The organism is Marinobacter maritimus, from assembly GCF_007671675.1.
GTDB classification, from domain to species: domain Bacteria; phylum Pseudomonadota; class Gammaproteobacteria; order Pseudomonadales; family Oleiphilaceae; genus Marinobacter; species Marinobacter maritimus.
Genome location: NZ_VCGW01000002.1, coordinates 57,132 through 172,474, shown reverse-complemented (window position 1 = coordinate 172,474; position 115,343 = coordinate 57,132). Strand labels below are relative to the sequence as shown.

Below are 115,343 nucleotides of genomic sequence, written 5' to 3'. Positions count from 1 at the left end.
CTCGCTGATTACCGCTGACAATGGAGCCGCCATGGCTGCTGGGGCTACCAAGAAAGGCTACCGGCATACCATCGGCCAGCGCCAGCGGGTAACCTTGAGTAATAACCGCACCACAGCCGGTGACATCACCAACGCGAGCAATAGGTTTACCTTCAACAAGGATGTTGGAGCCGTTGGGCATGATGGGGGAGGAGCCGTGCCCTTTGATCGGGCAAACGTGCATATCGCCGACGCAGGCGGCAATGAGATTGCTCATGGTCAGAGTTCCTTTCTGTGATGAGTAGCGTCCTGGCTACCCGTGGTTAAGCGTTGTCCAAAGCCCGCAAGCGTAACATGGTTGGCACCACATAACGCTTGGCTTTGCGGCGTGCCGGAGCGGAGCGCAGCGTAGGCACGTCCGACAACAGCCGCTTGTTAACCCCGTAACTCAAGGCCCTCCCGAATAACCTCGGGATGGCGGGAAGCAATCTCGATGAGTGCTTTTGCTGGGCCAGAGGGTTCACGTCGACCTTGCTCCCATTCCTGCAACGTACGCGCAGAGATATGCAATACCTCAGCAAACTCTATCTGGGTGAGGCCCGTTTTACCTCGTGCTTGCGCTACCTCATTAGGTTCTACACGACTGGTTCGTGCAGCTTTACCCGCTTTCATTTCTTGGACGGATTGGAGCAGCTTGTTACCAAGCTCCTCAGCACTAAGTGTCTCGTTACTCATTTTCCAATACCTCACGAATCGACTTCAGGATATGAGCGGGTATGTTGCCCCTGACGGCTTTTTTGTAGATCACCAATAACCAGATCTCACCATTTGCCAGTTTGGTGAAGTAAATGACTCGCACCCCACCACGCTTCCCTGAACCCGCTACCGACCAACGAACCTTTCTACATCCGCCGCTACCCGGAATGGGGTCGCCAATTTCCGGACTTGCCGCAAGCCAGGCAAAGAAAGCACTTCGCTCTTCCTCAGTCCAGATTTTTCTGGCATCCGCTTCAAATGTAGGGGTTTCGATGATAGTAAACATGACAATCAATATACGTCATTGACGGAGTATTGCAAAGTGATGGCCACAAGGGTTAACGCCCGCCATCACCGGTGACAAAACCGTAGCGAAGCGGAGGTTTTGGCATCCGGTGCATGGCCTGGTTATGTAGTTAAGGCAAAACGGCACCACCGCTCACCGATATTATCTCGTACTAGCAGCAAGGCGCGCGCCCAAGGCGACGAACAGAGCCCCAAGGCCTCGGTCCATCCATAAGCCAACTCGCCGATTTTGCCTCAAGAATGCTCCTAACTTTGACCCCGCCAAAACCAAAGGTGGCTCTATGAAAGCCGCCACGACAATGATCAACGTTCCATGCAAGAACAGCTGAGCACTCGCAGGACCAGCGCCCTCGACGACAAACTGCGGCAAGAAGGCAAGGAAGAATATGGCTACTTTCGGGTTAAGTGCAGATACAAGGACTCCTTGCCAATAGATCGAACGCATCCGTTGATTGCTACCGCCCTCGTTGGATATAAACGAGTCACCACGCGACATCAGCATTTTTATACCAAGCCAGACTAGATACGCAGCACCTACCCACTTAACAACAGAAAATGCTAAGGCGGAAGTCGCAAGGATTGCGGAAAGACCCACCGCTGCCATTACTACATGCAACCCTGCACCGGTCCATATACCAATCATCGCAGCGAACCCATGTCGACGTCCGTTGCGCAAGGTCTGTCCTAGAATGAACGCGATATCTGGGCCGGGGGACAAGTTCAGAAGAGCCGCCGCAGCAAGAAATGTCATCCAGTGGACTATAGTGTACTCAAACATTGCGAAACCCCTTTATTCTCATTCTTGGCAACCGCCGCGCAGTAACTACATAACGCTTGCAGCATGCGCGCCCACGAAATGGAGCCGAAGGCGCAATGTAGTGGGCGTCGCCGTGCCTGCACTGGTTATGCGAGGTCACCGGTAGCCTCATAATCCGGAAGGAGCTCCCAGTTATCCTCAAACTCAGCGATATCATTGATGTTTAGAATCGCTTGCGGTGAAGCACCGCCTCCAGGGCGACGATAACCGTGCTTCTCCATAAAGGCTGAATAACGCGCGACGATTTTCTTCTGTATATCCGACTCCTTGCAGATGAAAAACCTAGCACGGCTTGTCCCTGAGTCACTCAACCGGACTAAAATCCAGATCAAGTTCGGATGCTTGCGGAGTATCAAGTTGCCAACGGTCTGCCGATTATCTTCATCGACACTGTGGCTGCACCATTTATCGATTGTAGATTGAACAAGCGCGCCTTTGGTGCTCGTTTTTACCTGAATAGGAAAGGAATTGAGTGTTTCGGAATGCACAGCAGTGACGTCAAATCCGGGTACGTTTCCGGAATAAGGAGAAGCGTAGTAACCCAGCGTTCCAAGTACCGCTGACACTAGGTGCTCTCCGACTTGTCCTGTTAATTTGTTCGATACCCCTGATGCCATACTCTCAATCAATCCTTAGCGCATAACGCGGAGCGCAGCGGCGGCCCGCCAGGGACGTCCGGCGGCCATCGGCCGCAAACTGGCGCGAATTGTTAGTTGCGGTCCAATCTAAGACTCACTGTTTGAACCTGATCGGTTGCAGCATTCCGAAAGGAAAAAGAGCCATAAAGACCAAGCCCGTTACTAATTAGCTTCATGAAAAAGTAAGCTTGGCTAAACATCTTTTTATCTTTGGATTTACAGTACAGTGCGATATAACCCTCCCAATACTCTCCTTCAACGTCATAATCTAAGTTGAACCTTCGGTCTGTACCCTCAAAAGAAAATTGAAGGGAACCGCTAATTCGATGGGCACTTTGGCGAAGAATCAGAGAAAAGGTGCTAGAACCTATGCCCTCAACCTCGTCAGCATCTTGAGTGTCAGGATTGAAATCAGTTGGTAGCTCTTTAACCTTGGCATACCAACTGCCGGCAATGTCCGCTCCCTGGTACCTTAAAGCCGCATACCACGGGGCGATTACTCTTAACCAGAGGCCTTTAGCCGAGAATATCAGCATAGCGGTAAATATACCTGCTACCACACCTGTTGCTATTTCTACCTGAAATTGCATGACTTCCCTTTTCAACTAACGCCTTGGCTTTGCGGCGCACCGGAGCGCCAGCGTAGGAGCGTCCGACAACAGCCGATTGTTAAGATGCCGGCCCCTGAATTTGTAGCCAACCTTGGTGTTCGCAGTAGGTGGCGAAGTCTTGGTAGTTTTCATTGATCCACATTTCATCAGGGTGATCATGAAAGCCTAGGATTCCAACATCCCCATCCCGAACTTCTAGATTGGTACAGTTGCGAATGCCCTTTTGGGTAAGCCTACCTCGCTCGGAGAAGTCGGCAACCACACCATTATCCATTACCACGCTTGGCTCAGACGCGACCTCTATCGCGTACAAGCAAATACTGCGATAGTTTTTGGGGAGCACAGGAATGAGCCTGAATGATTCTCTCCGCTTCCAGAACATGTTGCCTCTTAACGCCTGCAGCATGCGCGCCCTTGAAATGGAGCCGAAGGCGCAATGTAAAGGGCGTCGCCGTGCCTGCATTGGTTAGCACTTGTTGACGCCTGCGTATATGCTGATAATATACTTTTATGATCAATTGGGCACAAGTTACTGGCTTTGACTGGGACGAAGGCAACTCCCGAAAGAACGAGGAGAAGCATGGCGTCAGCCAGTCCGAAGCGGAAGAAATTTTCTTTAATGAGCCGCTTCTGGTGCTGGAAGACTCCAAACACAGCCAGGCTGAGGCCCGTTTTCATGCCCTTGGTGAAACCGATGATGAGAGATTACTCCACATCACGTTCACACTGAGGCAGAACGGCACGCTGATTCGGGTGATTTCAGCTCGCAACATGCACCGAAAAGAGAGGGCTGTTTATGAGCAAACTAAAAAAGATGCCTGAGTTCAAAACTGAAGCAGAAGAGCGGGAGTTTTGGGAAACCCACGATTCCACCGACTACCTGGACTGGAGTCAGGCCAAGCCGGCTTCGTTCCCGAAACTGAAACCCTCTACCAAGACGATCTCACTCCGGTTGCCGGAAACCCTGCTTGATCGGATCAAAATCGAAGCCAACAAACGGGATATGCCCTATCAATCGCTGATCAAGGCTTGGCTTTCGGATGATGTGAACGACAGCCGTCGGACTTGAGGTGCTAACGCTGATGGTAACCGGCACCGGAGCGCAGCGGAGGGAACCAAAAGCGGCACGCTTTTGGCGTCCGGTTGACCGCTTGGTTATGTGATTGATTCACAGGGGTTCACGAGTCGATGCCAATTAAAGAATCAATGCCCTCATCCCTGATAGTCGCTTTGGCCTCGTCCAGAGCTCCCACATCAGTATCGAATTCGTCATCCCAAACGGTGGAGTTACCGAACTCATCCACCACTTCGAGAATCCAGCCGCCAGTGTCACCACGGTAGATGTCCACTTTGACCGTTTTCCCGTCAGCCGTCAGTTCCTGGCAAAGGGGACTCATCTCGACTTCAAAATCATCTTCCATTCACTATCTCCGAGGTGGAATCTTTGTGCACATAACGCTTGCAGCAGGGGCGCGACGTCAGGAGCGTCCCTTGCCTGCACTGGTTATATGCATCGGTCGATCACATTGATCAACTCTTCGTGGATTGCAATTCGAAATTGCCCCCGAACTCTCTCGATGAGCACTCCCACGATAATAACCGCAATAGCGAATAGAAATCCTTTGGGAGGACTGGAAAAGTGCTCTGAAAAAACAGTATTCAGAGAGCTCAAACCGAGCACTGAGATCGCGCTAACAAAGATTAGAATAAAATTACTACGCTCTGAAATTTTTGAGTTGGTGTTTTTGAGAGCCAGCATGTAATCGTTTAGCTCACTCTTCGTTACAGCGTTTTTACTGAGAAGCTCAGACAGCCACGCCACACCGTACCGAGCGATACTCGTTTCGCGCTCTATAAATCTCAACCAGTATCCCTCTGATCCTACCAGCCGATAGAAAAAACCGAATAGCGTAAAAAAATTTCGGTCAACATGCTCACTTCGTTCTTTTAAATAGGACTGTTTAAACTCTTTGAAATTTCTCATGTCTCAGATTCATTCATATAACGCAAGTAGCAGGGGCGCGACGTCAGGAGCGTCCCTTGCCTACACTTGTTAAGTTTTCCATGATTCTCTCCAGACCAAGTTCAATGTTAATTTTTGCCTGGTTGAAGTTTTTAATGTAGCTGCTATTTCGCTCTAACCGATCGATTCTCACTAAGCCTTTGTTTCCAATATTTTCTTGCGCCAAATCTTTAATTTTCGCAATCAGGTCGTTCTTTTGTAAGCGTCCGGCCATCACACCTTGTCAGGTATAGCCGGCTTCCAGTTGTGGGGCAACAGTTCGTGGATGGCGTTGTTCTTCTGCGTCGGCAGTCGGGTCAGCACATCCTTCAGATAGGCATACGGATCGTGCCCGTTCAGCTTGGCTGACTGGATCAGAGTCATCACGGCAGCCGCACGCTGACCACTGCGCAGCGATCCCGCGAACAGCCAGTTGGAGCGGCCCAGCGCCCACGGCCGGATCTGGTTTTCCACCCAGTTGTTGTCGATGGGCACAGCACCATCGTTCAGGTAGCGCGTCAGCGCTTCCCAACGTTTGAGGCTGTAATCCAGGGCTTTGGCCGAGCCGGAGCCATCCGGCACTTTCTGGCGATGCGCCAGCATCCACTGATGCAGTGCATCGGCAAGCGGTTTGGCTTTGATTTGCCGGATTTCCTGCCGTTTATCCGGCGGTAGATCTTTGGTGTCCCGTTCGATCTCGTAAAGTCCGCCAATGTATTCCAGCGCCTTGGCCGCCAGTTCGCTCTTGTTGGCCTCATGCAAGTCGTAGAACTTGCGCCGGGCGTGGGCCATACAGCCGATTTCGGTGATGCCGTTGCCGAACCCGGCCTTGTAACCGGCGTAGTCGTCACAGACCAGTTTGCCCTGCCAGTCGCCCAGGAAGGCGCGGGCATGCTCACCCGCCCGGCTTGGGGCGAAGTCGTAAACGGTGGCTTTCAGATCCGAGAACGGTGTGGTGCAGTAGGCCCAGACGTAGGCCTTATGGGTTTTCTTCTTGCCCGGGGCCAGCATGCTGACCGGCGTTTCATCGGCATGCAGAACGTCGTGTTCCAGTAAGGCGTTTCTCAGCGCATCCACCAGGGGCTGCAACTGCACGCCGCAGGCACCCACCCATTCGGCCAGAGTGGGGCGTGGGATTTCGAGACCGGCACGGCCGAAGATGCGTTCCTGGCGGTACAGCGGCAGATGGTCGGCGTACTTGGCCACCAGTACCTGTGCCAGCAGACCGGCAGTGGGGATCCCCTTGTCGATCACCTGCGGTGGGACCGGTGCCTGGATCAGGGTTTCGCAGCTGTCGCAGGCCCACTTGCCCCGGATGTGGCGCTCCACGGTGAACTCACCCGGCACGTAATCCAGCTTCTCGCTGACGTCTTCGCCAATACGCTGGAGCTGGCAACCGCACTGGCAGTGGGTGTTTTCCGGTTCGTGGTGGATCAGGGTCCGGGGCAGTTCAGGTGGCAGCGGGGTGCGCTTGGGCTTTTGCTTTGGCCGGGCTGCTTTCTGCTCCTCGGTCATCGCCTGTTCAAGCTCGGCTTCGATCGCCGCCAAGTCACTGTCGATCAGTTCGTCCAGCAGTTTCCCCTGAACCGCATTGAGTTGCTCACTGCGGCGGGCGTACTTGTGACGCTTTAGGATGGCCACTTCGTGGGTCAGCTTCTCGATGACCGCATCACGGTGCACCAGGGCACGCTCCTTATTCTCGACACGATCGAACAGTTCCGTGGCCAGAGCACGGAGCTGATCGGCAGAGAGTTGGTCGAGATTGGGGCGCTGAGTCATGCCCGTTAGTATGCCAAGCCCATGTACTGCAAGCGATTCGCGGTTCTGGCTATAGCAGTACTACGGCACTTATGGTTACAGGATGGAGATGACGCCGTCAGCGCCAATGCGCTGCCAGGGCAGTCCCTGAACGAGGGCAGACAACTGTTCCTCAGTCAGGCGTAATTGGTCACCGCGCCAGGCTTCGCCCCAGTGGAACTTGCCCCGGTTCAACCGGCGGGCACAGAGCCAGATGCCCAGGCCATCATGGATCAGCACCTTCATCCGGTTACCCCGTTTGTTGGCGAACAGGTAGGCGCAGTGGGGCCTGGCTGAACCAAACACCTGAATCACCCGAGCCAGGGCCTTGTCAGGCCCGGCTCGCATGTCCAGCGGTTCGGTGGCCAGCCAGATCTCATCGATACGAATCATCCCAGCAGGTCCCGCAACAGGGCAGCACATTGGTGTGCCTGCTCCGCTGGCCACTCCACCACAACTGAGCCACCGGCGCGGGGAATCTCGATACGGATGGTGCTACGCTTATTCGAAGCTGATTGGTTGCCAGATGCAGAAGATGCTGCCGGCAAGTTGACCGGCACGAACCCCGCTGTTTTCGAGGGTACTTTATCCGCTCGGTGCGCCTCACTGATCCAGCGCCGAACCATGTTGGCGTTGAGGCCGTTATCCAGAGAGATTCGGGAGACGGATGCGCCTGGCTCTTGGCACTGGGCAACAATCCCGGCTTTGAATTCCCGGGAAAACCGGCGACGGCGTTGATAGGGCTTGGTTACGCTTAATTCGTTCATGTTAAGTGTCCACTAGAAAATAAGTGGACACTATCCTGACGGCGGCAGCGCCTGACTCAAGATGAGATCACCGGACGGTTACGTTCTTTTTATCTCTGTAAAAATCGAGTTCTTTTCTTAGTTCATTTTTGAAATACAGCGAAAGCATCATCTCTACATTGTGACTTGTGGTTACAACATCTTCTGACGCATCCATAGCTACCACTCTGAAGTTGTGGCTTAGTAGCCCCATTTCCCGTTCCAACTCAAGGTACAGATATTCGACCTTCTCGCGCTTGATACGGAACACTTCCCTTTGTTCGAGATATTTATGGGAAATTTCCTCTTCGATTCTTTTGACTGCCTTTGTTTGCTCTTCAAGATCTTCGAGAGCCCGCTGGAAATCGGCTCGCATGGCTGAATTCTGGGCTCTAGTACTCAAATATGAACCGCCCCACGAGCTAATAGCTGCGACTAACGCGACGACTAGCAAACAAAAAAACAAAAACCATTGATCTCCCCAGTAGGATTGATCGATCACCAATTTCGCTATTTCTTCTGCCATTAGACTGTTATCCAAAGTTCCACCTGAAACTTAACGCTTGGCTTTGCGGCGTGCCGAAGCGCAGCGTAGGTGCGTCCGCCAACAGCCTCTGGTTATGTGATAGGAGCTCAATCTGGCAGTTCCTCGAACTCCGGCACTTTCCCTAACTCCCCATCCCAAGCAGCTTTGCTGGATAAAAATATATGCGCTGTTGGCGCCATAGAGACTTCAGTGTCCAAGCACCCTGCGGGAACGATGAGCAAGCCGGGGACCTGAGTGTTTGGCAATGCTGAGCCACACAACTTACAAAAGCTTTTATTATGACGAGTGCCTGGAAGCGTAAAGGAAGTCACAGCATCTGCACCCGACCGCCACACCAATTTAGCTGACTGGGAGAATAGATTTGCCGCATGAGCCGAACCCGTATCTTTTTGGCAATGCTGACAATGACACAGGTAAAAGCTATCGAAGTCACCTTTTACCTCAAAGTTCACGGTGCCACACAGACAAGAACCGAAATGATCAGTCATCAGAACCTCTCCCATGGCCTTTGGATGAAGTACACATAACGCTTAGGTAACCGGCACCGGAGCGCCAGCGAAGGGAACCAAAAGCAGAAAGCTTTTGGTGTCCGGTTGACCGTCTGGTTACACCTTGCGACTTACTCAGTGCAGTTGGCTAAAAACTTCCGGATGTTGTTCTGCGATGCGCAACAGTGCAACTGCTGAGCCTTGTGGTTCTCTACGCCCTTGCTCCCAATCCTGTAGAGTGCGCACACTGACCCCCATGAGACCCGCAAAGGCAGACTGAGACATTTTTAGTTTCAGCCGAATAACCTGCGGCGCTGAGGGCTCAGACAACTCTTGAGTTCGCAGCGCCAGATTGCCCTTTTTGAACTGTTTGATTTCATCAAGCCCAGCAAGGATTTCCGCACCAAGATTTCTATCACTCATTTTTGATGGCCTCCGCTATCTGCTTGAGCATGTGCCCAGGAATCGAGGCACGCTCAGATTTACTGTACAACGTCAGCATTCATACTTCGTGGTCAGACTTCTTCCAATAATAAATTGCTCGAATGCCGCCACTCTTGCCCGATCCGACTGGCGCCCAGCGAACCTTCCGAACACCACCAGACCCTTTGATGAGATCGCCTGCATCAGGCTTCTGCAAAAGGTATGTTTGGAGCCCACGATATTCTTCGTCCGTGAGGTAGCTCGGCAACAACTTGGTGAATGTTGAGGTTTCAATGAATAGCATAGCCAAAATATACGGCAATGCCGTACAAATCTCAAGATTAGGTTAGCGAGGTGTAACGCCAGCAATAAACGGCGCCCTGAAAAGGGCGTCCGGTGGAGGCCCATCGGGCCGGAACAAATTTAATTGCCTTGTTATATTTTTTCACGCGCTTCACTCACAAACATCACGGCCGAAACAACAGCGCCCAACATAGGTATTGCCGCTACTGCTTTGTTCCCAAATGCAGCGCAAAGAGGCGCGACAAGCAGACCGAGTTGTGTGCCGCTTGGGCCGCAATCTGAAGAACCAGTGAATAGCGAGTATGCCCACCAAAAACAAACGACTACTGCCGCTCCGAAAGCACTGCACGCTATGATTTTCTTTTTCAGCTTCCGCTTACTGGGCTTCGTGGCCATAGATAGAGTACTTTGAAACATAACGCTTTTGTTCAGCGGCGGCCCGTCAGGGAAGTCCGGTGGAGGGCCTTTGGGCCCGGAACGCACTGCAACTATTGGTTAGATGTTGCCTGATCATAGTATCGAAGTAACAACCGCTCCTTTCTGCCACCGAATACATAGAAAATACAAAAAACGCAGAGGACGCCTGCTCCGGTGAGCGATTGAGCTAACAGTGAACCGTTACGAACTCCCAATGCATGCGAAATGTCGAGAAGCGATTCGATGTTAGAAATATCGGATTTTTCAACCAAACGTCCTTCGGCCAAAAACATTCGGGCTTCAAGACGCTCATCTACCGAATTCTGGAGAGCTTGGTGTCCCAGATAAGATGCGACGGCGACGATGAGTGATATGACGATACCAACAACACCAATCACCTTACGGCGAGCGTGATACTTCCTGATCCGGTCTATGTATTGATCATCTGTCACACTTGGTACTTCCATCTAACGCCGAGCTTAGCGGCGACCTTGTAATGAAGGCGAAGCCGCAATGAAAAGGGCGTCCGGCGGCCATCGGCCGCGTACTACAGCGACTTGTTAAGCACTACACCTCCAGCCCGAGTTTTTCTCGGACCGCATGCTTGGCAATTGCCATGATTAGCTCAATAGACAACGTACCGCCCACCTTTGCCAAAGACCCTTTAGTTTTGGACCAAATCTCAGGATCTCTAATCGTGTCTAGGTATTCGTAACCATCCCAAGTAATGCTGCGAATATAGCAGGTAGGTGGGCTCTGAGGGTTTAGCTCCTTGCTTATCGTTGCTCGAATAAAGCCTGCTTCGTCCAAAAGACGAATATGCTCTGAAACCTCCCACTCTTGACCAGAATCACACTCTACATCAGCGTTTGAAAACTGCTCCAAAGGCTTGGCGCGTTCACAAGCGAGAAGGATATTTCGGATGATCTCCGGGTTTCTTTTCACACTCACTCCTTGTGCTTAACGCTGATGGTAACCGGCGCCGGAGCGCAGCGTAGGGAACCAAAAGCGATAAGCTTTTGGCGTCCGGTTGACCGCTTGGTTAAAAGGCCTGCCATCCAAGTTCAAGAGCCCTTGGTGAAAAGTTTCTGGAACAGACGCTCTGACTCTTTTAGACCGCCCTCTGTGAACAGGACAGACTTAGCCTTACCAACCGGGTTCTCAATGAGACCCTTTTCATGAAGCCTATTCATGGCATCCCAATCAAAGGATTTCCACGCCCGACCGCCATCATGCAAAGTCAGGTATAGCAAAGCCAATACGGCCTCATCGATTTTCTCTTCATCAATCTCCATGGCTCATCCTCTGGTGATGTGCCCTTTTAACGCGAAGCTAAGCGGTGCCCTGACAAGGGCATCCGGTGGACGGCCCTCGGGCCGGGAACGCACTTGAGCGACTGGTTAGCTGGGGGTAACTGTGAAGACCATTCCCTGGCAACCAACGCGACGGCCTGCTCCACTGCCCTTGCACCAACACCCGCCGATGCACCGCTATAAAACCACCGCCAACGATGCGGTGAATGAACCTGAACTTCAGATTAGCAGATCTAATATGAATTATCGGCGGACAGCCCCGCAAGGCCAATAACGATTTTCAAACCAACACCAGAGAGCGATTGAGCTGCCAACGACCCGCCGAATGTGCGGGCCTTGGCAAAGCCACCAAAACATTCGGATGCACTACCCACTTTCGGCCAAGGCCACTGGCACCAAACCACCAAAAAAGGACAAAGCACTACCAGCTAACGAAATATGTTCACGTGCCGGAGCGAAGCGCAGGTCGCGTGCAACGTGTTGTTAAACGGAACGTCCAGAAAGACTGTCATATTGCTCTTAGTCACAGGCCACTCCATACCTGGAAGACACCCCTAGAAACGTCTCAGGCCAATCGTCAGCGCGGGAAATCAAGACGAGAAGGCACTCAACAAAGGCGACCACGATCGCGGATTGATCGGCTTTCCCTCAAGAGCCAGAGCAGACGCATCAAGCCGCGACTTATGCGTCTGCTCTGGCTCTTGAGGGTAGCAAGGAGAGCGCTCAACAGCGATCCGCATTATTTGTTTTCTTGCACTGGATTCCAGACGTAAAATGATACTGTTTACATATACAGTGCTTTGACGATAACCTACGGTGAAACGGCAAGAAAACCTTTGCAATCAACCCACCGCTTTAACGAAATATGTTCACGTGCCGGAGCGAAGCGCAGGTCGCGTGCAACGTGTTGTTAAACGGAACGTCCAGAAAGACTGTCATATTGCTCTTAGTCACAGGCCACTCCATACCTGGAAGACACCCCTAGAAACGTCTCAGGCCAATCGTCAGCGCGGGAAATCAAGACGAGAAGGCACTCAACAAAGGCGACCACGATCGCGGATTGATCGGCTTTCCCTCAAGAGCCAGAGCAGACGCATCAAGCCGCGACTTATGCGTCTGCTCTGGCTCTTGAGGGTAGCAAGGAGAGCGCTCAACAGCGATCCGCATTATTTGTTTTCTTGCACTGGATTCCAGACGTAAAATGATACTGTTTACATATACAGTGCTTTGACGATAACCTACGGTGAAACGGCAAGAAAACCTTTGCAATCAACCCACCGCTTTAACGCTGAGCTTAGCGGCGCCACGTCAGTGGCGTCCGGTGGACGGCCCTCGGGCCGGGAACGTACTACAGCGACTGGTTAGAAGCCGGTTCACCCGATGGTTTCCAGTCCGCTCCGCAACTCCCATGCGAACACCAAAGAACCCCCCGCACCAACTCGCGGCCAGACACCGATACAAACCACCAACCTATCCCGCTTACTCGAAACTTTCGGCGAACAGCCCCACAACTTGGGCACGCTGCCGATTACCCGAAAGAAATCAAACCTGGCGTCCAAACTGGACGACAAAGTTGCCGGCCTTGGCAACGACGCGAAACCAGAAACTACCACCCAATTTGATGCCAAGGCCCATTCACCCAACCACAACGAAAATGACCAGAGCCTTGGCTTTTAACGCCGCTAAGCACGCGCGGTTGCGGAATGGAGGCGAAGCCGCAATGCAGTAACCGTCGCCGTGACTTGCATGGTTATATTCACTTGAGGCCACCCCAGTCGAACGGATTAAACTGAACGCCTTTGGGAGGCTTTGGAGCACGCTTGCCCTCAAGGATAGCTCTCAAACACCGTGCAAAATCATTTTCCTGCTCAGAGTGATACTCAAGTATTACTCCGTTCGGTCCGACTCGAGCCATTCCATCGAAAGATACTTGGGCATCACGTTCGTTCTCTTTGACACATCGATCCAAATCCTCGAGAAAATTGTCCATAAACCAATAACCAAACTTCTTGTCATATTCTGGACTGAGACCGGCGGGTGGGACCTCCAATTGAGCCGAATCCATTTTGGCTGCCACGACACTCGAGTAAAAAAATAGAACTATTAAAAGAACCCGTGCCACACAAACCTCCCTGTAGAAATATAACGCTGAAGCACAGCGGCGGCTGAAAGCCGTCCGGTGGCCGGAGGCCACGTACTGCTGCGCCTTGTTATAAATCGAACTCAAAAACCTGTTGCTGCTTCAATAACTTGAAACCTTGCGCTTGGTAAAAGTTATGGGTGGCAGCACGCTTCGAATTGCTGCGAACCCGGACGGCAACCCCGATTGACTTGGCCCAGGCGACAGCTTCCGCCACTAACTTAGAACCAATTCCTTCACTCCGGTATTGCTCATCAACTATGAGGCCAGCTATTTCAATAAATGGTGCCACTCCAACTCGCACCGCCAAATATGCATGTAGCCAACCAACAACCCCATCGCCTAAATCCGCTACCCATATCCGATGGCCGTCTGAGTTTAAGAGCAGGCCCAGCGCATCGCCAGATTGATGCTTTGATTCAGCGGCAGGCGTCAGCACATGCGCTAGACGCTCGATTTCATGCTTATCTACCAACACTGCCGGCCTGATGTTCACAAGTTCCCCGGAAAGGATTTATAACGAAATATGTTCACGTGCCGGAGCGAAGCGCAGGTCGCGTGCAACGTGTTGTTAAACGGAACGTCCAGAAAGACTGTCATATTGCTCTTAGTCACAGGCCACTCCATATCTGGAAGACACCCCTAGAAACGTCTCAGGCCATTCGTCAGCGCGGGCAATCAAGACGAGAAGGCACTCAACAAAGGCGACCACGATCGCGGATTGATCGGCTTTCCCTCAAGAGCCAGAGCAGACGCATCAAGCCGCGACTTATGCGTCTGCTCTGGCTCTTGAGGGTAGCAAGGAGAGCGCTCAACAGCGATCCGCATTATTTGTTTTCTTGCACTGGATTCCAGACGTAAAATGATACTGTTTACATATACAGTGCTTTGACGATAACCTACGGTGAAACGGCAAGAAAACCTTTGCAATCAACCCACCGCTTTAACAGCTAATTATACGAACGCGTTCGCATATCACCCATTCGTAAAACTCCATTCAAACGCGCTCAAGAAAACAAAAATTTATCCAGTAAACCAACCTCATGAGCACTCAACACCACGGCTACCGCCAGAGTTATACGCCCTCTTTTGAGCCACTCCCGCTCCCGCCATGGGCGTATAATTCCGCCCTTCCTGTTTCAACTTTCAAACCCTATCAGATAGTTACCTTCTTTTCCCTAGAGAGTTCTGGAGTTTTGCGAACACGTTCGTATAACTCCGCTAATCATCAGCCTCTTGACTTTGGCCGCAACCGATATACTGTATATAAAAACAGTACTAAAGGATGAGTGGATATGGATATCCCTACCCCGATACCAGCACAACCAACCCGTTTTTTGGACAAAGTTCGGGCTTTTATACGCTTGCGAGGCATGGCGTATAAAACAGAGAAAACCTACCTGTTCTGGATTAAACGCTTTATCCGCTTCCATAGCCTCCAGCATCCTGAAGTTTTGGGCTCTAAAGAAGTCGAGGCATTTTTGTCTCATTTGGTTTTGCAGGTAAACGCAAGCGCCTCTACCCAGAGAGTCGCATTGAACGCACTGGTATTTTTATATCGGGAATTTCTGGGCCAACCTCTGGATGACCTGAACTTCGAGCACTCCAGAAAGCCAGTTAAGCTTCCAACCGTATTTAGTGCGGAAGAAGCCAGATCCGTTATTCGCAACCTGAGCGGAGACTACAAGCTTGTTTCCATGCTCCTCTACGGCTCTGGTCTACGTATCAACGAAGCCCTACGCCTAAGGGTTAAAGATGTTGATTTTGATATGCAGCAATTGATTGTTCGAAGCGGCAAAGGCGCTAAAGATCGCATTACGCTGCTACCGGACCGCCTCGTCGAGCCGTTAAAACAACAGATCGATTCAGCGCTGCACCAGCATCAGGCGGATCTTTTGAAAGGATCTGGCTCTGTATACCTTCCGGCGGGCCTCGCACGCAAATATCCGAATGCCAGTCAGGAGCCTGGCTGGCAGTATATTTTCCCTGCACTGGAGCTTTCACGGGATCCCCGTTCAGGCATTCGCAGACGACATCATTTACTCGACCGAACAGTTCAAAAGCATTTTCGTCGCGCTATCCAGGCCGCCGGAATCCGCAAGCTTGCTGGCAGTCATACCTTTCGCCACAGTTTTGCCACGCGTCTGCTGGAGGCCGGCTATGATCTTCGCACCATTCAGAAACTCCTTGGCCACTCAGACCTACGCACCACAGAAATCTACACACATGTTGTTCGCAAAGGTGGTTTTGGTGTTCGCAGTCCGGTTGACGAGGGTTTCTAACTTTCCTAATTGCTGGCAGGAATTCGCTGTATATGGATGTGGCTGACGAGCCGAATGGTCGGGCGAATCAGGAACTGAAAGCTGCCCACCAGAAACCAGATAGAGACAAAATACTGCGTTATTGGGCCAGTGCTTAGGTATTACTACTCGCGTCGCAGGCAATTCGCCCGTTATGTTGATTCTTTTGCCACCAGAGGCCTGATAGCGTACATGTATTTGAGCCATTGAGGCTCGGCTCCTGAAGCCTGTTATTCACAGCAATCCGGTTCAAAGCAATGCTTGGAAGGGTTGCCACTGTTAAAGGATACATCATGAGTGATCTGACAACCCTGAGGGACATCGTAGGCTTGGGCAACACTGCCAGCCCAATCAGCGAATCCGCCCTGGTGATTATCGATGCCCAGAATACCTATCGGGAGGGCGTGATGAAGCTCGATGGAGTGGAGCCTGCGCTGGAAGAGTGCAAGGCTCTGCTGCAACGTTTCCGTGCCGCAGGCCGCCCGGTTTTTCATATTCAGCACGACGCTGGGGCCGGCTCACCTTATGACCTCAATGCCCCTATTGGCAAAATTGCCGACGTGGTGGCTCCTGTAGAGGGCGAGCCGGTTATCACCAAGAACTTCCCCAATTCCTTTGCACAGACAGATCTGGATCAGCAATTGACGCAAGCCGGGATCAAAAACCTGATTCTGACCGGGTTCATGTCTCACATGTGTGTGAATTCCACTGCGCGTGGTGCTTTTACGCTGGGGTACAACCCCACAGTGGTCGCATCCGCTACAGCTACCCGCGATTTACCCTCTAAGGCTTCCGGTAAAACCGTGCCATCGGAGCAAGTGCAGGAAGCCGCCTTGGCTGCGCTGTCGGACTTGCCATCCGCCGTGGTTCCGTCCACGGCAGACGTGCCAGACTGACCTGGTTATCCCTGTAAGTGAACAGACCGGAGGCGCAGTCTTACCACTCCAGCTGAGCTCCGGTCTGGTACTCAATCACCCGCGTTTCAAAGAAGTTCTTTTCCTTCCGCATGGTCGCCTGCTCGTCTAACCAAGGCGAGACGTTCTTCGCCCCCGGGAACGGCTCTTCCAACCCTACGGTACGGGCACGGCGGTTGGCTACGAAGCGGAACTGCTCCGTGTGGTATTCGGCGGAGTAGCCCAGGATGGGGTCGCGCAGTATGTAGTTGGCGTAATCACGCTCGGCGGCTTCGGATTCATCCCACATCTCACGCACGGCTTTGGGGTCGAAGCTGATGTTTTCTTCTTCCAGGATCTGGTTAACCACTTTCAGGCCGAAAGCGAAGTGCATGGCTTCGTCGCGCAGTATGTACTGGAACTGTTCGCCAGTGCCGCGCATCAGGCCACGGCGCTGCAGGGCGAAGATGGGGCTGAAGCCGTTGTAGAACCAGCAGCCTTCAAACACGGCAGCGAAAAACAGGTAAGACATGATGAATTCCTGCAAATCGTCCTTGTTGCGCAGGTTCAGGTCGGAGCGCATGGCGGCATCCAGGCGGCGGTTGGCCATCTGGATTTTGGCGTTAATCTGCGGCACTACGCGGTAACGGTTGTAGATTTCGCTCTGGTCCAGGTTGAGGGTTTCAATGCAGTGCTGGTAAGTCCAGGTGTGCAGGGCTTCTTCGTACACCTGGCGAGCCTGGTAAATCTGCAGTTCTGGCGCAGTCATCTTTTCCATTACCGCCAGACCGATGTTGCGCATGGCCAGTATGTCGGAGGTGGTCAGGTAGGCCACCACGTTTTCGAATACGTGCTTTTCCGCCGGGTTCAGGCGGTGGTGGTAGTCGTGAACGTCTTGCGCCATGTTCACGTCCAGCGGAGTCCAGTGGTTTTTGTTGGCGTTCATGAAGAACTCCCAGGCCCAGGGGTACTTGAACGGAGCCAGCTGGTTTACGTCGGTTTCGCCGTTGATCACGCGCTTGTCGTCAACGTTCACCGGGGCCACGCTGCTGTTCGCAGCGGGCGTGCTTTGTGGTTTGGTTTCATCATCCCAATTCAGCATGGTTGTGCCTCTCAAAATTAGTAAGTGGTTACTGACATGCTTCGCAGTCGGGTTCGTCGATGCTGCACACCTGTGGCTGTGGTGCGGCAACCGGGGCGGCTTGTTCGTTCACGCCGGTGGCACCGAGTGAGCGCAGGTAGTAGGTAGTTTTCAGGCCACGTTCCCAAGCCAACTGGTACAGCTCATCCAGCTTTTTACCGCTGGGCTCTGCCATGTACAGGTTCAGGCTCTGAGCTTGGTCCAGCCACTTCTGGCGACGGGAGGCAGCTTCCACCAGCCAACGGGCGTCTATTTCGAACGCCGTGGCGTAGCGGGACTTCAGTTCGGTTGGTATGCGCTCAATTTGCTGCACGCTGCCGTCGTAGTATTTGAGGTCGTTCACCATCACGTTGTCCCACAGGCCTTCGGCCTTGAGATCGCGCACCAGTGAGGGATTCACTACGGTGAACTCGCCAGAGAGGTTCGATTTCACGAACAGGTTCTGATACGCCGGTTCGATGGATTGCGACACGCCCACAATGTTGGAAATGGTGGCGGTCGGTGCAATGGCCATCACGTTGCTGTTGCGCATGCCGTGTTTGGCGATGAGTTCGCGCACCGGCGCCCAGTCCAGGCGGCTTTCGGTGTTCACGCTGATATCGCCTTCCCGGCGGGCATTTTTCAACAGTTCGATGGAATCAATTGGCAGTATGCCTTGGCTCCAAAGCGAACCTTCGTAGCTTTCATAGGCGCCGCGCTCTGCCGCCAGTTCCACCGAGGCGCGAATGGCGAAATAACTCAGCTGTTCCATGGCCAGATCTGCAAATTCCACCGCTTGCGGGCTGGTGTATGGCAGGCGCAGTGCGTAAAGCGCATCCTGAAAGCCCATCAGGCCCAGACCAACCGGGCGATGTTTCAGGTTGGAGTTACGTGCCTGGGGCACGGCGTAAAAGTTGATATCGATAACGTTATCGAGCATGCGCACCGCTGTGTTTACGGTGCGTTCAAGGCGCTGTACATCCAGTTCGCCGTTGGTGATGTGGGCGGCCAGATTTACCGAACCCAAGTTGCACACGGCAATTTCATCGGCGCTGGTGTTCAGGGTGATTTCAGTGCACAGGTTAGAGCTGTGCACCACGCCTCTGTGCTGCTGCGGCGAGCGCAGATTGCACGGATCCTTGAAAGTGATCCATGGGTGGCCGGTTTCAAACAACACGGTCAGCATTTTGCGCCACAACTGTTTGGCCGGAAGGGTTTTGAACAGCGTGATTTTGCCTTCGGCGGCGAGCGCTTCGTAGTGTTCGTAACGCTCGCGGAAGGCGTTGCCGTAGAGGTCGTGCAGATCCGGCACATCGCTGGGGCTGAACAGAGTCCAGTCGCGATCCTGGCGCATGCGCTCAATCAGCAAGTCCGGCACCCAGTTGGCGGTGTTCATGTCGTGGGTGCGGCGGCGCTCGTCGCCGGTGTTTTTACGCAACTCCAGAAATTCTTCGATATCCAGGTGCCAGCTTTCCAGATAGGCACACACCGCGCCTTTGCGTTTACCGCCCTGATTAACGGCGACAGCGGTGTCGTTCACTACTTTCAAAAACGGTACTACGCCCTGGCTCTGGCCGTTGGTGCCTTTGATGCGGGAGCCCAGTGCGCGCACGGGTGTCCAGTCGTTACCCAGGCCGCCAGCCCACTTGGATAGCATCGCGTTATCACGAATAGAACCATAAATATCTTCCAGGTCGTCGCCCACGGTGGTCAGATAGCAGGACGACAACTGGGAGTGGCGTGTGCCGCTGTTAAACAATGTGGGCGTGGAAGCCATGTAGTCGAAGGACGACAGCAAGTTGTAGAACTCTATGGCACGGCTGTTAGGGTTGTCTTCACGCAGGGCCAGGCCCATGGCCACGCGCATGAAAAACACCTGCGGCAGCTCCAGGCGGTCTTCTTTCCAGTGCAGGAAGTAGCGGTCGTAAAGGGTTTGCAGGCCGAGGAAGCCAAACTGCAGGTCACGCTCGGGTTTCAGGGCAGCGCCCAGGCGTTCCATGTCGAAAGCAGCCATGGCTTCATCCAGCAATTCATAACGGATGCCAGCGCTGATGAAGGTGCTCAGCGCTTGTGGATACACCTCGGCCAGGGCCAAGCTGGTATCAAGCTTGAGCGCGGTGACGCTCTCAAGGCGTAGTTGTTCAAGCAGCAGGCGGGCGGTGACGGCGCTGTAGTCCGGTTCGCGCTCGATGCGGCCTCGGGCGGTCATGATCAGTGCGCTCAGCACTTCGGATTCGTCGATGCCGTTGTACAGGTTGCGAATGGCTTCCTCTACAAGAGAATCGCCGTCGATGCCTTCCAGCCCGAATGCCGCATTGTCGACTTGTTGCTTCATCAGGCCCAGGTCCAGCGGTGCGGTACGGCCGCCAGCCAGCTTTACGGTGAGGTGAGGATGAGCTTCTACTGGCTCATGCAGCGCACGCTCGCGGGCGTGTTCTTCACGGTAGAGTACGTAAGCACGGGCCACTTTCTGTTCTTCGGCACGCATCAGGGCCAGCTCTACCTGGTCTTGAATGTCTTCGATGTGTACCCGACCTCCGGCTTTAAGGCGGCGGCTTATGGCCTGCACCACTTGCTCGGTTACCCGGTGAACCGCATCGTTTATTCGAGCCGAACCTGCGGCATGATCGCCTTCAACAGCAAGAAAAGCTTTGGTAACTGCGACGCTGATTTTCGATGGGGTAAAACTGACCAGGTTACCATTGCGTTTGATAACCTGAAGAGCTTCTGCGCTGGATGGCGATGAAGGCCGGGGTTCGGCCAGGGCTGTCTCAGACATGCGGTTTTCTCCTGAATACGCGTGAATTCCATAACCTTCGCGTACGCAGGACGAACCTCGGCGGCAGCCTTCCGTAACCAGACAGTGGCTGTAATCATGCCTTGTTCGTTGCTGCTCACCTTGTAGGGCCAAATGCAGGCGCCTGAGTCGCGAAGGTACAGTCTTCCCTGGCAGGTCTTCGGACTCAGGGGCATGAACCTGGTGGTTCTGCCTTGCGTGGCGACTTCCCGGCTTGCGCCAGTGTCTTCATGCCACGCTCGTTCCCCAATACCGCTGCGCGTCAGTTCCGGATTCTCACCGGATTCCCGATACCATATCTGGTATCAAACCAAGGATTTGGGCACTATATACGGTATCAATAAACGCGACAAGGCACTTTTCTTCAATCTGCCGGTCTCTCACGAACACACTGCAACCCGGGACAATCCCATGGGCACAACCCCACGCTCAGCACTCTGGCTACTCCTCGCGGTGGTCGGTCTGGCTTCTCCGCACCTGCTGGCACAGGAGCCGTTGCTGCCGGCATTCTCGAAAATGACATCACTGGCTGATGGCTGGGAGCCGCTGGAATTTCCCAACATAGAACAACATTCCCGCTATGAACTGATCAGTGAGGGCGGCTCCCAAGTGGTCAAAGCACAAACCTCCGGCGGTGCTTCCGGGCAGATCACCCGGCTGAACATAAAGCCGGAAAGCTCACTGATGCTGAGCTGGCGATGGAAAGTGTCCAATGTGTTTGAAAAAGGTGATGCGCGGGAGAAATCTGGTGATGACTACCCTGCCCGCATTTACGTCGCCTTCGAATTCCAGCCTGCCAAAGCGGGCTTTTTCGAACGGGCGAAGCGAAAAACGGTAGAGGTATTGTTTGGTGAGGAATTGCCGGGCAACGCCCTGAATTACATCTGGGCAAACACCCTGCCCGAAGGCGAATTCATTACCAACCCTTACACCGACAAAACCGTGATGGTTGCGGTGACTTCCGGCAGCGGGCAAGTTGGCGAGTGGGTGAGTATCGAGCGGGATATAGTTGCCGACTACCGAGAGGCTTTCGGGGAGAATCCGCCTCCGATTCGGGGCATCGCAATCATGTCGGATTCAGACAACACGGGTGAGCAGGCAACGGCCTGGTATGGCGATATCACTCTCACCTCTGCAAAAAATCTTGCAAAACCCGACTAAAACGCCTTTCTAACGCGGCCCTTCAGGAAAACCGGGGATAACAAACCCGGAGTCTAAATCCTGGACGGGCGGGGCCTCCCCTCGGCTGACAAGACGCAGATAGGCATCGTCGAGCTCTTCACGGAGCAGCGCTGCTCTGGGGCTGGCCAGGGAAAACAACCAGGCCGAATAGCGCGACCGCAATTCCGACTCTCGAATCATGCTGTCCGCTGGTTGGGTAAGAATTGCCTCAACGGGCTGGCGATAATCAAGAACATAATCACCGCGTTTCAGCTTAAGCATCTCGAGCGCTGCGCGATTGTTGGGGGCTTCGGTGAGAAGTATGCGACCTGAAGCTTCAAGCCAGGCAAGCAGCCCGCCATAGGTGTAGCCACCGATCACGATAACGGTTTTGCCTTCAAGCTGGTCAAAGTGCAGCAGCGGCTCTGATGACTCAAGGTACCAGGCGCTCAGTTGCACCGGGTGCGCATTAACCCAGCTCTCAAGAACCTCTCCCTGAAGGCTGGGTATGCCCGACAGCCCGGGCCAAAGATCTATGGCGCCGCTTTTGAGATAGAGATAGATTCGGCTGACCGGCAGGTAGATAAACTCTGGCGTGTAACCCGCTTCTTTGACGACCTCCCGGGTGAGGTCAATAAAAAAACCTGCCGGCTCACCCTGTTCGTTCTGGTATTCGATGGGAGGGAACTCGGTATAGCCGATGCGCAGCGTATTAGGACCTGTTTCTGCAAAAACCGGGCTTGCAAGAACGGCGATCGCCAGAAGCAAAAGAGGTGTCCAGATTCCAGTCATAGCCCCAACACATCATGTGTGCAAATTGTTCCAACTGCGTATGCAGAGATTAGCAGAGTCGCAACGAAAGCGTAGCGCTCTTCATTTCAGGACGGCAAAAACCATCAGATGTGAAAGGTAACCATATACAAGCCAACGCCGCCCATCACCAGAGTGTACGGGAACGCCATCACCACCATTCGCCCGTACGAGAGCCGCACCAGCGGTGCAATAGCGGATGTCAGCAGGAACAGAAACGCGGCTTGCCCATTGGGCGTCGCAACGCTGGGCAGGTTGGTGCCAGTATTGATGGCAACTGCCAGGTCCTGAAAGTGCTCATAACTGATACTGCCGGCGTCCAAGGCCTGTTTGACCTCGCTGATGTAGACCGTAGCGACAAATACGTTGTCGCTGATCATTGAGAGCAGTCCATTGGCAATAAAAAACATGCCCGGTTGCTGGCTTTCCGGAAGCGACAGTACGTAGTCGATAACCGGCTTGAACAGGTGTTGCTCATGAATCACCGCCACCACCGCAAAAAACACCACCAACAGGGACGTAAATGGCAGCGATTCCTGAAAGGCTTTACCTATCTGGTGTTCGCCGGTAACACCGGTAAACGACGTGATCAGGATAATGACCAACAGGCCGATCAGGCCCACTTCGGCCAAGTGCAGAGCCAGGCCGACCACCAGTATGACCGCCGCAAACGCCTGCACCCAAAGCGCGGCTTCGTCTGCCTTGGTGCGTTTGGCACGCTCGTTCTCAGCAAACTCTTCCAGCACCCGCCGAACCGGCTTCGGGAGCCGTCCGCCGTAGCCAAACCAGCGCATTTTTTCCAGCACCCAGCAAGTTAAAAGCCCGGCCGCCAGCACGGGCAGGCTTACCGGCGCCATGTGCAGGAAGAACTCGATAAAATTCCAGTCCACAACCTTGGCGATCAGCAGGTTCTGAGGCTCACCCACCATGGTGGCCACGCCGCCGAGGGCGGTGCCAATGGCACCGTGCATCAGCAGGCTGCGCAGAAACGCCCGGAAGTTTTCCAGATCGTCGCGGTGCAGTTCAACGACGTCGTCGTCACTGTCCGCGTTGTGATCGCTGCTCTGATATCCCTTACCCGATGCCACTTTGTGATAGACGGAGAAAAAGCCCACGGCAACGCTGATGATTACAGCGGTTACCGTCAGCGCGTCAAGAAACGCTGAAAGCACCGCGGCAGCCGCGCAGAACAGGAGGGAAAGGGCTGATTTGGAGCGCACGCCAACCAGGATCTGGGTAAAGGCCACCAGCAGCAGATCCTGCATGAAATAGATGCCCGCCACCATGAACATCAGCAGCAGGATAACCGGGAAATTGGTCAGCACTTCCAGATACACGGCATCCGCTGTGGTCAAGCCGATCAGCAACGCCTCTATTGCCAGCAAGCCACCGGGCAGCAATGGATAGCACTTTAGCGCCATCGCCAGAGTAAAAATGAATTCGGCGATCAGAAGCCAACCTGCGGCAACCGGCCCCAGCAGAAACATCACAATCGGATTGGTAATCAGGAACAACACGATAATCTGCTTGTACCAGACGGGAGCCTTGCCAAGGAAATTACTGGTAAAGGCAGAAAACATGGTCGTGGGCATTGCGGGTTTCTTCTGGGTTAGCGGGCGAAAACAGTATGTGGCAGCACGTCTGTATCTTCCTTGATATTTCTGTGCCGATAAATGCGACAAAGATACAGGATAGCCCCGTTCTTTAGTACCGCCAGTTCCAGGGTTATATTCGCTCGCTAACGGGAGTTCGCGTTAAAAAGAGCCCGGAAAGACCGGTACTCTTCAAGTACAGCGCCACTGCCTTTCGCCGTCAGTTTTACGCGTTCTCTCGGTAAACACTGAGCGAGCCGTGACGCCGATAAAGGTGAAAGGGAGCCAAGCCGGGGATAGCCGCCAATGGTCTGGCGATCATTGAGCAGAACAATCGGCTGACCATCGGGCGGTACCTGCACGCCACCGAGGTTAATACCCTCTGAAACCAGTGTGCTGATCTTGCAGTTGAGCCTGGGGCCGATAAGGCGAACGCCCATGCGATCCGCGCGGTCATCAACCTGCCACCAGGTGTTGAACGCGTCGAACAAACTGCGGCCCGCGAAGTGCGCAATTTGCGCGCCCGGCAAGAGGTCCAGCACCGCCGGCTGGCTGAAATCCGGTATGGCCTCCCGCGGAGCCTGTTTGAGGCCTTCGCCAGCATGCAGCTCCGTGGCGTGAACAGACAGATGATCACCCGCTGCCAGTTTGGCACCCATGCCGCAGAAGCCACCCAGCTCTTCCCGGGTTACGCAGGCAACACCGCCCAATACAGGCTCTGCCACAAACCCGCCACAAACGGCGAGATAAGCCCGAAGCCCACTTGCCGGCTTGGCAAAAGCCAGGGTCTCTCCTTCTTTCCAGGTTATCCGTTGCCACAGCGGAACCGGCTTTTGCTCCAGAGTTGCGCCCAGGTCTGCACCGGTAATGGCAATGTCCAGATCCCTACCGGCAACCAGCTGCAGGCCACCGAAGGTAATCTCCAGGTTGGCCGTGCCCCAGGGGTTGCCGGTAAGCAGGTTGGCCCAGGCCCAGGAATACAGATCCGCCGGGCCACCCTGGGTGACGCCGAGATGGCGAACGCCAAATCTTCCGCTGTCTTGCAGCAAAGCAAGAGGGCCGGCACGCAATACTTTGATGCAGGGCTCGGCGTTAGCTTGTTGTCTCATGCCAACGGCTCCATGGGCGTGGTATCCCCGCCCTCACGTTCAAATTCCTCACGGCTCACGGGTACAAAACGCACCTGATCGCCCACGCGCAAAAGGCTGAAACCCTCACGTGCCCGGTCAAACAGCCTGGCGTTGGTACGCCCCAGCAGGTTCCAGCCACCGGGCGTTCCCGCTGGGTATGCGGCTGTCTGACGGCCCGCCATGGCCACGCTCCCCGGTGGCACACGCCGACGGGGTGTATCAAGCCGGCCACACTCAAGGCGGGGATCGGTTAGCCCCATAAAAGCAAAGCCGGGAGCAAACCCCAAGGCAAACACTCTGTATACCTGCTGGCTGTGAGCGTCAATCACGTCACTGACCGCCATGCCGGCGTGCTTGGCCACCCGCGACAGCTCCGGGCCCACGCTGGTGTCGTACCAGGTTTGAAGCTCGTGTATCTCTCCCGCATGGGCGCTGTCATCGGGTTCCAGATCAACGAGTATCCGGCTAATCAACGTGCGGGCGTCAGAAGGCGATACCCTCAGCGGATCAAAAACAACCAGAAGCGTGGTATAGGAGGGCACCAGATCAATCAGCGCATCACCAAACGCCTGCTCACATCGGCGCGATAGCGCGGATAACCAAAGCAGATTGTGCTCGTCGATATCCTCGAACAGCCTCACGATCCAGCTATCCAACCCTGCGGATTCGAGCCTCGGATTACGCAGCGCCGGCTTATGGCTCAAGGCTGATGTACCTTTTCCATTGCTTGCGCGATTCCAAGCACGGAACCATCCGAGCCATTACGGCCGACCAGCATAAGCCCGCTTGGCAAATCACCTGGGCGATGGTTGGGTAGCGTGATCGCGCTCAGATCCAACAGGTTCGCAACGGTTGGGTTGCGCAGAATCAGCAGATTCAGGCGCGCATAGTCTTCATCACTCTCAAGATCCGCCAGCAGTGGCGGCTCAATCGGAACGGTTGGTGCAAGAAGCCCGTCATAGGAGGCAAGCCATTCATCCGCCTGTTTTTTTCGTTCTGCCCGGCGGTGTAGCAATTCCAGGTAATCCGCTGCACTGATGCCTGCGCCTCTTTCCATGCGTGTGCGTACTCGGGGGTCGTATTCATCGCCGTGCTGCTGCAGCCACTCGCGGTGAATGTGGTAGCTTTCTGCCGCAGTGAACCCTCCGCCCTCGAGCAGTTCATGCAGTGCATCCAGTACCGGTGCATGTGCCTCTTCAATATGGGCCCCGCAATCTCTCAGCGTACGAAGGCTGCGGGCAAACGCCTCAGCCACCCCGGGAGACAGGTCATTCATCATGTGATTGGTCGGCACCACAAAACGACGCCCGCGCAGATCAACCGGCGCGCCCGGCTGCCAGCGATAGCCCGCAAGCACTGCGTCAATGCGCGCGCAGCACTCAACGCTGCGGGCGATCGGACCTATGGAATCGAGACTGTCGGATAGCGGGAAGGAACCCTCGCGGGGGATTCGTTGCTGGGAAGGTTTGAACCCGACCAGGCCACAGAATGCAGCAGGAATACGCACCGAACCCCCGGTATCACTGCCAATAGCGGCAACCGCCATTCCGTGAGCCACAGCTGACGCAGCACCGGACGAAGACCCGCCAGATATCCGCCCCGGCGCCAGCGGGTTCGCCGGCGAGCCATAGTGCGGATTGAGCCCCAGCCCGGAATAGGCAAACTCGGTCATGTTGGTGTGCCCGGTAATAACGGCGCCTGCCCGGCGTAGACGGGAAACCACCAGGGCATCACTCTGTGCCGGCTGTTTCCACCACTTGGACCCCGAGTGAGTCACCTCACCGGCCACATCAAACAGAACCTTGAGCGCTATCGGCAGGCCGGCAAGCTCACCCAGAGGAACGCCGCCCTTTTGAAGGGCGTCAATCGCGGCGGCTTCGGCTCTTGCTGTGCGGTCAAAGCGGGCCGTATAAACCTGATTGGCGGGATCATCGTGCCGATCAATGTTGTCCAGACAAGCTTCCAGCAACTGGCTCGCATGCCACTTGTTCTGATGTATCCCGTCAAGCAGCGACGCTAAGGTCGCCTCTGACAGATCCACAGGAGCCAGACCAGACTGTTCCTTCATTTCACCACCGATAACGTCTTTATATGATAAAAATGCTCGAGTTTCCGGCCCGTTAACGGGTCCTCAAGAACCATGCGGAAAGCTTCAGAAGGGCGCACGCCACCAACAACCGGCAGAGTACCACACAGCATGGCCTGGCCAGGCGCGAGCTGCGGCGCATCCAGGCCAAACCGCTGCAACAGGTCCTTCGGGTGCAACAGGCCCGTAACACCGCCCTGCTGGTAAAGCACCTCTTCACCCTCAAACGTTGCGTAAGACGATATTTTCAGCTCATCCCAGTGATCAATAACACTTTCCAACGTCCACAGCTGCTGGCCCACAGGCTTGGCACACACCTGCTTGGAATGCGCCACAGACCAGGCCTCGGCTTCCCGATCGGTATGATCCGAGCCAATGCCTACGTAGGTGCCCTGCTCGGTGCCAATCAGAACAACTTCTACTTCACCGCTGGATTCACCGCCCAATACCTGCACGGTTTCAGCCGTTGTCAGTTGGTCCGCCGATACACGGTAGAACAAAGGCGTGCTTGAAGGCGGCGTAACACCAATCGCCTTAAGCTCTTCGATATGCTCATCAATGCCTGCCTGCTCACGGCCTGCCCATCCGGCAATAATGAGCTCCTGCACATCAATCTCAAGGGTGTCGTTGGTATCTGCCAAACGAAATATTGTCATGACCAAATCCCGTTATGTCTATTTAAGGGTGAATAATCAGTTCAGTACTCCGGGCAAATACAACGCCAGAGCCGGGAACAGCACGAGCAGAACAACCATAACCATCATGAACCCGACGTAGGGCAGAGCACCGATCATCACATCGTTGAACGAACCCCCTTTGCGAACACTCTGCACCACATACAGGTTCAACCCTACAGGTGGGGTGATCAGAGCCATTTCGATCAATAAAATCAGCAGTATACCGAACCAGATCGGATCAAAACCCAATGCAATAATGATGGGGGCAACGATCGGAATGGTGATCACCATCAGCGACAGCGTTTCAATGAAAAAGCCCAGAACAATGTACAAGCCAATGATGAGCAGAAGGGTCATATAGGGCCCAAGACCGGCCGAATCCAGAAACGAACTCAGCTCACGGGTAATGCCTGTCGAAGCCAACACAAAGTTGAGAAAGTACGAGGCGATGATGATGAGCACGATCATACCGGTTGTGCGCATGGTGCCTTCAAGCGCCTCCATTACAACGCTGGTGCTCAGTTTGCCCATGAACAATGCAATCAGGAGCGCACCAATGACGCCCAGTGAGGCCGCTTCCGTGGGCGTTGCCCAACCAGCGTAAATCGACCCGACCACAATACCGAACAGGGCCAATACCGGAACCAGGCTGGTCAGCCCTGAAAAACGCGCGCGCCAGGTATGGTGAGTGCTCGGCCCGCCAAGCGATGGCCGCCACAGGCAGATCAGGGCGGTGCCCAGAACAAACAGGAAGGCCAGCAGCAAGCCTGGCACCAGCCCGGCTGCAAACAACTTTGGAATGGAGGTTTCCGTCAGAAAACCATAAACGATCAGGTTGATCGACGGCGGAATCATGATTCCCAGCGTGCCGCCGGCAGCAATCGAGCCGGTAAACAGCTTCGGATCGTAGTTCATTGCCTTGCCTTGGGGAATGGCAACGGTACCGATTGTCGCAGCCGTCGCAACACTGGAGCCGGACGTTGCGGAAAACAGCGTGGCGGTAGCGATATTGGCGTGAAGCAGCCCGCCGGGCAGCCAGGAAAGCCAGCTTTCAAGCGCTCGATAGGTGCTCTTGGCAATCCCCGTTCGAACCAGAATCTCACCCAGCAATATAAACAGCGGTATGGCGATCAGCAGAAAACTGTCTGACGCCGACCACAACACATCTCCCATCGCGTTAATCAGCGGGAAGGGAGAAAAGAACTCATCAAGAAACAGCGCCAACACAATCAGTGTGGCTGCCACCGGAACACTGAGAATAAGCAGCACCAGCAAAACAATCAGCGAAGTAAGGATCATTGGGCAGCCTCTCGGTTCTCGTCGGCAATTTGCTCATCAAGCGTTGGGCTGCCGGCCACTCTTTGCACATCCTCGATGTTGCCGCTCAATAAACCGAACAGCACGCGAAGAGATAGCAAGACGACCGCAATACTGAACCAGACAAGGCCAATCAGCCAAAGCAGCTGCGGTATCCAGATGGGCGTACCAAGCGGGGTGTTTGCCCGGGAACCGCCGGAGTAGGAGTGATGGGCAACCTCAAACGCGGCGCCCACAACCAGCACACAGAACAGCGCAAGGGACAGCATGGCGATCAGATCAAGCACACTGCGTACACTGGTCGGCAGCGTCAGATACAAAGCATCGATACGAATATGAGCTTTGCGCATAAGGGTGTAGGCAAAAGCCCAACTTGAGCTGATGGCCATGATGTAACCCGTCAGCTCAGTGGCGTGAACACTCGATCGACCAAAAATCTGGCGCGAAAGGACCTCGGTTGTGACCAGACCGACGGTCAACAGAATAAGAAGCCCCGCCGCCCGGGCCATCCACAATGATCCGATATCTACACCGACAAGCAGTCGGTCCAGCCCGTTATTGATCTGTTGTAACATAGGATTCTCCAGGGCGAACGAGGGCTGTCTGAAACAGCCCTCGTTCTTTTAACTGACCAACGCATTACTTGGCCGCTTTAAGACCCGTTACCTTGCCGATGGTCTCGTTCCAGCGATCAACCCACTTCTGATCAACGCGATCAGCCCAGTTGGGCAGCAGTGTTGCCTGCAAATGACGTGAAACTTCTGTGAAGTCGGCGTCCGTTGCTTCAACCAGAACCATATCCCCGGGTTCACCGCGCACGCACTCGTCGTTGCCGGTCAAGCAGGCGATACCTTCTCGAGTTTCCTCAACGGCAGACTCCCACACGAGATCTTCATAGTTAGCCTGAATTTCGTTCTGCAGCCACTTCTGGGTGTCTGCCGACAGCGAAGCCCACTTCTTGCCATTCATTGCCGTGAGCACATAATCCCAACCGCCTACTGGCAACGGATAGAGGTGCGTCGACACCTCATGCCAGCCAGAGCTGTAGCCTGAGAGCGACCCGGTGACCGCACAGTCGATAACACCGCGCTGCAAGGCACCCGGTACCTCACTGAAATTCAGTGTTATGCCTTCAGCACCCAGGGCTTGCACAAACTCGGCCGTGGTGCGTCCGCTGGCACGAATTTTTTTGCCTTTCAGGTCCGAGAGCCCTTTGATTTCTGTGTTGCAGAACACTACCTGCGAGGGGTATGGCGCTATGGCAAGCAGTTTGGCGTTGTCGAAGCGCTCAACAAACGCATCGGCGAGCACAGGCCGATACGCGTTCGCGATCTTCCGTGCAGTCTCCACGTCCGGAGCCATCATTGGCATATCCAGCCCTTCAAGCTCAGGGGCGTCTTCTACCGCGTAGTCCGCCACAGTAGAGGTAACATCAATGACGTTGCGCGCCATTAAACGGTATACCTCACCTCCGCCAAGACCCATCTGGTCAAAGGTGGTCACCTCGGTCGAGATACGTCCGTCAGAAGCTTCAGGTACATGCTCCTGCCAGAAGGGCTTTTCAAAGTTTTTGTACAGAGACAGGCTGCTCCAGCTTCCAACATAGGAAATACTGGTGTTATCAAGCTCCTGAGCCGACGCCTGAGCGGTGGCAGCAAGCATTACAGCGGTCACTGCGGATACGAGATATTTTCTTGTCGTCATTGCCTTCTTCCTCTTCTATTTATTTTGGTGTTACAACGGTGGCAGGACAGCGTTAAAGCAAAGCCACCTGGCTTTCAGGAATGTCCGTGACCAACATGTGGCCCGGTGTGTGTGTAATCGCAAATTCGATCCCCGAATCCATGAGAACCTGCTGTGGTGTAACCCCGCAGGCCCAGAAAACCGGTATCTCATCTCCTGCTACAGAGACCGCATCTCCGTAATCAGGTGAACCAAGATTCTCTATTCCGATCAATGAAGGGTCGCCAAGGTGCACAGGTGCGCCATGGGTCTGGGGAAAACGCGTGGTGATCTGAACCGCGCGGATAGCGGCCGCGGCACGGAAGGGACGCATGGACACAACCATGTTCCCGCTGAATCCTCCCGCCGGGCGCAAGGGAATCGAAGTCTTGTACATGGGCACGTTGCGCCCTTCCTCAATGTGCCGAACCGGCACGCCATTTTGCAGCAGAGCATTCTCAAAGCTGAATGAGCAGCCAATGGCAAAGGTCACCAGGTCATCGCGCCACACCTCTGAAACGTCGTTCAGCGTGCCGTCGAATTTGCCATTGCGGTATACGCGGTAGGAAGGCACATCCCGGGCAATATCCAGATCCTCGCCCAGCACGTCGCACTGCCTTGCGCCCGGTTCACTGACTGCCAGCACCGGACAGGGCTTCGGGTTTGCCTGGCAGAAGCGCAGAAAACCATTGGCTTGCTCTTCCGGCAATATGACCAGATTGACCTGAACAAAACCGTTGGCCATGCCGGCAGTCGAGCCGACCAGCGAACCGTTACGGGCTGTCTGCCTGACGTCGGCCGGCGTAAGAAAGCGCCGAGGGTGATCCATCGCAACCATAATCCTGCCTTTTTGTGATTTTTATTAAAGCTAGCGCAGGTTCAATGATTAGCACAAATCGAATTTTAGAATCGACTTCGATAGCAAAAGCTGATCAGTCAGACTTAATGTAAATTTTAGAAGGGCTTAGAGCCAACGATCTTGAGGGAAAGATCCACCACGGCCCGCACAACATTTGCACCCGGTGCCGAGCAATACGCAACATTGAAAACGAGATCGGGAATACTCGCCTCCACCGCGAACTCACGGAGCTGCCCTGTTGCGAGTTCGTTTTTGATGATTTCCTTCGGCAAGGCGCTCACGCCGATGCCGTCTAACGCCATGCGGATGATGGTGGATAGCGAAGAGCTGGAATGAATCTGGGTGGAGTTGCTCATTTTATTGATCAGTGAGCGAATATTGACGTGAGGCTCGCTCATTCTCGGATAGGTAATAATCGGAATTTTTGCCAGTTCGGAGAGGCTTATGGGCTCGGGAGGAAGCGCCAGTTTGGGGCTGACAACCCAGATCAGGGGATAGCTATAGAAAGGCATATTGAAAAAGCCCTCCTGCTTCACTTCACCGATAAGGAACGCAATATCAATCTCTCGTTTCAGCAGTTTTTCTGAAAGATTGACCGAGATATCAACATCCAGCTCCAGGTTTATCGCCGGGTAGGTTTCACTGATGCTTTCTATCAACTCCGGCAGCCAGGTGTAAGCAACAGTTTCTGCAACACCCAGACGTATAGTACCCTGAATGGCATCCGGGCTGGCAACGCTTTCAAGTAATTCAGCATGGAGCTGGAGAATTTTTTCGGCGTAGGACAGTACCTGCCGACCTTCAGCGGTGAGAACGGCATTCCGGCCGGAACGATCAAAGAGCTCTATGCCGAGCTCATCTTCGAGGCCGGAGATTCGGGCAGAAATCGTCGGTTGTGATGCGTAGAGTTTTTTTGCTGCCGCTCGAAAACTGCCGAGTTTGGCAATCCAGAAAAAGGTTTCCAACGATTTGATTTTCATAATAAAATCACTTTTCCAGGTTGAGCGTCGGGCAACAGTTCTAATCAGTTTTTGGCTTATTAAAGCGCCTCTGGCCCACAACGATTGGCCACACGCATGCAGTGAAAAGAGTGGCCACAACAATTGCCGGCCCCACCGGCACATCCCGGATCACCGAACAGGCAATCGCCAGGAGATGGCCGATGATCGCACAAATCGAAGCCGTAAGCGGCTTTTTACCGTGAAGCGATCCAACGATGAGCGGCGTAATAATGAGTGTTGCGAATACCACATAGATGCCCGCCAGAGACACAGCGTATGTTACAGCGATGGCGAAAACAGGAATGAAAAACGCTCCAGAGATCCAGCCGGGAAACCAATAGCCAAGAAGCCAGACCAGGAACGCCATGACGGCCGTTGCGATAACCAGCTCTTGGCTTGCCCACAACAAATCGCCAGAAGCCGCTCGCTGCAATGACTGGGCGCCATGGGGATCGTTGCTGACCAGCAGGACAGCAAAGCTCGCGCCCAACACATAGAGGATGCCTATCCCGGCCTCTTTTGCCTCACCAAGATGGCGGAGAATCAGCTGTACGGCCACAGCCGCCAGCAGCGCAAAGACCAGGCTGGTGACAGACGCGCCCGCCAGGTTCTGGTTCAACACGAAACAGGTCCCTGCCGTCCCCGCCAAAGTCCCCAGCGATGCCCACTGCGCGATTGCAAGATCGGCAAAAATTACTCCCCGCGCAATCACCTGATACCCCAGTGGCACCAACAGAAAACAAAGCAGCACACTGCCTGATACAGGCAACAGCATCCACTCATAGGCCGCCACCAGGTTCCTCCTGCACAGTTGCTTCGAGTGTGTTCACGATCATTGAAATCAGTCCGGCGAGCGTCTGTGTTTCACCAGAGTCGGTCACTGTTCCCGGCACCACAAGAACCGGTTTTTGTATCTGATTTGCCAGCCAGTTTGCGGGTTGCGGATCTTGGTGACTGGCGATCAGGATCGCATCCACGTGCATCAGGCCAGGCTCTGTCAGTAGCTGACTCAGGTGACTGGCGCTGGGCGGCAGTCCGGGTTTGGGCTCCAGTTCAAACCTTGCGTCCATACCCAGCCAGTCCAGCAGGTAACTGAAGTTGGTGTGCTGGATGACAATGGTATGCCCCTGCAAGGCCTCCGCTTTCTGTCGCCACTCGGCACGATGCTGACTCCAGCGCCCGCGCCATCTTATGTACCGTGCAAGAATATCGCCTGAGGCCTCCGGTCTTAACTGTCCGAGGCGGTGCGCGAGGGAATCCGCAATGGCCGGAAGCTGGTCCGGCGACAGGTGCACGTGGGGGTTTCCCTCCGGGTGCACATCACCCATGCTGCGATCCACATGCTCATGCGGCGCATGCAATTGGGCATACTCCGCCGCAAAGAACAGACCGGAACGTCCGGGCTGGACCGCAGGGTTTGAAGCGCGCTGCAAAAGCGTCGGCAACCACCCTGCCTCAAGTGAAGCGCCTGTGCAGACAGCGAGATCGGCACCGCGCATGGCTGCGATCAGGCTGGGCCTGGCCTCGATATAGTGAGGGTCCTGCAGATAGCTGGTTGCCGTTGTAACCTGGGCATCCGGCACGAATTCCTGCACCAGAGCTGCCCACTCGGGCTCACATGCAAATACCTGAAAATCTGCGCGAGCAGGCAAGGACACAAGGCCAAACAGAATAGTGATAAAGAACCATCGGGTATAACGCATATCAGTACCCGTGGGCGCCGTGGGCACCGAGCGACATCACGTACTGCACCATTACGGTGTTATCTGCTTCGCTGAACCCGGTATCCGACTGATGAGTGTACTGCAGCCTGATCGTGGAGAAATGCGATCGGGACCAGGCCAGCATGACATCTGTTTCCTGCAGGCTCTGGCTGTGAAAATGATCACCATGGGGTGCTCGAAGGTCCACTTCGCCATAGCGAACACCTGCCGACCACTGTGGTGCAAACTGATAGACGCCGGAAACATACCAGCCTTTGTGGTCGTCGTCGGAGGTGGCATATTCATTCAGATCATCGGCGTAGAGGTATTCGCCGCTGAGCGTGACCTGTTGCTCCCTGGCATTGCCATTCGGCGACCACTTCCAGACTGCATCGGCAACGTAGAGGTTCTCACCGGTGTAAGAAGCGCCATGACTGTGGTCATGATCACCTTCATGGTCGTGCTCTTCTTCGGCTTCACCAGCACCGATATTGCGGTTGTTCAGGTAGGACAACCCCAATTGCCAGCTCTGAGAGACCGACAAGTCTCCGCCAACACGCGTATTCAGCGTATAGACACCAATACTCTCTTCACCCTCTGACAGCTGATCGCCTTCGAACGCTTCGGCACCCACCTGCCAGAAAAACGGCGTTGGCAGCAGGGCGTTCACACGCAAGCCAGTGTCGTAATAGTGGCTTCCCAGAAGCGCACGGTAAACGGCGGGACGCTCCACAAAATCATCTTCATGCAGGTGCCGACTATTCAGGTAACCCACCTGGGAAAGAAAGCGACCACCCCGCACACTCAACCCGGCAGGCAAGCCGTTGGTTTGCAGGTAGGCTTCCTCAATCAGTATTTCACCCTCACCATCATGCTCCTCGAAAACGGTCGTCAACCGGCCCGAGAACATATCGTCGATCGGGGCAGACAGGGACAGCTCCGTATGCCCGAGGCCAAAGCCTTCCTCACGGTGAGATAACGCGGTGTCGTTCTGTTTGTAATATCCATCGAGCGTAATGCTGACGTCGGGGTTGAGTTCGTTTGCAACGGCCCCGTTCACAAACGCGAGCAAAGGCATCATGGCGAAAGGTACAACACGGTTAAACATAGAAGCTCCAGCATCAATAGGCAGGGCAAGCCATCAATCACTGGCCTGCCCTGCGGGAAAGAATGGGTTAGTGAGAATGTTCTTCGTCGTGGTGGTCATGGCCGTCGCCTGCCAGACCCAGCCACGCAATGCCCGAGGCGTTAAAGCCCAGGTCGATGGTCCGGACAATCCCGCCATCGGTCGTATCAATCTCGATAACTGCCTGACCACCGGCCTCCAGGACAAACAAACGATCCTGAGCAGACGAGAGAGTAACCGCCGGCGCTTCGCCCTCACCCGGCGCATCCGTCACCGGGAATGTGCCCATCAATACCCAGTCGTCAGACGGGACAAACAACCGCAATCCACCGTCATCACCCAGTACATAGAACACCTCACCATGGGCAGAGAAACCTTGAACCAGCGGCCCGACTCCGGCACCAAGATCCAGCTCCAGATAGACCTGTGTTTCAGATTCCGGATCGATCACGAACATCTGGTCGCCGGCAAGTCCAACCAGTTCTTCAACATCATGATTACCCAGCAGAGTTCCGATGCGCTTACCTTCAGCAAGGCTTGCAGGATTCGCCAGTTTCGCAGTCGGGTAGCCCGGCTCTTGCAGGTCGATAACCAGCACACCGTCACTGCAACCAAACCCGAGGCTGTGTGCGCCCACCGCAGCGCCATGGAGAGCCGGGCAGGTCTCGGTGTAACGCTCTTCGAACTCGAAACTGCCGCCATCCAGGTGATAGCGTTCAACCATAGTTGGCAGTGTCGTTCCCGTAATAGAACTGTCCCGGTAAGTCACGAACAAATGGCCATCAACCAGCTTGGCAACACCATGCATGTTGGTTTCCAGGTCCAGGCTGGCAAGGGTGCTGCTGCTTCCGAGAGTTTCATCCGAAAAGACAGTGACCTTTGAGCTGGCGGCATCACCGCCGTCGAAGAAAACAACGCCGTAAGAATCGCCCACCGTGTAGTGGGTGGGTTTGTGATCGTTCAAGGTCAGCGACAGCAGGCTCGGGGTCTCTGCGTAGTCGTGCAGGTGATCGCCGTGATCCTCGGTATAGAGCCCACTGTCGACGATGGAGACCAGATCGTTACCTCTCTGGACGGCAACGAGGTAGCGATTCCCGGGCGAGGCGTACAGCGCAGGAACCTCACCGCTCATAGCCATGGACGACAACAGCTCCCCGCTATCAAGATCGACGATCTTCAGCGCCGACTCGCCCGCGTCGAACAACGCGAGCCGGCCAGCAGTATCGATCTCAGTATCAGTATGCGGGTCGTCGGAATTGCTGCCACCGCAGGCTGCCAGGAGAATGGTTGAGACCAACAGGACCGAGGTCTTCAGAGGCGGTACTGCGAAGAGAAAAAATTGGTTTGCGGGCACTATGAGATTCTCCATTTAATGTTATTACGTTGCATTTCTGATACGGCAAAAGCCGGATTTTTATTGCTTAGGTACTCAGCACTGCAGGTTGCCTTACTTAGGTTAGGTTAGGTTAGGTTATGTTATAACATAACACTCATCAAGAAAAGGTGATGCGCTTTTGTCATCACCCGCCAACAGAGCAGGGTAATGGCAGAAAAACACCTGCCATTGTTCGACATTGACCACTCTCGAACACCGCTGAAGAGCACATCGAAAAACCTTCAACTGATTGCTTTATATATTTTTATTTTTGGTGGCACACATACTGCTCTCAAGCATTTCGATTGTCCTGCGAGTTGGTACGCCCAGGGTCGCTTCATCGCTGAATCATCCAATTCCGTGAGCAAGATACCGGGAGCGGCCTGCTCAATAAAAAATTCTCATCGAAACGAAGGAGTTAACCATGAAAGAACGATCGATACGGCATTCGGCCGGTATGCTTGGCGCCCTGATTATCGGCACACCGGCGCTGGCAGAGGAGCAAACGCTCTACGAAGCTCTGGCTCAGGGTGATGTCTCAGGAAACCTGCGCCTGCGCTACGAGGCGGTGGACCAGGACAACGCGCTCAAGGACGCTGACGCACTGACTGTCCGGACCCGCTTGGGTTACACGACCGGTAACTACAAGGGTATTACCGGTGTTCTGGAATTTGAGGATTCCCGCACAGTTCTGGGAAGGGACGATTACAACAACACTCTGGGTAAAAATACCGGCTATTCGGTCATCCCCGACCCGGAAACCACAGAAGTCGATCAGGCTTACTTACAATACAGCGGCCACAACGTCAGGGCGCGTGCCGGTCGCCAGGTCATCACGTATGACAACCAACGCCATGTTGGTCATGTCGGTTGGCGCCAGGATCGACAGACCTTCGATGCCCTGCGTCTGACCTATACACCAAGCAAGGTGCTCAGCCTCGACTACGCCTTCCTTAACCAACGCAATCGTATCTTCGCCGAAGCCGGTGACGTGCCTGCAAACGATCACATGCTGAACCTGGGATACCAGACTGGCTTTGGCAAACTTACGGCCTATGCGTATCTGTTAGAGGTAGATAACGGCACGCACAATGGCCTGGACACCATGGGTTTGCGTTACGCAGGCGATTACAACCTGGACTCGATGAAGTTTATCTACGCCGCCGAATACGCCACCCAGGAAGCCGAGGCGGGCGCCAGCGAGTTTGACGCCGATTACTACAGGCTTGACGCAGGTCTCGGCGTTAACGCCATCACCATCACCCTTGCTTATGAATTACTCGGTTCTGATGGCGGTAACTATGGGTTTGCCACTCCCCTCGCCACCCTGCATGCATTCAACGGTTGGGCTGACCAGTTTCTGGCGACACCGGCGAATGGTCTGGAAGATATTTCACTCACGGTTGCTGGCGGCTTGGCAGGTGGTAAATGGGTCATCGAATACCATGACTACAGCGCGGACGAAGCAACCCCCGGTGTGGATGATCTGGGCGACGAGCTGGGTGTGGGCTACACCCGCGGTTTCGCCAGGCATTATACGGCCGGCATCAAGTACGCAATGTACTCTGCCGGAGACAGCGCGGCTGGCAAAGTGGACACAAACAAACTCTGGCTAACCCTCAGCGCTGCGTTCTGACCTTTCCCATAAACGATTGGGAAGCACCTGCACCAGAGCCGGGCAATGGCGAGTGACAATTGCCATTGTCCGACATTGGCAACCCCTGAAAACCGATGACAATCCTGGCTTGAATCCTTCAACTTACTGATTATTAAATACTTAACATTGGTGGCACACATGCTGCTTCGAACCATACCAATATTCGTATGAACCGGAGCAAAGACATGGGCGCATCACTATCTATTGACTACGTTACCCATCAGTTCTCACCTTCAGCTGCACCAACGTTGAAAGATATTGATACCCGAATCGATCCGGGCGAACTGGTCGCCCTCATAGGCCGCAGTGGCTGCGGTAAATCTACCCTGCTGCATATGATGGCAGGACTTTTGATTCCCTCTCAAGGGTGTATTCGCATCAACTCCCATCAGGTCAGCAAGCCAAGTGCCAAATGGAACATGATGTTTCAGAAAGCCTCCCTCTACCCCTGGATGAGCGTCAAGGAAAATGCGGCGCTCGGGCTCATGTTTGCAGGTCTGCAAAAGGCTGAGGCGGTAGAGAAGGTCAACTCGCTGCTGGATATGCTTGGTTTGCACGATAAAAAGGATGTCAACGTTCAAAGTCTGTCAGGCGGCCAGCAGCAGCGAGTTGCGCTTGCGAGATCCCTGGCGACCGATCCGGATATCCTCCTGCTTGATGAGCCATTCTCTGCACTTGACGCCTTTACCCGCACAGCCTTACAGGAAGAAGTTCCGGCAATCTGCCGGGAGCGCGGCATAACCATGATCATTGTTACCCACGACATTGATGAGGCTGTGGCCATGGCCGATCGCGTTTTGATCATGTCGCAGAATCCGGGGCGCATCGTCGATGAGCTCGAAGTAGGCCTGCCATGGCCTCGCCGTCATATGGACAACGGCTTTCAGATTCGCCGAGAAGAGCTTATGAACCGATTTAAAGGCACGGATACCGGCCTGCAGGGTCGCCAGCAGCCAATCACCACCCAGCAATCTGAATCAGCAGCTTAATTATTTAACCGCTCTCTGAAAGAGGAACCCGATATGAAAAATCGCCACGGTGACGACAGCCCGGTAACCCGGTCTGAAGTGGACTACCTGCAAAAGCATGAGATGGGCCGAAGAGATTTCCTGCTTGACGCTCTTGCGCTAGGCGGTTTGGCTGCCGGCTTCGGGCTCGCCGCCAGCAACCCGGCTTGGGCCAGCATACAGCCTCCTGCAGACGAAGTGGTGCGTATTGGCTATCTGCCAATCACCGACGCAACAGTGCTCCTGGTGGCTCACGAAATGGGCTTTTTCAAGGAGCAAGGGCTTAAATCGGAACCCCCTACTCTGATCAGGGGATGGTCACCACTGGTCGAAGGCTTTGCCGCAGGCAAGTTCAACCTGGTCCACTTCCTCAAACCCATACCGATCTGGATGCGTTACAACAACGGCTTCCCGGTCAAGATCATGTCCTGGGCGCACCTGAATGGCTCCGGACTGGTCGTTGGCAAGGACGTGGGGGCGGAGAAATTCGCAGACCTTGGTGGTAAGCAAATCGCCGTACCCTACTGGTACTCCATGCACAACATCGTATTGCAGATGGGCTTGCGACACGCTGGCCTGACCCCGGTCATCAAAGGTCAGGGTGAGCAGCTCGCCGCCAACGAAGTCAACCTTCAGATCATGCCTCCACCGGATATGCCTCCAGCTCTGGCAGCGAGAAAAATTGACGGTTACATCGTTGCTGAACCGTTCAATGCCGCTGGCGAGATGCTGGCCGGCGCCAAGATGCTGCGCTTCACCGGGGATATTTGGCGCAACCATCCTTGCTGCGTTGTTTGCATGAATGAGCAACAGGTTAACGCGAACCCTGAGTGGACCCAAAAGGTTATGAACGCCATTGTGAAAGCTCAAATTTACGCCCAGCAGAACAAAAAGGAAGTAGCAGAAATGATGTCCCGGGACGGCAAGCGCTATCTTCCTATGAAAGCTGATATCGTTGAGAAAGCGATGACGGACTACGATGATGAGAGCTACGGAAAGCCCGACGCCATCCAGCATCCCGAATGGGGCAGTGGGCGCATTGATTTCCAACCCTGGCCATTCCCATCGGCCACTAAGCTGATCGTCAATGAACTCAAACGCACTCTGGTGGGCGGTGACACCTCGTTCCTGCAGGATCTTGATGCGGACTTTGTCGCCGAGGACCTCGTTGATTATCGCTTCGTTAAAGCCGCGATGGAGGCACATTCAGGATGGGAGGACGCACCCGGCTTCAATGCAGCTGACCCATTTGCGCGTGAAGAGGTCGTCAAGCTATGAGTGCCAGCACGACAACACCCATGAACAGTGCCGTCTCGCTCTTAGGTCCAGCGAAGCTTATTCGCCTCCTCAGCAACCTCCAGTACCCCGCCATGGGCATTACAGGGTTGCTCGCACTCTGGTGGGTTGGCGGTTTACTCATTGAGAACAATGAAAACCTGAGTGCGTTCTCGGCCTTCGCGCCCGCTCCTGCCTTCCATGCGCTCTATGATCTGGTAGCCAGCGGTGAGATCTGGGCACCGATAACATCGAGCCTCTATCGAATTCTTGTTGGATTGACGTGGGGTATTGCGATCGGCGTCCCTGTAGGTGTCACCATCGGTTATATTGGTGTCGCCCTCAAGGTTGCCAATGTTCCTTTCCAGTTCCTTCGTATGATCAGCCCGCTTGCCTGGATGCCAATTGCGGTGATGGCATTCGAAACCTGGGACTCTGCCATTATATTCCTGCTCGTAATGGCGACCGTCTGGCCCATAATATTTTCGACAGCTCACGGAGTGCGCCGAATCGACCCCAACTGGTTCAAGGTCGCACGCAACCTTGGGGCTTCGGGCACTCAAATGCTGCGCCGTATCATCCTGCCGGCCATCATGACTGACGTAATGGCAGGCATTCGATTAGCGGTCGGTGTGGCATGGGTTGTCCTTGTACCGGCCGAATACCTGGGGGTCACCAGCGGCCTGGGTTACGCCATTAACGATGCACGAGATACCCTCTCCTACGATTACCTTGCGGCAGTCGTTCTTGTCATTGGCATCATTGGTTACGGATTGGACAGCGTCTGCAACCTGTTGATCAAACGCTTCAACTGGCATGCCGAGTGAACATCAGAGCCAGCTATTCTTAGTGCCCCGTGCCTGTCGCCGGGGCCAGCAGACCTTCCCGCCAAATCGCACAATGTCGAACACCGGTGCACAATTTGCATGAGCCTATTCCAACATTGGCAGACAATATGATGAACGAAATGGGCGACACCGATCTTACGAGCACTACTCACTCCAGTGCAGACACTGCAGGCTCCGACCTTTCGGTACTGCATGAAGCGGCCAAATTAATCGGACATTCAGCCACACCTGAAATAGCGATCACCAGCACCTTAAGGCTGATGTCCCAGATGCTCGGCCTGAACAGAGGCAGGGTATTACTGCCCTCCGCCGCCAATTCTGACCTGCACATCCGCTACAGCTATGGTCTCACTGGCGCTGAGCGCCAGAAGGGCCGCTACAAATACGGAGAAGGCATTACCGGAAAGGTCATGAAAACCGGGAAACTGGCGGTAGTGCAGAATATCGACGACGATACCGGTTATCTTTTCCGGGCCATCGAGCGAACCACCCTTCCTGACAACATGGTCGCCTATATTGCCGTTCCAATCATGGATGGCGATACTCCAACCGGGGTTCTTGCGGCCCACCGCCTGCGCATGCGCCCTCGTCCACTCGATGCCGATCTGGTTATTCTTCGGATTCTGGCCACTTTTATCGCTCAGATTATCAAGATTAATAACCTCATCGATGAGCGAACCAGTTATCTGCAGGAAGAGAACCGCGAACTGAAAGACGCGCTACAGAACAAGTATGCTAATCACGGCATACTTGGCGAGAGTCCGGCCATTCATGATGCGCTCAACCAGATAGCCCGTGTCGCCAACACGCCGGTAACCGTGCTGATCACCGGTGAATCAGGAACCGGTAAAGAGCGCTTTTCACAGGCTTTGCACCTGAATAGCGCGCGCAAAGACAGCCCCTTTCTTGCAATTAACTGCGCCGCTATCCCCGAACAGTTGCTCGAATCCGAACTTTTCGGGCACGAACGCGGCGCCTTTACAGGAGCAACATCCGCGAAGCAGGGTAAAATTGAACTGGCAAACGGCGGCACTCTTTTCCTGGATGAAATCGGCGATCTGAATCTGGAACTCCAATCCAAGCTGCTGCGTGTACTTGAAGGCCAGATCATACAGCGTGTAGGTGGCGTCAGGGATATTCCTGTCGACGTGCGAATCATAACGGCCACCCATAAAAACCTTCAGGAAGCGGTTAATAGAGGCACGTTCCGCCTGGATCTCTTCTATCGACTTAACGTGTTTCCCATTCATCTTCCTCCCTTGCGAAAGCGAGCTGGTGACGTTCAGTTACTCGCACGCCACTTCCTGATGTCAGCAAACCGGGATTACAGCCGCTACACCGTTTTCGGACACGGCGTGATGGAACGGTTGGAGAGTTACAACTGGCCAGGGAATATTCGGCAGCTGGAAAACGTCATCAAACGTTCTGTTCTCACAGCACTGAACGGCGCCATAAGTATTCAGGATATCGAAATGATCCTGCTCCAAGAGTCTGCTATCAACAACCCACTGGAAGCGATGCAGGCATCTTCATCATCGTCCGTATCGAGAGCCCCTGATCTTGAAGCCCCTACGGCGTCAGCACAGGGGCGCCCATACAGTTGGGTGCGTGAAGACGAATCCCGAGCAATTGAAGAAGCACTGGAAAGAACACGGGGTAATAAAACCCGAGCAGCCGCCATTTTGAATATGACACCACGGCAGTTTCGCTACAGGATGGAAAAGCTGGGCGTCGAGCACACGGCCTGCAAGCTTACTCTCGGATCAAAAGTCTGACTTTCGCCACATCAACCTCTTGATTGTCTGACATTGTCAGACTTACATTCATTGCCAAAGCATTCCAATGTTGTCGTACTTACCGGGAACTTAAGTATAAGTTTTTGTTTTTTGTAAGTTTTATTGTTCTGGCACACTCCGTGCAATCTTTAAAGCAAAGCTGGAAGCATTCGTAACAATGCACCCAGGTTTTCCAATTCAACCGGAGAAAAAAGCCATGAACACTGCAACCGCACCGAAAACCGTTTCCACTTACCTTCGTTCGATCGACCGCGACGGCTTATCAGCTTTTGCGGAGAAAGGTAGAAATAACCCGGAGAATCGCGGCACCAACAAAGTCCACACTATCACCGATGGTCAGTACCGCACCGTCAGCCACGTTAACCAACACGAAGTTGTAGTTGATGAACCACTGCATTTGTTCGGAGAAGATACCGCGCCGGCGCCAGGCGAAATCGTGCTGTCTGGTCTAGGTGGCTGCCTTTGCGTTGGCATCACCGCAGTAGCGACCTGGAAGCAGGTCAAGCTGAGCCGTCTGGAAGTTTTTCTGGAGGCAGACATTGGCAACAGTGCAGCCTGGGGGGCCGGTGGTGCGGATCGCACACCGGAACAAATGGGCTTTCAGGAAATCCGCGTCAAGGTTCTCATCGAAGGTGACGCATCTCGTGAGGAGCTGGACGAGATTGTCGAGAAGGCCAACTACTTCTCACCCGTCGCCAACAGCATGCGCAACCCCATCCCGTTCAGCATCAGCATGATGGACTGATTACTTTTAACTGATAAGGGAGGAATGCCATGAACAGCGTCGCAGTCTCTTCAAACCTGGCCCTTTGGGCTGACGATTCGCAGGTTCTCGCTGATGTCGGCATGATCGGGCGTGAACAGCTCGCCCCGGCAGCCTACCGAATCGACCATGAGGGTTACTACCCGCTGGATATCATGGCAAACCTCGGTCAGGCAGGCGCTTTCGCCGGTCATCTTGACCAATACGGCTCTCGTTATGGTCTGGCAGTGGCGTCAATGCAGGAAATCAGCCGGCACTGTGGGTCCACCGGTTTTATGACCTGGTGCCATGACGTTTGCGGGCTCTACATGGAGCAATCAGGCAACCCGGCACTGCTGGCCCGCTTGCCCGATCACGCAGCCGGGCGCACCTTCGGTGGAACCGCTCTCTCCAACCCGATGAAAGCATTCACTGGCATCGAAAAAATGGCTCTGAAAGCCAAAAAGGTACCGGGGGGTTACAGCGTCAGTGGTACCTTGCCCTGGGTCAGTCATATTGCCCCAGGGCAATACTGTGGCGTAATCGCCGCCGTCGACCGCGATGATGGCACCCGTTCCCATGAGATTATGTTCCTGCTGGATCTGGACGAGCGCGTGCAACTCAGGAAATGCCCGGAGTTTTCCGGAATGGAAGGCACCAGCACCTGGGCTGTACCGCTGATCGATTATTTCGTCAGCGAAGATCAGATGATTGCGGATCCTGCCCGTCCCTTTATTCAGCGCGTTCGGGCCGCGTTCATTCTGTTGCAGGTTGGCATGGCTGCCGGTGTTATTCAGGGCTCCATCGATTCCGCCCGCGAGGTCGAGCCTTCACTTGGTCATGTAAACCGGTATCTGCACGATCGCCCGGACGAGCTTCAGGCTGAGTTTGAGGAAATCGCTGCCCAAACTTCGAAGCTCTGCAAAACCCCGTTTGACGACTCCAAAGAATTCCTTCTCGATGTGCTCGATTTGCGTGCATGGGGGTCTGAACTGGTACTGAAGGCATCCCAGTCAGCACTTCTTCACCAGGGTGCGCGGGGTTACCTGATGAACTCGTCGCCGCAACGCCGAATACGTGAGGCACACTTCGTCGCTATCGTCACACCTGCGCTCAAGCACCTGAGGTGGGAGATGGCAAAACAAATGCGTGAAGAGGTACCAGCATGAGCAAGCAGGCCTTCGACAAGTCCATGCCCTGGAGACAGTACATTTGCCTTGCATGTGGACTGATCTATGACGAAGAGCTGGGGGATCCGGATAGCGGACTCGCACCGGGCACCCGCTTTGAGGATATTCCCGACGACTGGGAATGCCCCCTGTGTGGCGTTACCAAGACAGATTTCGAGCTGTTTGAGCGCCAGGAAATTCCCGTTTCCGATCAGCCCATGCAATTCAACCGTGAACCCGGGATTGTCGTTGTAGGTGCGGGGGTCGCTGGCTGGTCCACGGTGGAGGCGCTCCGCACGCTGAACCCGACAGTGCCCATTACCCTGGTCAGCGCTTGCAATGGTGACCTGTATCACAAGCCCGAACTCTCTGTCGCAATCAGCCGCGGCTCCGATAAATCGGCGTTAATCCGCGAGACCGGATATGAAGCTGCCCATCGACTCGGTGTTCAGCTGATAGCTGATACATTCGCAGTTGGTCTAAGCCCGGCTCTGCGGCAGCTACGTACCTCGCGGGGGCCCCTGAATTACACACAGCTGGTTCTGGCTCAGGGCGCCAAACCTGTCCTTCCTCCCCAGCTCCCACCCTCCTTGTGTTGGCGGGTCAATGAACTGGCGGGCTGGTCGGGCCTGCAGCAGGCGCTTGCCGGAGGCAGCAAAGCGGTGGCCATTGTGGGTGCCGGTATGATCGGATGCGAGCTAGCTGAAGATTTCGCTCACGCAGGACACAAGGTTACTCTTCTTGATCGCAACACCTCCCCGCTGGCCGGGCTGTTGCCTGAAGAAGCCTCATCTCGACTGGTCAAAAGCCTGACCAGCCTTGGCATCACTTATCACGGTGGTGTTGATGTTGCCGGCGTTAAGGAACGTGAAAGCGGCAAGCGAATTGTCGAGCTTAAAGCCGGCCCCTCTATTGAAGTCGATCACGTCGTCGCAGCCACTGGATTATCCACTGACAACCGGCTGGCCCTGCAGGCAAATCTGCGTTTCGAGTCTGGCCTTGCTGTGGACCCCAAAACGCTCTGCACCAGTGATCCGAATATATACGCACTGGGTGATTGCATCAGCATCGACGGAATGCCCTGTCGCTTTATTGAACCTATAAAACATCAGGCGCAAGCAATCGCTCACGCGATATTCGGTTTGGACACCGTGAAGTACCAGCATACCCAACCGGTCATAAGGCTGAAAACCCGTGCAATGCCCGTGATTTTGCATGGTCGGCCCGTGGCTGAAGGGACCTGGAGGATCATTTCGCAAGATGCCAACGAACTCGTTATGGAACAATACCTGGGTAGTCAGAAGATCTCGCAGATGAAAATAGGCACCTCAGCCCAGAGCCGGGCCGCCTGAGCGTGAGAACAGGATTCGTCCCGATACGTCTTACACCAATACGTTCGAATAACCCCACAAACAGAAGGAAGCCATTATGATTAATAGCCGCGATGAAGTAACCCAGATGATTATGTCCGCCAAAGTGCTCAAAGACATCAAGTGGAGCACCGTGGCAGAGACCATTGGTTTGTCCAAAGAATGGACTACGTCTGCTTGCCTTGGCCAGATGGCGATGAACAAGGAGCAGGCTGAAAAGGTCGGTGAGCTATTCGAACTCAGTGACGAAGCGGTTGCCTGGCTTCAGGTGGCTCCTTACAAAGGCTCGCTTCCCACTGCGGTTCCTACCGACCCGCTGATCTATCGCTGGTACGAAATTGTTAACGTCTACGGCAGTACGATCAAAGAATTGATCCATGAAGAATTCGGTGACGGCATTATGAGCGCCATCGATTTTTCGATGGATATTCAGCGCGAAGATGACCCCAAAGGCGATCGCGTAAATGTGGTTTTGTCTGGCAAGTTTCTCCCATACAAAGCCTACTGATAAAGACCGTTCAGGCAGACAGACAGCGATTTGAAAGTGGGCTTCGTGCACCCTGATGACCTGGTCCACCATTAAAAAGGCCTCCTGCTGTTCTTATTCCGGCAGGAGGCCTTTTTTACTCTAGTGAACGTGTCGGCTTACATTGCTCTCAAGCGGGGTGCCAGACTACTCAACCGTTACGCTTTTCGCCAGGTTTCTGGGCTGGTCCACATCCGTGCCCTTGAGCACTGCCACGTGGTACGAAAGCAGCTGTAACGGGACGGTATAGACAATTGGAGCTGTGATTTCGTGCACTTCCGGCAACTGCACTACGTGGGTGTTTTCTTCCGGCTTCACATTCGCGGCACGATCAGCAAACACGAACAGTTCACCACCACGGGCACGAACTTCTTCCAGATTCGATTTTAGCTTCTCGGCCATGCTGTTATTGGGTGCAACTGTAATCACGGGCATTTCGCTGTCCACCAGTGCCAGCGGCCCATGCTTCAGTTCGCCGGCGGGATAGGCTTCAGCGTGGATGTAAGAGATTTCTTTCAGTTTCAGCGCGCCTTCCATCGCTACCGGAAACTGAGAACCACGGCCCAGGAACAAGGCGTGGTTTTTGTCCATAAACCGCTTGGACATCTCTGCAATCTCACCGTCCAGCGCCAGCACATCGCTGACCTGACCGGGCACCCGATGCAGAGCTTTAACTATTTCCGCTTCCCGCTCTTCGCTGAGGCCGTTTTTACGAGCCAGTGCCAAGGTGAAAATCAGCAGGGCTACCAACTGGGTGGTAAAAGCTTTCGTGGAGGCAACACCAATTTCCGGCCCAGCTTGGGTCATGATCACAAGATCGGATTCCCGCACCAGCGAGCTACCCGGCACGTTACAGATGGCCAGCGCGGCACGGAAGCCGGCTTTTTTGGCCTGACGCAGCGCCGCCAGGGTATCAGCCGTTTCACCGGACTGGGAAATGCACAGAAACAGCGTGTCTTTCTGGATCACGTGCTTGCGATAGCGGAACTCGGAAGCCACCTCCACGGAGCAAGGTACGCCCGCCAGATCTTCAATCCAGTAGCGGGCCACCATTCCGGCGTGATAGCTGGTGCCACAGGCAATGATCTGAACGTGGCGGATATCTTTCAACAGGTCTCCAGCCGCCGTACCAAGCGCCTGCTCCAGTACCCGCGACTCTGTCACACGGCCTTCCATGGTGGCCTTGATGACCCTTGGCTGCTCGTTGATTTCCTTGAGCATGAAGTGTCGGTATTCGCCTTTGTCTGCTGAGTCTGCACTGTGTTCAAAACGGCTGATGACACGCTCTACCCGCGTACCCTCACGATCATGAATCTCAACGCTGTCGCGGCGAATATCGGCAAGATCGCCCTCTTCCAGAAACATGAAACGGTCGGTCACGGGAAGCAATGCAAGCTGGTCCGAAGCGATAAAGTTCTCGCCGATACCCACGCCCACGACCAGCGGGCTACCTTCCCTGCACACCACCATGTGATCGGGCTCTTCGGCATGCACGACGGCCAGAGCATAGGCCCCGCGAAGACGGGTAATGGAGGTCTTCACAGCATCGTATAGCTTGCCCAGTTCACGGTAGTTCTTTTCGATCAGGTGCACGACCACTTCGGTATCGGTTTGTGAGGTAAACTCAAAGCCGTCGGCCCTCAGCTCTTCACGCAACTCCTGATAGTTCTCGATAATTCCGTTGTGAACGATGGCCAGGTGGTCGCCAGACATGTGCGGGTGGGCGTTGAGCTGTGAAGGCTCTCCATGAGTTGCCCAGCGAGTATGGGCAATGCCCAGGTAGCCTGACAGCGGATTGGTTTCGATAGCAGCAGCCAGCGATGCTACCTTGCCGACTTCCCGAGCGCGCTGAACAACGCTTTTGCCGTCCAGAACTGCCATACCGGCAGAATCGTATCCCCGGTACTCGAGGCGGCGCAGGCCTTCAAGAAGAATGCCCTGAACGTCCCGTTCTGAAACCGCACCTACAATGCCACACATGCTGCTTGTCCTGTTCGTAATAAAACTGAGGGTAAAAAGTCTGGAAAAAATTCTTACTCAGTGTTTTTCCGGCTTCTGCCAACTGGAGATGTTGCGCTGCCGGCCCCTGGCCACTGCCAGTTGTTGTTCGGGCACATCCCTGGTGATGGTGGAGCCGGCACCAATCGTGGCGCCAGCGGCAACCGTAACGGGCGCAACCAGCGAGCTGTTGGAACCAACAAACACGCTATCGCCCAACACTGTCTGGTATTTATTTACACCATCATAGTTGCAGGTGATTGTGCCTGCACCCACGTTCACATCGGTTCCCAGCGTAGCATCACCAACGTAGCTGAGATGGTTAATTTTGCTCCCTTCACCGACGATCGCTTTTTTGGTTTCAACAAAATTACCCACCTTGGTGTTAGCGGCCAGCTGTGTGCCGGGGCGCAAGCGCGCAAACGGTCCGACCTGGGCGTTGGGGCCCACACTGGCTTGCTCGATTACGCTGTGGGCATGAATCTGAGCACCATCAGCTATATTGGCATCGGTAATCACACAACCTGGCCCGATGGACACATGGCTGCCCAGAGTCACCTTACCGTTAAACACCACGTTCACATCAATCAGTACGTCGTTGCCAATGGTGAGTTGGCCGCGCACATCTACCCGTGCCGGATCAGCAAGCGTCGCGCCCTCAGTCATCAGACGCTCGGCTTCCCGGCTCTGATACCAACGCTCAAGCTCGGCCAGCTGCAGGCGGTTATTGACGCCCTGCACTTCAAATGGATTCCCCGGTTGGGCTACGTTCACCGCCATACCAGCCTGCACCGCCATGGCAATGATGTCGGTGAGGTAATACTCACCCTGGGCATTGCTGCTGGACAGCTGCGGCAACCAGGTTTTCAGACGCCGCGCACTGACGGCGAGAATGCCGGTATTTACTTCGCAAATCGCCAGCTGTTCAACGCTGGCGTCTTTTTGCTCCACAATCGCAGTGACGTTTCCGGCCTCGTCGCGCAGGATACGGCCATAGCCCTGGGGGTTATCGAGAGTAACGGTCAACAACCCCAGGGTTTGCTCATCAAGATTCTGAACCAGCCCCTGTAGCGTTTCCGCAGTCGTCAGCGGTACGTCACCGTATAGCACCAACACCCGGGCATCATCCGGTAATTCCGGCAATGTCTGGGCGACCGCGTGGCCGGTCCCCAACTGCTGGTCCTGCATCACCCAGCTAACATTGTGCGCTTTAGTAGCAGCCTTTACCTGATCAGCACCGTGTCCAATCACCCCATGTATGCTCTCGGCACCCAGAGTCAGTGCCGTATCGATCACGTGATGAAGCATGGGTCGCCCCGCCACCTTGTGCAGCACCTTCGGCAGCGATGATTTCATCCTTGAGCCCTGGCCGGCAGCCAGAATTACAACGTGCAACGGTGACATGGGGCAACAGCTCCCTTTACGTGGTCTGTGTGATATCAATAACAGCAATATCAATAAAATTTACGTCAATAAAAAAGCCGCATCCGTGCAATGGAAACCGGCGCTGTAATCACCTTGTAGGGCGAAACAGCACCCGCCACCCATGCGGGATGCGGCTTTTCGGGGCAAGCTCTTGCAAACCGTTCTAGCGAACGTTCTTGCGCAGCTTCTGCAAAGTACGCAACTGAGCGGCCGCTTCGGCCAGCTCCGCAGCAGCACGATAATACTCGAACTCGCCCGTTTTATTCGCCAGTGTTGCTTCGGCGTCTTTCTGAGCCTGCAATGCTGCAGCCTCATCAACGTCTTTCGCACGCACCGCCGTATCAGCCATCAGGGTCACAAGATTCGGCTGTACTTCCAGGTATCCCCCGGACACGTACAGAATCTCCTCTTCGCCACCCTGTTTGATGATCCGGACTGCCCCCGGTTTGAGCGCGGACAGCAACGGAGCATGGCCAAGCTGAATGCCCAACTCACCCTCGGTGCCGGTAGCGATAAGCATCTCTACCAGCCCGGAGTAAATCTTCTTCTCAGCACTCACGACGTCACAATGTACAGTCATAGCCATATCTCTAAGCCTCTTGGGTCAGAAATTGAAAGAGGATTACTTAGCTTCTTTCGCTTTCATGGCCTTCGCTTTTTCGATGGCTTCGTCCATGCCGCCAACCATGTAGAATGCCTGCTCAGGCATATCATCATAGTCGCCATTAAGGATGCCTTCAAAGCTGCTGATGGTCTCTTTCAAAGACACATATTTGCCCGGCGAACCGGTGAATACTTCAGCAACGTGGAACGGCTGAGACAGGAACCGCTCAATCTTACGGGCGCGGGAAACGATTTGCTTGTCTTCTTCTGACAGCTCGTCCATACCCAGAATGGCAATAATGTCTTTCAGTTCCTTGTAGCGCTGCAGTACGTTCTGCACACCACGGGCAATCGTATAATGCTGCTCCCCGATCACCAGCGGATCCAGCTGACGTGAGGTAGAATCAAGCGGATCGATCGCCGGGTAAATACCCTTGGAAGCGATGTCACGGCTCAGTACCACTGTGGCGTCAAGGTGGGAGAAGGTGGTGGCCGGAGACGGGTCAGTCAAGTCATCCGCCGGTACGTATACCGCCTGAATAGATGTAATAGAGCCAGTCTTGGTTGAGGTAATACGCTCCTGCAACTCACCCATTTCCTGGGCCAGAGTCGGCTGATAACCTACCGCTGAAGGCATACGGCCCAGCAGTGCAGATACCTCGGTACCCGCCAGGGTGTAACGGTAGATGTTGTCTACGAACAACAGTACGTCACGACCTTCGTCACGGAACTTCTCGGCCATGGTGAGACCGGTCAGGGCAACGCGCAGACGGTTTCCCGGGGGCTCGTTCATCTGGCCATAGACCATCGCTACTTTATCAAGAACGTTGGAGTCCTTCATTTCGTAGTAGAAGTCGTTACCTTCACGAGTCCGCTCACCAACACCTGCGAATACGGAGAGACCGGAGTGCTCTTTCGCGATGTTGTTGATCAGCTCCATCATGTTAACGGTCTTGCCTACACCGGCGCCGCCGAACAGGCCAACTTTACCACCCTTGGCGAACGGACAGATCAGGTCGATAACCTTGATGCCGGTTTCCAGCAGGTCGGCAGAAGCGGCCTGGTCTGCATAACTGGGTGCTTTGCGGTGGATAGCCCAACGCTCTTCTTCACCGATAGGGCCCGCTTCGTCGATAGGGCGGCCCAGAACGTCCATGATGCGGCCCAGCGTCTGGGTGCCCACGGGTACCGAAATCGGCTTGTGTGTGTTTTCTGCTTTCAGGCCACGCTTCAGGCCTTCGGTGCTGCCCATCGCGATGGTGCGAACAACGCCGTCGCCCAGCTGCTGCTGGACTTCCAGTGTTGTTTCGCCACCTTCAAGCAGCAGTGCGTCGTAAATGCCTGGAACGGCGTCACGTGGGAATTCCACGTCGATAACCGCGCCAATGATCTGAACGATGTGTCCGCTACTCATGCTCGGTTCCTCGTTATCTTCATAGTCAATAATACCAGTAGGATTGTGGCGGATCAGACCGATGCCGCGCCGCTCACAATTTCCGAAATCTCTTGCGTAATGGCTGCCTGACGAGCTTTGTTGTAGACCAACTGCAAGTCTTTGATGATGTCACCGGCGTTATCGGTAGCACTCTTCATGGCAATCATTCGGGAAGCCTGTTCGCAAGCCAGATTTTCTACCACGCCCTGATACACCTGGGACTCAATATAGCGTGGCAGTAGCCCGTCGAGAATCGGACGTGCATCCGGCTCGTAAATGTAATCCCACTGGGTACCGATATCTTCTTCCATGCCTTCTGGCAGCGGCAGTAACTGCTCTGCTTTTGGCATTTGCGTCATGGTGTTGACGAATTCGTTACTCACCAGGTACAGGCGATCAATTTTCCCGTCACTGAACGCATCGAGCATCACCTTGACGTTACCGATCAGAACTTCCGCGCTGGGGTCGTCGCCGATGTGCGTTAGCGCCGCGACCACGTTGCCACCGTAGCTGCGGAAAAACGAAGCGCCTTTCTGTCCGATGGCGCAGAGGTCAATCGCCACACCTTTGTCTTTCCAGTCACGCATTTCGCGCACCAGCAATTTGAACGCGTTGCTGTTCAAACCACCGCACAAGCCGCGGTCAGAGGAGATAACGATGTAGCCTACACGTTTCACCTCACGCTCAATCATGAACGGGTGACGGTAATCCTTGTTGGACTTGGCAATGTGTCCAATTACCTGGCGCATCTTCTGCGCATAAGGCCGCGTTGCCCGCATGCGTTCCTGAGCTTTGCGCATCTTACTCGCCGCCACCATTTCCATGGCGCTGGTGATTTTCTGCGTGCTCTTGATGCTGCCGATCTGGTTACGTATTTCTTTTCCGATGGCCATAGATCACTGCCCTTTCAAGTTAGACACTCATTTGGACCAACAGGCCCGCCGCAGCGGGCCAGCGGTGTTACCAGGTTTGAGTGGTCTTGAATTTCTCCAGCGCAGCTTTGAGATCTGCGGCAACGTCATCGTTGTAGTTGCCGGCGGCACCGATCTTCTCAAGCAGTTCTTTTTGCTCTGCCCGCACCCAATCCAACAACTGGGCTTCAAAGTCGACAACCTTGGTGACGTCTACATCATCGAGGAAGCCTTCGTTGGCGGCGTACAGAACAGTACCCATTTCAGCCACAGTCATCGGGCTGTACTGGTTCTGCTTCATCAACTCCGTAACGCGCTGACCGTGCTCAAGCTGCTTACGTGTAGCATCGTCCAGATCCGAGGCGAACTGGGCAAAAGCTGCAAGCTCGCGGTATTGAGCCAGAGCCAGACGGATGTTACCGCCCAGTTTCTTCATGATCTTGGTCTGAGCTGCACCACCTACCCGCGATACCGAAATACCGGCGTTCATCGCCGGACGAATACCGGAGTTGAACAGGTTGGTCTCAAGAAAGATCTGACCATCGGTAATGGAGATTACGTTGGTCGGTACGAAAGCCGACACGTCACCCGCCTGGGTTTCGATGATTGGCAGTGCGGTCAAAGAACCGGTCTTGCCTTTCACTTCACCGTTGGTGAACTTCTCAACGTAGTCCGCGTTTACACGGGATGCACGCTCCAACAGACGGGAGTGCAGATAGAAAACGTCACCCGGATAAGCTTCACGACCTGGCGGACGACGCAGCAGAAGGGAGATTTGACGGTAAGCAACGGCCTGTTTTGACAGGTCATCGTATACGATCAGAGCGTCTTCACCGCGGTCGCGGAAGTATTCGCCCATGGTGGTACCGGAGTAAGGCGCCAGAAACTGCATGGCGGCCGGATCTGCTGCGCCAGCGGCAACCACGATGGTGTGGTCCATTGCACCGTGCTCTTCCAGCTTGCGTACAACCGCAGCAATCGAAGACTGCTTCTGGCCGATGGCAACGTAGACACACTTAATGCCGGTGTTCTTCTGGTTGATGATCGCGTCAATGGCGACAGCGGTCTTACCGATCTGACGGTCACCAATGATCAGCTCACGCTGGCCTCGGCCGATCGGCACCATGGTGTCGATGGCTTTCAGGCCGGTCTGTACCGGCTCGTCAACGGACTGACGCTCAATAACACCTGGCGCAACTTTTTCGACCGGCTCGGTCATGCTGGTGCCCAGATCGCCCTTGCCATCGATCGGGTTACCCAGACCGTCAACAACGCGGCCCAGCAGTTCCGGACCAACCGGAACTTCAAGAATACGACCCGTGCAACGGACTTTCTGGCCTTCGGCCAGGTCTTCGTAATCGCCCAGTACCACGGCGCCGACAGAGTCGCGCTCCAGGTTCAGCGCCATGCCGAATGAGCCGTTGGCAAATTCAATCATTTCGCCAGACATAACGTCGGCCAGGCCGTGAATCAGCACAATGCCGTCTGCAACAGACAGAATGGTGCCTTCATTTTTTGCTTCAGAAGAGATATCGAGCTTTTCGATTCTCTTTTTAATGATGTCACTGATCTCGGATGGATTCAGTTGCTGCATGCCTTTGTCCTCAAACCTTTTGCTGAAATCAGGAGCCCAGAGCTTTAGCCATTTTGGCCAGCTTGCCACGGACTGAAGCGTCAATAACCAGATCGCCGGTATTTACCACCACGCCACCGATCAACGAGCGATCAACGGCGGTTTCCAGGGCGACTTTACGCTCCAGTTTCCTGGACAATGCTTCTGCCAGCTTTTGCTGCTCTTCGGGAGTCATTTCAAACGCTGTACTTACCTTCATATTTACCGTGCGCTCAAGTTCGGCGCGGTAGAAGGTGAACAGCGTTGAAATTTCCGGCAGCAACGCCAGGCGCTTGTTTTCAGCAAGAATCAACAGGAAGTTTCTGAGCGCTTCGGGCATCTGTTCTTCAGCAGTATCGAAGAACAGTTCTGCCTTCCGTTGCTCAGACAGGCCAGGATTGGCCAGAATTTTCTTCACAGCGCCGTCAGCTGCCAGCAGACCAACGAGAGCAAGTGCCTGATCCCAGGATCCAACGGTGTCTTGCTCTTTAGCGGCATCGAAAACGGCTTTCGCGTAGGGCCGGGCTAACGTAATCAGTTCTGCCATGGGACCCTCGCTTAGAGTTGTGCTGCCAGCTTGTCCAGCATCTCGCTGTGAGCTTTGGCATCGACAGAGGTTTCCAGAATCTTCTCGGCACCGGCAATGGCAAGCAATGCCACTTCTGTTCTGAGTGCGTCGCGAGCCTGAACACGCTCCTGTTGAATTTCCGCCCGGGCTTGCTCGATGAGCTTTTCACCTTCTTTGCGGGCATCGTCTTTGGATGATTCCACAATCTGGGCGGCGCGCTTGTTAGCCTGATCGATAAGAGCAGCAGCGTCTTCTTTGGCTTGATGCATTTGCTGGGCGGCTTTTTCCTGAGCTAGCTCAAGATCCAGCGAGGCCCGGTCAGCAGCAGAAAGACCATCTGCAATTTTCTTCTGGCGCGCTTGCATGGCAGCCGTGATCGGCGGCCAAACATATTTCACGCAGAACCAGACGAAAATAGCGAAGGCAATCGATTGCCCTATCAACGTAAGGTTTATATTCACGGCAATATACCTCTTGCTATTCGTTGCGTGCTGGAGACCAAAAAACCGGGCGCCCGGATCTGATGACGATCAGAACAGCGCCCGCATCTAGAGGCTGTGTTAGCCAGCAACAACGAAGATCAGGTACATCGCGATACCAACACCGATCATCGGAACGGCGTCCAGCAGACCAGCCATGATGAAGGTTTTAACCTGCAGCTGGTTAGCCATCTCTGGCTGACGGGCTGTAGCTTCAAGCAGCTTGCCGCCCAGAATACCAAAGCCAATACCGGTGGCCAGTGCGCCAAAACCGATGATGATCGATGCTGCAATAAATACCATTTCCATTGAGAACTCCTCAGTTTTTCAGATAGTTAAGGGTTTGCTTTTTAACGGGTAATCAGTGTTCTTCGTGTGCCGATGCAAGATAAACTATTGTCAGCATTGTGAAAATAAAGGCCTGCAGCGGAATTACCAGAATATGGAAAATGGCCCAGGGCACGTTCAGTGTCCACTGTGCCCACAATGGCAGCAGCGCAATCAGGATAAACACAACTTCACCGGCGTACATGTTACCGAACAGACGCAACGCCAGGCTGATGGGTTTCACAATCAGTACCAGAATTTCCAGCACCAGGTTAACCGGGATCAACGCCCAGTGGTTGAACGGTTGCATACCCAGTTCCTTGGCGAAACCGGTTACGCCTTTCACTTTAAGGCTGTAGAAGATAATCAGCAGGAATACGCCAATCGACATGCCGAAGGTGGCATTGGGGTCGGTGGTAGGCACGATCTTGAAGTATTCAAGACCCATGGCGTGTGCAATCGTCGGAATATAATCCACCGGGATCAGCTTGAGCACGTTCATGAGCAAAATCCACACGAAGATGGTCAATGCCAGTGGCGCGATCAGCGGGTTACGGGCATGAAAGCCGTCTTTTACCAGGTTTTCAATAAACTCAACGGTGATTTCCACCAGGTTCTGCAGCGCGCCCGGTACACCCGTGGTGACGCGAGTGGCGACAAACCGAAACAGCCCCAGGAACAACACGCCCATGGCTATTGACCAGCCCAAGGTATCTACGTGTATGGCCATGAACCCCATGTCAGACGCTTCTTGAGCGGTACGCGCGAAGGTCCAGCCGGTTTCGCTCACGACGGTGCCGTCGAAGCGCTCATAGCCTGCTTCCAGCTTTCCATACGTCAGGTTCTGGAGGTGGTGCTTTATATACTCTACTGGGGTATCAGCCATTCTGCTCTCGTCCAGTCATCGCCGTGTTTGCGGTCGTATCAGCCAGCGCAGTGCACCACCTGTTACAACCATCACAGCAAAAGTGAATAACAGAGCCGGCACATGTACCGGCTCCATTAAAGTGAATACAGCCGCGAAAAAGACAGCGGTCAGGGCGATTTTGGTGGATTCCGCCCGAAATAGATTTCCCACCATAAGACGCGTTTGACGGGCGCCCTGATAACGATAAACCCGATGTACAAACCAGGCATTTGGCACAATGAAAATAAGACCGCCGATAAATGCGGAATAACCGGCCAAAAAGCTTTGAAGCGACCAGATCAGGCTGATAACAACAAGCCCTGTGAACTCAATGATCAACCAGCGAGCCAAAGGAACGTAGGTTATTTGGTGTCGCCGAGGTTTCATTTCACCAGCCATCATTCCAATCGCGCGAAATTATATGTTTTAAGCAATAGGTGTTCAACCAGCCTATGCGCGAAACCTGGCCAAAATTTCACCAGAATAGTACCAGAAACCTGCAACTATCACACAACTTGTGGCTGCCGTCTTTTAGTATCACGACATATGGTGGTTTTCAGCTATTTAGTCAAGGCGCTGATTTTATTTCCGATTTACCGGATATGGCCCAGAATACCGTCCAGCTCGTCCAGTGAACTGTACTCAATGACCAGTTTACCTTTGCCACGTTGCCCGTGGGCAATGGACACTTTGGCCCCCAGACGCTCGGCAAGGTCATCCTGCAGGGAACGGATGTTGGGATCGATGGCCTCTGATTTAGCCGGTTTCCCGGTTTCCGTTTCCTGCTGAACCCGGCGCACAAGCGCTTCAGTCTGCCTCACTGACAGCGACTTGGCGACCACCTGTTTTGCGACCTGCATCTGCTGTTCCGGCGAGAGTGTCAGCATAGCGCGACCATGGCCCATTTCGAGATCGCCGTGTTCCAGCATCAGACGCACATCTTCGGTCAGACCTATCAGACGCAGAAGGTTAGTGATGGTGGTGCGGGATTTACCCACAGCCTCGGCCACCTGGGCCTGGGTGAGGCCAAACTCTTCCTGCAGGCGCTGAAGGGCGAAGGCTTCCTCAATAGGGTTGAGGTTTTCGCGTTGAATGTTCTCGATAAGCGCCATGGCGATGGCCGCTTCATCGGGAACATCCCGGATAATAGCGGGTATGCTGTCCAGTTCCGCCATCTGGGTGGCACGCCAACGACGCTCCCCGGCGATCAGCTCATACCGGCCTTCGGCAATGGGCCTCACCACTACAGGCTGCATCACGCCTTGCTGACGGATCGAATCCGCCAGTTCCTGCAGAGCGGCGGGATCCATATCACGACGTGGCTGAAAGCGGCCGCGCTGGATCAGATCGATGGGAACCTGTCGCAACTCACCGTCGTGGTCTTTCAGTTCCTGATCCAGGTTAACCCTGGATCCGGCCAGCAGGGCTCCCAGCCCGCGCTCGCCCAATCCTCGTTTCTTCGCCGCCATGGTATCAGTCATTCTTCCCGTTGATAGTCGTTGTGCATCTTTTAAGAGAGACAGGCCGCCATGTTACACCGCAACCTCCGCGGATGTCTTTTCTGCCCTGTGGCGGCGCACCATTTCTCCGGCCAGCGCCAGGTAAGCAATGGCGCCCTTGGATGCCTTATCGTATTTCAGTGCCGGCATTCCGTAACTGGGTGCTTCGGCCAGGCGCACGTTGCGTGGAATGACGGCGCGATAGACCTTTTCCCCGAAATACTCGGTAAGCTGGCCGGACACATCCAGAGTAAGACTGTTCCGGGGGTCGTACATGGTTCTGAGAATGCCTTCAATTTCCAGATCCGGATTGACCGTTTCCTTGATCTGCTCCACGGTATTCATCAGTGCGGCCAGTCCTTCCAGTGCGTAGTACTCACACTGCATGGGGATAAGCACCGAGTCAGCCGCAGAAAGCGCATTTACGGTTAACAGGCTGAGTGAGGGCGGACAATCGATCAGAACGTAGTCGTAATTATCGCGGACGCTGTTGATGGCAAGTCTCAGCCGGTGCTCACGGCCGATTTCGTTCATCAGTGCCACTTCTGCAGCTGTCAGGTCGCCATTCGAGGGCATGATATCGAAGCCGGAAGCTTCGGCATGGACAATCACCTCGGCCGCAGTCGCCCGTTTGGTGAGCAGGTCGTACCCTGAGAGCTCGAGCCCGCTTTTATCCACACCACTGCCCATGGTGGCGTTGCCCTGGGGATCCATATCCACCAGCAGAACCCGGCGCTTGGTGGCGGCCAGTGAAGCGGCAAGGTTGACGCAAGTGGTGGTTTTGCCAACACCACCCTTCTGATTGGTCACTGCAATCACGCGCGCCATCTCTCGCCTCCTTATTATTGAATACAGTTACTGCTCTGCTCGGGTCACGACCAGCAGGTGTCTCTCACCGCCGGCGCCGGGGACTTCAAGGGAATGGCTGGATGATACCTGCCAGCCGGCAGGAAGCGCAGCTATCTCATCATCCGGATACTGGCCTTTCATGGCAAGGAAACTGCCTTCATTTGCCAGCAGATCGCCACACCAACCCACCAGGTTATCCAGCGCGGTAAACGCACGGCTGCTTATCTGGCTGAACGGTTGTTCCGGCTTGCAGTCTTCTGCACGGCCATGGATAACATCCACGTTGTTCAGGCCCAGCTCCAGCACACACTGATTCAGAAAACGGGTTTTCTTACCGTTGCTGTCCAGCAGGGTGAAGCGCGTTTCTGGCAGCACAATAGCCAGAGGGATACCCGGCAAGCCGCCGCCGGCGCCAACGTCGAGCAGATGCTCCGTGGTTACCCAGGGCATAATGCTGAGGCTGTCGAGCAATTGTCGGGAGACCATCTCCCCTTCGTTGCGCACAGCCGTGAGGTTGTAAGCCTTGTTCCACTTATTGAGCAGGGCCAGAAATGCCAGCAGCTGTTGTTGCCGGGCTTCGCTCAGGGAAAGCTGCATCGCGGACAGCCCTTCCCGTAGCTGCCGTTGCCATAGTGTTTGGGTCATAGATGTGCTCAGGCGCTCTGTTTGCGCAGAAGCTCGCGCTTTTTCAGATTCACCAGAATCTGCGAGATCGCAGCCGGCGTAACCCCTTGAATCCGCGAGGCCTGAGCCACCGTTTCGGGGCGAACCTCTTTCAGTTTCTGTTTGATCTCGTTGGACAGGCCGCCGATGACATCGTAATCCAGATCTATGGGCAGCGCGGTGTTCTCATTCCGGCGCAGGCGCTCAATTTCTTCAGTCTGGCGTGAAATGTAGCCTTCGTATTTGATTTCGATTTCCACCTGCTCTGCCACAACCGGGTCATCCGCCTGGGCGGCGCCGATCTCGGCAATATGGCTGTACACAACCTCCGGGCGACGAAGCAGTTCCGCCAGGGTGTGATCCCGGGTCATTGGCTGCTTGAGAAAGCCATTGGCGCGTTCACCAGCCTCGGTTGCAGGATGAATACGGGTGGACTCCAGGCGCTTACGCTCAGTCGCTATGGCTTCAAACTTGTCATTGAATTTCTTCCAGCGCTCATCATCAACCAAGCCAAGCTTGCGGCCGGCTTCGGTCAATCGCAGATCGGCGTTGTCTTCGCGCAAAATCAGACGGTACTCAGCCCGGCTGGTAAACATGCGGTATGGCTCGCTGGTGCCCATAGTGATCAGGTCGTCGACCAGCACACCCAGATAAGCTTCATCCCTGCGTGGATACCATTCACTCTTCTCCTGTGAGCGCAGGGCTGCGTTAATGCCCGCGAGCAAGCCCTGGGCTCCGGCTTCTTCATAACCAGTGGTGCCATTGATCTGGCCAGCAAAATAGAGACCCTGAATGAACTTGGTTTCCAGCGTGTGGCGCAAGTCCTGTGGGTTCAGATAGTCGTATTCGATAGCGTAGCCAGGCCGTGTGATATGGGCGTTTTCAAAGCCCGGAATCGTACGGACTGCCGCAAGCTGAATGTCAAACGGCAAGCTGGTAGAAATACCGTTCGGGTATAGCTCATGGGTAGTGAGGCCCTCAGGCTCCACAAAAATCTGGTGCGAATCCTTGTCGGCAAAGCGACTGACCTTGTCTTCAATAGACGGGCAGTAGCGCGGCCCAATGCCTTCAATGTTGCCGGCAAACATGGGCGAGCGATCAAAACCACTGCGGATAATATCGTGGGTCTGCTCAGTGGTGCGGGTTACATAGCAGCAGACCTGCTCAGGGTGCTGATCACGGCTGCCAATAAACGACATGACCGGAGTAGGGTTATCGCCCCACTGCTCCTGCATCACGGAAAAATCGACACTGCGGGCATCAATACGCGGCGGTGTTCCGGTTTTGAGCCGGCCCACATTGAAAGGCAGATCCCGCAGACGTTGCGCCAGTGCGTTGGCAGGCGCATCACCGGCACGGCCACCCGCGTGGTGCTGCATGCCAATATGGATAACGCCGCCCAGGAAGGTACCGGTCGTCAATACCACCGTTTTGGCATTGAAACGGATACCGGTCTGGGACACCACTCCGGTAACCTGATCGTTTTCGACAATCAGATCGTCTGCTGCTTGCTGGAACAGCGTCAGGTTGGGCTGGTTTTCCAGTGTGTGGCGAATCGCGGCCTTGTACAGGACCCGGTCGGCCTGGGCACGGGTGGCCCGCACCGCAGGGCCTTTACGGCTGTTGAGCACGCGAAACTGGATTCCGGACAAGTCTGTGGCCTGAGCCATGGCGCCGCCAAGAGCGTCAATTTCCTTGACCAGATGGCTTTTGCCAATGCCCCCGATGGCCGGGTTACAGGACATCTGGCCCAAGGTTTCAATGTTATGAGTCAGCAGCAGGGTTTGCGAGCCCATTCGCGCAGCCGCAAGCGCGGCTTCGGTACCGGCATGGCCGCCACCAATGACAATGACATCGAAACGCGTTGGAAAATCCACAGTTCACCTCGGAATTCGGGGGTATAAAAACAGGGCGGGGAGTATAACGTTTCACCCGTGAAAATGCAGTCTGGATGTGCAAATTTTAACCAGAAGCGTTTCCGGAGAAAAGCCGTCGGCCAGAGTGCGCCGGGAAAACCCTTCCTGGATACCTATATTCGCGCTACATAAAATCGAAATCAGCGGGTTTTCATAGGCTTGGGTCACTCTCTTCACAAAAGTTTTCAAGAAAGTTATCCACATTAACCAACACTTGTCCGGCACCCCTCATAGACCATTAACGCTTTGTTTTTACTGAGTTTAAAAAATTCATTCAAAGCTTATCCGCAGCTTATCCAACTATTTATCCACAGATACTTGTTGTGTTCTTCGTCTAAGGCGCCACACGGCTATTACCACAAGCCCGTTAGCCAAAGACAGCAGCAGGAAAAACCCCGGAATACCGACATCAAGAACCCCAAGCACGAGAATTCCCGTCAGTGCACTCATCACCATGAACAGCGCGTTGATCACGTTCAGTGCTGCAATGATTCGCGCACGTTTATGTTTTGGGGTTTCATGCTGAATAAACGCGTACAGGGGCACAATAAACAAGCCGCCGCAAACCCCGATGCCGACCAGATCGAGCAATACCCGTATGTACACAGGGTCTGTCACCAGTGTCCACCAGATTGTTGGCTCCTGGCCGACCGGCACCGCAAAGAACAGATCCACCCCTAACAGGGTAAGGCCAAGGGCACCCCAGGGCACAGGCACCAGAGTAATGCGATGCCGAGTGAGACGTTCGCACATCATCGAGCCGATGGAGATACCGACAATAAACATGGACAGCAGCAGGGTAACCACGGTTTCGTCGCCCTGAAGATTGCTGCGGGCAAAGCTGGGGAACTGGGTGAGATAAGCGGCGCCAAGAAACCAGAACCAGGATATGGCCAGAATTGCCCAAAGCACCGGCTTGCGCTCCGCCGCGACGCCCATCAGGCGCCAGGTTTCCAGAACCGGCCGGAAGCGCACCGCCTGCCCGGCAACATCCAGGACGGTTTCCGGTACCTGTCGTGCCGCCAGATAACCCAGAACCGACATCACCAGCACGCTTACCGCCGTGAGTTTTGCCGCCGCCTCAAGCCCCATAAGCAAACCGGCCACTATGGTGCCAAGCAAAATGGCCACGAAGGTGCCCATGCTCACAAGGCCATTGCCTCCAACCAGCTCATCATCGCCAAGCACCTGCGGCAAAATGGCGTACTTCACCGGCCCGAAGAAAGTGGACTGGGTACCCATCAGAAACAAAAGTACTAACAGCCCTTCGTACCAACCAAGCCAGAGCGCCAGCGCAGCAATAGCCATAATGCCGATTTCAGCCAGCTTTACCTTGCGGATAATGGCAGCTTTCTCATAGCGATCGGCCATTTGCCCTGCAATACCGGAGAACAGGAAAAACGGCAGGATAAACAGGAAGGCAGCCAGATTTATCACCGTGTTCACTGAAAGCCCGAACAGGCCGGTGGTCTGATAGGCAATCAGCAGTAGCAGCGCATTCTTATAGAGGTTGTCATTGAACGCGCCGGAAAACTGGGTGAGATAAAACGGCAAGAAACGCCGCTGCCCCAGTAAACGGAACTGACTGTGTATGGCCATGAAAACATCCGGGTTGCTGGGTTACGCCAGACTTTGCATCAATCCGACGAGCTGGCCTGGGACAAAGATGCCTGGCGTTCCAGTTCATGTTCAATCGCATTGGCTGATTTGGCAAAGCCGGCCAGCAGATTATAGAGCACCGGGATGATAAACAACGTAAGCGTGGTCGCAAAAATCAGCCCGCCCAGAATCACCATACCAATCGCCGCCCTGCTCTCAGCGCCCGCACCGGTGGCAATGACCAGTGGCACAGCACCAAAGACCGTGGATATGGTAGTCATCAGTACCGGCCGGAAACGCAGGGACGCGCCGGCCAGAATGGCGTCTTTTACCGCGTAGCCGTCATCACGGAGCTGGTTGGCAAACTCGACAATCAATATGCCGTTTTTCGACATCAGCCCGAGCAACATAATGATCCCGATCTGGCTGTATATGTTCAGGCTGATGCCGCTCCACCAGAGGGCCAGCAGTGCGCCGGTTACAGCCAGTGGCACCGGAAGCATGATGATCAGAGGGTGAATCCAGCTTTCAAACTGGGCTGCCAGCACCAGAAATACAATGATAAAGGCCAAACCGAAAGTGACATAGATAGCAGCGGAAGAGTCCTGAAATTCCCGAGATAACCCCCGGTAACTCACCCGCGCTTCCGGTGGCAGGTTATCCACAGACAGATTGTTCAGGTAGGTCAGCGCCGAGCCAAGATCATAATCATCAGCCAGAGAGGCGCTGATGATCACTGCCGGTAGCCGGTCGATGCGCCGCAAGTCCGGGTTCGCGCCTACTTCTTCAATTGATACCAGTGCCTGAAGGGGTATGAGCGAACCGCCCTCTCTCGGCCGTAGAAAAATCTGCCCCAGATCAGCCGGGGTGGCACGGTCAGCATCGGCCGCCTGCACAATTACATCGTATTCGCGGCCACGATCCAGATAGGTCGTCACCTGGCGCGAGGCAAGCATGGTTTGCAGGGTCAGGCCGACATCCTCGACGGTTATATCCAGGTCTGCAGCCCGCTCACGATCGATTGTCAGTCGCAGTTCCGGTCGGGTCAGCTCAAAGTCGGTTTCAAGATTCAGTAAGTCCGGATTCTCCTTCGCCCGCTCAACAATCTCCTCACTCCATGCCTGAACCGATTCGTAGTCCGGACCGGCAATGACAAACTCCACGGGCTGGTTAAACCCTCTTTGTCCCAGCCCCGGAGGGTTCACGGCCACGATCCGGATACCGGTAACCTCGCTCAGTTTATCCCGCAGCTCGCTTGTAATCTGCTGTTGCTTGATGTCCCGCTCTTCCCAAGGCGCCAGGCCCATGATCATGAAGGCATTATCTTCTTCATCACGAAAACCGACGATTGAGAGCAAACGGTTGGCTACGCCGGACTCGATATAGGGCAACAGGTTTTCTTCCGCCTTGCGGACATAGTGGTCTGTGAACTCCACGGTCGAGCCCCGGGGGGCACTGGCAGGCATGATGATAATGCCACGATCTTCAGTAGGCGCCAGCTCCTGGGGCAGCTTTGGGTAAATCACTGCCGCAATGATCAGCCCCACAACACCCAGGCCAATCAGCAAGCCAGGCTGATTCAGGGAGAAGCGCAATAGCCGGTCGTACCCCCGGGTGAGGCCATTCAGAACGTTCTCGCTCGCCGCCCACAGGCGATGCCCCTCGACCGATTCCGGGCTGTGCCGGAGCCATTTTGAACACAGCATGGGCGCGAGAGTTAGTGCAACCAGGCTGGACACCACCACGGCAGCCGCAAGAGTGAAGCCGAATTCAGCAAACAGGCGGCCAATATTGCCCCCCATAAACGAAATGGGCACAAACACCGCCACCAGCGTCAGGGTGGTGGCAATAACGGCAAAAGCTACTTGCTTGGCACCCCGATAGGAGGCCAGCAGCGGCGGCTCACCCTCGTCTATTCGGCGCTGGATGTTTTCCAGCATGACAATCGCATCGTCCACCACCAGGCCTATCGCCAGGATTACAGCTAACAATGTCAGCACATTGATGGAAAAGCCCAGGAAGCCCAGGCCGATAAAAGCACCGATGACTGCAACCGGAATAGTCACTGCCGGAATCAGGGTAGCCCGCCAGGACCGAAGGAAAAGGAAGATCACCAGAATCACCAGAGAGACAGCAATCGCGAGCGTAATGACCACTTCCTTGATTGAAGCACGAATAAAAATAGATTCGTCGTAGCTCTCAGCGATCGTCACTTCCGGCGGAAGGGTTTCCCGGATTGTCTCCAGCTCAGCCTTGACTGCGTCAGACACAGCGACCGTATTGGCTTTGGACTGGCGGATAACCCCCATACCGATCGCTGTCTGGCCGTTGGCACGCAGGCGACCTACATCGGATTCCACCCCCATATAGACATTGGCGACTTCGCCCAGGCGCAGCAGTTCGTTATTGTTTCTGCGGATGACCAGCTCGCGGAATTCTTCCACGGTGGATAGCCGGCCTTCGGCCCGAACGGTGAAGTTACGGGTGGAGGAGTCGACGGAACCTGCAGGCAACTCTACATTGTTTGCGCGCAACGCTCTTTCCACTTCTGCTACAGTGATGTTTCTGGCCGCTAATCTCTCCCTGTCGAGCCAAACCCGAATGGCGTACCGTCGTTCCCCACCGATGCGCACGTCCGCAACTCCATCCAGCACGGACAAACGGTCAGCCAGGGCACGATCTGCAAAGTCACTGAGTTCAGCACTGTCCCAGAGATCACTGCGCAGAGTTACCCACATCATCGGCCGCGCATCGGAATCCGCCTTGCGCACGACCGGCGCATCCGCTTCATCGGGTAGTTGGTCAGCAACCCGGGAAACGGCATCACGAACGTCATTGGCAGCGATGTCTACATCCCGGGATGTGGAAAATTCTATACTGGTTCGCGACTCCCCCTGTTCAGTGGAAGACTCAATTGACCGGATGCCTTCAATACCGCTGATAGTACCTTCGATCACCTGAGTGATCTGTGTATCCACGACTTCCGCTGCGGCACCTGTATAGTTGGTGGAAATGGACACGACAGGAGGGTCGATATCCGGGTATTCGCGAACCGGAAGGCCGAACAGCGCTGCCAGACCGAATACAACAATCAGCAGGCTGAGAACCGTTGCAAAAACGGGGCGTTTTATGGAGACATCTGAAAGGATCACCGTCAGGAATCCGCAGTCTTGGCGAAACGGTTGTCCGGTATGGCGCTGTCCTCATCCACCACCCGAATTCGATTGCCGCTGCTCAGGCGATCCTGCCCGGTAACGATCACCCTGTCCTCCAGAGTCAGACCCTCCGCCACTTCCACCAGACCCGGCGTCCTTGAACCAAGAACGACCGATAAGCGTCTTGCGATTCCGTCCTCGGCCACGAACACGTATTTTTCCTCACCGCGAATCATGACCGCCTGCTCAGGAATCAGCAGTGCTTGCCGCTCTCTCAGGGTCAGCGTCGCTGAGATGAATTGCCCGGGGCGCAGTTTGCCGCCGGGATTATCGAGTAGAGCCCGCACTGGAAGGGTTCGGCTGAGTTCATTGATGCGTGAGCCCAGCTCGGTAAGCACTCCGGAAAAACGGGTATCCTGAAAAGCAGGCGAGCTGCCAAATACCTGTTGGCCGAGACCAACCTGCCCCACGAACCGCTCAGGGACTGTAAAGTTGAGCTCCATTTTGTCGGTGTTATCAAGTGTGGTGACGGTCGTGCCGGCTGTGACATAAGCACCGATGCTGATATCACTAAGCCCGACAACGCCTGCAAACGGCGCTTCGATCCGGTGGTTCTCCAGACGCACCTGCACGGCCTGGCGCTGGGCCTCCGAAACGTCAACTGAAGTACGAAGTTCGTCCACCAGGGATTGGGAAATACTGTTGTTGGAGCGAAGGCTGTTGGCACGTTCAAACTTTCGGCGGGCATCGGCCAATTGCGCCTCGATTACCATGAGATCCGCTCTCGCCTGGCGATCATCAAGCCGCAAAAGCACATCGCCCTGCTTCACCCGACGGCCCGTTTCAAGATTGAGTGATACCACGCGCCCACTGACTTCAGTGGTCAACTCCACCGCGTTCAGGGCTTTGAGGTTACCAACCGCCTTAACCACATCACGCACAGTAGCCAACTCAGGTGACCGCGTATTAACGACGCTGGCAGGCCGTTCGCGATTGCTTTGCTCCATCGCATCACTATCCAGTGAGCGGTAGGTAAAGGCAGCACCTGCAGCGACCACCACCAGTACCAATCCGATCAGCCATTGCTTCAGCATAGAATTTCCAGTGTCCATCACGCTTTTTTTAGATATTTGTTACTGTTTTTGAATAACCAGAACGATCTCTCCGACATCAATACCCCATTTACTCATGGTGGTCTGATTGATCAAGGTGTCGGGTGTTACCAGATACATCCAGTCATCCATACGCACATCCAGGGTTCCATCGCCGTAAGCAACCCGGAGTAAATAATTCATGTGTATGGCGTTGCCACTCCAACGCATGGTTCCCGGCTCGACCACGTCACCCGCCTCCGCGTGGTAACTGTTGTGGCTCTCCGATGGCGTTAAAGTCCAGACCCGGTTCTGGACCTCACCGTCATCAAAGCGGAACACTTCATCCAATGTGCCCACCCCGGCGCTGTCCCAGGACGCTGCAATATCCGCATCAAAAGTGCGTATTACTTCCCCGGAAAAATCCTTGACCACACCGCGGGCGGTAAGTTCACCAGAAAAGAATTGTTCCGGAACCAACCGGGGGCCGCGGTCGGCGTAGTCTGTCAGGGCAGGCCCGGAACAGCCACTCAACAACGCTATAACCGCTATCAACAAGAGTATAAAGCGCCGACCGGTTTTGGGTATTCCGGCAGGCAGGCTTTGCATGTTTTTTACACTATTCATAGGGGTTCTCCATGGATGTTCTCCATCAGGATTCACAACTCAGGTGCGTTATCTGCATACGCCAAAAGGGGCGGCTTCGATCAGGGGCAAGTTCCAAGGCACTGTCCGAACTGTCTTTTTTGACATCGCCATAAGCGCTTTTCGTCAATGGAAACCCGCGGCAAATGCCGTAAAACTGCAGGCAACTTTGCGGTGCACAGCTCCCGCACACAGGCTTTCAGACAAGTACAGAGGATGAATTATGCCGGCATACAAGGCGCCGCTGCGTGACATGAAGTTTCTGCTCAACGACGTGTTTGATTATCCCAAGCACTATGCCTCACTGGCCAGCGGGGAAAACGCAACACCGGATATCGTGGATGCCATCCTGATCGAGTGCGGCCGGTTCTGTGAAGAACAGCTGAGCCCGCTCTACCAGCCCGGCGATGAAGAAGGCTGCTCGCTGAAAGACGGCGTAGTAACTACCCCCAAAGGCTACAAAGAAGCTTACGATCAATATGTGGTGGGTGGCTGGCAGGGCCTTTCAGCACCCGAGGAGTATGGCGGCCAGGGCCTGCCTGCTTCCATGGGCCTGCTGAAACAGGAAATGATGGGCACTGCAAACTGGTCGTTTTCCATGTACCCGGGCCTGTCCATGGGTGCCATGAATACCATTTTTATGCACGGCTCTGACCAACAGAAAGACGCTTATCTGCTTCCCATGACAGAAGGCCGCTGGGCCGGCACCATGTGCCTGACGGAGCCTCAGTGCGGTACGGACCTGGGCCAGGTAAAGACCAAGGCGCAACCACAGGCCGATGGAACCTATAAGGTAACGGGCACCAAGATCTTTATCTCCTCCGGTGACCACGATCTGACCGAGAACATTATCCACATTGTTCTGGCACGCCTGCCCGGCGCGCCCAAGGGCACCCGAGGCATCAGCCTGTTCATCGTGCCGAAGTTCATGCCCGGCGAAGACGGCAGCGTAGGTGAACGCAACACAGTGGTATGTGGCAGCCTGGAAAAGAAAATGGGCATCAAGGCTTCCGCCACCTGCGTGATGAACTTTGATGACGCAACAGGTTTCCTGATCGGCCCTGAAAATCAAGGTCTGGAGTGCATGTTCACCTTTATGAACACGGCCCGTATCGGCACCGCCATTCAGGGCGTCGGGCCCGCCGAGCTCTCCTACCAGTGGGCTCTGGACTACGCGAAAGAGCGTCGCTCCATGCGCGCCCTTTCTGGCAAGAAGGAGCCGGATCAGGTGGCCGATAGCCTGATTCACCACGCCGATGTACGCCGCATGCTGCTGACCCAGAAAGCCATTGCGGAAGGTGGCCGCGCCATGCTCTATGACGCCGCTCGCCTGGCAGACCATATGGTTGAGGGCCACGCCACCGGTGATACTGAAAAAGCCGAAAAATACGATGACAAGTTGGGCTTCCTGACCCCGATTTTGAAAGGGTTCCTTACCGAACTGGGCAATGAGGCAGCTAACCTTGGCATGCAGGTCTTTGGTGGCCATGGTTATATTCGAGAACACGGTATGGAGCAAATAGCGCGGGATACCCGGATTGCCACGCTTTATGAAGGCACCACCGGTATTCAGGCACTGGATCTGCTTGGTCGCAAGGTACTGCTGACGACCAAAGGTGGGGCGGTTCGTGACTTCACCGCCCGGGTCGCCAACTTTGCCCGTAAGCACCTGACAGACAGCCGTTTACGCCCGTTTGCTCTGGATCTGCTCAAGCTTACCGCACAGTGGAATCTGCTTACCGTGAGAATCATGCTTGCAGCTCGCAAGGATCGCGACGTTGTCAGCTCCGCCTCGTACGATTTCCTCATGTACAGCGGCTACGTGACCATGGCTTACATGTGGGCACGGCAGGCTGCAGTAGCGGCAGATCGTCTGGATAACGGCGGCGATGAGTCAGAGGCTTTCTACAAGGCCAAACTGGCCACAGCGGAATTTTATTACGAGCGATTGCTACCCAGGGCCCAGGCCCATGCCAGCAGCATGTTGAGCCCCAGCAAAAACCTGATGCAACTGAGTGCAGAAGATATGGCCTTCACTGAATAAGGTATCCGGTGACTTTATATCCCGGGCGGCAGAGCCGTTACCCGGGATTTTTCAGTTTCACACCCGAGGATTACAGACCGTATTTGGTTCCAATGGCATCATAAGTGCCATTTTTTCTGATGGTTTCAAGAGCTTTGTTCAGGTCTTCAATAACTTCATCGGGTGTATCCGGGCTCATCGCCAGATACAGGTCAACATCGTTGAAGGAAAACACCGGAACCAGCCCCTCAATATCCTGCTGGGATGCCAGGTACGGCCCACCCAGGCGTTCTGCAATCCACAGATCAATCTGTCCCAGCGCCAGGCGCTTCGGGTTGAGATCGTCACTGTCGATCACCGACATTTTATAACCACGCTTCAGAAGGTACTCACTCCTGACATCGTTGCGATACCCTCCAATCGTTTTGCCTTTGGCATCTTCGAGTTTTTCCATTGTAAAAGTGCTTCCCGGCGCTGCAAAAATCGTCCACAGGTTCTGCGCCAGCGGCCCTACCCACTTGAACAGTGGAGCCCGCTCTTCGGTATAGGTGGTGCAAAAGATACCGTGGTTGGCTTTCGACAGGGCGCGGTTATAGCCGTAGTTCCAATTACGCAGCTTTATCCGGTAATCGTAGCCGGATTGATCCAGAACCGCTTTCGCTCTTTCTGTACAAATACCGTCAATCTTGTCCGCACTGTGTTCAAACGCTCGGCCGTTCGTACTCATGTTGTAAGGCGGAAAGTTTTCGGTGTACATGTACAGTCTTTCAGCCGCAAAAACCTGGGACGTACTGAAAAACGACAGAATTGCCAAGAGGAATAAAGACATGAACTGCATGGAAAAGTCTCCTTTAAAAGACGTTCCGGGAAAAAATGCTTCAATAAATATATAAAGTGTTAATCCGGAGTGTAGCTCAAGGTCAATACAGTTTAGTGTTTAACCCTGTGTCGTTATGTAAAAACGTTAACAGGGTGGGAGCGAGCTTGAAGGAGGGTCCTGTGGCTCATTACCCCCTGCGTGCTACCTGGAGTAATGAGCCAAGGATATTCACATAACTACTGCAGAACCATGGATTCGGGTCTTGGGGTATCGTCTGTGCTGGGAGGCAACTCGGGGTAACGGATTTCCGGGACCTTGCCGGTCAGCGTTTTCAGGAATGCTGTTATGGACTTTACTTCCTTATCGTTCAATTCGGCACCCAACTGAGCCGTACCCATAACGGCAACGGCTTCTTCCAGACTCCAAACGGCTCCGGAATGGAAGTATGGGGCGGTCAGCTCGATGTTACGCAGCGGTGAGGCCCGGAATACATACTCATCCGAGGCGGTAGAGGTCACTGCAAAGCGGCCTTTATCACCGGAGGGCAGAATGTCAGCACCGGGTTTGGTCACCAGACCAAACGGATAGTAAGCCTGGCCACCCAGATTGGTACCGGCATGGCAAGCCACACAGCCTTTGTCCATGAACAGCGCCAAACCTTCTTTTTCCTGCTCATCAAGCGCCGAAGTATTACCGCGCAGGAACGTGTCAAAGTCAGCATCTGGCGTGATCAGCGTTGCCTCGAAGGCCTCAATGGCGATCGCCATATTGTTGAAGGTTACCGGATCATCCTCACCAGGAAACGCATTGCCAAACTTTTCAACATAAGCGGGCATGCTCGACAAAGTTGCAACAACCCGCTCTGGCGTGCTGCTCATTTCAACGCCAGCCTGAACGGGCCCCTTGGCCTGTTCCGCCAGATCCGCAGCCCGACCATCCCAGAACTGAGCGGCGTTAAAGACTGCGTTAAACACCGTTGGCGAGTTACGCGGTCCTTTTTGCCAGCCGTGGCCAATAGAGACGGGGAGATAATCATGCCCGCCCATGCCTACATTGTGGCAGGTATTGCAGCTGATCAGATGGCTTGCAGACAAACGCGGCTCAAAAAACAGCATTTTGCCAAGCTCGAGTTTTGCTTCCGTAAGCTCATTACCATCAATAACCGGTGGGTATTGAGGTACCGCTGCAAACATGTCCTGCGCACGCTCCTGTAAATCATCAGCCGTGGCCACTCCGGCATAGAAGCCCAGACCGACAGCAAGTGCCAGCATCAATGATTTTCGTTCCATTTTTTCCTCTCCCGGTTCATCTGTTTCAATTGCAGGTCCTTCTGGCCTAAAACTAACAGAACGTTCATGTTTGTAAATGAACCGGGAGCTGTTGAAATAATTACCGAAAGTAAAATTGACGACCGTCAACTTTACTCAACAAGCAAGGTAAAACCCTCAGAACGCGTAGGTCGCCGATAGCCACAGGCGCCGGCCTTCTTCTGTGTTGGCGTAGAGGTTTCCGTATTGCGCGCCATTGTCATAGGCGCGGTATTCGATGAAGTCTTCATCGAGAAGATTGTATATCGTGGCACTGAAGCCGAGGTTTTCTGACGCCTTGAATTGCCCCCCCAGATGTACAAGGGTGACGGATTTGAAGTCTCCGAGATCGGCAAAGGATGCGGCTCCCCGTATACGGTCCCGGGCACGATAACGCTCACTTTCGTACTGGGCCTTCACAAAGGCCGACCAGCGCAACGAAGGCGCCCAGCGCAAGGAGATATTGGCCATGTGCTCCGGCGTATCCGTAAGCGGCTCACCTTTGCTCTCTCCGGATTTCTGCTCACTGTCGGTGTAGGTGTAGTTCGCAGCCAGACGCCAGTCCTGAGCAAAGGGCACTGAACCACTTAGCTCAACACCCTGGGTGATGGCCTCATCAATATTCAGATCCTGGCCAAATACATCCGTCAATGGCCAGTTGCCTTTATCCACACAACCCGGGCGATTGGGGTCTGCTGCGTAACTGCAATTCAGCAGGTCAGGCCCTTCAGCAATTTTATCGGTGAACTCATTGTAGAAAACTGTCGCACTCACGCGATAGCCGGCCGGCTTTTCGTACACCACAGCCAGTTCAGTTGACGTTGATTTCTCCGGTTTGAGATCCGGGTTACCAAACAACGGGATTGTTCCCTGCCCGCTAAAACCGACAATACCTGGCGCAAGTTGCTCAAGCCCGGGTGTTTTATAACCGCGGCTTACGCCACCTTTGATGGTCAGTTCAGATGTGGAGTTCCAAACCAGATAAGCCCGCGGGCTGAACTGACCTCCGAAGGAATCGTGGTGGTCGTATCGTCCACCAAGAGTAAGTGCAAGATCGCCAGTAAGGAACCACTCGTCTTCAACAAACACTGCCTTGGTTTTCTGCTTGAACTCGTCCACGGCGACACCATCGGTCATCCGCGCATCAAACCACTGGCCACCCACAGTCACCACATGGTTAGCAACAGGCATAACCAGCTTGCTGTCGATCACCCGATTTTCCGCCTTCAGTTCCCGGTCAGAACCCGCAACTTTTCCAGGTACACCATTAGGAATAATCCGGCCACCGGTTTCAGTGACGTTTCTCATGATGCTGGTTTCCAGCGTGCCGATAGAAAAACGGCCAGTATGGCCCACTGCAAACTGGTCGCGATCAAATTCCAGCTCAGAGCCGTAACCTTGTACACCTAAGGTGCCCAATTGACCTTCCGAGTTATCGTAATCCTGCCTGCTGCTTTCGATATCCAGCCAGAAGTCATTTGACTCACCCGGCGTTACGGTAAAGCGGCCTCCAACCGTATACTGTTCAGACTCTACCGGGCTGGGCCCGCGGGTGCTGACTTCAATTGGATCACCATTCAGATCAAGATATTCCAGCGTGGACTCATCCCGTTCAAACCAGCGACCACGAAGCTGAAAACCAATCAGGTCATCCACAAGTGGACCGTTGGTATAAGCGCTGTAGGCCCGGCTATCGCCAAAATCGCTGTCCTGATTAAGGGTCGTTTCTGCGGTGACTGTAGATGCCCATTCGGAACTTACTTTTCGGGTAATGATGTTGATAACACCGCCCATGGCATCAGAACCATAAAGAGTCGACATGGGGCCACGCACAACTTCTATGCGTTCAATGGCTGAAGGTGGTGGCAAAAAGCTGGTGGCAGTCTGACCAAAGCCGTTGGGGGTAACACTACCGGCGGTGTTCTGCCGGCGACCGTCGATCAGAATCAGCGTGTATTCTGACGGCATACCGCGCATACGAATATCAAAGCCGCCGGTTTTACCGGCTGCGCCGCTAACGTCCAGGCCTTCCACATCATCCAGAATATCGGTGAGGCTGAATGCCTGTTCGTTGCGGATCTGCTCACCGGAAATAACCGTGATGCTGGCTGGCGCAGCGGTCTGGCTCTGCTCAAAACCGGACGCGGTTACGACCAGCTCTCCCAACTCCGTGGGTTGTGCCAGTGCAGACGGGTTGAACACCAATGCGCTGCAGGCCGCACCCATCAATACCCGGTAAAACAACATATCATCCTTCCTTTCGATCAATGTCAGAAAGTTTCGAATGATATTACTTATCGTTTACAAATAGCAATCAATATCAAAATCCCGAGGGTCAGAGCGTTCCCGGGTTCTTCCGACGCAAAACTGTTCCCCTATCACCCACGGCGTAAACCGCTCCGCTACGGGTGGCGCAAACCGCGCGCAAGCCGGCATCACTGGCGCTGGGTTCCGGCTCCCACTGATCGCCATCAAGGCGCAGCACACAGCCTCGGGTACCAACGGCAAAGGCGCCTGCAGCGTCCGAGCCGGAGATCGACAGCAAATCTTCCCGCAAACGAGTGGCCATCATCTGCCAGCGCTGACCATTGAAGTGAGCCAGGGTGCCCGACAGGCCGACGGCGTAAATGTTACTCAGGCTGTCACCCCAGATACCGTAGAGAAAATTCTCGGTGCCCACATTGAAGTCACTCCAGTCTTTGCCGTTGTATCTCAGCACCAACCCGAAATCACCGGGTGCCAGCATGTGTTTGTCATCCAGGGCCCAAAGACTGTAAAGCGCCGACTGGGTTCCGCTGGGCATGCGCTGCCAGCGCAGACCGTCAAAGTGCAGCACCAGACCTTCATCGCCCACCGCATACAGGGATTCCGGGCTGCTGCCCCACATGGCAAGAATGGTGAGATCCAGATTCAGGTCGTAATGCAGGGTCCATTGCTGGCCGTCGAAGCGGTAAATGCGCCCGAGTTGACCCGCCGCAAATAAACCGGCGCCGGTATCCCACAGACAGTGCACCGCCAGATCACTGGGCGCCGGCAACAACTCCCAGCTCTCACCTTGCAGGCGCATCACCGTGCCGGATTCACCACAGGCATAACAAGTGCCATCAAGGCCTTCAGTAAACCCCCAGAGCTGACCTTTGGTCGGCACGACCATGGCTTCCCAGGGGCTGGCAGCAGCGGCCATAGGCGGCGGCGCAAGTGCCTGGGTGAAATCCTCTGCCGCGGTCATGATGGTGCCAAAGTCACCGACCACCAGAGCTTCGCCTGTGGATAACACGATAATATCCATCAGATCGTGGTGGCTGTTGCTCTCGAGCTTGTCCAGCCGCAGATCCTTGAAATAGTATAAATGGCCCTGATCGCCAACAATCAGCACGCCATCCTTGTAAGGCTTGAGGGCCCTCAGGCGTGGCATCGGATCGTCAAATTTGAGCGCCTGGAACTGGCCGTTCTGGTAGCGCACCAGTTCGCCCCGAAAACCGCCCTGATCAACGAAGTACCGGCCACCGCCTAACAGCAATGTGCCATCGTCCATTACCAGCAAGGAGTGAAACCCGGAACCCAGCGGGCAATCCAGTTTTGTCCACAACCCGTCGCTGTCGCGTCGAAGCACGGTGCCTTCGCCACCCGCGGCGTAAACCGTATTATTGGGCGCGCATGCAATCGCTCGTAAATTGACCTGTGTCGGGCTTTGTTCGCGCTGCCAGTCAGCGCCGTCAAAATGCAGAATTATGCCATCGTCACCGACCGCCCAGGCCTGGCCCTGGTCATTACCATCAATGGCAAATAACGGAGTGTTTTCTTCACAAGCGGCAAAGCGCCCGCCTTTCTCATTAATCACCCCACCCCGTAGCAATTGCCATTGGGCGCCGTCATAGTGCAGCAGCGCACCCATCCAGCCGACGGCAAAGAGGTTATCGGCAGCCGGTCCCCAGATACCGTGCAGCGGCAACCGTGTGGGCAGCGTCATGGGCTGCCACTGCGGCCCGCCAGCATCGGCGCTACCGGTATAACGCAGCACCATACCTTCATCACCCACAACAAACAGTTCACCGTTACCGGTCCAGCCCGACCACAGCACATCGCCATCGCCGGCACCCACTTCCGGTACCCGGTGCCAGGGGGCACGGCCAGGCGCAGAGGCATTATCCGTCCCGAGCAGTTGTTGGAAAAAGCGACGGCGTTCTGGCGCGCGAGTGTCAGACATGGCAATACTCTCGAATAAGGGTGTGTCAGGAAGGCTCGTTACTGTTACCCAACAAAGATTCCAGCTGTTGGCGCAGAGCTTCTCTTTGCTCTGGTGGAACTGCTCCCAGTGCCAGCTCAAGCTCTTCACTCTGCAGTCCTGCCTGGGTGAGCCCATGCAGGGATTGCTTTGCAGCTTCAGCAAAACCGGCCCGGGCATGAGCAACGCACGCAGCGACAGCGGGGGCGAAGGCTTGCGCCTCAGGGCCATCAGGTTCTGAGAGTACAATCGGCACGCCCGTATCGGAGCCACTGGAAAGCGCCAGCGACAAGGGGATTTGTGCCAAGGACTCCACATCGGCTGCTGCCAGAGCTTCCGCCAGATGAGAGCGTGGGAATACATGAAAATGACCGCTGCAGTGGGGGCAGGTTACGCCTGCCATATTTTCCACCACGCCAATCAACGGCATGCCACGCTCCTGGCAAAAACGCACGGCCTTCAGGCTGTCCATCAACGCCACTTCCTGTGGTGTCGTGGCCAGTAATGCAGCGACATCATGACCCTCAAGCATGTCTGCCAGAGTGATCAATTCGTTACCTGTGCCCGGCGGCATATCGATAACAAGAAAATCCAGCGGACCCCAGTCAAAGGATCCGATCAGGTGGTGCATAAAGTCGTGTTTGTAGGCATCACGCCAGACAATGGGCGTGTCATCACGCTCCATCATAAACGCCAGTGAGCCTACTTTCACCGGATGTTCCAGACCAAAAAACTCAAAGTCTTTCGGTGGCAGACCGTGTTTACCCAAGCGCACCCGCTGGCCCACAAAACCAAAAAAACGGCTCTGATTCGGACCGTGAATGTCGGCATCGGCTACCCCTACACGGTAACGCTGTACCGCCAGACCCGCCGCTACGTTGGCGGACACGGTGCTTTTGCCCACTCCGCCTTTGTTGGCCATAACCATTATGATCTGGCCCACCTGCGCCAGCCGGGATTCAATCAGCCGTTTTTCGTGCTGGCCCTTATCCAGCTCGCACTCTTCTTCGTGCGGGCAAAACTGGCAGGCATGGCCCAGGCCGCAGTCCTCTGGCACCAAAGCCAGCGGATCACGGGGTGGGAAATGGGAAACCGACATATCAGGTCCTTACTTCGCAGTATCACTGTCCAGACTTGTGTCCAACAGGATCCAGGTGTGGGTCACGCGTTTGTTGCCATCGCGTTCGTTATCACTACCCTGCCACACGGCAAAGCCCATGGGTACGGTTTCGCGATCAAGATTCACAGCGTACTCGCCGTCAGATTCAAACGGCCGTGACATCACCACGTGCCACTCCCTGTCTGCAGGAACCGGGTCGGTAAAATAGGCGCTGGCGCCTGAGACATTCTGTTGCGGCAAGGTGGTCGTGCTGCCATAACCGCCGGCGGCCAGATTCTCGATCTGTTCTTTGTCAGCGCGCCAGTACCAGATGTTCACCGGGTCATCGTGGCCGGAACCCATCATGTACGAGGTATCCACATCATTCAGGGCGTATTGCACCGCAACGCCGTCACGGTATCGATCAACGGTGGTGTTCCTATCTTCGGTGGCGTCTTTCCAGCGCAAGCGAATGTAAAAACGTTCATCGGAGCGGGCTACCTGAAAATACAGGTGCTTGGTACGGGTAGAGCCTTCTTCAAAGCGCAGGCCAACGGATTGATGCACGGGTGGCGCCGGCAGCAAAGCTGTTCGGTATTCCGGCACACGATCCCAGATCAGGTCGTCCGGGTCATCCTGGGTGCGCAAATAGATGCTGGCAGGAATGCGTGAAACCTTCACCGTATCCCAGGCTTTTATTTCCGTCACGTTGGGGTTCATGTCGCTTTGATCAGCCAACGCATTAGCGCTTGCCAACATACAAGCCGCCAGGGTAAGCGAGCCTGTTAACCGGCCAATACGGTTTACCAGAAGGCCGTTTTTTATGTCTTGCGATGTCATGGCATGGTTCCTCATGCTAATCGATTGGATTCAGTCCCACATGGGCTGGCTGGCGAGTTCGGATCCGGCTTTTTTCACACCCTCTTCGGGGCTTGGCCCTACCTGGGTTTCCAGCGCCAGCTGTTGGGTATGGGTCCAGTCCGGAAGCACCTTCACCAGATGTGCCAGGTTGGCATCCAGCCCGTACTGATTCTCTTGGGCATATGTTGCGCGAATGGCCTGTAGCAAGGGTCTCAGGTATCGCACCAGAAAATCCCTTTGAGCGCGCCGATAGGGCGCGGCGTCGCGGCTGTTTTCCAGGGCCTGAGCCTCCAGATGGCACAGCAGCGCACAAAATTCCAGCATCGCTAACAGGTGATCGGGCTGATCCTTGTGCCCTTCATCTTCCACCGCCGCCGTCAGGCCAAAGTGGGTGTAGAACGCCTGCACATTCAGCATATAGGCGCCCGGTGTCAGGCCGCCAATCAGCCCGCCGTAGGCACTTGCCACCAGTGGCACTCTGGGCTTACCCAGTTTGCCGTGAACAAAGGTAGCCATGTAGCCCACTTGCAGATCTTCTGAACTGAAGCTTGCATCAACCGTAGGCCAGGGTTCATCACCCAGTGTTTGCAAGGCGCCGCTCAGGGCCGCTTGCAAGCGGCCATCGGCCAGTGCCTCCCAGGTTTCGTCCAACGGGTAACCCAGGGCTACGGCTGCGAGGCGATAAATCGCCCCGCGGGCCCCGGCACGCTCAAATTCATACTGCCGAACAGCGGGGGCTGTTAATTGCGTCATTGCGTGCCTCCCGGCTTCAGCTCAGCTTGAACATTTCGGAATGTTTGTAGCCAATCAGAATGTCCATCAGTTCACTGCCTCTGCCATCGGCTTTCGCCTGACGAGCTTCTGCGAGAGTATCGAGAGCTTCGCCGGTACGGGGGCCAAACAGGCTTTCCAGGTACGACAGCGGAATGCGGGACTCGTCCAGCTGCTCACCGTTTTCGCCAAACTTCGGCGGTGACGTGGGCGGCACGTAGAACACGTTGGGCTGGGTTCCCCACTCTGCGTGCAGCGGCAACGCCACTTTGTATTTATCGACCAGCTGATGAATCGGTCCGTCTTCATCATCGCGGTAACCTATCCAGCGAATACGCCCTACACACTGCTGGGCGCAGGCGGTGGGCAAACCTTTTTCAATCCGCGGGTAACAGAAAATGCACTTCTCGGATTTGGAAATCTCCTCGTTGAAGTAGATTTTCTTGTACGGGCACGCATTAACGCAGTAGCGATAGCCACGGCAACGCTCCTGATCCACCAACACAATGCCGTCTTCCTGGCGCTTGTAGATGGCGTTGCGGGTACAGGCCGCCAGACACGCCGGGTTGGCGCAGTGGTTGCACAAACGCGGCAGATAAAAATAGTAACTGTTGGGGTAGTCACCTGTGCCTTCGTCTTCGTCCCAGTTGGCGCCCCAGGTGGGCTTCACATTGGGGCGCAACCAGGGATCGGTGCCGGTCATCAGCGCTTCTTCGTAGTTATACTCCCAGGGAATACCATAGTCTTCCTGGCTGGGCTGACGCCCGAGACGCAAAGCACCGTCGGCGTCGAAACCACCGCCCATATTCTCGTAATCCCTTGGGTAACCTTTACCTGGCTGGGATTCCACGTTGTTCCAGTACATGAACTCTCGGCCGTTACGGTTGGTCCACATCAGTTTGCACGCTGCTGTACAGGTCTGGCAGCCGATGCATTTATTCAAATCCATGACCATGCTGAGTTGGCGTTTAACAGTCATGATAATCTCCTCTTAAACGGCTCGTGGGTCGGTGATGTCTTCAGGTTTTGCCAGCTCTATGTCGTAGCAGCTTTCATGGATATGCTGGTTGGCGTTCCATTTGGCGTAAATAAACTTCAGGTGCCCCCAACCGCCCGCCAGTTCCAGCGGTTGCAGGAACACGGCGTTGGACACGTTCATGTTTCTGCGATGAATGTACTGATGCGGCTCCCAGCCGTGCTCCATCATGATCGAGTTCACCGGAATGCTTGGATAGAACTTGGCCTGGGCAAAAAAGTCACCGTTGGCGTTGAACAGCCGAACCGTGTCACCGTCCTTGATACCCCGTTGCTCAGCCAGCTGCGGGTTGATGTAGATGTTCGGTTCACCACGCTGCAACCGCAGCAAGTACTTGTTACTGCGCCAGTTGGAATGGATACCCCAGCGCGCGTGTGGCGAATAAAACTCCAACGGATAGTTGGATGCTTTGGGCCCTGCGTGCAACCGAGCTGTGGGTACTACAGAATCCAGCTTCTTGAACCACGGGTGGTCACAGTAGAAGGTGATGCGACCGGTCAGGGTTTCATAGGGCGTTTTGCCATCGGTTTGCGCGGTAAACGGGTTGTATCCCTCATTTGGCTTGAGCGGCTGGTTCAGGCCAGCGTGCTCGTTCATGGTGATGAAGCCTTTTTCGGCAGCTTCTTCAATCGTAACGCCACCGAATTCGGGGGAATCTTCGATGATGTGCTTGAGCACATCGTAATCCGTGTTCAGGGTGCCCTGACGGGTGAAGTCATCGTGAATGGTGTGCAGATCACGGGTAACGTCACCATCCTGAATCGGGCCAATGCCGCGGGCGATGGCTCGCTCCTGAATCTTCCTGGTCAGCAACGCCATGATTTCCCAGTCCGGCTTGGACTCACCCACCGGCTCTACCGAGCGGGTAAAGATGTTGGCGAAGCGGTGGTAACCCTGGGTACGTATATCCCAGGCTTCATAGTGGCTGGCCGCGGGAAGAACGTAGTCGGCCCATTCAGCTGTGGAGTCCATACGCACGTTGATGTTCACGTACAGCTCTTCTGCCTGACGCAGGTGCTCTTCGCGATACTTGTTACTCATTTTGTTGCGACGGAAGGTGTTGTCTGCGATCGAAATCATACCTTTGATTTCGCCGTAGTACGGCATCCAGCCTTTATCCATCGACTCATTCATCATCTCTTCCATCTCATCGAGATCGAAGCCGACGCGTTTTTTCAATTTCTTGTTGTCGAAGTGCTTACGGGCGCCTTCCATCATACCGCCACGCAGGAATTCACCTAAACCACCGGCTTCCAGACGGGCTGATTTTTTGCCCTCAAAGCCTGCCAGTTCCCACCAGCGCGGATGATTCCACACCACCCAGGAGGTATCCAGGCCACCGGTACGGCCACCGTGCCCGGTCAGTGCCAGCGTCAGTGCATATCCCCAGCCGGTGTAAAGGCAGTTGGAGTAACTGGAGGTAACGTAACCCAGCATGATGATGGCTTTTTTGGACTTCGCCAGCAGACGTGCTTCCTGGCGCACAATATCCGGGTGAATACCGGTTTGCTCCCGGGTTTTTTCCGGTGTGTATTTGGCCGCTTCTTTTTTCACATATTCAAACGAGGTGGTCACGGCTATGCCGTCCACTTTGAAAGTGCCTTCAATCGCCGGATCTACGTCGCCCAGGTCCAGAGTTTTGTTGTCGTCACCCATTGAACCCTTGGCTTTAACTGCCTTGTTGGTGTTCAGGTCCCAGTGGTAGAACACTTCGTCGGAACCGCCTTCCACCAGGTCTTTTTCACGCAGCAGCTGTCCGTTGTCGACACGCACCAACATGGGCAAGTCGGTCTGTTCCTTCATGAACGCCGGCTTGTACAGCTTTTCTTCAATGATTACGTTCACAAACGACATGGCCAGGAACGGGTCGGAACCCTGTTCGATGGGTATCCACAGGTCGGTGTGAATAGCACTGGGGTTGTAATCCGGTGAGGTACTGACAATACGCGCGCCGTTGTATTTGGCTTCCCAGATATAGTGGGCATCAGGGATACGGGTAGCGTTAGGGTTGATCATGCCGAGCATGATGTAATCGGCATCGAACCAGGCATCAGAAGAGAAACTTTCCAGCGGGTTGCCGTACGCCAAATGGGCGCCGGTCATCAAATCGCCAACCACGGTAAAGCCGTCAAGCTGAATGCCACCAACCAGGGCGGCAAAGCGGGCAGGACCGGACTGGCGAACCATGGTCTGGTTGCCAGATCCCTGGTGAGTTTTCAGCTTGCCGGGGCCGTGTTTGACGAAAATATCGATAATTTTATCAGCCACTTCTTCTGTGGCCTGATCCCAGGAGATACGCTGCCATTTGCCTTCGCCGCGCTCGCCGGCACGTTTGAGCGGGTAGCGCAAGCGGTCAGCTTCGTACATGGACGTGGAGTGAATAGCGCCTTTCTGGCAACCACGGGGGTTGGCGTCCGGAATGTTTGTATGTATCTGGGGGTATTTTGCAATCTGCTCTTCGCGAATGACGATGCCGTCTTTAACGTACACGTCCCAGGCGCAGTTACCCATGCAGTTAATACAGTGCGCAGCGTGACCAACGCTGTCCCAGGTCCACTCGTTGCGGTACAGGTCTTCCCAGTCGCGGTAGGGATATTCTGTGGCCAGGGTGTCTGCGATCGGCTGTAGCCGGTTCAGTGCCCAAACATTGCCACTGAGCATCACACCGGTGCCAGTTGCGCCCAAACCTTTGAGGAAATCGCGGCGCTTCAGCTTCCACATTCCCATGACTTTCTCCTCATCGACAATCGCCTTATGTCGCCGGCTAAAACCGGCAACGGCTGACATATGACCTGTTAGTCACACTCGAAATTAACGAGTTGTCCGATGGGAATAATTATTAGATAGGAGCTAGAATAATAAACTAACTCAAACGCTTTCTTCACCGGTCAACGCTTATAAAACTAGCATAGGTTAAAAACTTTAAGATGACGTTAAATACCTATTGCCAGGAATCGCTAGCGTAATCTTGATACACGTCAAGATTCAGGCACCTCGCATTTATTTCCTGCTTGTAAAGCAGCACTTCCCGGCAGTTACTTTTATACTCATAAAATCTGCACGTTTAGCCAGGTAGGGAGATAGAAATGAAATTAATAAACATAAAGCAAATATTGATCGCAGTTATTTTTGGCGGTGTTGCCTTGCCCAACTTGGCGGCTGATGCGGCAGCCGGTGCGGAAAAAATCGCGACTTGTATCGCCTGTCACGGCGTTGATGGCCAGTCCAGCGCTCCAATATACCCAAACCTTGCTGGCCAGCCATCCGCGTATCTTGAACTGGCGCTTAAAGCTTATCGTGAGGGTGAGCGCACTGGCGGTATGTCAGCGGTTATGACACCGCAGGCAACAAAACTGACCGATGAAGATATTGCGGACATGTCTGCTTATTACAGCGAACAGTAAAAGATTAATTTTATACTCATTTTTATTTTTAAATAAAATGCCGGAATATAACTACGCGTTATATTCCGGCATAATCAGTTATTACCAAACGGATCTTTTAGAAGCCGCTTGATCCATTAAACGGATCCTTCACGAAACCGCTGTATGAACGCCTCTGATTCCGCTATCGATGCTTCCATATCGCGAACCAGGCTGTCCACATCCTGGCGAATCTGCCCCAATTCATCTTCCAGCGAACCAATCGCCTGGGCGTTGAGATTATGCTTCAGGAAAAGTACCTGATCTTCAAACGCTTCCAGGACGGGATCCATGCGTTTTTCCACCTGATGCATGCGGGCAATCAAGCTGTCGTAAAGCTCGCGGGTTTCATCAAGCCTGCGCTTACTGGTTTTGCGCAGTGACGCACTTTCGTAAAGATCCAGCTCGTCTTCCCACTCGTCAAACAGTGCCCCGGATACGTCTTCGACCGCCTCAATGCGATCCCGTACCTTATTCGCCGACTTCAGGCTGTCATCGTAGGCATCGCTGATAACGTCATATTTTTGCTGCAATCCGCTGTCAGGTGTATCCACTACACTCTGAAACCGATCCAGCGACGAACGGAAGGTTTCCCGGGCATCGCTCTGGGCATCGCGCGCTTCTCCAACCCTGTCCACCAGAATGTCACGCTTTTCAACACCAAGCTTTTCCATGGTGCTGTAATACATCGAACTGCAACCACTGAATATCAGCAACAGGCAAAACAAACTGCCGAACCGGGTGACTACAGAAACTTTGCCGGGTTGTTTGAACATGGTTTGAATCAATCCTTTTGTGTATGAGTGCGGTTGTTATACTGCAGGCTTAAACCCCTGACGCAAACATCACCGATCAATGTCTGAGAATACGACTATCCCACACTGCCCTTGCGGCAGCCAGCGCCGTTACGCAGAATGCTGCCAACGCTACCATGCGGGCGAAAACGCCCCTACGCCAGAGGCGTTGATGCGTTCGCGTTTCACCGCGTTTGTGCTGAAACTCGAGGACTACCTGCGCGCCAGCTGGCACGATAGCACCCGACCAACGGCGCTTGATCTGCACCACTCTCCAGACTGGGCGTCGCTGCGCATTCTGGACAGCGACGAAAATGGCAACACCGGTCATGTCCATTTTCAAGCCATCTATCGGCTTAATCCGGGCTGGGGTTACCTGCAGGAACGGTCACATTTTGTCCGGGAAAACGGGCGCTGGTATTACCTGGAAGGCCAACCCCATGAAGGCGTTCTTAAGCCTGGACGCAATGAACCCTGCCCCTGTGGCTGCGGCAGAAAGTTCAAGGCGTGCGAGGGGCCAAAGTGAAGGTCTTTTCGGGCAGCCCTACAACACTTAATGGAAATCCGTTTATCCCGGGTCACATTCAGAAAAACAGGAAAGTGGCGTAACCTGCAATCATTGCCATGGCAAAGATAACAGCTACAAAGGCAGCCAATAGCTTAAGCGTGAAGAGTGAGCGCAACAGGATCAACTCGGTCAGGCTGGCCCCGGCACTGCCTATGATCAACGCCAGTACCGTTCCTGCACCTACCCCTTTAGCCATCAGAGCGGCTGCCAGCGGTATTACAGCTTCAGCACGGATATACAACGGCACACCAATGAACGCGGCAATCGGGATGGCAAAGGAATTACTCGGGCCAGCATATTGCTCCAATAGGTCCGTAGGCATAAAGCCATAAATCACACTGCCAATCGCAATGCCTGTAAGCATATACGGCAAAACACCCTTAAAGTCAGACCAGGCGTCTTGCCATAAGCCACCGTACTTATTTTTTCCGGGAGCTGAGTCAGTAGTTTGATTGCTGTCGCACCTTGATACCACTGGCCCGGTGTTACAGGTATTTGCAGAGCCTCCGCATTCAACAATCTCTCCCTTTGCCTCCCGGCGGATATAACGCTCAAAACCCAGTGCTTGTAGTAGCCATCCGGAGCCAAGTGAAACTACCAGTGCCGCACCTACATAGATGGTGGTGAGGGTTAAACCAAAGGTGGCAACCAGCAAAACAACAATAATGGGGTTCAGCAACGGAGAGGCGAATAAAAACACCATCATCGGCCCAAAACCGGCACGCGCTTTAATCAAACCTTTAAGCATGGGAATAGTCGAGCAGCTACAAAAAGGTGTGATAGCCCCCAGGCCAGCGGCAAGAAAATAGCCTCTCCTTCGACTGGAACTCAGTAAAGCTTCTACCGTGGATGGCGGTATATGCCGTTGAAGAGCTCCAACCAACAGGCTGATGCCAATGAACAAAGCCGATAGCTCGACAGCTAGAAAGACAAACATACCTAAGGCATCTTGCAACTGAGGGGACATTTAACTTTCCTGTAGTTCTCGTTTAATAGAATTAAAACAAAAGGATAAATTGCCTTCTTTCTGCGTGTCAACTATAATTCTAGAAATATGGAAATATTGAACCAAGGGATAATCATGGATCATGAAGCAGTCGCAGCCAGCTTGGCTGAACTGGGCAATACTCACCGATTGGCGGCTTTTCGGTTTTTAGTTAAAGCGGGTCACAATGGCGCGCCCGTGGGTGAAATACAGAAAGCGCTGGGTATCCCTGCCTCAACACTCTCGCACCACCTGGCGCGCATGGCCAAAGTAGGACTGATCAGGCAGAAAAAGCACAGCCGCACCATTGTCTGTATACCTGAATATCAGCATTTGGAGACGTTAATCAGCTTCTTGCGGGAAGAATGCTGCGTAGGCGTTCAAACTGCTGAGTGTTCACTTCCCGATACAGAAGGAACCAAAGATCTTCCCTAACAACTCATCCGGTGTAATCTGCCCTGTGATCTCTCCGAGCGCATCCTGAGCCGCTCGTAAATCTTCGGCCAGCAACTCGCCAGCGCCGTAGCCCTCCAGTTGGGCCTGACCTTGTAACAGGGACTCCCTGGCCCGCTCCAGAGCGCCCAGATGCCGGCGACGAGCCAGAAAGCCACCTTCGGTGGTACTGGCAAAACCCATGCATTGCTTCAGGTGATCCCGCAGCACATCCAGTCCTTCCGTTGATTTTGCGGCAAGGCGTATTACGGGTGTCTGGTTTGTGGATAACTCTGAGAGCCCCACGGGTTCTCCGCTCAGGTCTACCTTGTTACGGATCACCGTAACCGGTGCTGAAGCCGGCAGTTGATCTATAAAGTCCGGCCAGATTTCGTGCGGCTTGGTTTTATCTGTAGTGGTGGCATCTACCATAAGCAGAATGCGGTCAGCCTGGCGGATTTCATCCCAGGCACGGGCAATGCCGATCTGTTCCACTTCGTCCGGGCTGTCACGCAGACCTGCAGTATCAATGATATGCAGGGGCATACCATCAATGTGAATATGTTCCCTCAGTACATCCCGGGTAGTTCCTTCAATAGCAGTCACTATCGCCGCTTCACGGCCTGCCAACGCATTTAGCAAACTTGATTTACCGGCATTCGGACGGCCTGCAATCACTACTTTCATACCGTCGCGCAGTATCGTGCCCTGCTGGGCCTCCCCCAAAATACCTCGAAGCTGTTCGAGCAGTGTCTGCAGATCGGTTGCAACCTTGCCATCTGCCAGAAAATCAATTTCCTCTTCGGGGAAATCAATGGCGGCTTCCACGTAAATCCGCAAGTGAGTAACGGCTTCAACCAGAGTTTCAATGCGCCGAGAAAATACTCCTTGCATGGATCGTACGGCACAGCGAGCGGCCTGCTCCGAACTGCTTTCAATCAGATCAGCAATGGCTTCCGCTTGAGCGAGGTCCAGTTTGTCGTTAAGAAATGCCCGCTCAGAGAACTCTCCAGGGCGCGCCAAACGGCTCCCCAGGCGGCAAACTTCCCGCAACAGCAAGTCCAGAATGACGGTGCCACCGTGCCCCTGTAACTCGAATACGTCTTCGCCTGTAAAGGAATGGGGGTTTGGGAAGAACAGACCGATGCCTTCATCAATAAGCACACCCTGCTGATCGAGAAACGCTCCGTAATGCGCATACCTGGGCTTTGGCATATACCCCAACATTGTGGAAGCAATGAACTTTGCCAATGGGCCAGATACCCGCACGATACCCACGCCGGCCTGGCCAGGCGCCGTCGCTATGGCGGCGATGGTATCGGGAGTATGGGGTGCCTGGAGAGTTCCGGGGCTCTGGTTCATGACAAATGCCTCTTACACAGGATTTTTGTGTGTTCCTGAAACAGTAAAGGCTCCGTAACGGAGCCTTTACTGAACAATCAACTTGCCACTGTATCAGTGCTTCTTGGTGGCCATTTCCAGCTCGATCTTACGGGTAATGTACCACTGCTGACTGATCGACAGAATGTTGTTTACCAGCCAGTAAAGTACCAGACCGGCGGGGAACCAGAGGAAGAAGATGGTAAATACAATAGGCATCAACTTCATGATCTTGGCTTGCATCGGATCCGGCGGAGTCGGGTTCAGATGCATCTGCAACATCATGCTGGCACCCATCAGGATTGGCAAAATGAAGTAAGGGTCCATAACCGACAGGTCGTGAATCCACAGCATGAAGGGTGCATGGCGCAGTTGCACACTTTCGAACAGTACCCAATACAAGGAAATGAACACCGGCATCTGGACCAGAATAGGTAAACAACCGCCCAGAGGATTGATTTTTTCTTTCTTGTACAGCGCCATCATTTCCTGGGACATACGCTGGCGATCATCACCGTAAAGCTCTTTCAACCTGGTGAGCTGCGGCGCTACTGCACGCATACGGCCCATGGAACGGTAACTCGTGGCTGAAAGCTTGAAAAATACGGCTTTTACCAGAACTGTTAGCAAGATAATGGAAACGCCCCAGTTGCCTACCAGGCCGTGGAACCATTCCAGAATGATAAACAACGGCAGTGAGATGAAGAACAGCCACCCAAAGTCCACAGTGCGATCAAGATTTGGCGCAGCCGCTTCAAGACGGTCGATGATCTTTGGCCCTACATAGGCACGTGCACCTATCTCTGTAGTTTCTCCGGGCGCTACGGTCGTTGCCGGATAAACAAAGCCCATAACATGTAACAGGCCACGCCGAGTGGTCTGGAACTGCGCAGGCTGATCTCTTTCAGGTACCCAGGCTACAAGGAAATAGTGCTGCAAAAACGCCATCCAGCCGTTGGTTACTGTCTGATTGATGCGTTTCTCTTCAAGGTCTCCAAAATCAAACTTTTCATAAGGATCTTCAGGAGAGCTGGTCACCAAACCAAGGAAGGCTTTGATACCCATGCTGGGCCCGGAGGTAGGATCCGGAGACTGATCGCGAACAATTTTGCCGGTAAAATTGGCCTGCCAGTTTTCACTGGACTGGTTATCAATCAGATAACGAACGCTGATTTCGTAGCTGTCACGCACAAACTGATAACGTTTCGTGATCTTCACACCGTTATCCATGGTGTGTGTGAGGTTGACGGTCAGTTCATTCTCGCCTTCCGACAACTCATAGCTTGTTGCATCGGTGTTGTAGACGGGGGCTTCGCCATTTTTTGCACTGTCTGGCCCGTTCTGTCCAATAAGCCCACTTTCCAAGACATAAAACCGGTTTTCGGTATTGTTCAGAAGTTTGAGCGGCTCATTGCTGTTCAGGGTCTTGTCATAAGAAAGCAGAGAGCTTCTGACAAGATTACCGCTTACACGATCAATAACGAGATCAAGCACATCTGTTCGAACTGTTATGTATTGATCGCTTACGCTGACATCAGTATTGGCAGCGCTGGAGACTGACTGACCACCTTCCGGAGTTGCAAACTCTTCGTCTGCACGGCTTGTGGTAGAGGTTCCCTGTGATGATTCACCTGGAAGCACCATAGAATCCGAACCGACAGAACTGTTGTCTGCTTTGATGCGTGAAGATTCTGCTACCTGCTCAGTCGGCACTGGCTGGTTATAATCATCATTCCAGGCGAGCACCATCAGATAACTGACAATAGCCAGGCCGGCAAATAATACGATGCGTTGAATATCCATAAGGTTACTGTCTGGTCTGGGTTGTTATTGAGGAGTGGTCAGCCTGCGAACAGCAATCGATCGCTTCTTCTTGCCCGGATTGCATGGTACCCGGCACCGGATCATATCCGCCTTCTGCCCATGGATGGCATCTCAGTAAGCGTTTCGCAGAAAGATACAGACCTTTCAGCGCACCGTGATGAGTTATGGCTTCCACAGCGTATTGTGAGCAGGTGGGGTAATGGCGGCAATGGCTAGCCATCAGAGGACTAATGGCATATTGGTAAAAGCGGATAGGCAGAAGCAGCAAGTTACGCATTAACCTGTTCCCTCACCGGCAGATGACGATACTGCAGGTTTAGATGTGGGGAGCTGATGATACTTTTTCGCTAGCCGCTGCCAAAGGCCATTCAGAGACAGGCGAACAGCTTGATTATCCATAGCTGCAAGCCCTTGACGCCCCAGAATAATAATATCCATTCCAGGAAGCTCAGGCTGATGCCGGAATGTTTCCCGCACTTGGCGTTTGATCCGGTTTCGCTGTACTGAAAGTTTCAGGTTCTTTTTTGCAAAAACAAGACCGATCCTGGCATGTCCGAGATTATTCGGAGTTGCCAGGATCAGAAAATTTTTGTGCGGAACCTTTAACTGTACGTCGTTGAAGACTTTGCCGTAATCAGCTGGTCGCAGTAGACGATGCGATTTCGGAAAATTCAAAGCCTTCATGAGGCGAACGACAGATTACGCGGACAGACGTGCACGGCCTTTGGCACGACGACGGGAAATTACCTTGCGGCCGTTGGCAGTTGCCATACGGGCACGGAAACCGTGAACGCGCTTACGCTTCAGGACGCTTGGTTGAAACGTTCTTTTCATGGTGACTATCTCACAATTCGTGTGTTGGACATTCGGGAGTTGGCTTAAAAATTAATAACCAAAACAGGAGCGGCATTCTATGCAAATTCTGTCGCGGGTTCAATGTTTATTGGTACGCGCTTGTGCCGATGCGAAATTGTGATCTTCAGGAGGTTGCGAAAAGCTACGGAAATTTCAGCGCCCTGTGTTGAGTAACAGTATTTATAGGTTTCTTTAGAATTCTTTTAAAGATCTATTATTACTGTTATTACGCAGGCTATTTTCTGTGGAAAAGCCATTTTATCTCATTTGAATCAGTATATTGGGGCATTCATAAGGCTGAGCAAAAGTACCCTTGGGCCCTGTGCATAAGCGCATGACGGATTGTGGAGAAGTTGCGGTTGCTGGAATGTGCCCAGTTATCCACTGCACTTCCCTGGTTTGCACACAGGGTTGGTGGCCGGTTGTACACACAGGTGTGTGAGTAACTCTATTGCAAAGAAATTTCTGTACACAAGGTTGTATATAACTCGTTAACAAATTGATAAATAACATTATAAATTTCCACAGGCTGTTTATGATGAGGCGTTTACTCTTTCACTGGGGGAGCCGGCGGGTTAGAATCCGTGGTCATCTTTCGGAATCGGACGCCCCTTGTCCGGTTTGAGAAATCTATGGGTTATCGGGAGCGGACTGTCGTGCCGAACAGTATGTGGCATCAATGTCTTGAAGTACTCCGGGACGAGTTTCCCGCACAACAGTTCAATACCTGGTTGCGGCCCCTTCAGTCCGATGACCGTGAAGGGCAATTGATGCTGTTTGCGCCCAATCGTTTTGTTATGGACTGGGTCAATGAAAAGTACCTCCGGCGTATAGAAGAGGTGCTCAAGGATCTGAACGGTGGTCAGGCTCCTAGAGTCGGAATGAAAGTTGGATCTGCTCCCCGTGAAAGTGAGCCGGTGCTGCGTTCGGAACTGGTTCAGCAGGATTCTGTCAAACGGGTTCAGGAAGAATCGGGCGGCAGGGTTACTGAAGAAGAAAAAGGCATTGCGGCAACCTCCGGTGGCAACCGCCAGGCACAGCTTAATGAATACCGGTCGAACGGTGGGCGGCGGCCAGTTCAGGTAGAAGGCGATATCAAACACCAGAGCTTTCTTAATGAAGGCTTTACCTTTGAGACCTTTGTTGAGGGCAAGTCAAACCAGCTTGCCCGCGCAGCCTCGATGCAGGTAGCGGAAAACCCCGGTGGTGCATATAACCCACTGTTTTTATATGGTGGTGTTGGCCTGGGTAAAACCCACCTGATGCACGCAATCGGAAATGATATTGTGCGACGCAATCCCAACGCAAAGGTGGCTTATTTGCGGTCTGAGCGGTTCGTTGCCGATATGGTGAAAGCGTTGCAACTGAATGCCATCAATGAATTCAAGCGGTATTACCGGTCGGTTGATGCGTTGCTGATCGATGATATTCAGTTTTTCGCCCGTAAAGAGCGCTCTCAGGAAGAGTTCTTTCATACCTTTAATGCGCTTCTTGAAGGTGGGCAGCAGGTAATCGTAACCTGTGACCGGTTTCCGAAAGAAATTGTGGATATGGAGGAGCGCCTCAAGTCCCGTTTTGGCTGGGGTTTGACGGTTATGGTTGAGCCACCTGAGCTGGAAACGCGGGTCGCAATCCTGATGAAGAAAGCCGACCAGGTTAACGTGAAACTCAGCAGCGAAGCGGCTTTTTTTATTGCCCAGAAGATCCGGTCTAACGTAAGAGAACTGGAAGGGGCGCTGCGCCTGGTGATAGCGAATGCTCACTTCACGGGCTCTGAAATTACGCCGCCGTTTATCCGCGAAAGCCTGAAAGATCTGCTTGCCCTGCATGAAAAACAGGTGAGCATTGATAATATTCAGCGCACAGTGGCTGAGTACTACAAGATCAAGGTTGCAGACCTGCACTCTAAGAGGCGAACCCGTGTGGTGACCCGGCCCCGGCAAGTGGCAATGTCACTCTCGAAGGAACTGACCAATCACAGTCTCCCGGAAATCGGGGATGCGTTTGGCGGTCGTGACCATACAACGGTTTTGCATGCGTGCAAGAAGATCGTGGAGCTTAAGGAAACTGACCCGGGCATCCGCGAAGACTACCAGAACTTTATGAGGTTGCTGACCACCTGAATCGGGTTGTTTCGCGTGACCTTGTGAGGCGACACAACATTCATCCTTCCAACAATAGAAAGCTGAGTGACATGAAACTGACGATCAGCCGTGAATCCTTGCTCACACCGTTGCAAAGCATTGCCGGTGTTGTTGAGAAAAAGCAAACCATGCCAGTACTGTCTAACGTGCTGCTGGTGGCCGAAGACAATACACTGGTCCTGACCGGTACGAATATGGAAGTTGAGCTGGTGGGACGGGTTACACCTGTCCATGTGGACCAGCCCGGACGGATTACCGTTCCGGCTCGAAAGCTTTCAGATATCTGCCGTGCGCTGGGCGATGAAGCCCCGATAGAGCTGGTGCTTGAGGGCGATCGGCTTCATGTGCGATGCGGCGCAAGCCATTTCACGCTTTCCACATTGCCCGCAGAGCACTTCCCGAATGTGGAAGATGAGCCCGAGAGTTTCCGCTTGGAACTGCCGCAGAAGGAGTTGCGGCGAATGTTCGACGCCACTGCCTTCGCCATGGCGCAACAGGACGTCCGTTATTATCTGAACGGGCTCTTGCTGGAAGTGGACAAGGATCATGTACGTACAGTGGCAACAGATGGCCACCGGCTGGCCATGGCTCACGTCGAGCTGGATACCGGTTGCGCTGAACCACGTCAGGTTATCGTGCCCCGCAAAGGCGTTCTGGAGCTTTCACGTTTGCTGGACGATGCGGAAACCCCCGTCACGCTGGTTATCGGCGACAATCATCTGCGCGCGACCGTGGGCTCTTACACGTTTACCTCCAAGCTCATTGAAGGCAAGTTCCCGGACTACAACCGTGTGATTCCCCGTGGTGGCGACAAGATCGTTCTGGCAGACCGTGCCACTCTGAAAAACACGCTTCAGCGGGCGGGCATTCTCTCCCACGAGAACATTCGTGGCGTTCGCCTGAATCTGGCGACAAATGAGCTTCAGGTATTTGCCAATAATCCGGATCAGGAACAGGCCGAAGATGCGCTCCCGGTTGACTATCAGGGCGAATCCCTGCAGATCGGTTTTAATGTAGGCTATCTGGTGGATGTAATGAACGCGCTGGAAGAGGATCAGGTGAAGATAACCCTCTCCAATCCAAACAGCAGCGCACTGATTGAATCTCAAATCGATAACCGCTGCCTCTATGTGGTTATGCCGATGAGGCTTTAGGAATACTATGATGGGCACCGTAACGAACGGAATCAAAGGCGCTTTCAGAATCGGACAAACACTTTCTGTTTTGGGTCGGACGGGTGCCAAATGGGTCGGGGGTGAGCGGCCCCCTGCTCCACGTTTACTGCGTCAGACGTTTGAATCCCTGGGCGCAACCTACATCAAGCTGGGGCAATTCATCGCCAGCTCCCCGACCTTCTTCCCGAAAGAATATGTTGAAGAGTTTCAGTACTGTCTGGATCGGACTCCTAACCTCCCGTTTGGTGTGATCAAACGAATTATCCGTGCGGAACTGGATCGGCCAATTGATGAGGTGTTCTCCGAAATCGATCCGGTGGCCCTGGCTTCTGCCTCGATTGCACAGGTGCACGCGGCGCGGTTGGTTACCGGTGAAGATGTTGTGATCAAAGTGCAAAAGCCGGGCGTTGAGAATATTTTGCTGACGGATCTGAACTTCCTGTACCTCTCGGCACGCGTTCTTGAAACCCTGGCGCCAAAGCTCTCCTGGACGTCGCTGTCCGGTATCGTGGAAGAAATCCAGCGCACCATGATGGAAGAATGTGATTTCATCAAGGAAGCAAATAACCTCAAGGTGTTCCGTAATTTCCTGCACGATACTCATAACGAAGATGCGACGGTCCCTCTGGTTTACGAGCATTGCAGCACCCGAAGAATATTGACCATGGAACGGTTCTACGGTGTGCCTTTAACCGATCTTGAAAGTATCCGGGGCTACGCCAAAGATCCGGAGCGGACGCTGATCACGGCCATGAATACCTGGTTTGCCAGCCTTACCCAGTGCGAATTTTTCCATGCCGACGTGCACGCCGGTAATCTCATGGTATTAAAAGATGGTCGAGTAGGCTTCATTGACTTTGGTATTGTAGGGCGGATTCGCCCGGATACTTGGCAGGCTGTCAGCGATTTTATTTCATCGGTGATGGTGGGCAACTTTGACGGCATGGCTGAGGCGATGATCCGCATTGGCATTACCAACCATACTGTCAAGACAGAAGATTTGGCAGCGGACTTGCGTAAGCTTTACCAGCAGATGGATAAGATGGTTCCGGACCATGTGCCCTATCAGGCCGATCAGGCAGAAGACGATGTGAACAGCATTCTGATGGACATGGTGAAGGTGGGTGAAAGCCACGGCCTGCACTTCCCGCGGGAGTTTGCCTTGTTGCTGAAGCAGTTCCTGTATTTTGATCGCTATGTTCATATTCTGGCTCCGGAAATGGACGTGTTCATGGATGAGCGATTGAATATGCTTCACTGAGGCGGTCGCCTTCAGCGGTATGGTTTTGTACACTAAGGCAGCATTTCACAAAGCAGTGAGATGCTGCCTTTTTTCGTGGAGATCCTCCATTCCTCTTGCTGCCGCGACGAGCTGTCCCTTCTATGGCGCTGGTAAAACTTCATACCGAGTTTTTTCGCAACCTGTCACCAGATGAACCCGCGTCGTTCTCGCCGTCTTTCAATTTTCTTCATGGTGCAAACGGAAGCGGCAAAACAAGCGTTCTTGAGGCGATTGGTTATTTGGGTCTTGGACGTTCGTTCCGCATCAATCGCCATCAGGCTGTTGTCCAACATGGGCAACAGCGATTCACGGTGTTTGGTGGTCTCGATCACGGGTTTGATAAGGAACGCAATGCGCGATCCACTGGAGTGCTTGCTCACCGCTTAGGTATCTCCCGGGATGTTGCCCAGAAAGAAACCACGCTTCGGGTAGATGGCGAAGGCGTTCGAAGTTTGTCTTCTCTTGCCAAGCATCTACCCGTCTCGGTTATTGATCCGGGCGTATTTGATATTGTCGCCGGAGGACCTGGGAAGCGTCGACAATTCCTCGACTGGGCAGTGTTCCACGTGGAACCTTCTTTCGCATCGAGTTGGCAACAGTGTCAGAGAGTCACATCACAGCGGAATCAAACGCTGAGAAATGGTAGACTGGACGAATCCTTGTTGCGCATCTGGGATACGCAGTACGCGGCACTGAGCGAGAGAATAAGCGAGGCTCGGAAAATCGCCTTTGATCAATTCAAAAGCGCATTTGACAGTCTGGTTCATGAAGTAGATATGAATTGGACGGAGGGGTTGAAGCTTGAGTTTTATCCCGGGTGGGATACCAGTCAGTCCCTGGTAGATGTACTTGTTCGGCACAGGGAGCAGGAAGCTCGCATGGGGCATACGCTCTATGGGCCAAACCGGGCGGACATCCGGATCAGATTTCAGGGACGGCCGGTGGCGGAAACCTTTTCTCGCGGCCAGCAAAAAACTCTCGTTATTCTGATGAAGATTGCCCAGAGCATGGTGTTGAATGATCTTGGAAAGCAGGTCAGCTTTCTGGTCGATGACATTAACGCCGAACTGGATGAGAGCCATCGAACGATGTTGGCTCGCAAGTTACAGGCATTGCGTTGCCAGGTATTCATTACCTCCATTGAGCATCCCGATCCGGAGTCTCTGTGGCAGGGTAGGCAGATACCTGATTATCGAATGTTCCACGTGGAACATGGAAAATTGAAGGAAGAATAAAACCGGCTTACCAAATCCTTAGCCCGCAGAACAGGCGGTTTTAAGGAAAGCGCCGGCCCTCACGGCTTCAGGAGTTTCTTAATGAGTGAATCGAGCTACAATTCCACCAGTATCAAAGTTCTGAAAGGGCTGGATGCGGTACGAAAACGGCCAGGGATGTACATCGGCGATACCGATGACGGTACCGGCCTGCACCACATGGTGTTCGAACTGGTGGATAACTCCATCGATGAAGCTCTGGCAGGTCACTGCTCCGAAATTGGAATTATCATTCATCCTGACGAGTCAGTGAGCGTTCAGGATAACGGTCGTGGTATCCCTGTGGACATCCACGAGGAAGAAGGGATATCCGCTGCCGAGGTTATCATGACCGTGCTCCACGCCGGGGGTAAGTTTGATGATAACTCCTACAAGGTTTCCGGTGGTCTCCACGGCGTGGGCGTCTCGGTTGTAAATGCCCTGTCCTCAACGCTGACTCTGACCGTTCGTCGGGACGGCAAAGTCTATGAGCAGGTTTATACACACGGCGTGCCCAATGCGCCTTTGGCTGCAGTAGGGGACACAGAAGCTTCCGGCACTCGGGTTCACTTTATCCCTTCGCCCGATACCTTTACCCACATCGAATTTCACTACGACATTCTTGCCAAGCGCATAAGAGAATTGGCATTTTTGAACAGCGGCGTTCGTATTCGTCTGACAGACGAGCGCAGTGGTAAAGAAGAAATTTTCCAGTACGACGGCGGCTTGCGGGCGTTTGTTGAGCATCTTAACGCTAACAAAACGCCTATCAATCGGGTTTTCCACTTCACCCGAGAGCGAGAAGACGGCATTGTGGTGGAAGTTTCGATGCAGTGGAACGATGCGTTCCAGGAGAACATCTACTGCTTCACCAATAACATTCCCCAGCGCGATGGAGGCACGCACCTGGCCGGTTTCCGTGCCGCTCTTACCCGCTCATTGAATAACTACATTGAACTGGAAGGTCTGGGTAAAAAAGCCAAGGTAAGCACGTCCGGCGACGATGCCCGGGAAGGTCTGACGGCGATCATCAGCGTAAAAGTACCTGATCCCAAGTTTTCTTCACAGACCAAAGACAAACTGGTGTCTTCGGAGGTGAAAACAGCGGTTGAGCAGGAGCTCTATCAGAATTTCGCTGAATATCTGCAAGAACAGCCCAACGAAGCCCGGCTAATCGTTAATAAAATGATTGAAGCCGCGCGGGCTCGCGAAGCTGCTCGTAAGGCGCGGGACATGACCCGTCGCAAAGGCGCGCTGGATATTGCCGGCTTGCCAGGCAAGCTGGCTGACTGCCAGGAGAAAGACCCCGCCCTTTCCGAACTGTTCATAGTGGAGGGTGACTCGGCCGGCGGCAGCGCCAAACAGGGCCGAGATCGCAAAACCCAAGCGATTCTGCCTTTGAAAGGTAAGATTCTGAACGTAGAGAAAGCACGCTTCGACAAGATGCTGTCCTCTGCCGAAGTTGGCACCCTGATCACCGCTCTGGGTTGTGGGATAGGTCGGGAAGAGTTCAACGCGGACAAGCTTCGGTATCATTCCATCATTATTATGACGGACGCTGACGTGGATGGCTCCCACATCCGAACTCTGTTGCTGACTTTTCTGTTCCGTCAAATGCGCGAAATCATTGAGCGTGGCCACGTATTTATCGCAATGCCGCCGCTCTACAAGGTCAAGCGTGGCAAGCAGGAGCAGTACTTGAAGGACGAGAAGGCAAAAGAAGCCTACCTTACTCAGACTTCCCTGGAAGGCGCTCTGCTGTACGTGAATCCTGAAGCACCCGCTATCAAGGACTCTGCCCTCGAGACCATGGTGAAGGACTATCAAGCCGTGATGGCAATGATCGAACGTCTGTCCCGTGCGTACCCGGCGAAGGTGCTGGAACAGATGCTAAACAACGATACTCTGAAGCCTGAGCATTTGAAGGACGAGCAAACCGTTGCTGCCTGGACAAGTCGTTTGGGCGACGGTCTGGACGTCGATACCCGCACCGGAACAAAGTACACCTTCTCTGTGACCAAGGATTCCGAACGTGGTCTTTATCTGCCTAAAGTCACCATCTACGTACACGGTATTCCCCATGAGTACGTGTTTAGCCATGATTTCTTTGACTCACCGTCCTATGGTGCAATAGCACGGCTTGGTGAGACCCTGAATGGGTTGATCGAAGAAGGTGCGTACATCCAGCGAGGTGAGCGTCAACAAGCGATACTGTCGTTTGAGGGAGCGCTGGCGTGGTTGATGAAGGAAGCTCAGCGAGGTCTGAACATTCAGCGCTACAAAGGTCTGGGTGAGATGAACCCGGATCAGTTGTGGGAAACAACCATGGATCCCGAAACGCGTCGAATGATGAAAGTGAAGATTGATGATGCCATTGCGGCAGACCAGATCTTCACAACTCTGATGGGTGACGACGTAGAGCCGCGTCGTAACTTTATCCAGACCCATGCGTTGGAAGTGAGCAATCTGGACGTCTGATAACGTTTTAAGCAGTAACAAAAAACGGCCAGGGTATCACCACCCTGGCCGTTTTTTGTTCCCGGAAAACGCCGGTAAATTATTGAATTAGAGAACTATTTACCAGAGGAAGAGCCTGAGGGCTTGGCTTTCTCTTTCTCTGCCAAGTGCGGCGCCATCACCTCCTCCAGCGTATAACCTGTCAGGCGACGGATGGTTCTCCACAGGTAGTAGAAGATAAGCATCATCATCACCATGGAAGGGATGGCGATCATCGGATAACTGACCAGGGTCATTCTGCCGAGCTCCTCGTTGAAGGCCTGGGTACCTGAGGGGCTGACCACAATCCAGCGGGCGAGAACGTAGTTCATGATGGATGAGAACAGAAAGGTGCCGGCGAAGAAATAGCTGGCCTTCAACAAGCGCGCTTCAAACTGCCCTACACAATTCTTTTCTTCCAGCGCTCCGTGGATCTTTTTAACATCAAGCACGTTCGGGTTATAAAGCAGCGTGCGCACCAACGGGTATTTTGTGCGGGTGGACACAAGTACGGCCAGGCCAATAATTGCGGGAATAGCGGCTTCTTTTACCGCTAACCAACCGGCATCCAGCTCCAGCAAACCGATACCACCGGTTAGCCCTACACTCACCAGACCCAGCAAAGCGATAAAATTCTTCTTGTTGTAGCGGACCAGCTCGAACAGCCCCCAGCCTAGGGGAAACGCAAGTCCGAGAATCAGAGCGTTAACGCTGCCAAGATGCTCATCGCCGCTGAATTTCATCAGAATAACGGAGGGAATGATAATACTGACCAGCAGATCAACCCAGGGTCTGGGCTTATGGTCGGGCGCGGATGTGGTGGTGTTCGGTGAGGTCATGATTATGCCTGGTTGGTGAAACAACTGAAGGCAGTATACGACGAACGACATAAAAAAGCCGAACCCTGAGGTTCGGCTTTTTTACCAGCAGATGCTAAATCTCAGGCGCCCGCTTCTTTCATACTTTCCTCAAGAATCGCCAGACCTTCCTCAAGGATATTATCCTCAATGGTGACGGGCATCAGGAAGCGCAGGGTGTTGCCATACATGCCACAGCTCAGAAGAATCAGGCCCTTTTCTTTGGCCTTTTTCGTAATCGCTGCTGCGAGTTCCGGCATGGGCTTACGGTTTTCTTTGCTCTCGACCAGTTCGAACGCCGCCATGGAGCCAAGGCAGCGGACGTTATCCACATGTGTGAACTGCTCTTGCCACTTGGTGAAGCAAACTTCCAGCTTCTTGCCGAGACGCTGGCTCTGACCCAGAATATCCTCGTCCCTGAACACGTCGAATACAGCCAAGGCGGCAGCACAGGCGGTGGGGCTACCGGTATAGGTGCCACCAAGCGAGTTCGGGCCAGAGGCATCCATGTGTTTATCTGTTCCGACGATAGCCGAGATAGGCATGCCATCAGCCATACTCTTGGCCATGGTCATCATGTCTGGCTCAACACCACTGTGCTCGATGGCAAACAACTTGCCGGTACGACCAAAGCCGCTCTGAACTTCGTCGACGATCAGCAGAATGCCGTTTTCATCACATATCTCGCGGAGTTTCTTGAGGAAACTCGCAGGTGCAGGATAAAAACCACCCTCACCCAGCACCGGCTCAATAACAATAGCGGCGGTCTGGTTTGCGGGTGAATCTGCCTTCATGGTCATCATTAGCCCACGCAGGGCTTCGTCTTCGCTTACGCCGTGGTACGGCACGGGGTAAGGTGCACGGAAGACGGTTCCCGGCATAGGGCCAAAATCCGTCTGGTAAGGTGCAGCCTTGCCGTTCATGGCCATGGTCATGAAGGTACGGCCGTGATAACCACCGTCGAAGCAGATGATGTTCGTACGGCCGGTAGCAGCACGTGCAATTTTGACGGCGTTTTCCAGAGCTTCTGCACCAGAGTTAGCCAGCATGACCTTGGCGTGCCCTTTCACCGGTGAAACTTCGCTGAGCTTCTGTGCCAGACGCACGTAGCCCTCATAGGACATAACCGTCTGGCAGGTGTGCATCAGTTTATCAAGCTGGTCTTTTACCGCCTCAACCACTTTCGGATGTCGGTGACCAATGTTGAGTACACCGATACCGCCGGCAAAGTCGATCATGCGCTTGCCGTCTGCGTCCCACAGTTCTGCGTTTGTTGCGTGGTCGGCAAATTGTTCATTGGGACTTGCCGCGCCCGCTGCAACATAGCGTTCTTTGAGTGCTTGCAATTCTTTATTGCTCACTTTGCGATTCTCCCTGTGTCTTTGGTTTATCAGTTTGATTGATACAGTGTAGGGAGTCGCGAGGCCTGACACAAATTGACAATGTGCAATCTCATGCGGGTTGCTCCCGGAACTGCAACGCAGCCAGACGCCGGTAAAGCTCGTTTTTCTGTATCAACTCTTCATGAGTACCGACGGCTAGAAGCCGGCCCTGATCCAGAACGGCAATGCGATCAGCATCCCGCACGGTGGCAAGCCTGTGGGCTATCACAAGTGTGGTTCTGCCAGAGGTAAGTGCCGGCATGGCTTGCTGAATCAGGCTTTCGCTTTCCGCATCCAGCGCACTGGTGGCTTCATCCAGCAGCAATATGGGCGCATCGGCGAGTAGCGCGCGGGCAATGGCCAGCCGCTGTTTTTGGCCGCCTGAGAGCCCCAGCCCCGCATCGCCCAGACGCGTAAGATAACCGTTCGGAAGTTTTTCGATAAATTCATGGGCGTGTGCGATGCGGGCTGCATTTTCAACATCGGCCTGGCTGGCGTCAGGGCTTGCGTAGCGGATGTTGTCTGCCACGGTGCCATGGAACAGAGCGGGGTTCTGGGGCACCAGCGAAAAGCAGTTGCGCAGCGCCTCCAGAGAAACCGTGGCGCTGTCGGTGCCGTCGATGAGGATAGTGCCACTGTCGGGCTGATAGAAATGCAGCAGCAAATCAAACAACGTGGATTTTCCGGCCCCAGAGGGGCCAACCAGGGCCAGCGTTTCCCCGGCACGGACGTGCAGGCAGATATCGGCCAGCGCCGGGTGTTCGCGACGACCGGGATAGCTGAAATTCAGGCCTTCGATGGCAATATCGCCCGTGATGGGCTTTGGAAAACCGTTTGCCACGTCCACAGGCCGGTTAAATGCAGGTTCCGTTTGCAGCAGTTCAAAAAGCCGCGCTGCGGAACCGGCAGCCCTTTGCAGTTCCCCGATCACTTCGCTAATGGCACCTGCGGCAACGCCTACCAGCAAGCTGTAAAACACAAAAGCCGCCAGCTCACCCGGGGTAATGCGACCTTGAATAACATCAAGACCGCCAATCCAGATCACAACGCCCACAGCCCCCATCACCAGGGAAATGGCTATGGTGGTCAGCCAGGCGCGCTGTTTGATGCGGGCGCGGGCAATGTCGAAGGCTCGCTCCGACACGTCCGCAAAAAAGCGCCGGTCGTGGGGTTGATGGTTAAAAGCCTGAACGGTTTTGATCTGGGTGAGGTTTTCTCCCACGTAGCTGCCCACATCCGCCACTCTGTCCTGGCTGAGCCTTGAAAGCTGTCTTACTCGCCGTCCGAAAAACAGGATGGGAACGATCACCAGGGGAAAGCCCAGCAGAATGATTCCGGCGAGCTTGGCGTTGGTAATAAACAGCAACAGCAGGCCACCCACCAGCATGAGCGCGTTGCGCAAGGCAATGGAGACCGTTGAGCCGATCACCGACTGCAACACCGTGGTATCGGCGGTGAAGCGCGACTGTATTTCCAGCGCCCGGTTCTCCTCGAAAAATCCCGGGTGCAGATCAATCAGATGGTTGAACACCTGTTTACGGATATCCGCCACCACCCTTTCGCCTATCCAGGACACCAGATAGAACCGCGCGAAGGACCCGAGCGCCAACCCCAGCACCAAAATGAAAAACAGGCCCATGGCGCGGGCCAGGTTGCCAGGAGATTCCGTAGCCAGGCCCTGATCAACCAGAACCCGAAGACCCTGCCCCAATCCGAGCGTAATCCCCGCAGTGATAATCAGCGCGACGAGCGCTCCCGCAACAGCTTTGCGATAAGGGCGTATAAACCCTATAACGAGTTTCAAGGCCTGCCGGTGACGAGTGTTGATGGTGTGCCTCCTGGACTGGAAGTAGTGTAAACGTTGAGCTGCTGTAAAAAGTTCCAGTGCTGTAAACTCAGGACACTATACGAACCCTGCTTTCAACAAGCCTTATCATACGCTTGTCCTCTTCAAGAAAATGAAGGAATACCCGTGCGCGCATACGCTGACAGTGATTACCCGGCTAACCACAAACCTGACTGGAAAGTGATCGCCGGGCTCTGGCCTTATCTTGCCGAGTTCCGTGGGCGGGTTGCGCTGTCTGTCGCCTTCCTGATATTGGCGAAGCTGGCGACCGTCGCAACCCCTGTGGCGCTGAAATACATTGTCGACTATCTCGATCAGGGCCGCGAAGGCGAGCTGCTGCTGTGGATTCCCGTGGTGCTGGTAGTCGCCTATGGTGCGTTACGGTTTGGCAGCACCTTGTTCGGTGAGCTGCGAGATGCCGTGTTTGCGCGGGTCGCCGAGCGCGCCATGCGGCGAGTATCACTAAGAGTGTTCCGCCACCTCCATGACCGCGAACTGGCGTTCCATCTCGATCGCAAAACCGGAGGGCTGGCTCGGGACATCGAGCGGGGAACCACCGGTATCAGCTTTCTGCTGCGCTTTACCTTGTTCAACATTGTTCCCACTCTGCTGGAAATTCTGATGGTGGCGGGCATTTTACTGGTGGCGTTTAACGCCAGCTACGTGTTGGCAATTCTGATAGCTGTAGTGGTGTATATCGTGTTTTCCATTGTGGTTACCGAGTGGCGAACCAAGTTCGTACGTGAGGCCAACGCCCGGGATAATCAGTCCAATTCCCGCGCCATAGACAGCCTGCTCAACTACGAAACCGTAAAGTACTTCAATAACGAAAAATTTGAAGCCGACCTCTACGACGAGAACCTGGAAGGCTGGGAGCAGGCGCGCCTGAAAAACCGCCTGTCTCTGGCTGCGCTCAATACCGGCCAGGCGTTAATCATTGGTTTGGCCATGATAACCATGATGGTGATGGCCGTAAGGGAAGTGGCCAGTGGCGCCATTACCCTGGGTGACTTCACCATGATCAACGCCTACCTGCTGCAGCTGTTTATTCCTCTGAACGCCCTGGGCTTTGTGTACCGGGAAATCCGTCAGGCGTTGGTAAACGTGGAGCGCCTGTTCGGCTTGCTGGGTGAAACGCCAGCGATTGAAGATGCACCGGAAGCCGCGGCACTGGTTGTGGATAAAGGTGAGGTTGGCTTTCATCACGTGCATTTCGCCTACCGTGCAGATCGGCGGATTTTACAGGATGTGGACTTCTCGATACCCGCGGGGCACACATTGGCTGTTGTAGGTGCCAGCGGAGCGGGCAAATCCACCCTCGCCCGCCTGCTGTTCCGTTTTTTTGACGTGGATAAAGGCTACATCACCATTGATGGCCAGGACATTCGTGAGGTCTGCCAGGACAGCCTTCGCGCGGCCATTGGTGTAGTGCCGCAAGACACAGTGCTGTTCAACGATACGCTGTATCGCAATCTGGCCTACGGCCGCCCGGAGGCCACCGAAGCCGAGGTCCATCACGCCGCGAAACAGGCGCGTCTGGACGACTTCATCCGCAGCTTACCGGAAGGTTACGACACCAAAGTCGGCGAACGCGGCCTGAAGCTCTCCGGCGGTGAAAAGCAGCGTGTCGCCATTGCCCGGGTGCTGCTGAAAAACCCGCCGTTACTGATTCTGGACGAAGCTACCTCGTCGCTGGATTCCATCTCCGAACAGGCGATTCTGGAAGCGTTGAACGAAGTCAGCCGCCAGCGCACTACCCTTGTTATCGCCCACCGTTTATCCACCGTGCGCGATGCCGATACGATTCTGGTAATGGATCACGGCCAGATTGTAGAAAGCGGCGGCCACAGTGAGTTGCTGGCACAGAACGGTTATTACGCCAGATTGTGGCTGCAGCAACAGCACAGCACTGAAGAAGAGGAGAGCGTTTAAGGAAAGGGCACTGTATGTAGTGCTCGGCATTGTGGTCTATGGTTTGTTTAAGCTGTTCGATGGATTGTTTGCAGGTAATGACTATGCCAGCGCGTCTGAGATACCCAGGTGTTTATGTAGAGGAGACATCCTCGGGAGTCAAAACCATAGCGGGTGTGCCCACATCAATAACGCTCTTTGTCGGTATGGCCCGTGAAGGTGATTTTAACCGCCCGACCAATATTTACGGGTTTGGCGAGTTTGAGCAGATCTTCGGCGTCGATGTTGCTTATGGTGAGATGGCGTTACAGGTTAAACAGTTTTTCCTCAACGGTGGTTCCGAGGCCATCGTCGTGCGCATTGAAGGCAGCGACGGAGGTACGCCTGAACTGGCCGACTACGAAAACGCATACAGTTCGGTTGAGTCTGAAGTTGATACATTCAACTTACTGACCTTGCCTCGGGGTTTTGGGCAGACGGATGACCAACGGCAACGCCTGTGGGGCGTGGCCAGCGTATTCTGTCAGCGCCAACGGGCGTTCCTGATCGTGGACCCCCGGGGCGACTGGCAAACGCCTGCTGATGCCGCTGCAGGGATAGTAGGGTTGCGAACGGGTGTGGTTATTGATCATGCCGGCATCTACTGGCCCCGCATCCTGTCGGTCTCTGGGGCCCTGCCGATTGATCCGTCCGGAACCATAGCCGGCATCATGTCGCGTACGGATGCTCAGCGCGGTGTCTGGAAGCCCCCGGCAGGACGGAATGCATCCATTCTGGGTGTGACCGGATTGGAGCATCAGGTTATAAACACCGAGCATGACACTATGAACCGGCAGGGGGTCAACGCGCTGCAGCAATTTGCGGGCAGTTTGATGGTGTGGGGTGCGCGCACCATGGCGGGCTTTGAACACTCGGGCGAACATGAATACCGGTATATCTCAGTGCGCCGTACAGCGCTGTTCCTCGAAGAAAGTTTTTTCCGAGGGCTGGAGTTTGCCCGGTTTGAACCAAACGGCGAGCACTTGTGGGCGCAGATACGGTCAGCCACCAGCGCCTTTATGCAGAACCTGTTTCAACAAGGTGCATTCCAGGGGGCCAAGGCATCTGACGCCTGGTTTGTGCGCTGCGATTCCAGCACTACCACGCAGAGCGATATCGACCGGGGCCGCGTTAATCTGATGGCAGGCTTCGCCCCGATGCGCCCGGCGGAATTCGTCATTCTGAAGGTTCAGCAGAGCCTGGCCTCCCAGCCAGCCCCGAAGTCAGCACCGAAGCCAACCCGGAGGCGCGCACCACCCTCTGGCCTACGCCGTCGCTGAACACGCTGGCGTTGCCGGTTATCAGGCTGAACCAGTTTTTTGCCCGGGTGATGCCGGTATACACCAGCTCGCGCGTGAGCACAGGACTGAGGCGATCCGGCAGCACCAGGCAGGTGTGATTAAACTCCGAGCCCTGGGATTTATGCACTGTCATGGCGTACACGGTTTCCAGTTGCTGCAGCCGACTGGGTGATATCCAGCGGATGTCGCCACTGCCATCGCTGCTGGGAAAGGCTACGCGCAGCACCGGCTTCGGTTGTTCGCCGCTGGCTTGTGCGTCAGAGGCCCTGGGCAGGCTGAAGGTGATGCCCACATCACCGTTCATCAGGCCCAGGTTGTAATCGTTGCCGGTAATCAGCACCGGACGCCCGGCGTACCAGCCTTCGGCTCGGGGAATCAGCTTTTGTTTCAGCAGGTGATGGGCGATCAGCTCGTTCAGCCCCTCTACACCCCAAGGGCCGCGACGCAGGGCGCAGAGCACCTGAAAATCGCTGAAGCCCTGCAATACAGATCTTGCCAGCTCATCCCACTGCTCCGTTGTGCTATTGCTGTCGAGGCTGTGATCCTGCATCAGCGATAAGTAGCGGCAGTAACCTACCGGTGGCGGCAGGGGTTGGTTGTTGTTATCTGCTCGCCCTTCCCCGTTATTGTTGAAGGCTTCCGGGCTTCCGCTGACCGCATGGCGGCAGATCAGCGCCTGAGTGTCTTCCAGCGGTGGTTTGTTGCTGTGGCCATTGAGCCACACCACATCCTCAAAACCGGCACTACGGGCCTGCTGAAGGGTGCTGGCGCTCAAGGTATCGGTATTGACCGCTTCGGCCAGCTGGCGAATACCGCTGCCTTCGGCAAAGCGGTAACTTTTACGGAGCATGGCGACTGCCTGGTCCAGCGGCTGGCCTTCGGTTTCCTGCAGTCTTGCCGGGATGTCGGTGCCAGTTATGGCTTGCAACCATTGCACTGTGGCCGGCTGATAATGACCTTCTGGAGCGCGCTGACACAGTTCGCCCAGCACTGCGCCGGCGTCTACCGAGGCCAGCTGGTCTTTATCGCCCAGCAAAATCAGTTGGGCGTTTGCGGGCAGGGCGTCAAACACCGATGCCATCATGTCCAGATCCACCATGGAGGCTTCGTCGATCACAAGAATATCCACCAGCAATGGATTGTCGCGGTTATGGCGGAATTTGCGGGTGTCCGGGCGGCTGCCCAGCAGTCTGTGCAGGGTGGTCACTTTGGTGGGAATATCGGCCAGAGACACCTGCCCCGGTAACTGCGCCAGTGGCAGACGACTGACGGCACCACCGATGGATTCGTTCAGTCGCGCAGCAGCTTTGCCGGTGGGGGCAGCCAGGCGGATGCGGTATTTGCGCCCATCGCGCTCGGCAGATTCGCCCGCGACGGACTGCAGGGCGGCCAGTAAATTCACCACCGTGGTGGTCTTGCCGGTGCCAGGGCCGCCGGTAATGACGGCGAACCGGCTGCGGGCGGCCAGGGCACAAGCGAGCTTTTGGTAATCAACAGAAGAGTCCGCAGCATCTTTTGGTTTAAACAGTACGTCCAGAGATTTGCTCAGCGTTGTGGCAGCGGCTGAAGACGGGTCAGTCAGGGGGGACGGCTGCACCAGACGCTGCAGAATTCCGGTGGCGATCTGCTGCTCGTAGCGCCAAAAGCGGCGCAGGTAAAGCCGGCTACCATTCAATACCAAGGGCGTTGTATGTGAACCATCACTTACGGCCAAAGCATTGCCCAGAGCAGTCATGCATTCCTGGGTAGAGACGTGAGCCAGGAGTTCTCCGGGGCCATTGAGGTTACTGTCGGCGTTTTCTTGCTCTTCAGTTGGCAGCGAGAGCGTGTTGTGTGCGTCGGCTAACAGGGTGGCCAGGTCCATACACACGTGGCCCCGGCCAACCTGGTGAGACGTCAGTGCAGCGAGTAGCAAAACCAGCGGTTGCGGTGCTTCGCCCTGCTCTTCCGATAGATCCTGAATCAGGCGCGCAAAGCGCACGTCCAGCGGGCGAATCCAGCCAGCTTGCTGCCAGCTATCCAGAAGCTCCAGAACGGTCTCGGTCTCGTTCAGAGAAAGGCTGCTGTCCCGGCCCGGAGAAGTTGAAGATGGTTTATTCACATCAACGGCTTCATCCAGATCAAAGGCAAACTGGTTATCGGTATTCCGTGTTTTGCTCATGCCGCCACCTCCCCGGGGGTTACCTTGCCGTCGAACATGGCATCCAGTTGTTCGATCAGTGCTCTGGGTGGTTTGTCGGTAAACGCCCCTGCCCCGGGGGCATTCACGCCGCGTAAAAACAGATACACCGCGCCGCCTATGTGTTGGTCGTAGTCGTAATCCGGCAGGCGAGCTTTCAGCAAGCGGTGCAGAGCCAGAAGGTAAAGGATGTACTGCAGGTCGTAGCGTTTCTCCAGAATCGCCTCGCCCATGGTCTGATCTGTGTAAGCGCTGTCGCTGTCACCGAGATAATTGGATTTGTAATCCAGCACGTAATATTGACCGTTGTGTTCAAACACCAGATCGATAAAGCCTTTCAGCATGCCATTGAAGCGCCCGGCATCCACCCGCGGCCGATCAGCGCCGTTGAGGGTGTGTTGGGTAACCAGGCTGTCCATGGCGCGGGTGCTCACGTTGCGGCTTTCGAACCAGAACTCCAGTTCCGCGCGCAGAGTGCCAAGGTTGGCGAGGCTGACGCTTTCACCGCCGTTGCGGCTTAGTGGCAGCGGTTGGCAGATGAGTGCGAGTATCCATTGTTCAAGAGTATCTACCCAGTCACTCCAGCCCCGCGTACTGCAACGGCGGGTGAGCTGCTCACGCAGTTGCGAGGGGTTATCCACAATGTGTTGCAGGCCTTGCTGTACACACCACTCCAGCAGATCGTGCAGGAAGGTGCCCGGGCCAGCGCCTTTCGGAAAGTTGTGCAGGCTGTGGCTGAGCGGAATGGGTGTGTCCTCATCCTCCGGGTTGTGGGCACCCTCTTCCAGCAGGTTCTGGGTTTCGGCATCTTCCACTTCACCGGCGAAGACGATGCCGGTGCCGGAGAGCCCGGTGTATTCCAGTGAGGAGTAGCTGGCAATCCACCAGTCTTCCCTCGCTTCACGGGTTGAAGTCAGCGCTGGCCCCAGTGTTGCGGGAGCTTCTTCGGTGTAATGCTCTTCAGCCGCTTCTGGGAGCGTTTCGGTACGCAGCTCGCTGTGGCCATCAACCAGCTGCTTCAGCACCTCACTCAGCGGCTGTTGCGCTGCGGGTTCACCGCCCAGCAGATACCCCAGACCGCTGAGGTGCCAATTATCAATATCGGCAACGCCCACCCAGGTGGCGAAGCGGGCGCGGGTCAGGGCCACGTAGAGTTTGCGGATGTCCTCACCCAGGCGTTCCCGATCTGCGCGGGCAACGTCTTCCGGTGTTGGATCAAATACGGTGATCAGCTTTGAGTGGTCATCGTGATAACGCACGAACGACTGTTTTTCGCTTTGCGCGCGGCACACGGTGCCGAAGGGCAGGAACACCAGAGGGTATTCCAGACCTTTGGATTTGTGCACGGTAATCACTTTCACCAGTCCGGCATCGCTTTCCAGGCGCAGGGTGCGGTGTTCGTCTTCTTCGTCTGCCGCACGCAAAATCTGTGTGAAGTGGTGCACCAGTGCGTGTTCGCCGTCCAGTTGCAGGCTGTCCTGTTGCAAGAGTTCGGCAATGTGCAGAATGTCGGTGAGCCGGCGCTCGCCTTCCGGGCGCTGCAACAGGCGCCCGGGTACATCAAAGTCCATCAGGAAGCTGCGCAGCATAGGCAGCACACCCTGGCTCTGCCACTGTTTCTGATAACCCATAAAGCGCTCTATTTCACGCTCCAGCGCCATCTCGTCAGTCAACAGCTGGTCAAGATAGCGCCAGGGCAAGCCCAGCGTTGGCGTGGCCAGAGCCGCACGGGCGTAGGCCAGTTGTCGCGGCTCGGCAAAGGCTTTGAGCCAGCAAAGCACTTCCTTGGCCTCTTGCGAGGTAAGCACCGAATCCCGGTCAGACAGGTACACGCTCTTGATGCGCCTTTGGCCGAGTGAATCCCGCACTGCAGCCGCCTCATTGCGGTTATTCACCAGAATGGCGATGTCTTTGGGTTCAACCGGCTCCAGATCGCCCTTGTTCTCTTCCAGAGCAAATCCTGCCAGCCCCTTCTGTCCAAGTGTCAGCAGGCGGGCGATTTCGCTGGCGCAGGTTTCGGCCACATCCGTTGTAGCAGCCCCTTTGGCCAGGCCCTTTCGGTTGCCGTTGCTGTCTTCTTGATCACTTTCCAGTGACCACAGCGTCAGGCTGGGCTGTATGTTGCCGTTGACTGACCACAGGCGTTTGGTGCCGTTGGCGTCAACGCCCTGAAATGGCAGAGGTGAGGTATCGCCCTTGCCGAACAGGAAGGCACCTTCCGGGCTATTTTGATCGCCATGCTCGAACACCCGGTTTACCGCTTTCACCATGGGTTTGGACGAACGGAAGTTGCGGCCCAGTGTCCAGGTGCGGTCGCGGGCGCCGGTGCGGGCGTCCAGATAGGTGTAAATGTCGGCGCCACGGAAGCCGTAAATGGCCTGTTTCGGATCGCCGATCATCAGCAGGCAGGTATCCGGATGGTTCTCTGCGACCCGGTAAATGCGGTTGAAGATACGGTACTGCACCGGATCTGTGTCCTGAAATTCGTCGATCAGCGCCACCGGGAACTGCCGGCGAATGGTGGCCGCCAGTTGATCGCCGCGAGGACCATGCAGGGCGTCGTCCAGCCGCGTGAGCAGGTCGTCAAAGCCCATTTCCGAGCGCTTTTGCTTTTCCGATTCCAGCCGTTGATTGATCCAACCAAGTGCATGCTGAAGAATGTTGGACTTAGCTGTTGGCAGTTGTCTTAAATCCGCTTCAAGTTGAACAATTTCAGACATCGCCGGGTGATTTGGAAATGGATCAGCACCTTTCCATATATCGCCCAGTCCCTCTTCGGTTAGATAGAAATAACCTTTGGGTCTTTTGTTGCCACTTTCTAGAAACCCCTTCGGCAGGTTCTCGTCGCTTTTAGCCCAGTTTTCGAGATGTGAGACAGCGTTTTTTATAGTATTGGCTTGAGTCCCGCCAATAAGCTTGTCGCTCGCTTTTTTATAGTTTTGTGTTGCATCTATCCACTCTCTAAGCTCGGTGCACCATTCCGGCCAGGGCTCTTTCAATCGCTGAAGATAATCGGATTTCTCTTTTTCCGCCTGATCAACAAGCGCCTCTACCGACTCCACTGGCAAGGCACTGCTCTCGACCTTCCCAATTAGTGATTTCAGAGCTTTACCGAGGGCAGTTGGGCTCGGCCACCATGATATTAGCTCTTCGCTTTTTTCAGGGCTAAGCGGATAGATAAAGGTGCGCCAGTAGTCCCGTGCGACTTCATCGAGAAGTTCACTCTGATCGGTTTCCAGAGAAAGGCGAAACAGGCTGCCGCTGTCGAACGCATGCTCCGTGAGCATCCGGTTACACCAGGCGTGAATGGTGGACACCGCGGCTTCGTCCATCCATTCAGCGGCCAGCAGTAACTTTTTGCGGCAGTCCGGCCAAGTCGCAGGATCCGGATAGCTGTCATCCCGGAGCTGGTGGATCAGTGCGGTTTCCGGCGTGGGCTGAAGGCTCTCCCCGTTGCTGGAAAACACCTCGGCCGCTTGCGTGAGCCGGGTGCGGATACGATCCCGCAGTTCCTTGGTGGCGGCGTCGGTGAAGGTGACCACCAGCAGGTTAGGCGGCAGCATGCCGGCAGCCAGAGGGCTGTCTTCGGGTTGTCCGTGGCCAAGCACAAAACGCACGTAAAGAATGGCAATGGTGAAGGTTTTGCCGGTACCCGCACTGGCCTCAATCAGGCTGCTGCCGTTCAGGGGCAGCGCAAGCGGATCAAGATTCGGGTTTGGAGTAGCTGCGATAGCCGTCATAGCTTGCCCTCAATCTGATCAGCGGCGGATTTATCCTGTTCGGCTTCCCACAAAGGCACGTAAAGCGAGTGCAGCAAGGCCTCAAACTCACCGCTTTCGAGCAGCTTTTCGGCGCGTTCGAAGGCTCCTCGCAGATAGCCTGAGTCGCGCTCCAGGGCGGTGGTGTAAGCCTGCTGGGCATCGCTGATGGCGCGCTCGTGATCACCAAGAAATTTTTTGCTCTGGTAAAAACTGTAAATCCAGGCAAAACCGGCCTCACAGTGCAGTGGCAAGGCGCGGGTGCTGGCCTCTATCCAGCGCGCCAGTAAGGCGTCGAGGTGTTTGGCAGCGGTTTCTTTGGGCAGAGGTGCAAAGCGGACTTTCCGGCCTTCTTCCTTGCCCAGAATCAGGGTTTCAAAAGGGTGCGCGGTCAATTGCCCGGCCAGATGAATCACCCAATCGCGCATCAGGTTGGCGTAGCGGAGCTTCTTGCTGCTACCGCTGCCGGTGAGCAGGCTGGAACCGGCGATAACCAACCGGCAGGTTTTGCCTTCGTTGTTGCGGCGCAAATTGTTGATCAAGTCCAGCACTTCCACGGATCCGATGTTGTTGGTCAGACTGTGTTCAAACGGCAGTGGTTCGCTGATCGCCTCGGGCCATTCAGCCAAAGCGCTTTGATAGCGTTGGAACAGATCCGGCAAGCGGCCGGACAGATCGCTTCGCAACCTGTGTTCGGTGACGCCCATGCCAAGGTCGCCGCGCCGGGCCATGCGATCCAGAGTGGTTTCCAGGCGTTCATGCAGTTCTTCTTCATTACCAGCTTTCAGCAGGCTCTGCTCAATCAGTTCGGTGTCCAGGCGCCAGCGGTCGAGACCGTTGAGGTCAAAGTTTTCGTTATCCGTGTCGTCGTCTTCCACATCCTCGAAGCGTACCTGCAAGCGGCGCTGGTAAAAGGTATCCACGGGCTTTTTCAGGAAACCGGCCAGATCGTTGAGGGTAATGGGTTCCTCGGGTTGTTGATATGGCAGGGCGGTGTGCTGCTCTCGTTGTTCTTCCGCTTCGTTGCCATGGGCACCGCGCCATTCGTGCTCGTAGGTGAACAGGCTGCGGGCGGCTAGCACCTCGGAGAGGGGCTTTGGTTGATTGCCCTCGCCTTCGCCCAGACCGTTAGCTTTGGGGAAATAATCCCGGCTGAAGGGTTGCAGTGGGTGGCTGGTGGTCAGTGCTTTGGTTACGGCAATGTCTGGCTGGCCGGGCACCTGCCACAGGCTATTGAGGTGATCCTGCAGCTGACCCACAAGCACAGACGGTGGCCGTTCCGAATCGTCCTTGATACTGCGCCCTACCCAACTGATATAAAGCTGTTCGCGAGCCGATAGCATGGCTTCGAGAAACAGGTAACGGTCGTCTTCCCGGCGGGAACGATCACCCGGGCGGTAATCCTGAGCCATCAGATCAAAATCCACCGGCGGTCGCGAGCGTGGGTAGTCACCGTCGTTCATGCCCAGCAGGCACACTTTGCGGAAGGGAATCGCCCGCATGGGCATGAGTGTGGCGAAGTTTACCTTGCCGGCCAGAAAGCGCTGGTTCAGGCCGCCTTCATCCAAGCCTTCCAGTAATACGTCCTTTACGATATTCAGCGGTAACGATTGCTCATCCAGCCCTGCGGCCAGTGTGTCATCAAGCCACTGCTCAAGCTGCCGGCGAAAGCGGTTCAGCAGCAACAAATCATGCCCTTCTACCTTGTGGAAAAACTGCTCCAGCATGGCCGAGAAGAGTTCTTCCCACTCTTGGGGTGTGCGGCTTGCCTGCAGCTCTTGCCATAGGGTTTCCAAGCGGTAAACGAATTCGCCAAGACGCCCTGCCAGGCTGGCTTGCAGCCCGCCGATTTCGCCGTAGGGCTGAACGCCGGCCCAGGGCTCGTCGTCGCCCATGCCGTAGCCCAGCAGCATGGAACGCAGTCCGGACTGCCAGGTATTGCGTTCCAACCCAGCCGGCAAATCGAGGCTTTCCCGGTGGGCACCGTGTAGGCCCCAGCGAATGTTGGCGCCCTCTACCCAGCGCCGCGCCAGGGGTATTTCTTCTTCGGCAATCTCGAAACGATCCCGAATTCCGGGCACTTCCAGCAGGCTGACGATCTCACTCACCCCGAAACGGCTGCGGGGCAAAGACATGAGCGTTTCCAGGGCAATCAGTACCGGTTCGTGATTACGCTGGCCCTGGTCGGAAATGGTGAACGGTATGTGGCGTTTAAGGCCTGAGGGGTAGCGGCCAAACACGGCCTGAATATGTGG

105 protein-coding genes and 1 riboswitch (2 of these 106 cut by a window edge) are annotated in these 115,343 nt (G+C 54.5%); of the genes, 26 read left to right on the top strand and 79 right to left on the bottom strand.

Annotation, left to right across the window (positions count from 1 at the left end):
• From FFI90_RS07885 to FFI90_RS07860, 6 genes are all read right to left on the bottom strand, one after another.
• Window positions 1–256: the 5' portion of a phospholipase effector Tle1 domain-containing protein gene (locus tag FFI90_RS07885; protein ID WP_246123433.1), read on the bottom strand. Its footprint begins 1,055 nt before the window's first position; the window shows 256 of its 1,311 coding nt (coding positions 1–256); it begins with the start codon at window positions 254–256; the stop codon falls past the left edge of the window.
• A gap of 158 nt (window positions 257–414) precedes the next feature.
• Window positions 415–714 carry a helix-turn-helix domain-containing protein gene (locus FFI90_RS07880; RefSeq protein WP_144777397.1) on the bottom strand — a complete coding sequence of 100 codons (300 nt, stop codon included), beginning with the start codon at window positions 712–714 and terminating at the stop codon, window positions 415–417.
• A complete protein-coding gene (locus tag FFI90_RS07875; protein WP_054641851.1) occupies window positions 707–1,021 on the bottom strand; it encodes a hypothetical protein in 315 nt (104 codons plus the stop codon). The genes FFI90_RS07880 and FFI90_RS07875 overlap by 8 nt, the downstream gene beginning before the upstream one ends.
• Window positions 1,022–1,183: 162 nt before the next feature.
• Window positions 1,184–1,819, bottom strand: coding sequence for a LysE family translocator (locus tag FFI90_RS07870; RefSeq protein WP_144777396.1), 636 nt, complete (start codon window positions 1,817–1,819; stop codon window positions 1,184–1,186).
• Window positions 1,820–1,944: 125 nt separating this feature from the next.
• Window positions 1,945–2,475, bottom strand: coding sequence for a hypothetical protein (locus FFI90_RS07865; RefSeq protein ID WP_144777395.1), 531 nt, complete (start codon window positions 2,473–2,475; stop codon window positions 1,945–1,947).
• Between the two features lie 92 nt (window positions 2,476–2,567).
• Window positions 2,568–3,086, bottom strand: a complete 519-nt coding sequence (locus FFI90_RS07860; protein WP_144777394.1) for a hypothetical protein — start codon at window positions 3,084–3,086, stop codon at window positions 2,568–2,570.
• A gap of 531 nt (window positions 3,087–3,617) precedes the next feature.
• Here FFI90_RS07860 and FFI90_RS07855 point away from each other — a divergent pair.
• On the top strand, window positions 3,618–3,929 hold the full coding sequence (locus FFI90_RS07855; protein WP_144777393.1) for a BrnT family toxin: 312 nt from the start codon (window positions 3,618–3,620) through the stop codon (window positions 3,927–3,929).
• Window positions 3,904–4,176 carry a BrnA antitoxin family protein gene (locus tag FFI90_RS07850; protein WP_144777392.1) on the top strand — a complete coding sequence of 91 codons (273 nt, stop codon included), beginning with the start codon at window positions 3,904–3,906 and terminating at the stop codon, window positions 4,174–4,176. Before FFI90_RS07855 ends, FFI90_RS07850 begins: the two co-directional genes overlap by 26 nt.
• Window positions 4,177–4,285: 109 nt before the next feature.
• On the opposite strand, the gene FFI90_RS07845 is transcribed toward FFI90_RS07850, so the two are convergent.
• From FFI90_RS07845 to FFI90_RS07785, 12 genes are all read right to left on the bottom strand, one after another.
• A complete protein-coding gene (locus FFI90_RS07845; protein ID WP_144777391.1) occupies window positions 4,286–4,528 on the bottom strand; it encodes a hypothetical protein in 243 nt (80 codons plus the stop codon).
• Window positions 4,529–4,611: 83 nt separating this feature from the next.
• Window positions 4,612–5,091, bottom strand: a complete 480-nt coding sequence (locus tag FFI90_RS07840) for a hypothetical protein (protein ID WP_144777390.1) — start codon at window positions 5,089–5,091, stop codon at window positions 4,612–4,614.
• 43 nt (window positions 5,092–5,134) lie between these two features.
• Window positions 5,135–5,344, bottom strand: coding sequence for a hypothetical protein (locus FFI90_RS07835; RefSeq protein ID WP_144777389.1), 210 nt, complete (start codon window positions 5,342–5,344; stop codon window positions 5,135–5,137).
• Window positions 5,344–6,888, bottom strand: a complete 1,545-nt coding sequence (gene tnpC / locus FFI90_RS07830) for an IS66 family transposase (RefSeq protein ID WP_144777388.1) — start codon at window positions 6,886–6,888, stop codon at window positions 5,344–5,346. Before tnpC ends, FFI90_RS07835 begins: the two co-directional genes overlap by 1 nt.
• 75 nt (window positions 6,889–6,963) lie before the next feature.
• Window positions 6,964–7,299, bottom strand: a complete 336-nt coding sequence (gene tnpB, locus FFI90_RS07825) for an IS66 family insertion sequence element accessory protein TnpB (protein ID WP_186317941.1) — start codon at window positions 7,297–7,299, stop codon at window positions 6,964–6,966.
• Window positions 7,296–7,673: an IS66-like element accessory protein TnpA gene (gene tnpA, locus FFI90_RS07820; RefSeq protein WP_144777386.1), complete on the bottom strand. Its 378-nt coding sequence runs from the start codon at window positions 7,671–7,673 to the stop codon at window positions 7,296–7,298. The genes tnpB and tnpA overlap by 4 nt, the downstream gene beginning before the upstream one ends.
• Before the next feature lie 67 nt (window positions 7,674–7,740).
• Window positions 7,741–8,217, bottom strand: coding sequence for a hypothetical protein (locus tag FFI90_RS07815; RefSeq protein WP_144777385.1), 477 nt, complete (start codon window positions 8,215–8,217; stop codon window positions 7,741–7,743).
• A 107-nt stretch (window positions 8,218–8,324) separates the two neighbouring features.
• Window positions 8,325–8,726, bottom strand: coding sequence for a GFA family protein (locus FFI90_RS07810; protein WP_144777384.1), 402 nt, complete (start codon window positions 8,724–8,726; stop codon window positions 8,325–8,327).
• Window positions 8,727–8,861: 135 nt separating this feature from the next.
• Window positions 8,862–9,149, bottom strand: coding sequence for a helix-turn-helix domain-containing protein (locus FFI90_RS07805; RefSeq protein ID WP_144777383.1), 288 nt, complete (start codon window positions 9,147–9,149; stop codon window positions 8,862–8,864).
• 791 nt (window positions 9,150–9,940) lie between these two features.
• Complete coding sequence (locus FFI90_RS07795) at window positions 9,941–10,321, bottom strand: hypothetical protein (RefSeq protein ID WP_144777382.1); 381 nt, start codon at window positions 10,319–10,321, stop codon at window positions 9,941–9,943.
• Window positions 10,322–10,436: 115 nt separating this feature from the next.
• Entirely contained in the window at window positions 10,437–10,814 is a 378-nt protein-coding gene (locus FFI90_RS07790; protein ID WP_186317940.1) for a DUF2513 domain-containing protein, read from the bottom strand.
• 119 nt (window positions 10,815–10,933) lie between these two features.
• Window positions 10,934–11,164: a DUF6429 family protein gene (locus FFI90_RS07785; protein WP_144777380.1), complete on the bottom strand. Its 231-nt coding sequence runs from the start codon at window positions 11,162–11,164 to the stop codon at window positions 10,934–10,936.
• Between the two features lie 1,398 nt (window positions 11,165–12,562).
• On the opposite strand from FFI90_RS07785, the gene FFI90_RS07780 reads away from it, so the two are divergent.
• A complete protein-coding gene (locus FFI90_RS07780) occupies window positions 12,563–12,859 on the top strand; it encodes a hypothetical protein (RefSeq protein ID WP_144777379.1) in 297 nt (98 codons plus the stop codon).
• Between the two features lie 79 nt (window positions 12,860–12,938).
• Here the strand turns inward: FFI90_RS07780 and FFI90_RS07775 are convergent, their stop codons facing one another.
• Together FFI90_RS07775 and FFI90_RS07770 are read right to left on the bottom strand one after the other, a co-directional pair.
• Complete coding sequence (locus FFI90_RS07775) at window positions 12,939–13,304, bottom strand: hypothetical protein (RefSeq protein WP_144777378.1); 366 nt, start codon at window positions 13,302–13,304, stop codon at window positions 12,939–12,941.
• Between the two features lie 88 nt (window positions 13,305–13,392).
• The gene (locus FFI90_RS07770; RefSeq protein ID WP_186317939.1) at window positions 13,393–13,818 is read right to left on the bottom strand and encodes a GNAT family N-acetyltransferase; all 426 of its coding nucleotides are present in this window, start codon (window positions 13,816–13,818) and stop codon (window positions 13,393–13,395) included.
• 799 nt (window positions 13,819–14,617) lie between these two features.
• Between FFI90_RS07770 and FFI90_RS07765 the strand changes: the two genes are divergently transcribed.
• On the top strand, window positions 14,618–15,604 hold the full coding sequence (locus FFI90_RS07765; protein WP_144777376.1) for an integron integrase: 987 nt from the start codon (window positions 14,618–14,620) through the stop codon (window positions 15,602–15,604).
• A 5-nt stretch (window positions 15,605–15,609) separates the two neighbouring features.
• Here the strand turns inward: FFI90_RS07765 and FFI90_RS07760 are convergent, their stop codons facing one another.
• A complete protein-coding gene (locus tag FFI90_RS07760; RefSeq protein ID WP_281288119.1) occupies window positions 15,610–15,705 on the bottom strand; it encodes a YrhK family protein in 96 nt (31 codons plus the stop codon).
• 210 nt (window positions 15,706–15,915) lie between these two features.
• Here FFI90_RS07760 and FFI90_RS07755 point away from each other — a divergent pair, with 210 nt between their 5' ends.
• Window positions 15,916–16,518 carry a cysteine hydrolase family protein gene (locus tag FFI90_RS07755; protein WP_144777375.1) on the top strand — a complete coding sequence of 201 codons (603 nt, stop codon included), beginning with the start codon at window positions 15,916–15,918 and terminating at the stop codon, window positions 16,516–16,518.
• Window positions 16,519–16,558: 40 nt separating this feature from the next.
• Here FFI90_RS07755 and FFI90_RS07750 read toward each other — a convergent pair whose 3' ends face one another.
• Both FFI90_RS07750 and FFI90_RS07745 read right to left on the bottom strand, forming a co-directional pair.
• Entirely contained in the window at window positions 16,559–17,617 is a 1,059-nt protein-coding gene (locus FFI90_RS07750) for a ribonucleotide-diphosphate reductase subunit beta (protein ID WP_144777374.1), read from the bottom strand.
• Window positions 17,618–17,645: 28 nt separating this feature from the next.
• Window positions 17,646–20,414 (bottom strand): ribonucleoside-diphosphate reductase subunit alpha, encoded by a 2,769-nt coding sequence (locus FFI90_RS07745; RefSeq protein WP_144777373.1) that lies wholly within the window; start codon window positions 20,412–20,414, stop codon window positions 17,646–17,648.
• Window positions 20,415–20,566: 152 nt separating this feature from the next.
• Window positions 20,567–20,762: riboswitch (cobalamin riboswitch) on the bottom strand.
• 81 nt (window positions 20,763–20,843) lie between these two features.
• On the opposite strand from FFI90_RS07745, the gene FFI90_RS07740 reads away from it, so the two are divergent.
• Window positions 20,844–21,593, top strand: coding sequence for a DUF3047 domain-containing protein (locus tag FFI90_RS07740; RefSeq protein WP_144777372.1), 750 nt, complete (start codon window positions 20,844–20,846; stop codon window positions 21,591–21,593).
• 9 nt (window positions 21,594–21,602) lie between these two features.
• Here FFI90_RS07740 and FFI90_RS07735 read toward each other — a convergent pair whose 3' ends face one another.
• The 15 genes from FFI90_RS07735 to FFI90_RS07665 form a co-directional block, all read right to left on the bottom strand.
• Window positions 21,603–22,385 (bottom strand): substrate-binding periplasmic protein, encoded by a 783-nt coding sequence (locus FFI90_RS07735; protein WP_144777371.1) that lies wholly within the window; start codon window positions 22,383–22,385, stop codon window positions 21,603–21,605.
• A gap of 104 nt (window positions 22,386–22,489) precedes the next feature.
• Complete coding sequence (gene nhaB, locus FFI90_RS07730; RefSeq protein ID WP_144777370.1) at window positions 22,490–23,995, bottom strand: sodium/proton antiporter NhaB; 1,506 nt, start codon at window positions 23,993–23,995, stop codon at window positions 22,490–22,492.
• A gap of 146 nt (window positions 23,996–24,141) precedes the next feature.
• Window positions 24,142–25,104 carry a 5-oxoprolinase subunit C family protein gene (locus FFI90_RS07725; RefSeq protein WP_144777369.1) on the bottom strand — a complete coding sequence of 321 codons (963 nt, stop codon included), beginning with the start codon at window positions 25,102–25,104 and terminating at the stop codon, window positions 24,142–24,144.
• Window positions 25,101–25,829: a 5-oxoprolinase subunit B family protein gene (locus tag FFI90_RS07720; RefSeq protein WP_246123430.1), complete on the bottom strand. Its 729-nt coding sequence runs from the start codon at window positions 25,827–25,829 to the stop codon at window positions 25,101–25,103. Before FFI90_RS07720 ends, FFI90_RS07725 begins: the two co-directional genes overlap by 4 nt.
• The gene (locus FFI90_RS07715) at window positions 25,826–27,193 is read right to left on the bottom strand and encodes an amidase (RefSeq protein ID WP_144777368.1); all 1,368 of its coding nucleotides are present in this window, start codon (window positions 27,191–27,193) and stop codon (window positions 25,826–25,828) included. Before FFI90_RS07715 ends, FFI90_RS07720 begins: the two co-directional genes overlap by 4 nt.
• Window positions 27,190–27,867 carry a DUF2848 domain-containing protein gene (locus FFI90_RS07710; RefSeq protein WP_144777367.1) on the bottom strand — a complete coding sequence of 226 codons (678 nt, stop codon included), beginning with the start codon at window positions 27,865–27,867 and terminating at the stop codon, window positions 27,190–27,192. Before FFI90_RS07710 ends, FFI90_RS07715 begins: the two co-directional genes overlap by 4 nt.
• Before the next feature lie 36 nt (window positions 27,868–27,903).
• Complete coding sequence (locus FFI90_RS07705; RefSeq protein ID WP_144777366.1) at window positions 27,904–29,187, bottom strand: TRAP transporter large permease; 1,284 nt, start codon at window positions 29,185–29,187, stop codon at window positions 27,904–27,906.
• Window positions 29,184–29,780, bottom strand: a complete 597-nt coding sequence (locus FFI90_RS07700) for a TRAP transporter small permease subunit (RefSeq protein ID WP_144777365.1) — start codon at window positions 29,778–29,780, stop codon at window positions 29,184–29,186. The genes FFI90_RS07705 and FFI90_RS07700 overlap by 4 nt, the downstream gene beginning before the upstream one ends.
• A 64-nt stretch (window positions 29,781–29,844) precedes the next feature.
• Entirely contained in the window at window positions 29,845–30,909 is a 1,065-nt protein-coding gene (locus FFI90_RS07695) for a TRAP transporter substrate-binding protein (protein ID WP_144777364.1), read from the bottom strand.
• A 52-nt stretch (window positions 30,910–30,961) separates the two neighbouring features.
• Window positions 30,962–31,756 carry a putative hydro-lyase gene (locus tag FFI90_RS07690; RefSeq protein ID WP_144777363.1) on the bottom strand — a complete coding sequence of 265 codons (795 nt, stop codon included), beginning with the start codon at window positions 31,754–31,756 and terminating at the stop codon, window positions 30,962–30,964.
• A gap of 125 nt (window positions 31,757–31,881) precedes the next feature.
• Window positions 31,882–32,766: a LysR family transcriptional regulator gene (locus FFI90_RS07685; RefSeq protein ID WP_144777362.1), complete on the bottom strand. Its 885-nt coding sequence runs from the start codon at window positions 32,764–32,766 to the stop codon at window positions 31,882–31,884.
• Window positions 32,767–32,806: 40 nt separating this feature from the next.
• Window positions 32,807–33,580, bottom strand: coding sequence for a metal ABC transporter permease (locus FFI90_RS07680; protein WP_144777361.1), 774 nt, complete (start codon window positions 33,578–33,580; stop codon window positions 32,807–32,809).
• Window positions 33,567–34,490 carry a metal ABC transporter substrate-binding protein gene (locus FFI90_RS07675; RefSeq protein WP_144777360.1) on the bottom strand — a complete coding sequence of 308 codons (924 nt, stop codon included), beginning with the start codon at window positions 34,488–34,490 and terminating at the stop codon, window positions 33,567–33,569. The genes FFI90_RS07680 and FFI90_RS07675 overlap by 14 nt, the downstream gene beginning before the upstream one ends.
• A 1-nt stretch (window position 34,491) precedes the next feature.
• The gene (locus FFI90_RS07670; protein WP_144777359.1) at window positions 34,492–35,598 is read right to left on the bottom strand and encodes a hypothetical protein; all 1,107 of its coding nucleotides are present in this window, start codon (window positions 35,596–35,598) and stop codon (window positions 34,492–34,494) included.
• 67 nt (window positions 35,599–35,665) lie between these two features.
• Window positions 35,666–36,970, bottom strand: a complete 1,305-nt coding sequence (locus FFI90_RS07665; RefSeq protein WP_246123428.1) for a YncE family protein — start codon at window positions 36,968–36,970, stop codon at window positions 35,666–35,668.
• Between the two features lie 445 nt (window positions 36,971–37,415).
• On the opposite strand from FFI90_RS07665, the gene FFI90_RS07660 reads away from it, so the two are divergent.
• From FFI90_RS07660 to cynS, 9 genes are all read left to right on the top strand, one after another.
• The gene (locus FFI90_RS07660) at window positions 37,416–38,627 is read left to right on the top strand and encodes an alginate export family protein (RefSeq protein ID WP_144777357.1); all 1,212 of its coding nucleotides are present in this window, start codon (window positions 37,416–37,418) and stop codon (window positions 38,625–38,627) included.
• 206 nt (window positions 38,628–38,833) lie between these two features.
• Window positions 38,834–39,637 carry an ABC transporter ATP-binding protein gene (locus FFI90_RS07655; protein WP_144777356.1) on the top strand — a complete coding sequence of 268 codons (804 nt, stop codon included), beginning with the start codon at window positions 38,834–38,836 and terminating at the stop codon, window positions 39,635–39,637.
• Window positions 39,638–39,739: 102 nt separating this feature from the next.
• The gene (locus tag FFI90_RS07650) at window positions 39,740–40,933 is read left to right on the top strand and encodes an ABC transporter substrate-binding protein (RefSeq protein WP_186317975.1); all 1,194 of its coding nucleotides are present in this window, start codon (window positions 39,740–39,742) and stop codon (window positions 40,931–40,933) included.
• Entirely contained in the window at window positions 40,930–41,757 is an 828-nt protein-coding gene (locus FFI90_RS07645) for an ABC transporter permease (RefSeq protein ID WP_144777354.1), read from the top strand. The genes FFI90_RS07650 and FFI90_RS07645 overlap by 4 nt, the downstream gene beginning before the upstream one ends.
• Window positions 41,758–41,852: 95 nt before the next feature.
• A complete protein-coding gene (locus FFI90_RS07640; RefSeq protein WP_222120500.1) occupies window positions 41,853–43,553 on the top strand; it encodes a sigma 54-interacting transcriptional regulator in 1,701 nt (566 codons plus the stop codon).
• A gap of 217 nt (window positions 43,554–43,770) precedes the next feature.
• Window positions 43,771–44,319, top strand: coding sequence for an OsmC family protein (locus FFI90_RS07635; protein WP_144777353.1), 549 nt, complete (start codon window positions 43,771–43,773; stop codon window positions 44,317–44,319).
• Between the two features lie 29 nt (window positions 44,320–44,348).
• Window positions 44,349–45,485 carry an acyl-CoA dehydrogenase family protein gene (locus FFI90_RS07630; protein ID WP_144777352.1) on the top strand — a complete coding sequence of 379 codons (1,137 nt, stop codon included), beginning with the start codon at window positions 44,349–44,351 and terminating at the stop codon, window positions 45,483–45,485.
• Window positions 45,482–46,837: an FAD-dependent oxidoreductase gene (locus tag FFI90_RS07625; protein WP_144777351.1), complete on the top strand. Its 1,356-nt coding sequence runs from the start codon at window positions 45,482–45,484 to the stop codon at window positions 46,835–46,837. The genes FFI90_RS07630 and FFI90_RS07625 overlap by 4 nt, the downstream gene beginning before the upstream one ends.
• A gap of 76 nt (window positions 46,838–46,913) precedes the next feature.
• Window positions 46,914–47,363, top strand: coding sequence for a cyanase (gene cynS / locus FFI90_RS07620; protein WP_144777350.1), 450 nt, complete (start codon window positions 46,914–46,916; stop codon window positions 47,361–47,363).
• 165 nt (window positions 47,364–47,528) lie between these two features.
• On the opposite strand, the gene glmS is transcribed toward cynS, so the two are convergent.
• The 19 genes from glmS to FFI90_RS07525 all read right to left on the bottom strand — a co-directional run bounded on the left by glmS (window position 47,529) and on the right by FFI90_RS07525 (window position 69,045).
• Window positions 47,529–49,361 carry a glutamine--fructose-6-phosphate transaminase (isomerizing) gene (gene glmS, locus FFI90_RS07615; RefSeq protein WP_144777349.1) on the bottom strand — a complete coding sequence of 611 codons (1,833 nt, stop codon included), beginning with the start codon at window positions 49,359–49,361 and terminating at the stop codon, window positions 47,529–47,531.
• Between the two features lie 57 nt (window positions 49,362–49,418).
• Window positions 49,419–50,783, bottom strand: coding sequence for a bifunctional UDP-N-acetylglucosamine diphosphorylase/glucosamine-1-phosphate N-acetyltransferase GlmU (glmU, locus tag FFI90_RS07610; RefSeq protein WP_144777348.1), 1,365 nt, complete (start codon window positions 50,781–50,783; stop codon window positions 49,419–49,421).
• Window positions 50,784–50,967: 184 nt separating this feature from the next.
• Window positions 50,968–51,390 (bottom strand): F0F1 ATP synthase subunit epsilon, encoded by a 423-nt coding sequence (locus tag FFI90_RS07605; protein WP_098422563.1) that lies wholly within the window; start codon window positions 51,388–51,390, stop codon window positions 50,968–50,970.
• 36 nt (window positions 51,391–51,426) lie between these two features.
• The gene (gene atpD / locus FFI90_RS07600; RefSeq protein WP_144777347.1) at window positions 51,427–52,821 is read right to left on the bottom strand and encodes a F0F1 ATP synthase subunit beta; all 1,395 of its coding nucleotides are present in this window, start codon (window positions 52,819–52,821) and stop codon (window positions 51,427–51,429) included.
• Between the two features lie 53 nt (window positions 52,822–52,874).
• Window positions 52,875–53,735 carry a F0F1 ATP synthase subunit gamma gene (atpG, locus tag FFI90_RS07595; RefSeq protein ID WP_144777346.1) on the bottom strand — a complete coding sequence of 287 codons (861 nt, stop codon included), beginning with the start codon at window positions 53,733–53,735 and terminating at the stop codon, window positions 52,875–52,877.
• 67 nt (window positions 53,736–53,802) lie between these two features.
• Entirely contained in the window at window positions 53,803–55,347 is a 1,545-nt protein-coding gene (gene atpA, locus FFI90_RS07590; RefSeq protein WP_144777345.1) for a F0F1 ATP synthase subunit alpha, read from the bottom strand.
• A 28-nt stretch (window positions 55,348–55,375) separates the two neighbouring features.
• Window positions 55,376–55,912, bottom strand: coding sequence for a F0F1 ATP synthase subunit delta (locus tag FFI90_RS07585; protein WP_144777344.1), 537 nt, complete (start codon window positions 55,910–55,912; stop codon window positions 55,376–55,378).
• An 11-nt stretch (window positions 55,913–55,923) separates the two neighbouring features.
• Complete coding sequence (locus FFI90_RS07580; RefSeq protein WP_144777343.1) at window positions 55,924–56,394, bottom strand: F0F1 ATP synthase subunit B; 471 nt, start codon at window positions 56,392–56,394, stop codon at window positions 55,924–55,926.
• 99 nt (window positions 56,395–56,493) lie between these two features.
• Window positions 56,494–56,721 (bottom strand): F0F1 ATP synthase subunit C, encoded by a 228-nt coding sequence (gene atpE / locus FFI90_RS07575; RefSeq protein ID WP_144777342.1) that lies wholly within the window; start codon window positions 56,719–56,721, stop codon window positions 56,494–56,496.
• A gap of 52 nt (window positions 56,722–56,773) precedes the next feature.
• A complete protein-coding gene (atpB, locus tag FFI90_RS07570; RefSeq protein WP_144777341.1) occupies window positions 56,774–57,625 on the bottom strand; it encodes a F0F1 ATP synthase subunit A in 852 nt (283 codons plus the stop codon).
• A gap of 15 nt (window positions 57,626–57,640) precedes the next feature.
• Complete coding sequence (locus tag FFI90_RS07565) at window positions 57,641–58,033, bottom strand: ATP synthase subunit I (RefSeq protein ID WP_144777340.1); 393 nt, start codon at window positions 58,031–58,033, stop codon at window positions 57,641–57,643.
• A 206-nt stretch (window positions 58,034–58,239) separates the two neighbouring features.
• Window positions 58,240–59,115, bottom strand: coding sequence for a ParB/RepB/Spo0J family partition protein (locus FFI90_RS07560; protein WP_144778272.1), 876 nt, complete (start codon window positions 59,113–59,115; stop codon window positions 58,240–58,242).
• Window positions 59,116–59,178: 63 nt separating this feature from the next.
• Window positions 59,179–59,973: a ParA family protein gene (locus FFI90_RS07555; RefSeq protein ID WP_144777339.1), complete on the bottom strand. Its 795-nt coding sequence runs from the start codon at window positions 59,971–59,973 to the stop codon at window positions 59,179–59,181.
• A gap of 27 nt (window positions 59,974–60,000) precedes the next feature.
• Window positions 60,001–60,639 carry a 16S rRNA (guanine(527)-N(7))-methyltransferase RsmG gene (gene rsmG, locus FFI90_RS07550; RefSeq protein ID WP_144777338.1) on the bottom strand — a complete coding sequence of 213 codons (639 nt, stop codon included), beginning with the start codon at window positions 60,637–60,639 and terminating at the stop codon, window positions 60,001–60,003.
• 8 nt (window positions 60,640–60,647) lie between these two features.
• Window positions 60,648–62,534 (bottom strand): tRNA uridine-5-carboxymethylaminomethyl(34) synthesis enzyme MnmG, encoded by a 1,887-nt coding sequence (gene mnmG / locus FFI90_RS07545; RefSeq protein WP_144777337.1) that lies wholly within the window; start codon window positions 62,532–62,534, stop codon window positions 60,648–60,650.
• Between the two features lie 339 nt (window positions 62,535–62,873).
• Window positions 62,874–64,172, bottom strand: a complete 1,299-nt coding sequence (locus FFI90_RS07540; RefSeq protein ID WP_144777336.1) for an MFS transporter — start codon at window positions 64,170–64,172, stop codon at window positions 62,874–62,876.
• Window positions 64,173–64,210: 38 nt separating this feature from the next.
• A complete protein-coding gene (locus FFI90_RS07535; protein WP_144777335.1) occupies window positions 64,211–67,324 on the bottom strand; it encodes an efflux RND transporter permease subunit in 3,114 nt (1,037 codons plus the stop codon).
• 2 nt (window positions 67,325–67,326) lie between these two features.
• Window positions 67,327–68,421 carry an efflux RND transporter periplasmic adaptor subunit gene (locus FFI90_RS07530; protein ID WP_144777334.1) on the bottom strand — a complete coding sequence of 365 codons (1,095 nt, stop codon included), beginning with the start codon at window positions 68,419–68,421 and terminating at the stop codon, window positions 67,327–67,329.
• Window positions 68,422–68,460: 39 nt separating this feature from the next.
• The gene (locus tag FFI90_RS07525) at window positions 68,461–69,045 is read right to left on the bottom strand and encodes a DUF3833 domain-containing protein (protein WP_425463091.1); all 585 of its coding nucleotides are present in this window, start codon (window positions 69,043–69,045) and stop codon (window positions 68,461–68,463) included.
• 241 nt (window positions 69,046–69,286) lie between these two features.
• On the opposite strand from FFI90_RS07525, the gene FFI90_RS07520 reads away from it, so the two are divergent.
• Complete coding sequence (locus FFI90_RS07520) at window positions 69,287–71,107, top strand: acyl-CoA dehydrogenase C-terminal domain-containing protein (RefSeq protein ID WP_144777333.1); 1,821 nt, start codon at window positions 69,287–69,289, stop codon at window positions 71,105–71,107.
• 70 nt (window positions 71,108–71,177) lie between these two features.
• Here FFI90_RS07520 and FFI90_RS07515 read toward each other — a convergent pair whose 3' ends face one another.
• From FFI90_RS07515 to clrA, 9 genes are all read right to left on the bottom strand, one after another.
• The gene (locus FFI90_RS07515; RefSeq protein ID WP_144777332.1) at window positions 71,178–71,924 is read right to left on the bottom strand and encodes a substrate-binding periplasmic protein; all 747 of its coding nucleotides are present in this window, start codon (window positions 71,922–71,924) and stop codon (window positions 71,178–71,180) included.
• Between the two features lie 218 nt (window positions 71,925–72,142).
• Complete coding sequence (locus FFI90_RS07510; RefSeq protein WP_425463098.1) at window positions 72,143–73,099, bottom strand: cytochrome-c peroxidase; 957 nt, start codon at window positions 73,097–73,099, stop codon at window positions 72,143–72,145.
• A 252-nt stretch (window positions 73,100–73,351) separates the two neighbouring features.
• Window positions 73,352–75,460 (bottom strand): TonB-dependent receptor domain-containing protein, encoded by a 2,109-nt coding sequence (locus FFI90_RS07505; RefSeq protein ID WP_144777330.1) that lies wholly within the window; start codon window positions 75,458–75,460, stop codon window positions 73,352–73,354.
• An 88-nt stretch (window positions 75,461–75,548) separates the two neighbouring features.
• On the bottom strand, window positions 75,549–77,420 hold the full coding sequence (locus tag FFI90_RS07500) for a WD40/YVTN/BNR-like repeat-containing protein (protein WP_144777329.1): 1,872 nt from the start codon (window positions 77,418–77,420) through the stop codon (window positions 75,549–75,551).
• Window positions 77,421–77,445: 25 nt separating this feature from the next.
• Window positions 77,446–78,537, bottom strand: a complete 1,092-nt coding sequence (locus FFI90_RS07495; protein WP_144777328.1) for a P-loop NTPase — start codon at window positions 78,535–78,537, stop codon at window positions 77,446–77,448.
• Window positions 78,538–78,546: 9 nt separating this feature from the next.
• The gene (locus FFI90_RS07490) at window positions 78,547–79,377 is read right to left on the bottom strand and encodes an ethylbenzene dehydrogenase-related protein (protein ID WP_222120499.1); all 831 of its coding nucleotides are present in this window, start codon (window positions 79,375–79,377) and stop codon (window positions 78,547–78,549) included.
• A gap of 30 nt (window positions 79,378–79,407) precedes the next feature.
• Window positions 79,408–80,151, bottom strand: a complete 744-nt coding sequence (locus FFI90_RS07485) for a molecular chaperone TorD family protein (protein ID WP_144777326.1) — start codon at window positions 80,149–80,151, stop codon at window positions 79,408–79,410.
• A gap of 16 nt (window positions 80,152–80,167) precedes the next feature.
• Window positions 80,168–81,148: a chlorate reductase subunit beta gene (gene clrB / locus FFI90_RS07480; RefSeq protein WP_144777325.1), complete on the bottom strand. Its 981-nt coding sequence runs from the start codon at window positions 81,146–81,148 to the stop codon at window positions 80,168–80,170.
• Between the two features lie 12 nt (window positions 81,149–81,160).
• Window positions 81,161–83,932, bottom strand: a complete 2,772-nt coding sequence (clrA, locus tag FFI90_RS07475; RefSeq protein ID WP_222120498.1) for a chlorate reductase subunit alpha — start codon at window positions 83,930–83,932, stop codon at window positions 81,161–81,163.
• Between the two features lie 359 nt (window positions 83,933–84,291).
• Here clrA and FFI90_RS07470 point away from each other — a divergent pair, with 359 nt between their 5' ends.
• Entirely contained in the window at window positions 84,292–84,609 is a 318-nt protein-coding gene (locus FFI90_RS07470; RefSeq protein WP_144777324.1) for a c-type cytochrome, read from the top strand.
• Window positions 84,610–84,725: 116 nt separating this feature from the next.
• On the opposite strand, the gene FFI90_RS07465 is transcribed toward FFI90_RS07470, so the two are convergent.
• Complete coding sequence (locus FFI90_RS07465) at window positions 84,726–85,403, bottom strand: DUF2959 family protein (RefSeq protein WP_144777323.1); 678 nt, start codon at window positions 85,401–85,403, stop codon at window positions 84,726–84,728.
• Window positions 85,404–85,482: 79 nt separating this feature from the next.
• On the opposite strand from FFI90_RS07465, the gene FFI90_RS07460 reads away from it, so the two are divergent.
• Entirely contained in the window at window positions 85,483–85,947 is a 465-nt protein-coding gene (locus FFI90_RS07460) for a YchJ family protein (RefSeq protein ID WP_144777322.1), read from the top strand.
• Window positions 85,948–86,005: 58 nt separating this feature from the next.
• On the opposite strand, the gene FFI90_RS07455 is transcribed toward FFI90_RS07460, so the two are convergent.
• A complete protein-coding gene (locus FFI90_RS07455) occupies window positions 86,006–86,956 on the bottom strand; it encodes a permease (RefSeq protein ID WP_144777321.1) in 951 nt (316 codons plus the stop codon).
• Between the two features lie 114 nt (window positions 86,957–87,070).
• On the opposite strand from FFI90_RS07455, the gene FFI90_RS07450 reads away from it, so the two are divergent.
• Complete coding sequence (locus FFI90_RS07450; RefSeq protein WP_144777320.1) at window positions 87,071–87,409, top strand: ArsR/SmtB family transcription factor; 339 nt, start codon at window positions 87,071–87,073, stop codon at window positions 87,407–87,409.
• On the opposite strand, the gene mnmE is transcribed toward FFI90_RS07450, so the two are convergent.
• From mnmE to rpmH, 5 genes are all read right to left on the bottom strand, one after another.
• A complete protein-coding gene (mnmE, locus tag FFI90_RS07445) occupies window positions 87,371–88,768 on the bottom strand; it encodes a tRNA uridine-5-carboxymethylaminomethyl(34) synthesis GTPase MnmE (protein ID WP_144777319.1) in 1,398 nt (465 codons plus the stop codon). The genes FFI90_RS07450 and mnmE overlap by 39 nt on opposite strands.
• Window positions 88,769–88,861: 93 nt before the next feature.
• A complete protein-coding gene (gene yidC, locus FFI90_RS07440) occupies window positions 88,862–90,589 on the bottom strand; it encodes a membrane protein insertase YidC (protein WP_144777318.1) in 1,728 nt (575 codons plus the stop codon).
• Between the two features lie 4 nt (window positions 90,590–90,593).
• Window positions 90,594–90,887 carry a membrane protein insertion efficiency factor YidD gene (gene yidD / locus FFI90_RS07435; protein WP_144777317.1) on the bottom strand — a complete coding sequence of 98 codons (294 nt, stop codon included), beginning with the start codon at window positions 90,885–90,887 and terminating at the stop codon, window positions 90,594–90,596.
• Window positions 90,887–91,294, bottom strand: coding sequence for a ribonuclease P protein component (gene rnpA, locus FFI90_RS07430; protein WP_144777316.1), 408 nt, complete (start codon window positions 91,292–91,294; stop codon window positions 90,887–90,889). Before rnpA ends, yidD begins: the two co-directional genes overlap by 1 nt.
• A 15-nt stretch (window positions 91,295–91,309) precedes the next feature.
• A complete protein-coding gene (gene rpmH / locus FFI90_RS07425) occupies window positions 91,310–91,444 on the bottom strand; it encodes a 50S ribosomal protein L34 (protein ID WP_008172542.1) in 135 nt (44 codons plus the stop codon).
• Between the two features lie 689 nt (window positions 91,445–92,133).
• Here rpmH and dnaA point away from each other — a divergent pair.
• The 5 genes from dnaA (at window position 92,134) to gyrB (ending at window position 99,797) form a co-directional block, all read left to right on the top strand.
• Window positions 92,134–93,588, top strand: a complete 1,455-nt coding sequence (dnaA, locus tag FFI90_RS07420) for a chromosomal replication initiator protein DnaA (protein ID WP_425463097.1) — start codon at window positions 92,134–92,136, stop codon at window positions 93,586–93,588.
• A gap of 71 nt (window positions 93,589–93,659) precedes the next feature.
• Window positions 93,660–94,763, top strand: a complete 1,104-nt coding sequence (dnaN, locus tag FFI90_RS07415; RefSeq protein ID WP_144777314.1) for a DNA polymerase III subunit beta — start codon at window positions 93,660–93,662, stop codon at window positions 94,761–94,763.
• A 10-nt stretch (window positions 94,764–94,773) separates the two neighbouring features.
• A complete protein-coding gene (locus tag FFI90_RS07410; RefSeq protein WP_144778269.1) occupies window positions 94,774–96,045 on the top strand; it encodes an ABC1 kinase family protein in 1,272 nt (423 codons plus the stop codon).
• A 122-nt stretch (window positions 96,046–96,167) separates the two neighbouring features.
• Window positions 96,168–97,301 (top strand): DNA replication/repair protein RecF, encoded by a 1,134-nt coding sequence (gene recF, locus FFI90_RS07405; protein WP_144777313.1) that lies wholly within the window; start codon window positions 96,168–96,170, stop codon window positions 97,299–97,301.
• An 81-nt stretch (window positions 97,302–97,382) separates the two neighbouring features.
• A complete protein-coding gene (gene gyrB, locus FFI90_RS07400; RefSeq protein ID WP_144777312.1) occupies window positions 97,383–99,797 on the top strand; it encodes a DNA topoisomerase (ATP-hydrolyzing) subunit B in 2,415 nt (804 codons plus the stop codon).
• 95 nt (window positions 99,798–99,892) lie between these two features.
• Here the strand turns inward: gyrB and FFI90_RS07395 are convergent, their stop codons facing one another.
• From FFI90_RS07395 to FFI90_RS07385, 3 genes are all read right to left on the bottom strand, one after another.
• Window positions 99,893–100,654 (bottom strand): VC0807 family protein, encoded by a 762-nt coding sequence (locus FFI90_RS07395; protein ID WP_144777311.1) that lies wholly within the window; start codon window positions 100,652–100,654, stop codon window positions 99,893–99,895.
• Window positions 100,655–100,755: 101 nt separating this feature from the next.
• Window positions 100,756–102,033, bottom strand: coding sequence for a 4-aminobutyrate--2-oxoglutarate transaminase (gene gabT / locus FFI90_RS07390; protein WP_144777310.1), 1,278 nt, complete (start codon window positions 102,031–102,033; stop codon window positions 100,756–100,758).
• A gap of 91 nt (window positions 102,034–102,124) precedes the next feature.
• The gene (locus FFI90_RS07385; RefSeq protein WP_144777309.1) at window positions 102,125–103,858 is read right to left on the bottom strand and encodes an ABC transporter transmembrane domain-containing protein; all 1,734 of its coding nucleotides are present in this window, start codon (window positions 103,856–103,858) and stop codon (window positions 102,125–102,127) included.
• A gap of 168 nt (window positions 103,859–104,026) precedes the next feature.
• On the opposite strand from FFI90_RS07385, the gene FFI90_RS07380 reads away from it, so the two are divergent.
• Together FFI90_RS07380 and FFI90_RS07375 are read left to right on the top strand one after the other, a co-directional pair.
• Entirely contained in the window at window positions 104,027–105,832 is a 1,806-nt protein-coding gene (locus FFI90_RS07380; protein ID WP_144777308.1) for an ABCB family ABC transporter ATP-binding protein/permease, read from the top strand.
• Between the two features lie 83 nt (window positions 105,833–105,915).
• Window positions 105,916–107,130 carry a phage tail sheath family protein gene (locus FFI90_RS07375; protein ID WP_186317938.1) on the top strand — a complete coding sequence of 405 codons (1,215 nt, stop codon included), beginning with the start codon at window positions 105,916–105,918 and terminating at the stop codon, window positions 107,128–107,130.
• On the opposite strand, the gene recD is transcribed toward FFI90_RS07375, so the two are convergent.
• The 3 genes in view from recD to recC are tightly spaced (each overlapping or abutting the next) and all read right to left on the bottom strand, a layout consistent with a single transcriptional unit that may run on beyond the window.
• Window positions 107,027–109,312: an exodeoxyribonuclease V subunit alpha gene (gene recD / locus FFI90_RS07370; RefSeq protein WP_144777306.1), complete on the bottom strand. Its 2,286-nt coding sequence runs from the start codon at window positions 109,310–109,312 to the stop codon at window positions 107,027–107,029. The genes FFI90_RS07375 and recD overlap by 104 nt on opposite strands.
• Window positions 109,309–113,070, bottom strand: a complete 3,762-nt coding sequence (gene recB / locus FFI90_RS07365) for an exodeoxyribonuclease V subunit beta (protein WP_144777305.1) — start codon at window positions 113,068–113,070, stop codon at window positions 109,309–109,311. The genes recD and recB overlap by 4 nt, the downstream gene beginning before the upstream one ends.
• A protein-coding gene (gene recC / locus FFI90_RS07360; RefSeq protein ID WP_144777304.1) for an exodeoxyribonuclease V subunit gamma crosses the window boundary here: on the bottom strand, window positions 113,067–115,343 show its 3' portion. The gene runs 1,323 nt beyond the window's last position; only the last 2,277 of its 3,600 coding nucleotides appear in the window; the start codon falls outside the window, past its right edge — the gene reads right to left on this strand; the stop codon is at window positions 113,067–113,069. The genes recB and recC overlap by 4 nt, the downstream gene beginning before the upstream one ends.

Excerpts from the sequence above, each read along its gene's own strand:
- dnaN (WP_144777314.1), top strand. The coding sequence starts at position 93,660 with ATGAAACTGACGATCAGCCGTGAATCCTTGCTCACACCGTTGCAAAGC.
- FFI90_RS07695 (WP_144777364.1), bottom strand. The coding sequence starts at position 30,909 with ATGACGACAAGAAAATATCTCGTATCCGCAGTGACCGCTGTAATGCTT.
- dnaA (WP_425463097.1), top strand. The coding sequence starts at position 92,134 with ATGTGGCATCAATGTCTTGAAGTACTCCGGGACGAGTTTCCCGCACAA.
- FFI90_RS07805 (WP_144777383.1), bottom strand. The coding sequence starts at position 9,149 with ATGAGTGATAGAAATCTTGGTGCGGAAATCCTTGCTGGGCTTGATGAA.
- FFI90_RS07815 (WP_144777385.1), bottom strand. The coding sequence starts at position 8,217 with ATGGCAGAAGAAATAGCGAAATTGGTGATCGATCAATCCTACTGGGGA.
- FFI90_RS07755 (WP_144777375.1), top strand. The coding sequence starts at position 15,916 with ATGAGTGATCTGACAACCCTGAGGGACATCGTAGGCTTGGGCAACACT.
- FFI90_RS07490 (WP_222120499.1), bottom strand. The coding sequence starts at position 79,377 with ATGACATCGCAAGACATAAAAAACGGCCTTCTGGTAAACCGTATTGGC.
- FFI90_RS07785 (WP_144777380.1), bottom strand. The coding sequence starts at position 11,164 with ATGGAGATTGATGAAGAGAAAATCGATGAGGCCGTATTGGCTTTGCTA.
- FFI90_RS07530 (WP_144777334.1), bottom strand. The coding sequence starts at position 68,421 with ATGCTGAAGCAATGGCTGATCGGATTGGTACTGGTGGTGGTCGCTGCA.
- FFI90_RS07655 (WP_144777356.1), top strand. The coding sequence starts at position 38,834 with ATGGGCGCATCACTATCTATTGACTACGTTACCCATCAGTTCTCACCT.
- FFI90_RS07865 (WP_144777395.1), bottom strand. The coding sequence starts at position 2,475 with ATGGCATCAGGGGTATCGAACAAATTAACAGGACAAGTCGGAGAGCAC.
- atpB (WP_144777341.1), bottom strand. The coding sequence starts at position 57,625 with ATGGCTGATACCCCAGTAGAGTATATAAAGCACCACCTCCAGAACCTG.
- FFI90_RS07505 (WP_144777330.1), bottom strand. The coding sequence starts at position 75,460 with ATGTTGTTTTACCGGGTATTGATGGGTGCGGCCTGCAGCGCATTGGTG.
- atpD (WP_144777347.1), bottom strand. The coding sequence starts at position 52,821 with ATGAGTAGCGGACACATCGTTCAGATCATTGGCGCGGTTATCGACGTG.
- FFI90_RS07495 (WP_144777328.1), bottom strand. The coding sequence starts at position 78,537 with ATGTCGGTTTCCCATTTCCCACCCCGTGATCCGCTGGCTTTGGTGCCA.
- FFI90_RS07705 (WP_144777366.1), bottom strand. The coding sequence starts at position 29,187 with ATGATCCTTACTTCGCTGATTGTTTTGCTGGTGCTGCTTATTCTCAGT.
- FFI90_RS07525 (WP_425463091.1), bottom strand. The coding sequence starts at position 69,045 with ATGAATAGTGTAAAAAACATGCAAAGCCTGCCTGCCGGAATACCCAAA.
- FFI90_RS07500 (WP_144777329.1), bottom strand. The coding sequence starts at position 77,420 with ATGTCTGACACTCGCGCGCCAGAACGCCGTCGCTTTTTCCAACAACTG.
- FFI90_RS07750 (WP_144777374.1), bottom strand. The coding sequence starts at position 17,617 with ATGCTGAATTGGGATGATGAAACCAAACCACAAAGCACGCCCGCTGCG.
- FFI90_RS07845 (WP_144777391.1), bottom strand. The coding sequence starts at position 4,528 with ATGGAAGATGATTTTGAAGTCGAGATGAGTCCCCTTTGCCAGGAACTG.
- tnpA (WP_144777386.1), bottom strand. The coding sequence starts at position 7,673 with ATGAACGAATTAAGCGTAACCAAGCCCTATCAACGCCGTCGCCGGTTT.
- glmU (WP_144777348.1), bottom strand. The coding sequence starts at position 50,783 with ATGTCACCGTTGCACGTTGTAATTCTGGCTGCCGGCCAGGGCTCAAGG.
- FFI90_RS07630 (WP_144777352.1), top strand. The coding sequence starts at position 44,349 with ATGAACAGCGTCGCAGTCTCTTCAAACCTGGCCCTTTGGGCTGACGAT.
- FFI90_RS07515 (WP_144777332.1), bottom strand. The coding sequence starts at position 71,924 with ATGCAGTTCATGTCTTTATTCCTCTTGGCAATTCTGTCGTTTTTCAGT.
- FFI90_RS07870 (WP_144777396.1), bottom strand. The coding sequence starts at position 1,819 with ATGTTTGAGTACACTATAGTCCACTGGATGACATTTCTTGCTGCGGCG.
- FFI90_RS07735 (WP_144777371.1), bottom strand. The coding sequence starts at position 22,385 with ATGACTGGAATCTGGACACCTCTTTTGCTTCTGGCGATCGCCGTTCTT.
- FFI90_RS07450 (WP_144777320.1), top strand. The coding sequence starts at position 87,071 with ATGGATCATGAAGCAGTCGCAGCCAGCTTGGCTGAACTGGGCAATACT.
- FFI90_RS07540 (WP_144777336.1), bottom strand. The coding sequence starts at position 64,172 with ATGGCCATACACAGTCAGTTCCGTTTACTGGGGCAGCGGCGTTTCTTG.
- FFI90_RS07560 (WP_144778272.1), bottom strand. The coding sequence starts at position 59,115 with ATGGCGGCGAAGAAACGAGGATTGGGCGAGCGCGGGCTGGGAGCCCTG.
- yidD (WP_144777317.1), bottom strand. The coding sequence starts at position 90,887 with ATGCGTAACTTGCTGCTTCTGCCTATCCGCTTTTACCAATATGCCATT.
- FFI90_RS07510 (WP_425463098.1), bottom strand. The coding sequence starts at position 73,099 with ATGTTTGCAGCGGTACCTCAATACCCACCGGTTATTGATGGTAATGAG.
- recD (WP_144777306.1), bottom strand. The coding sequence starts at position 109,312 with ATGAGCAAAACACGGAATACCGATAACCAGTTTGCCTTTGATCTGGAT.
- clrB (WP_144777325.1), bottom strand. The coding sequence starts at position 81,148 with ATGACTGTTAAACGCCAACTCAGCATGGTCATGGATTTGAATAAATGC.
- FFI90_RS07780 (WP_144777379.1), top strand. The coding sequence starts at position 12,563 with ATGGTTTCCAGTCCGCTCCGCAACTCCCATGCGAACACCAAAGAACCC.
- FFI90_RS07840 (WP_144777390.1), bottom strand. The coding sequence starts at position 5,091 with ATGAGAAATTTCAAAGAGTTTAAACAGTCCTATTTAAAAGAACGAAGT.
- FFI90_RS07465 (WP_144777323.1), bottom strand. The coding sequence starts at position 85,403 with ATGTTCAAACAACCCGGCAAAGTTTCTGTAGTCACCCGGTTCGGCAGT.
- FFI90_RS07645 (WP_144777354.1), top strand. The coding sequence starts at position 40,930 with ATGAGTGCCAGCACGACAACACCCATGAACAGTGCCGTCTCGCTCTTA.
- FFI90_RS07670 (WP_144777359.1), bottom strand. The coding sequence starts at position 35,598 with ATGTTTAACCGTGTTGTACCTTTCGCCATGATGCCTTTGCTCGCGTTT.
- FFI90_RS07685 (WP_144777362.1), bottom strand. The coding sequence starts at position 32,766 with ATGAAAATCAAATCGTTGGAAACCTTTTTCTGGATTGCCAAACTCGGC.
- nhaB (WP_144777370.1), bottom strand. The coding sequence starts at position 23,995 with ATGCCCACGACCATGTTTTCTGCCTTTACCAGTAATTTCCTTGGCAAG.
- FFI90_RS07835 (WP_144777389.1), bottom strand. The coding sequence starts at position 5,344 with ATGGCCGGACGCTTACAAAAGAACGACCTGATTGCGAAAATTAAAGAT.
- FFI90_RS07725 (WP_144777369.1), bottom strand. The coding sequence starts at position 25,104 with ATGAGACAACAAGCTAACGCCGAGCCCTGCATCAAAGTATTGCGTGCC.
- FFI90_RS07625 (WP_144777351.1), top strand. The coding sequence starts at position 45,482 with ATGAGCAAGCAGGCCTTCGACAAGTCCATGCCCTGGAGACAGTACATT.
- FFI90_RS07585 (WP_144777344.1), bottom strand. The coding sequence starts at position 55,912 with ATGGCAGAACTGATTACGTTAGCCCGGCCCTACGCGAAAGCCGTTTTC.
- FFI90_RS07410 (WP_144778269.1), top strand. The coding sequence starts at position 94,774 with ATGGGCACCGTAACGAACGGAATCAAAGGCGCTTTCAGAATCGGACAA.
- recB (WP_144777305.1), bottom strand. The coding sequence starts at position 113,070 with ATGACGGCTATCGCAGCTACTCCAAACCCGAATCTTGATCCGCTTGCG.
- FFI90_RS07855 (WP_144777393.1), top strand. The coding sequence starts at position 3,618 with ATGATCAATTGGGCACAAGTTACTGGCTTTGACTGGGACGAAGGCAAC.
- FFI90_RS07690 (WP_144777363.1), bottom strand. The coding sequence starts at position 31,756 with ATGGATCACCCTCGGCGCTTTCTTACGCCGGCCGACGTCAGGCAGACA.
- FFI90_RS07395 (WP_144777311.1), bottom strand. The coding sequence starts at position 100,654 with ATGACCTCACCGAACACCACCACATCCGCGCCCGACCATAAGCCCAGA.
- FFI90_RS07850 (WP_144777392.1), top strand. The coding sequence starts at position 3,904 with ATGAGCAAACTAAAAAAGATGCCTGAGTTCAAAACTGAAGCAGAAGAG.
- FFI90_RS07810 (WP_144777384.1), bottom strand. The coding sequence starts at position 8,726 with ATGACTGATCATTTCGGTTCTTGTCTGTGTGGCACCGTGAACTTTGAG.
- atpE (WP_144777342.1), bottom strand. The coding sequence starts at position 56,721 with ATGGAAATGGTATTTATTGCAGCATCGATCATCATCGGTTTTGGCGCA.
- FFI90_RS07460 (WP_144777322.1), top strand. The coding sequence starts at position 85,483 with ATGTCTGAGAATACGACTATCCCACACTGCCCTTGCGGCAGCCAGCGC.
- FFI90_RS07555 (WP_144777339.1), bottom strand. The coding sequence starts at position 59,973 with ATGGCGCGCGTGATTGCAGTGACCAATCAGAAGGGTGGTGTTGGCAAA.
- FFI90_RS07470 (WP_144777324.1), top strand. The coding sequence starts at position 84,292 with ATGAAATTAATAAACATAAAGCAAATATTGATCGCAGTTATTTTTGGC.
- FFI90_RS07880 (WP_144777397.1), bottom strand. The coding sequence starts at position 714 with ATGAGTAACGAGACACTTAGTGCTGAGGAGCTTGGTAACAAGCTGCTC.
- FFI90_RS07565 (WP_144777340.1), bottom strand. The coding sequence starts at position 58,033 with ATGAAACCTCGGCGACACCAAATAACCTACGTTCCTTTGGCTCGCTGG.
- FFI90_RS07660 (WP_144777357.1), top strand. The coding sequence starts at position 37,416 with ATGAAAGAACGATCGATACGGCATTCGGCCGGTATGCTTGGCGCCCTG.
- clrA (WP_222120498.1), bottom strand. The coding sequence starts at position 83,932 with ATGGGAATGTGGAAGCTGAAGCGCCGCGATTTCCTCAAAGGTTTGGGC.
- FFI90_RS07860 (WP_144777394.1), bottom strand. The coding sequence starts at position 3,086 with ATGCAATTTCAGGTAGAAATAGCAACAGGTGTGGTAGCAGGTATATTT.
- recF (WP_144777313.1), top strand. The coding sequence starts at position 96,168 with ATGGCGCTGGTAAAACTTCATACCGAGTTTTTTCGCAACCTGTCACCA.
- glmS (WP_144777349.1), bottom strand. The coding sequence starts at position 49,361 with ATGTGTGGCATTGTAGGTGCGGTTTCAGAACGGGACGTTCAGGGCATT.
- tnpB (WP_186317941.1), bottom strand. The coding sequence starts at position 7,299 with ATGATTCGTATCGATGAGATCTGGCTGGCCACCGAACCGCTGGACATG.
- rsmG (WP_144777338.1), bottom strand. The coding sequence starts at position 60,639 with ATGACCCAAACACTATGGCAACGGCAGCTACGGGAAGGGCTGTCCGCG.
- FFI90_RS07605 (WP_098422563.1), bottom strand. The coding sequence starts at position 51,390 with ATGGCTATGACTGTACATTGTGACGTCGTGAGTGCTGAGAAGAAGATT.
- tnpC (WP_144777388.1), bottom strand. The coding sequence starts at position 6,888 with ATGACTCAGCGCCCCAATCTCGACCAACTCTCTGCCGATCAGCTCCGT.
- FFI90_RS07715 (WP_144777368.1), bottom strand. The coding sequence starts at position 27,193 with ATGAAGGAACAGTCTGGTCTGGCTCCTGTGGATCTGTCAGAGGCGACC.
- FFI90_RS07700 (WP_144777365.1), bottom strand. The coding sequence starts at position 29,780 with ATGTTACAACAGATCAATAACGGGCTGGACCGACTGCTTGTCGGTGTA.
- FFI90_RS07710 (WP_144777367.1), bottom strand. The coding sequence starts at position 27,867 with ATGACAATATTTCGTTTGGCAGATACCAACGACACCCTTGAGATTGAT.
- rpmH (WP_008172542.1), bottom strand. The coding sequence starts at position 91,444 with ATGAAAAGAACGTTTCAACCAAGCGTCCTGAAGCGTAAGCGCGTTCAC.
- rnpA (WP_144777316.1), bottom strand. The coding sequence starts at position 91,294 with ATGAAGGCTTTGAATTTTCCGAAATCGCATCGTCTACTGCGACCAGCT.
- atpA (WP_144777345.1), bottom strand. The coding sequence starts at position 55,347 with ATGCAGCAACTGAATCCATCCGAGATCAGTGACATCATTAAAAAGAGA.
- yidC (WP_144777318.1), bottom strand. The coding sequence starts at position 90,589 with ATGGATATTCAACGCATCGTATTATTTGCCGGCCTGGCTATTGTCAGT.
- atpG (WP_144777346.1), bottom strand. The coding sequence starts at position 53,735 with ATGGCCATCGGAAAAGAAATACGTAACCAGATCGGCAGCATCAAGAGC.
- FFI90_RS07520 (WP_144777333.1), top strand. The coding sequence starts at position 69,287 with ATGCCGGCATACAAGGCGCCGCTGCGTGACATGAAGTTTCTGCTCAAC.
- FFI90_RS07740 (WP_144777372.1), top strand. The coding sequence starts at position 20,844 with ATGGGCACAACCCCACGCTCAGCACTCTGGCTACTCCTCGCGGTGGTC.
- FFI90_RS07650 (WP_186317975.1), top strand. The coding sequence starts at position 39,740 with ATGGGCCGAAGAGATTTCCTGCTTGACGCTCTTGCGCTAGGCGGTTTG.
- FFI90_RS07485 (WP_144777326.1), bottom strand. The coding sequence starts at position 80,151 with ATGACGCAATTAACAGCCCCCGCTGTTCGGCAGTATGAATTTGAGCGT.
- cynS (WP_144777350.1), top strand. The coding sequence starts at position 46,914 with ATGATTAATAGCCGCGATGAAGTAACCCAGATGATTATGTCCGCCAAA.
- mnmE (WP_144777319.1), bottom strand. The coding sequence starts at position 88,768 with ATGAACCAGAGCCCCGGAACTCTCCAGGCACCCCATACTCCCGATACC.
- FFI90_RS07455 (WP_144777321.1), bottom strand. The coding sequence starts at position 86,956 with ATGTCCCCTCAGTTGCAAGATGCCTTAGGTATGTTTGTCTTTCTAGCT.
- FFI90_RS07765 (WP_144777376.1), top strand. The coding sequence starts at position 14,618 with ATGGATATCCCTACCCCGATACCAGCACAACCAACCCGTTTTTTGGAC.
- FFI90_RS07745 (WP_144777373.1), bottom strand. The coding sequence starts at position 20,414 with ATGTCTGAGACAGCCCTGGCCGAACCCCGGCCTTCATCGCCATCCAGC.
- FFI90_RS07375 (WP_186317938.1), top strand. The coding sequence starts at position 105,916 with ATGCCAGCGCGTCTGAGATACCCAGGTGTTTATGTAGAGGAGACATCC.
- FFI90_RS07635 (WP_144777353.1), top strand. The coding sequence starts at position 43,771 with ATGAACACTGCAACCGCACCGAAAACCGTTTCCACTTACCTTCGTTCG.
- gyrB (WP_144777312.1), top strand. The coding sequence starts at position 97,383 with ATGAGTGAATCGAGCTACAATTCCACCAGTATCAAAGTTCTGAAAGGG.
- FFI90_RS07875 (WP_054641851.1), bottom strand. The coding sequence starts at position 1,021 with ATGTTTACTATCATCGAAACCCCTACATTTGAAGCGGATGCCAGAAAA.
- FFI90_RS07675 (WP_144777360.1), bottom strand. The coding sequence starts at position 34,490 with ATGCGTTATACCCGATGGTTCTTTATCACTATTCTGTTTGGCCTTGTG.